114 protein-coding genes, 9 tRNA genes and 1 other RNA gene (2 of these 124 running past the window's edge) are annotated in these 115343 nt (G+C 31.5%); 70 read left to right on the top strand and 54 right to left on the bottom strand.

Features of this window, described 5'->3' with window-relative positions:
* On the top strand, positions 1–413 hold the end of the coding sequence (locus tag MOV42_RS12700) for a cation:proton antiporter (RefSeq protein WP_324171547.1). The gene continues 745 nt to the left of window position 1, outside the view; 413 of the gene's 1158 nt are visible here — the last part of the coding sequence; its start codon lies beyond the left edge, outside the window; it ends in the stop codon at positions 411–413.
* Positions 410–781, top strand: a complete 372-nt coding sequence (locus MOV42_RS12705) for an AMMECR1 domain-containing protein (protein WP_324171548.1) — start codon at positions 410–412, stop codon at positions 779–781. Before MOV42_RS12700 ends, MOV42_RS12705 begins: the two co-directional genes overlap by 4 nt.
* Here MOV42_RS12705 and MOV42_RS12710 read toward each other — a convergent pair.
* Positions 771–1652 (bottom strand): ketopantoate reductase family protein, encoded by an 882-nt coding sequence (locus MOV42_RS12710; RefSeq protein ID WP_324171549.1) that lies wholly within the window; start codon positions 1650–1652, stop codon positions 771–773. The two genes, MOV42_RS12705 and MOV42_RS12710, sit on opposite strands and share 11 nt — an antisense overlap.
* Positions 1653–1731: 79 nt before the next feature.
* On the opposite strand from MOV42_RS12710, the gene MOV42_RS12715 reads away from it, so the two are divergent.
* Both MOV42_RS12715 and asnB read left to right on the top strand, forming a co-directional pair.
* Positions 1732–2310, top strand: a complete 579-nt coding sequence (locus tag MOV42_RS12715) for a class I SAM-dependent methyltransferase (protein ID WP_324171550.1) — start codon at positions 1732–1734, stop codon at positions 2308–2310.
* A complete protein-coding gene (gene asnB / locus MOV42_RS12720; RefSeq protein WP_324171551.1) occupies positions 2310–4115 on the top strand; it encodes an asparagine synthase (glutamine-hydrolyzing) in 1806 nt (601 codons plus the stop codon). Before MOV42_RS12715 ends, asnB begins: the two co-directional genes overlap by 1 nt.
* 4 nt (positions 4116–4119) lie before the next feature.
* Here asnB and MOV42_RS12725 read toward each other — a convergent pair whose 3' ends face one another.
* Positions 4120–4977 (bottom strand): methyltransferase domain-containing protein, encoded by an 858-nt coding sequence (locus MOV42_RS12725; protein WP_324171552.1) that lies wholly within the window; start codon positions 4975–4977, stop codon positions 4120–4122.
* A 33-nt stretch (positions 4978–5010) separates the two neighbouring features.
* Positions 5011–5514 carry a GAF domain-containing protein gene (locus tag MOV42_RS12730; protein ID WP_324171553.1) on the bottom strand — a complete coding sequence of 168 codons (504 nt, stop codon included), beginning with the start codon at positions 5512–5514 and terminating at the stop codon, positions 5011–5013.
* 63 nt (positions 5515–5577) lie between these two features.
* Here MOV42_RS12730 and arsC point away from each other — a divergent pair, with 63 nt between their 5' ends.
* The gene (gene arsC, locus MOV42_RS12735) at positions 5578–5931 is read left to right on the top strand and encodes an arsenate reductase (glutaredoxin) (RefSeq protein WP_324171554.1); all 354 of its coding nucleotides are present in this window, start codon (positions 5578–5580) and stop codon (positions 5929–5931) included.
* On the opposite strand, the gene MOV42_RS12740 is transcribed toward arsC, so the two are convergent.
* Genes MOV42_RS12740 through MOV42_RS12750 form a run of 3 tightly spaced genes read right to left on the bottom strand, consistent with a single transcriptional unit; the run spans position 5918 to position 8717 of the window.
* Positions 5918–6466: an iron-sulfur cluster assembly scaffold protein gene (locus MOV42_RS12740; RefSeq protein WP_324171555.1), complete on the bottom strand. Its 549-nt coding sequence runs from the start codon at positions 6464–6466 to the stop codon at positions 5918–5920. The two genes, arsC and MOV42_RS12740, sit on opposite strands and share 14 nt — an antisense overlap.
* A gap of 1 nt (position 6467) precedes the next feature.
* Positions 6468–6914, bottom strand: coding sequence for a deoxycytidylate deaminase (locus MOV42_RS12745; protein ID WP_324171556.1), 447 nt, complete (start codon positions 6912–6914; stop codon positions 6468–6470).
* A gap of 57 nt (positions 6915–6971) precedes the next feature.
* Entirely contained in the window at positions 6972–8717 is a 1746-nt protein-coding gene (locus tag MOV42_RS12750) for a 7TM diverse intracellular signaling domain-containing protein (RefSeq protein WP_324171557.1), read from the bottom strand.
* A gap of 47 nt (positions 8718–8764) precedes the next feature.
* Here MOV42_RS12750 and MOV42_RS12755 point away from each other — a divergent pair, with 47 nt between their 5' ends.
* The 5 genes from MOV42_RS12755 (at position 8765) to MOV42_RS12775 (ending at position 14714) form a co-directional block, all read left to right on the top strand.
* Positions 8765–9433 carry a response regulator gene (locus tag MOV42_RS12755; protein ID WP_324171558.1) on the top strand — a complete coding sequence of 223 codons (669 nt, stop codon included), beginning with the start codon at positions 8765–8767 and terminating at the stop codon, positions 9431–9433.
* Between the two features lie 84 nt (positions 9434–9517).
* Positions 9518–10729 (top strand): hypothetical protein, encoded by a 1212-nt coding sequence (locus MOV42_RS12760; RefSeq protein WP_324171559.1) that lies wholly within the window; start codon positions 9518–9520, stop codon positions 10727–10729.
* A gap of 115 nt (positions 10730–10844) precedes the next feature.
* Positions 10845–12086 carry an ATP-binding protein gene (locus MOV42_RS12765; protein WP_324171560.1) on the top strand — a complete coding sequence of 414 codons (1242 nt, stop codon included), beginning with the start codon at positions 10845–10847 and terminating at the stop codon, positions 12084–12086.
* Between the two features lie 88 nt (positions 12087–12174).
* Positions 12175–13374, top strand: coding sequence for a hypothetical protein (locus MOV42_RS12770; RefSeq protein WP_324171561.1), 1200 nt, complete (start codon positions 12175–12177; stop codon positions 13372–13374).
* A gap of 152 nt (positions 13375–13526) precedes the next feature.
* Positions 13527–14714, top strand: a complete 1188-nt coding sequence (locus tag MOV42_RS12775; protein WP_321777331.1) for an ATP-binding protein — start codon at positions 13527–13529, stop codon at positions 14712–14714.
* A gap of 6 nt (positions 14715–14720) precedes the next feature.
* On the opposite strand, the gene MOV42_RS12780 is transcribed toward MOV42_RS12775, so the two are convergent.
* Positions 14721–15557 (bottom strand): peptidyl-prolyl cis-trans isomerase, encoded by an 837-nt coding sequence (locus MOV42_RS12780; RefSeq protein WP_324171562.1) that lies wholly within the window; start codon positions 15555–15557, stop codon positions 14721–14723.
* Between the two features lie 114 nt (positions 15558–15671).
* A complete protein-coding gene (locus MOV42_RS12785) occupies positions 15672–16568 on the bottom strand; it encodes an AraC family transcriptional regulator (protein ID WP_324171563.1) in 897 nt (298 codons plus the stop codon).
* 109 nt (positions 16569–16677) lie between these two features.
* On the opposite strand from MOV42_RS12785, the gene MOV42_RS12790 reads away from it, so the two are divergent.
* From MOV42_RS12790 to MOV42_RS12800, 3 genes are read left to right on the top strand one after another with little or no spacing between them, the layout of a single operon-like run.
* On the top strand, positions 16678–18675 hold the full coding sequence (locus MOV42_RS12790; RefSeq protein ID WP_324171564.1) for a TonB-dependent receptor: 1998 nt from the start codon (positions 16678–16680) through the stop codon (positions 18673–18675).
* Between the two features lie 16 nt (positions 18676–18691).
* Positions 18692–19687: a class I SAM-dependent methyltransferase gene (locus MOV42_RS12795; protein WP_324171565.1), complete on the top strand. Its 996-nt coding sequence runs from the start codon at positions 18692–18694 to the stop codon at positions 19685–19687.
* Between the two features lie 4 nt (positions 19688–19691).
* Positions 19692–20420 carry an MFS transporter gene (locus MOV42_RS12800; RefSeq protein WP_324171566.1) on the top strand — a complete coding sequence of 243 codons (729 nt, stop codon included), beginning with the start codon at positions 19692–19694 and terminating at the stop codon, positions 20418–20420.
* Between the two features lie 12 nt (positions 20421–20432).
* Here the strand turns inward: MOV42_RS12800 and MOV42_RS12805 are convergent, their stop codons facing one another.
* On the bottom strand, positions 20433–21617 hold the full coding sequence (locus MOV42_RS12805; protein ID WP_324171567.1) for an IS3 family transposase: 1185 nt from the start codon (positions 21615–21617) through the stop codon (positions 20433–20435).
* Positions 21618–21708: 91 nt separating this feature from the next.
* Here MOV42_RS12805 and MOV42_RS12810 point away from each other — a divergent pair, with 91 nt between their 5' ends.
* The 3 genes from MOV42_RS12810 to MOV42_RS12820 all read left to right on the top strand — a co-directional run bounded on the left by MOV42_RS12810 (position 21709) and on the right by MOV42_RS12820 (position 23747).
* Entirely contained in the window at positions 21709–22221 is a 513-nt protein-coding gene (locus tag MOV42_RS12810; protein WP_324173031.1) for an MFS transporter, read from the top strand.
* A 253-nt stretch (positions 22222–22474) separates the two neighbouring features.
* Complete coding sequence (locus MOV42_RS12815; protein WP_324171568.1) at positions 22475–22879, top strand: hypothetical protein; 405 nt, start codon at positions 22475–22477, stop codon at positions 22877–22879.
* 115 nt (positions 22880–22994) lie between these two features.
* Positions 22995–23747: a TSUP family transporter gene (locus MOV42_RS12820; RefSeq protein WP_324171569.1), complete on the top strand. Its 753-nt coding sequence runs from the start codon at positions 22995–22997 to the stop codon at positions 23745–23747.
* 46 nt (positions 23748–23793) lie between these two features.
* On the opposite strand, the gene MOV42_RS12825 is transcribed toward MOV42_RS12820, so the two are convergent.
* Genes MOV42_RS12825 through MOV42_RS12835 form a run of 3 tightly spaced genes read right to left on the bottom strand, consistent with a single transcriptional unit; the run spans position 23794 to position 30354 of the window.
* Positions 23794–26880, bottom strand: coding sequence for an efflux RND transporter permease subunit (locus MOV42_RS12825; protein ID WP_324171570.1), 3087 nt, complete (start codon positions 26878–26880; stop codon positions 23794–23796).
* A gap of 6 nt (positions 26881–26886) precedes the next feature.
* Entirely contained in the window at positions 26887–28005 is a 1119-nt protein-coding gene (locus tag MOV42_RS12830) for an efflux RND transporter periplasmic adaptor subunit (RefSeq protein ID WP_324171571.1), read from the bottom strand.
* A 3-nt stretch (positions 28006–28008) separates the two neighbouring features.
* Positions 28009–30354, bottom strand: a complete 2346-nt coding sequence (locus MOV42_RS12835) for a TolC family protein (RefSeq protein ID WP_324171572.1) — start codon at positions 30352–30354, stop codon at positions 28009–28011.
* A gap of 177 nt (positions 30355–30531) precedes the next feature.
* Here MOV42_RS12835 and MOV42_RS12840 point away from each other — a divergent pair, with 177 nt between their 5' ends.
* Together MOV42_RS12840 and gltX are read left to right on the top strand one after the other, a co-directional pair.
* Positions 30532–30960, top strand: coding sequence for a MarR family winged helix-turn-helix transcriptional regulator (locus MOV42_RS12840; protein WP_324171573.1), 429 nt, complete (start codon positions 30532–30534; stop codon positions 30958–30960).
* Positions 30961–31032: 72 nt separating this feature from the next.
* Positions 31033–32421, top strand: coding sequence for a glutamate--tRNA ligase (gltX, locus tag MOV42_RS12845; protein ID WP_324171574.1), 1389 nt, complete (start codon positions 31033–31035; stop codon positions 32419–32421).
* 125 nt (positions 32422–32546) lie between these two features.
* On the opposite strand, the gene MOV42_RS12850 is transcribed toward gltX, so the two are convergent.
* Positions 32547–34361, bottom strand: a complete 1815-nt coding sequence (locus MOV42_RS12850; protein ID WP_324171575.1) for a diguanylate cyclase — start codon at positions 34359–34361, stop codon at positions 32547–32549.
* 111 nt (positions 34362–34472) lie between these two features.
* Between MOV42_RS12850 and MOV42_RS12855 the strand changes: the two genes are divergently transcribed.
* Together MOV42_RS12855 and MOV42_RS12860 are read left to right on the top strand one after the other, a co-directional pair.
* Positions 34473–35510 (top strand): SO_0444 family Cu/Zn efflux transporter, encoded by a 1038-nt coding sequence (locus tag MOV42_RS12855; RefSeq protein ID WP_324171576.1) that lies wholly within the window; start codon positions 34473–34475, stop codon positions 35508–35510.
* Positions 35511–37280, top strand: a complete 1770-nt coding sequence (locus tag MOV42_RS12860) for an ABC transporter ATP-binding protein (RefSeq protein ID WP_324171577.1) — start codon at positions 35511–35513, stop codon at positions 37278–37280. It begins immediately after the preceding gene.
* On the opposite strand, the gene MOV42_RS12865 is transcribed toward MOV42_RS12860, so the two are convergent.
* Positions 37272–38393, bottom strand: a complete 1122-nt coding sequence (locus MOV42_RS12865) for a HAMP domain-containing sensor histidine kinase (RefSeq protein ID WP_324171578.1) — start codon at positions 38391–38393, stop codon at positions 37272–37274. The genes MOV42_RS12860 and MOV42_RS12865 overlap by 9 nt on opposite strands.
* Positions 38386–39033, bottom strand: coding sequence for a response regulator transcription factor (locus tag MOV42_RS12870; RefSeq protein WP_324171579.1), 648 nt, complete (start codon positions 39031–39033; stop codon positions 38386–38388). Before MOV42_RS12870 ends, MOV42_RS12865 begins: the two co-directional genes overlap by 8 nt.
* Positions 39034–39207: 174 nt before the next feature.
* Between MOV42_RS12870 and thiI the strand changes: the two genes are divergently transcribed.
* The 4 genes from thiI (at position 39208) to MOV42_RS12890 (ending at position 43575) form a co-directional block, all read left to right on the top strand.
* Positions 39208–40674, top strand: coding sequence for a tRNA uracil 4-sulfurtransferase ThiI (gene thiI / locus MOV42_RS12875; protein WP_324171580.1), 1467 nt, complete (start codon positions 39208–39210; stop codon positions 40672–40674).
* A gap of 66 nt (positions 40675–40740) precedes the next feature.
* A complete protein-coding gene (locus MOV42_RS12880; protein WP_324171581.1) occupies positions 40741–41817 on the top strand; it encodes a DUF2157 domain-containing protein in 1077 nt (358 codons plus the stop codon).
* Positions 41814–42632 (top strand): DUF4824 family protein, encoded by an 819-nt coding sequence (locus MOV42_RS12885; protein WP_324171582.1) that lies wholly within the window; start codon positions 41814–41816, stop codon positions 42630–42632. The genes MOV42_RS12880 and MOV42_RS12885 overlap by 4 nt, the downstream gene beginning before the upstream one ends.
* A 169-nt stretch (positions 42633–42801) precedes the next feature.
* A complete protein-coding gene (locus MOV42_RS12890) occupies positions 42802–43575 on the top strand; it encodes an undecaprenyl-diphosphate phosphatase (protein WP_324171583.1) in 774 nt (257 codons plus the stop codon).
* Between the two features lie 140 nt (positions 43576–43715).
* Here MOV42_RS12890 and rdgB read toward each other — a convergent pair whose 3' ends face one another.
* Positions 43716–44303 (bottom strand): RdgB/HAM1 family non-canonical purine NTP pyrophosphatase, encoded by a 588-nt coding sequence (rdgB, locus tag MOV42_RS12895; RefSeq protein WP_324171584.1) that lies wholly within the window; start codon positions 44301–44303, stop codon positions 43716–43718.
* A gap of 78 nt (positions 44304–44381) precedes the next feature.
* Here rdgB and MOV42_RS12900 point away from each other — a divergent pair, with 78 nt between their 5' ends.
* Entirely contained in the window at positions 44382–45698 is a 1317-nt protein-coding gene (locus tag MOV42_RS12900) for an MFS transporter (RefSeq protein ID WP_324171585.1), read from the top strand.
* 61 nt (positions 45699–45759) lie between these two features.
* Positions 45760–45936, top strand: a complete 177-nt coding sequence (locus MOV42_RS12905) for a hypothetical protein (protein WP_324171586.1) — start codon at positions 45760–45762, stop codon at positions 45934–45936.
* Positions 45937–45952: 16 nt separating this feature from the next.
* Here MOV42_RS12905 and infC read toward each other — a convergent pair whose 3' ends face one another.
* From infC to ilvD, 7 genes are read right to left on the bottom strand one after another with little or no spacing between them, the layout of a single operon-like run.
* Positions 45953–46444: a translation initiation factor IF-3 gene (gene infC / locus MOV42_RS12910; protein WP_324173032.1), complete on the bottom strand. Its 492-nt coding sequence runs from the start codon at positions 46442–46444 to the stop codon at positions 45953–45955.
* A 20-nt stretch (positions 46445–46464) separates the two neighbouring features.
* The gene (thrS, locus tag MOV42_RS12915; RefSeq protein ID WP_416385440.1) at positions 46465–48273 is read right to left on the bottom strand and encodes a threonine--tRNA ligase; all 1809 of its coding nucleotides are present in this window, start codon (positions 48271–48273) and stop codon (positions 46465–46467) included.
* Between the two features lie 50 nt (positions 48274–48323).
* Positions 48324–49478: a Wadjet anti-phage system protein JetD domain-containing protein gene (locus MOV42_RS12920; RefSeq protein ID WP_324171587.1), complete on the bottom strand. Its 1155-nt coding sequence runs from the start codon at positions 49476–49478 to the stop codon at positions 48324–48326.
* 2 nt (positions 49479–49480) lie between these two features.
* A complete protein-coding gene (locus MOV42_RS12925; RefSeq protein WP_324171588.1) occupies positions 49481–52813 on the bottom strand; it encodes an ATP-binding protein in 3333 nt (1110 codons plus the stop codon).
* 1 nt (position 52814) lies between these two features.
* Positions 52815–53381, bottom strand: coding sequence for a DUF4194 domain-containing protein (locus MOV42_RS12930; RefSeq protein ID WP_324171589.1), 567 nt, complete (start codon positions 53379–53381; stop codon positions 52815–52817).
* Entirely contained in the window at positions 53378–54817 is a 1440-nt protein-coding gene (locus MOV42_RS12935; protein ID WP_324171590.1) for a DUF3375 domain-containing protein, read from the bottom strand. The genes MOV42_RS12930 and MOV42_RS12935 overlap by 4 nt, the downstream gene beginning before the upstream one ends.
* 39 nt (positions 54818–54856) lie before the next feature.
* Complete coding sequence (gene ilvD / locus MOV42_RS12940; RefSeq protein WP_324171591.1) at positions 54857–56545, bottom strand: dihydroxy-acid dehydratase; 1689 nt, start codon at positions 56543–56545, stop codon at positions 54857–54859.
* A 196-nt stretch (positions 56546–56741) separates the two neighbouring features.
* On the opposite strand from ilvD, the gene MOV42_RS12945 reads away from it, so the two are divergent.
* The 4 genes from MOV42_RS12945 (at position 56742) to MOV42_RS12960 (ending at position 57151) form a co-directional block, all read left to right on the top strand.
* Positions 56742–56816, top strand: a tRNA-Gly gene (locus MOV42_RS12945).
* 33 nt (positions 56817–56849) lie between these two features.
* Positions 56850–56936: transfer RNA gene (locus MOV42_RS12950), tRNA-Leu, on the top strand.
* A gap of 18 nt (positions 56937–56954) precedes the next feature.
* Positions 56955–57028 (top strand) — tRNA-Cys (locus MOV42_RS12955).
* A gap of 34 nt (positions 57029–57062) precedes the next feature.
* Positions 57063–57151, top strand: a tRNA-Ser gene (locus MOV42_RS12960).
* A 116-nt stretch (positions 57152–57267) separates the two neighbouring features.
* Here the strand turns inward: MOV42_RS12960 and MOV42_RS12965 are convergent.
* The 3 genes from MOV42_RS12965 to MOV42_RS14060 all read right to left on the bottom strand — a co-directional run bounded on the left by MOV42_RS12965 (position 57268) and on the right by MOV42_RS14060 (position 58187).
* Positions 57268–57450, bottom strand: a complete 183-nt coding sequence (locus tag MOV42_RS12965) for a hypothetical protein (RefSeq protein ID WP_324171592.1) — start codon at positions 57448–57450, stop codon at positions 57268–57270.
* Between the two features lie 31 nt (positions 57451–57481).
* On the bottom strand, positions 57482–57712 hold the full coding sequence (locus MOV42_RS12970; protein ID WP_324171593.1) for a hypothetical protein: 231 nt from the start codon (positions 57710–57712) through the stop codon (positions 57482–57484).
* Positions 57713–57998: 286 nt separating this feature from the next.
* Complete coding sequence (locus MOV42_RS14060; RefSeq protein ID WP_416385459.1) at positions 57999–58187, bottom strand: transposase-like zinc-binding domain-containing protein; 189 nt, start codon at positions 58185–58187, stop codon at positions 57999–58001.
* Positions 58188–58570: 383 nt separating this feature from the next.
* Between MOV42_RS14060 and MOV42_RS12975 the strand changes: the two genes are divergently transcribed.
* Positions 58571–59551 carry an IS5 family transposase gene (locus MOV42_RS12975; protein WP_324171594.1) on the top strand — a complete coding sequence of 327 codons (981 nt, stop codon included), beginning with the start codon at positions 58571–58573 and terminating at the stop codon, positions 59549–59551.
* Between the two features lie 223 nt (positions 59552–59774).
* Here MOV42_RS12975 and MOV42_RS12980 read toward each other — a convergent pair.
* From MOV42_RS12980 to MOV42_RS13000, 5 genes are all read right to left on the bottom strand, one after another.
* Positions 59775–59859: transfer RNA gene (locus MOV42_RS12980), tRNA-Leu, on the bottom strand.
* A gap of 56 nt (positions 59860–59915) precedes the next feature.
* Positions 59916–59992, bottom strand: a tRNA-Arg gene (locus tag MOV42_RS12985).
* A gap of 132 nt (positions 59993–60124) precedes the next feature.
* A tRNA-Arg gene (locus MOV42_RS12990) sits at positions 60125–60201 on the bottom strand.
* A 44-nt stretch (positions 60202–60245) separates the two neighbouring features.
* Positions 60246–60322, bottom strand: a tRNA-His gene (locus MOV42_RS12995).
* Positions 60323–60348: 26 nt separating this feature from the next.
* Positions 60349–60426, bottom strand: a tRNA-Pro gene (locus MOV42_RS13000).
* Between the two features lie 145 nt (positions 60427–60571).
* On the opposite strand from MOV42_RS13000, the gene MOV42_RS13005 reads away from it, so the two are divergent.
* Positions 60572–61909, top strand: a complete 1338-nt coding sequence (locus MOV42_RS13005) for a sodium-dependent transporter (RefSeq protein ID WP_324171595.1) — start codon at positions 60572–60574, stop codon at positions 61907–61909.
* Complete coding sequence (locus tag MOV42_RS13010) at positions 61910–62185, top strand: hypothetical protein (RefSeq protein WP_324171596.1); 276 nt, start codon at positions 61910–61912, stop codon at positions 62183–62185.
* Here MOV42_RS13010 and MOV42_RS13015 read toward each other — a convergent pair.
* The 3 genes from MOV42_RS13015 to purN all read right to left on the bottom strand — a co-directional run bounded on the left by MOV42_RS13015 (position 62182) and on the right by purN (position 64957).
* The gene (locus tag MOV42_RS13015) at positions 62182–62961 is read right to left on the bottom strand and encodes a thiazole synthase (protein WP_324171597.1); all 780 of its coding nucleotides are present in this window, start codon (positions 62959–62961) and stop codon (positions 62182–62184) included. The genes MOV42_RS13010 and MOV42_RS13015 overlap by 4 nt on opposite strands.
* A 78-nt stretch (positions 62962–63039) precedes the next feature.
* The gene (locus tag MOV42_RS13020) at positions 63040–64401 is read right to left on the bottom strand and encodes an NAD(P)H-hydrate dehydratase (RefSeq protein WP_324171598.1); all 1362 of its coding nucleotides are present in this window, start codon (positions 64399–64401) and stop codon (positions 63040–63042) included.
* A 1-nt stretch (position 64402) separates the two neighbouring features.
* The gene (purN, locus tag MOV42_RS13025) at positions 64403–64957 is read right to left on the bottom strand and encodes a phosphoribosylglycinamide formyltransferase (RefSeq protein ID WP_324171599.1); all 555 of its coding nucleotides are present in this window, start codon (positions 64955–64957) and stop codon (positions 64403–64405) included.
* 44 nt (positions 64958–65001) lie between these two features.
* Between purN and MOV42_RS13030 the strand changes: the two genes are divergently transcribed.
* From MOV42_RS13030 to MOV42_RS13040, 3 genes are read left to right on the top strand one after another with little or no spacing between them, the layout of a single operon-like run.
* A complete protein-coding gene (locus MOV42_RS13030) occupies positions 65002–65964 on the top strand; it encodes a KpsF/GutQ family sugar-phosphate isomerase (protein ID WP_324171600.1) in 963 nt (320 codons plus the stop codon).
* Positions 65965–65971: 7 nt separating this feature from the next.
* Positions 65972–66757 (top strand): pseudouridine synthase, encoded by a 786-nt coding sequence (locus MOV42_RS13035; RefSeq protein ID WP_324173034.1) that lies wholly within the window; start codon positions 65972–65974, stop codon positions 66755–66757.
* Between the two features lie 2 nt (positions 66758–66759).
* The gene (locus tag MOV42_RS13040) at positions 66760–67938 is read left to right on the top strand and encodes a replication-associated recombination protein A (RefSeq protein WP_324171601.1); all 1179 of its coding nucleotides are present in this window, start codon (positions 66760–66762) and stop codon (positions 67936–67938) included.
* Between the two features lie 31 nt (positions 67939–67969).
* Here the strand turns inward: MOV42_RS13040 and rplT are convergent, their stop codons facing one another.
* Positions 67970–68329, bottom strand: coding sequence for a 50S ribosomal protein L20 (rplT, locus tag MOV42_RS13045; RefSeq protein WP_324171602.1), 360 nt, complete (start codon positions 68327–68329; stop codon positions 67970–67972).
* Positions 68330–68426: 97 nt separating this feature from the next.
* On the bottom strand, positions 68427–68618 hold the full coding sequence (rpmI, locus tag MOV42_RS13050) for a 50S ribosomal protein L35 (protein WP_324171603.1): 192 nt from the start codon (positions 68616–68618) through the stop codon (positions 68427–68429).
* A gap of 82 nt (positions 68619–68700) precedes the next feature.
* Here rpmI and MOV42_RS13055 point away from each other — a divergent pair, with 82 nt between their 5' ends.
* The gene (locus MOV42_RS13055) at positions 68701–68931 is read left to right on the top strand and encodes a hypothetical protein (protein ID WP_324171604.1); all 231 of its coding nucleotides are present in this window, start codon (positions 68701–68703) and stop codon (positions 68929–68931) included.
* A gap of 17 nt (positions 68932–68948) precedes the next feature.
* Here the strand turns inward: MOV42_RS13055 and MOV42_RS13060 are convergent, their stop codons facing one another.
* From MOV42_RS13060 to MOV42_RS13080, 5 genes are all read right to left on the bottom strand, one after another.
* The gene (locus MOV42_RS13060; protein ID WP_324171605.1) at positions 68949–69221 is read right to left on the bottom strand and encodes a hypothetical protein; all 273 of its coding nucleotides are present in this window, start codon (positions 69219–69221) and stop codon (positions 68949–68951) included.
* Positions 69221–69697: a hypothetical protein gene (locus tag MOV42_RS13065; RefSeq protein ID WP_324171606.1), complete on the bottom strand. Its 477-nt coding sequence runs from the start codon at positions 69695–69697 to the stop codon at positions 69221–69223. The genes MOV42_RS13060 and MOV42_RS13065 overlap by 1 nt, the downstream gene beginning before the upstream one ends.
* Entirely contained in the window at positions 69690–70184 is a 495-nt protein-coding gene (locus MOV42_RS13070; protein WP_324171607.1) for an Hcp family type VI secretion system effector, read from the bottom strand. The genes MOV42_RS13065 and MOV42_RS13070 overlap by 8 nt, the downstream gene beginning before the upstream one ends.
* 187 nt (positions 70185–70371) lie before the next feature.
* An RNA gene (gene ffs, locus MOV42_RS13075) (signal recognition particle sRNA small type) lies at positions 70372–70469 on the bottom strand.
* A gap of 46 nt (positions 70470–70515) precedes the next feature.
* Positions 70516–70854, bottom strand: coding sequence for an Hpt domain-containing protein (locus MOV42_RS13080; protein ID WP_324171608.1), 339 nt, complete (start codon positions 70852–70854; stop codon positions 70516–70518).
* A 37-nt stretch (positions 70855–70891) separates the two neighbouring features.
* Between MOV42_RS13080 and MOV42_RS13085 the strand changes: the two genes are divergently transcribed.
* The 10 genes from MOV42_RS13085 to MOV42_RS13130 all read left to right on the top strand — a co-directional run bounded on the left by MOV42_RS13085 (position 70892) and on the right by MOV42_RS13130 (position 80874).
* Positions 70892–71368, top strand: coding sequence for a hypothetical protein (locus MOV42_RS13085; RefSeq protein WP_324171609.1), 477 nt, complete (start codon positions 70892–70894; stop codon positions 71366–71368).
* Entirely contained in the window at positions 71365–73041 is a 1677-nt protein-coding gene (locus MOV42_RS13090; RefSeq protein ID WP_324171610.1) for a glycoside hydrolase family 3 N-terminal domain-containing protein, read from the top strand. Before MOV42_RS13085 ends, MOV42_RS13090 begins: the two co-directional genes overlap by 4 nt.
* Positions 73041–74510: a sodium:solute symporter gene (locus tag MOV42_RS13095; RefSeq protein ID WP_324171611.1), complete on the top strand. Its 1470-nt coding sequence runs from the start codon at positions 73041–73043 to the stop codon at positions 74508–74510. The genes MOV42_RS13090 and MOV42_RS13095 overlap by 1 nt, the downstream gene beginning before the upstream one ends.
* Positions 74503–75579, top strand: a complete 1077-nt coding sequence (locus MOV42_RS13100) for an anhydro-N-acetylmuramic acid kinase (RefSeq protein WP_324171612.1) — start codon at positions 74503–74505, stop codon at positions 75577–75579. The genes MOV42_RS13095 and MOV42_RS13100 overlap by 8 nt, the downstream gene beginning before the upstream one ends.
* An 83-nt stretch (positions 75580–75662) precedes the next feature.
* A complete protein-coding gene (locus tag MOV42_RS13105; RefSeq protein WP_324171613.1) occupies positions 75663–76481 on the top strand; it encodes an NgoPII family restriction endonuclease in 819 nt (272 codons plus the stop codon).
* On the top strand, positions 76481–77545 hold the full coding sequence (locus MOV42_RS13110) for a DNA cytosine methyltransferase (RefSeq protein ID WP_324171614.1): 1065 nt from the start codon (positions 76481–76483) through the stop codon (positions 77543–77545). The genes MOV42_RS13105 and MOV42_RS13110 overlap by 1 nt, the downstream gene beginning before the upstream one ends.
* Before the next feature lies 1 nt (position 77546).
* Entirely contained in the window at positions 77547–78485 is a 939-nt protein-coding gene (locus tag MOV42_RS13115) for an aminoglycoside phosphotransferase family protein (protein ID WP_324171615.1), read from the top strand.
* On the top strand, positions 78482–79135 hold the full coding sequence (gene murU / locus MOV42_RS13120; RefSeq protein WP_324171616.1) for an N-acetylmuramate alpha-1-phosphate uridylyltransferase MurU: 654 nt from the start codon (positions 78482–78484) through the stop codon (positions 79133–79135). The genes MOV42_RS13115 and murU overlap by 4 nt, the downstream gene beginning before the upstream one ends.
* Entirely contained in the window at positions 79132–80106 is a 975-nt protein-coding gene (locus tag MOV42_RS13125) for a lytic murein transglycosylase (protein ID WP_324171617.1), read from the top strand. Before murU ends, MOV42_RS13125 begins: the two co-directional genes overlap by 4 nt.
* A gap of 42 nt (positions 80107–80148) precedes the next feature.
* Positions 80149–80874: a GGDEF domain-containing protein gene (locus tag MOV42_RS13130; protein ID WP_324171618.1), complete on the top strand. Its 726-nt coding sequence runs from the start codon at positions 80149–80151 to the stop codon at positions 80872–80874.
* A gap of 15 nt (positions 80875–80889) precedes the next feature.
* Here the strand turns inward: MOV42_RS13130 and MOV42_RS13135 are convergent, their stop codons facing one another.
* From MOV42_RS13135 to MOV42_RS13145, 3 genes are all read right to left on the bottom strand, one after another.
* A complete protein-coding gene (locus tag MOV42_RS13135) occupies positions 80890–81672 on the bottom strand; it encodes an NYN domain-containing protein (RefSeq protein WP_324171619.1) in 783 nt (260 codons plus the stop codon).
* Between the two features lie 78 nt (positions 81673–81750).
* The gene (locus MOV42_RS13140; RefSeq protein ID WP_324171620.1) at positions 81751–82029 is read right to left on the bottom strand and encodes a hypothetical protein; all 279 of its coding nucleotides are present in this window, start codon (positions 82027–82029) and stop codon (positions 81751–81753) included.
* Complete coding sequence (locus MOV42_RS13145) at positions 82019–82327, bottom strand: DUF1294 domain-containing protein (RefSeq protein ID WP_324171621.1); 309 nt, start codon at positions 82325–82327, stop codon at positions 82019–82021. The genes MOV42_RS13140 and MOV42_RS13145 overlap by 11 nt, the downstream gene beginning before the upstream one ends.
* Before the next feature lie 124 nt (positions 82328–82451).
* Here MOV42_RS13145 and MOV42_RS13150 point away from each other — a divergent pair, with 124 nt between their 5' ends.
* From MOV42_RS13150 to MOV42_RS13165, 4 genes are all read left to right on the top strand, one after another.
* Entirely contained in the window at positions 82452–83069 is a 618-nt protein-coding gene (locus tag MOV42_RS13150) for a GDSL-type esterase/lipase family protein (protein WP_324171622.1), read from the top strand.
* 188 nt (positions 83070–83257) lie between these two features.
* Positions 83258–83392 carry a hypothetical protein gene (locus MOV42_RS13155; protein WP_324171623.1) on the top strand — a complete coding sequence of 45 codons (135 nt, stop codon included), beginning with the start codon at positions 83258–83260 and terminating at the stop codon, positions 83390–83392.
* Positions 83393–83404: 12 nt separating this feature from the next.
* Positions 83405–84013, top strand: a complete 609-nt coding sequence (locus tag MOV42_RS13160) for a DEAD/DEAH box helicase (protein WP_324171624.1) — start codon at positions 83405–83407, stop codon at positions 84011–84013.
* Positions 84010–84534: a 3'-5' exonuclease gene (locus tag MOV42_RS13165; RefSeq protein ID WP_324171625.1), complete on the top strand. Its 525-nt coding sequence runs from the start codon at positions 84010–84012 to the stop codon at positions 84532–84534. Before MOV42_RS13160 ends, MOV42_RS13165 begins: the two co-directional genes overlap by 4 nt.
* Before the next feature lie 2 nt (positions 84535–84536).
* On the opposite strand, the gene hrpB is transcribed toward MOV42_RS13165, so the two are convergent.
* Entirely contained in the window at positions 84537–87047 is a 2511-nt protein-coding gene (gene hrpB / locus MOV42_RS13170; RefSeq protein WP_324171626.1) for an ATP-dependent helicase HrpB, read from the bottom strand.
* A 42-nt stretch (positions 87048–87089) separates the two neighbouring features.
* Here hrpB and MOV42_RS13175 point away from each other — a divergent pair, with 42 nt between their 5' ends.
* Together MOV42_RS13175 and MOV42_RS13180 are read left to right on the top strand one after the other, a co-directional pair.
* Entirely contained in the window at positions 87090–87470 is a 381-nt protein-coding gene (locus MOV42_RS13175; protein WP_324171627.1) for a hypothetical protein, read from the top strand.
* 138 nt (positions 87471–87608) lie between these two features.
* Positions 87609–87869 (top strand): hypothetical protein, encoded by a 261-nt coding sequence (locus tag MOV42_RS13180; RefSeq protein ID WP_324171628.1) that lies wholly within the window; start codon positions 87609–87611, stop codon positions 87867–87869.
* A gap of 169 nt (positions 87870–88038) precedes the next feature.
* Here the strand turns inward: MOV42_RS13180 and MOV42_RS13185 are convergent, their stop codons facing one another.
* Both MOV42_RS13185 and MOV42_RS13190 read right to left on the bottom strand, forming a co-directional pair.
* Complete coding sequence (locus MOV42_RS13185) at positions 88039–88173, bottom strand: alpha-amylase (protein ID WP_324171629.1); 135 nt, start codon at positions 88171–88173, stop codon at positions 88039–88041.
* A 9-nt stretch (positions 88174–88182) separates the two neighbouring features.
* A complete protein-coding gene (locus MOV42_RS13190; RefSeq protein WP_324171630.1) occupies positions 88183–88467 on the bottom strand; it encodes a hypothetical protein in 285 nt (94 codons plus the stop codon).
* 213 nt (positions 88468–88680) lie between these two features.
* Here MOV42_RS13190 and MOV42_RS13195 point away from each other — a divergent pair, with 213 nt between their 5' ends.
* The 3 genes from MOV42_RS13195 to MOV42_RS13205 all read left to right on the top strand — a co-directional run bounded on the left by MOV42_RS13195 (position 88681) and on the right by MOV42_RS13205 (position 90236).
* Entirely contained in the window at positions 88681–88836 is a 156-nt protein-coding gene (locus tag MOV42_RS13195) for a hypothetical protein (protein WP_324171631.1), read from the top strand.
* Positions 88837–88930: 94 nt separating this feature from the next.
* Positions 88931–89911: an IS5 family transposase gene (locus tag MOV42_RS13200; RefSeq protein WP_324170753.1), complete on the top strand. Its 981-nt coding sequence runs from the start codon at positions 88931–88933 to the stop codon at positions 89909–89911.
* A gap of 184 nt (positions 89912–90095) precedes the next feature.
* A complete protein-coding gene (locus MOV42_RS13205; RefSeq protein ID WP_324171632.1) occupies positions 90096–90236 on the top strand; it encodes a hypothetical protein in 141 nt (46 codons plus the stop codon).
* Here MOV42_RS13205 and MOV42_RS13210 read toward each other — a convergent pair.
* On the bottom strand, positions 90233–90640 hold the full coding sequence (locus MOV42_RS13210) for a hypothetical protein (protein ID WP_324171633.1): 408 nt from the start codon (positions 90638–90640) through the stop codon (positions 90233–90235). The genes MOV42_RS13205 and MOV42_RS13210 overlap by 4 nt on opposite strands.
* 306 nt (positions 90641–90946) lie before the next feature.
* Between MOV42_RS13210 and MOV42_RS13215 the strand changes: the two genes are divergently transcribed.
* From MOV42_RS13215 to MOV42_RS13225, 3 genes are read left to right on the top strand one after another with little or no spacing between them, the layout of a single operon-like run.
* The gene (locus MOV42_RS13215; protein WP_324171634.1) at positions 90947–91327 is read left to right on the top strand and encodes a FixH family protein; all 381 of its coding nucleotides are present in this window, start codon (positions 90947–90949) and stop codon (positions 91325–91327) included.
* A 10-nt stretch (positions 91328–91337) separates the two neighbouring features.
* A complete protein-coding gene (locus tag MOV42_RS13220; RefSeq protein WP_324171635.1) occupies positions 91338–92531 on the top strand; it encodes a TolC family protein in 1194 nt (397 codons plus the stop codon).
* Positions 92528–93523, top strand: a complete 996-nt coding sequence (locus tag MOV42_RS13225) for an efflux RND transporter periplasmic adaptor subunit (protein ID WP_324171636.1) — start codon at positions 92528–92530, stop codon at positions 93521–93523. Before MOV42_RS13220 ends, MOV42_RS13225 begins: the two co-directional genes overlap by 4 nt.
* 147 nt (positions 93524–93670) lie before the next feature.
* Here the strand turns inward: MOV42_RS13225 and MOV42_RS13230 are convergent, their stop codons facing one another.
* Complete coding sequence (locus tag MOV42_RS13230) at positions 93671–95248, bottom strand: autotransporter domain-containing protein (RefSeq protein ID WP_324171637.1); 1578 nt, start codon at positions 95246–95248, stop codon at positions 93671–93673.
* Between the two features lie 364 nt (positions 95249–95612).
* On the opposite strand from MOV42_RS13230, the gene MOV42_RS13235 reads away from it, so the two are divergent.
* The 11 genes from MOV42_RS13235 (at position 95613) to MOV42_RS13285 (ending at position 109976) form a co-directional block, all read left to right on the top strand.
* The gene (locus MOV42_RS13235; protein ID WP_324171638.1) at positions 95613–96044 is read left to right on the top strand and encodes a GNAT family N-acetyltransferase; all 432 of its coding nucleotides are present in this window, start codon (positions 95613–95615) and stop codon (positions 96042–96044) included.
* 80 nt (positions 96045–96124) lie between these two features.
* The gene (locus tag MOV42_RS13240) at positions 96125–99235 is read left to right on the top strand and encodes a CusA/CzcA family heavy metal efflux RND transporter (protein ID WP_324171639.1); all 3111 of its coding nucleotides are present in this window, start codon (positions 96125–96127) and stop codon (positions 99233–99235) included.
* A 299-nt stretch (positions 99236–99534) separates the two neighbouring features.
* Positions 99535–100773 (top strand): hypothetical protein, encoded by a 1239-nt coding sequence (locus MOV42_RS13245; RefSeq protein WP_324171640.1) that lies wholly within the window; start codon positions 99535–99537, stop codon positions 100771–100773.
* Positions 100774–100832: 59 nt separating this feature from the next.
* Positions 100833–101252, top strand: a complete 420-nt coding sequence (locus MOV42_RS13250) for a hypothetical protein (RefSeq protein WP_324171641.1) — start codon at positions 100833–100835, stop codon at positions 101250–101252.
* Between the two features lies 1 nt (position 101253).
* Positions 101254–101427 carry a hypothetical protein gene (locus tag MOV42_RS13255; protein ID WP_324171642.1) on the top strand — a complete coding sequence of 58 codons (174 nt, stop codon included), beginning with the start codon at positions 101254–101256 and terminating at the stop codon, positions 101425–101427.
* 42 nt (positions 101428–101469) lie between these two features.
* Positions 101470–102387 (top strand): type VI secretion system tube protein TssD, encoded by a 918-nt coding sequence (gene tssD, locus MOV42_RS13260; protein ID WP_324171643.1) that lies wholly within the window; start codon positions 101470–101472, stop codon positions 102385–102387.
* Positions 102387–102530: a hypothetical protein gene (locus MOV42_RS13265; protein WP_324171644.1), complete on the top strand. Its 144-nt coding sequence runs from the start codon at positions 102387–102389 to the stop codon at positions 102528–102530. Before tssD ends, MOV42_RS13265 begins: the two co-directional genes overlap by 1 nt.
* A gap of 489 nt (positions 102531–103019) precedes the next feature.
* A complete protein-coding gene (locus MOV42_RS13270; RefSeq protein ID WP_324171645.1) occupies positions 103020–104213 on the top strand; it encodes a DNA cytosine methyltransferase in 1194 nt (397 codons plus the stop codon).
* Position 104214: 1 nt separating this feature from the next.
* Positions 104215–105708, top strand: coding sequence for a DNA cytosine methyltransferase (locus tag MOV42_RS13275; protein WP_324171646.1), 1494 nt, complete (start codon positions 104215–104217; stop codon positions 105706–105708).
* Between the two features lie 43 nt (positions 105709–105751).
* Positions 105752–108628 (top strand): sensor histidine kinase, encoded by a 2877-nt coding sequence (locus MOV42_RS13280; protein ID WP_324171647.1) that lies wholly within the window; start codon positions 105752–105754, stop codon positions 108626–108628.
* Positions 108612–109976: a hypothetical protein gene (locus MOV42_RS13285; protein WP_324171648.1), complete on the top strand. Its 1365-nt coding sequence runs from the start codon at positions 108612–108614 to the stop codon at positions 109974–109976. Before MOV42_RS13280 ends, MOV42_RS13285 begins: the two co-directional genes overlap by 17 nt.
* On the opposite strand, the gene MOV42_RS13290 is transcribed toward MOV42_RS13285, so the two are convergent.
* The 5 genes from MOV42_RS13290 to MOV42_RS13310 form a co-directional block, all read right to left on the bottom strand.
* A complete protein-coding gene (locus MOV42_RS13290; RefSeq protein WP_324171649.1) occupies positions 109977–111134 on the bottom strand; it encodes a TniQ family protein in 1158 nt (385 codons plus the stop codon). It abuts the gene before it with no gap.
* 26 nt (positions 111135–111160) lie between these two features.
* Complete coding sequence (locus tag MOV42_RS13295) at positions 111161–112030, bottom strand: TniB family NTP-binding protein (RefSeq protein WP_324171650.1); 870 nt, start codon at positions 112028–112030, stop codon at positions 111161–111163.
* Positions 112031–112038: 8 nt separating this feature from the next.
* Positions 112039–113925, bottom strand: a complete 1887-nt coding sequence (locus MOV42_RS13300) for a Mu transposase C-terminal domain-containing protein (protein WP_324171651.1) — start codon at positions 113923–113925, stop codon at positions 112039–112041.
* Positions 113922–114584, bottom strand: a complete 663-nt coding sequence (locus MOV42_RS13305) for a TnsA endonuclease N-terminal domain-containing protein (RefSeq protein WP_324171652.1) — start codon at positions 114582–114584, stop codon at positions 113922–113924. Before MOV42_RS13305 ends, MOV42_RS13300 begins: the two co-directional genes overlap by 4 nt.
* 431 nt (positions 114585–115015) lie before the next feature.
* Positions 115016–115343, bottom strand: the 3' portion of a protein-coding gene (locus MOV42_RS13310) for a hypothetical protein (protein ID WP_324171653.1). The gene runs 14 nt beyond the window's last position; only the last 328 of its 342 coding nucleotides appear in the window; its start codon lies beyond the right edge, outside the window; its stop codon occupies positions 115016–115018.

The raw sequence follows: 115343 nt of genomic DNA on the forward strand, positions 1-115343 counted from the left end.
CATTTTTTGAACATAAACATGAACTACCTGAAAAACTAGCATCTTATGGTTTTGGTTTTTTAATCCCTATCTTTTTTATCCATATTGGGAGTACATTTAATTTAGAAGCTTTAATGATGGAGGGTTTAATCTCAAAAGCTATCATTATTGCTATGTCTATGGTCGCAATGCGTGTTATAGCATCTTTGGTTTTCATAAAAGATATTGGGTTAACAGACTCTATACTTATGGGACTATCTCACTCTATGCCTCTAACACTACTTATCGCGATGGCAACTCTAGCATATCATGCATCTAGCATCGACACTCTTCACTACTATGCTTTTATCTTAGCGGCTCTATTTCAGGTTATAAGTGTTATGATTGTTATCAAACTCATCAATAATTATAAACTCCAAAAGGAGGAGACATGAGTCGTTCAGTTTTACTTCAACTTGCTCGCGACTCTATACAAGAAGTTTTAGAAGCTAAAAGAACTATTGATAAAACAAAACTATTAATTACTCATCCTCTTTTAAATGAAAAAATAGCAACTACTGTAAACCTCTATATAAATAAAGAACTAAGAGGTTCTTCTGACTCAAAAAATGCTACAAGAACTCTCCTTGATGATATAGTTCACAATGCAAAAATGTCAGCTTTCCAAGACAAAAACTTCTCTCCAATTACAACAAGTGAATATTTGAATTGTGAGATAGAACTACTTTTAAACACGCCAGAAGGGATTTTGAGTGAAAAAGATGCTCCTATATTAAGCACTTTTAAAAAAATTATAACCTAGAATTCAACTCTTCATACATCTTATTCATAAGTGGAGTCTTCACTCCAAAAATTTTAGCTTCATCTACAATGTACTTACTTAAAGTTTCTAACTCTACCTTCTTTTTATTTTTAAAGTCTAGATGCATGGAAGTAGATGAATCAGAGGGAAGTTTACTTGCTATTTCCAAAGCTTTTTGAACCTCTTCTTGAATGTTAATTTTTTTTGCAAAAGCAACACTCGCTATCTCTTGTAAAAGTGCTTTTGCCTCATCAAAATGATTTTCATAAATATAAAACATACTCTTATCATAGTAGCTAGTCAATGTCGCAAAAGCAGAAATAAAAATATACTTTTTCCAGATAGCTTCTTTGATATCTTCAGCTACCTTGGCTCTTAAACCTGCTGTGTCAAATATAGATTTTATTACTTCACCTCCCTTAGCATCTCCCCCGCAAACAAAAGCAAAAATATTTCCTTTTTTTCGTATAACTCCTGCTGTTTGAATATGAGAAATAATATAAACGCATGAGTCTAAAACAATTGACTTACTCCATTTTCTTAACTCATCCCCAGACCCAACTCCGTTTGATAGACTAAAAATTATACTCTTAGCATCTATATGATTTTTCATAGCCTCATAGGATTCTTTCAAGTCATAGCTCTTCACGCAAAAAATGACTACATCAAAATAAGCATCTGTATCTTCTAAACTTTTTGCATCTATAGATGCTATCCACTTTTTTTCATCTTCAATAATCTGTATACCATCTTTTTTAATTTTCTCTAGATGCGCACCTCTTGCAAAACCAACAACATCTAAAGAGCTTTTTGACAACATTGCACATATATAACCGCCTACTCCACCTAAACCTACAATTGCTACTCTCATATTTTTGCCTTATGAAAAAATTATCTTTAAAATTATATAATGTCTTAGCTAAGTTACAGACCATAAAAAAGGAGTCTAGATGCCACGCGTAGATAATAAAAAATTTTACAAATCTGCAATAAATATACATGGCACATCTCCAAAGGGTGTAAACTGGAACTCTAAAAAATCTCAAAATATAAGATTTAAGATGATACTCCAGATGCTACCTCAAAATCTAAAGGACTCAACTGTTGTAGATGCTGGTTGTGGTTTTGGAGATTTTTATACATACGCACTCAAACATCACAAAGAGTTTACTTATATAGGTATAGATTCTCTGAGTGATATGTACTCAATTGCAAGTGAAAAAACAGGCTGTGAAATCTTAATAGCAGATATTTGTATAGATGCCGTTCCAGATGCAACTTATTATATTTGCAGTGGAGCAATGAATGTTTTAAAGAGGTTTGAAACACATCTCTTTATTCGAAAATGTTTTGAAGCTTCTAAGAAAGGTTTTGTTTTTAATATCTTACATGGAAATAAAAAAAGTAAAACTTACAACTACTTCACAAAACAAGATATACAAAGCATAGCAAATGATTTAGGAGTTAAAAAAGTTATCTTTGTCGATGGCTACCTAGATGCAGATATAACAGTAGGTTTTTTTAAATAATGTGTGCAATTTTTGGAATTATAGGAGAGTATGATGAGAAAAAGGCAAAAAATGCTCTTACTCTTTTAACACATAGAGGACCTGACAGTTGTACGATTACTCAAAAACAAAATCTTTTTTTTGCTCACTTAAGACTTGCCATAACAGACTCTAATACTTCTTCAAACAAAGCCTTAGAACATGACAATATTTTTCTATCTTTTAATGGAGAAATATATAACTACAAAGAATTAAGAGAACAACTTTCACAAGATTTTGAGTTTAAAACACAAGGAGAAAGTGAAGTTATAATCGCTTCATATCTTAAATGGGGAACTAGCTTTGTTCAGCATCTAAGAGGTATGTTTGCTATTGCTTTAAAAGATGAAAACACTCTGTATCTCTTTCGTGATAGACTAGGTAAAAAACCACTTTTTTATCTAGATGCTAAAAGCTTTGTTTTTGCATCTGAGATAAAAGCAATTAAACCTTTTTTACAAAAAACTCAAATGAATGAAGATGCACTTTTAAGCTACTTATCTTTTTTAGCACCCTCACCTCCTCATACATTTTTTAAAGGTATCAAAAAGTTAGCTGCTGGAGAGTATTTAACTTATAAAAATGGAGTTTGCAAAGTACAGAGATATTTTGACCTACTAGATGCTAAACCAAATATCATAACAAACACAGATGAAGCAGTGCATACTTTAGAAAAAGTTTTAAAAGAATCTATCTCTATGCGACTTGATACAAAAGAGCCTATAGCATCTCTACTCTCAGGTGGCATCGATAGTGCAACTATAAACTACTATGCTTTACAAGAAGGCTTAAACCTTCAAACATATACCATAGGATATAAAGATTTTGCAAAATATGATGAGAGAGAAAATGCAAAAAAAAGTGCTGAATTTTTAGGTCTTAAAAACAAAGCTATTGAAATATCTGGGGAGGATTTTTTTCAAACAAGTGAGCTTGTTTTAGACACTTTGGATGAACCCCTAAATGACCCAGCATCTATACCTTTATATCTACTTTTTTCACAAATTAAAAAAGATGGATACAAGGTAGTTTTCAGCGGAGAAGGAAGTGATGAGCTTTTTTTAGGATATCGACAATACTTTGAATACTTAGATATTCAGAGTGCGTCTACACTTAAAAATAAAAACTGGTTAAAAAAATATTTTCGTTCAAACTACTCTAAAAATAGAGAATGGGAACATTACAAAAGAATCTTTGATGACACTCTACTTTTTCGCACATCAGGAGAAAGTTTTAGTGACCTTCAAAAAAATGCTCTCATGAAAAAAAATATAAAAGATAATCAAGCACTAAAATATCTAACTAATTATAGAGACAGATTTGAAGCATCTAAGCATTTTGATGAAAGTAGTTGGTACAGTTATATAGATCTAAATCTTTTTCAAGCAGAGCATTTTTTAACAAAACTAGACCGTGTAAGTATGGCTCACTCTATTGAATCACGAACACCTTTTTTAGACCATAAACTAGCATCTACGGTGTTTAGTATAGACCCTAAGCTTCGTTATAAAGATGGCGTCACAAAATCACTTTTAAAAGAAATAATGAAACCTCATCTAAATCAAGAGATACTACAAAGAAAGAAAAAAGGCTTCTCAAACCCCTATATGGAGTATCTTATTAACTCGCAAAAAATATCACTTATAAAAGAAGTCAACCAAGAAACAGGGCTTTTTAAAACAAAAGAGTTAGATGAGTATATAAACAGCGCCTCAACTGGAGGTTTCAAGCAACATATTTGGGGACTATATGTATTAAGCGTTTGGATAAAAAAGAATCTACTTTAGTTTTCTAAGTAATCTTTCTAGCCGTTAAGAAAATATAATCTTTTCCTGTAATTACAACTCTGTGCTTTTTTTGTTGAAGATATTTTTTACAAAAGTGTATATCTTTTAAAACTAAACTCATCTCATTAAATGCATAATTTGGTGCTTTAGCCCCATATATCATCTCTCCATCTATCCATCTACAATTTGGGAAACCGAGAATTATTGCTCCATCTTTTTTTAAATGATTTTGATAGATGCTCATAAAAGTGGAGTTAAAATTTATACCTGAACTTTGTAATGTTCCAATAGAAATAATCAAATCAAATCTGCCTAAATCTAGCTCATCTAAAGTATTAATATCATGGTTAAAAAACTCTACATTTTTATCATCAAAATCATTTTTTGCATACTCTATTGCAGATGCACAGTTGTCAATGCCAGCAAACTGTTTTTCTTTAAACTCATCAACTTCTAGCATCTCTTTTATAACTTTAAACTCATCGCCTCTATTTACTCCGAGATTTAAAACTCTTTTTTTATCTTTAATATTTATAAATTTTAAGGCTTCTTGATAGTGGTACAAAAAACTGAATTGTTGTGTTTTATCAATAGAGAAAAACTCACTATCTGTTCCATATTTTTCTGTACTATTTTGAATTTTGTGAAAAGAGGAATCTCTATCTAATTTGTAGAACCTTAAAATAGTTTTTTTATCTTCATAGATGGGAGAGAGCATTTTCATAAAAAAAAGTTGTGCTAAATCAACAAAAGCTTTGTAGCCAATAGACTCTATTTCTTCATTTAAAAGTTTTACTTCTAAAACCTCTTTTGCTTTTAACTTCGAGTTTTTGAATAACTCTAATAACTCTCTAGCTTTCAATTTTACCTAAAACCATAAGTTTTTTTGCATCAATTACACGCTCTCTTTTATTAGACATAAATTTATCAACTCTAAATAACCACTGACATAATGTGCAAAAAATATCATAAACTTAATATCTTCATTATCAAAACCTCCATCTTTGTTAAGCAACTCTAAAACTCCTATAATTTCTCTTTTAGAGTTAAATATAGGAGCTGTAATTATATTTGTAGTTATATATCCTGTTGCTTTATCTATTTCTGGTAAAAAATGTAAGTGAGTATATGGGTCGTTTGCGATGATTGGTTTTCTCTCTTTAATAGTAAAACCTACTAAACCTTTATCTAATGGAATCACAATCCTACTAACATCATCCGCTAAAGTTGTCCAAAGCTCTTTTTTTTCTATATCATTAATAAAAATAGAACATCTTTGTACGCCAATAACCTCTTTTGCATACTTTGAAATATGAGGTAAAGCACTAGAGTATGAAGGATTCTTTAACAACTCTCGACCAAATTTTGCTAGTTTTTTATAAGTACCTTTATATTTCAAAGTAAACCCCAATAATTTTGTTTAAAATAATTATAGTGTAAAATACACATAAAAGGAAACTATATGCATTTAGTTACAATCTGGCACAATCCAAGATGTTCAAAATCTCGAGAGGCAATGGGTATTTTAGAAGAAATAGGCTGTGAAAAAGAAGTTGTAAAATACTTAGAAATAACTCCAACTAAAGATGAAATCACGACTGCACTAAGTATGCTAGGCATGAACCCTAGAGAGCTTATGAGAACCAAAGAAGATATATACAAAGAACTGCGTCTTCAAAATGAAGATGATTATGATAAATTAGTAGATGCTATGGTTTTAAATCCAAAACTTATAGAGAGACCTGTTATATTTAAAGATAACAAAGCCATCATAGGAAGACCAACTTCCATAATAGCGGAGTTTATAAGGAATTAGTTTCATCTACTTTTGTCACAAAATGACAATCAGTTCCAGAGTAAGGGCATGATTTACTGATATTCATCTCAAACTGCTCTTCAACAACTCCACCTTTTTTTCTCTCTAAGTGACGCAAGGCTGCACGAAAAGAAGTTAAAACCATATTTGCACTATCTTGATATTGCGTTGATATATGTTCTACTTGTTCACCTTCTGGTTTACTTGTATCTACTTTTGGATCAGGTAAGTCGGCGTAAGATTTTTGAAGGTCTTGTTCTAGTTGTAGTGTAGTTTTTAAAACATTTACAATCTCATCTCCCTTAATCATCTCTGTAAAAAGTGAGCCTAAAGTGTTTGTGTCCTGACTTGCATTTGAGCCAAACTTAACATCAAGTATATGAGTATCATCTAAATTTATAAACATAATCACATACGATTGCGTTGCGTTGTCTATACCCATGCCAACACAATGGGCATCTTCTAGTTCCCCATAGTTTTCAGGTTGCATTAGATGTTTGCCTATCTCAGAGCTTAGTTCTTCTTGCGGTGTCATTTTATTTTGTTCCTCTTTTTAACTTTTCTATACTTACGCCATTGTCTTTAATGAACTTTGAAATAGTTTTGGAGTTTGTATGTTCATACTCTTTTGCATAAACTATGCGTTTAATACCACTTGCTATAACATTTTTGCTACACTCACTACAAGGCTCTAAAGTTACATAGATAGTAGCACCTTCAACGCAGATGCCTTTTCTTGCTGCCCAGATTATTGCATTCATTTCTGCATGAATCTCATAAGTTTTACTCCACTCATGATGCTCATCAGTATATTTACCACCCCAATGATCACAGCAGTTTGTAAAACCAGCAGGAGTTCCGTTGTAACCTGTACTAAGAATACGACCATCTTTGACTATAACTGCACCAACTTGCTTAGAAACACACTTTGAAGCAGTAGCTAATTCTATGGCAATATTTATAAAATTTTCATCACTTAGCATCTACACTAAACCCTTATTTAAAAAATTATCATATTATATCGCAAAACTACAAGGCATTTAAAAATTCATCTTTACTTTTGTACCATCTGAAGTATCAAACAAGATAGTTCCCCCAAGCTCATCAACAACAATTGTTTCCACAAAAGAGAGACCAAAGGAATCGTGTTGTTTTTGCTCATAATCAAATCCTTCCCCATTATCTTCTACTGTAAATATATGCTTCTTATCTTTTTTAATAAGCTTAATACTGATAACCCCTTCACCATCTTTAAAGGCATATTTGAAGGAGTTGGTTATAAGCTCATTGAGTATGATGCCACAGTGTATGGAGTTTTGGACATCCAAAGTATCCTTTACCTCTAGATAAATTTTTATCTTTGTTGTGTTAAAGCTTTTTTCTAATTCATCTATTAGATTTGTAAAGTAGCCTTGGGTATCTATATTTTCTAAATCATTTTGATTGTACAAAATCTCATGAGTTTTACTTATGGCTTGAACAGCTCCTTCACTCTCTCTTAGCTTTTGTTCTACATCTTTATTGTTTAGGCTATCAAGCTTTAGCCTATACATAAGAATAATAAATTGCATATTGTTTTTAACTCGATGATGAAGTTCTCTTGTTAGTATTTTATTTGTTTTAACTGCTTTTTGTAGTGCTTTTGTCGTGTTTAGTTTTGAAGATAGTGCAACTGAGAAAAGGATAGCTTCCATGAAAATTGTCAATGCACAAAAATGAGGAAAATAGTCTATTATATTTGGAAGTCCGTACTGCTGAAGGGATATCATCAATACACCCGAAAAATTGAAGCTCCAACCAATTAAAATATACTTTGCTTGAGGATTTTTTTTGTAAAAAGAGAAAGCAGAGATATATAGTATAAATACAAATGTAACCAAAATAATGTAAAGGGAATATTCAATCAGATAACTTCCATTTATATAAATTAGTATATGCATTATATTTAGCACAAGTATCATATTAATAATTATGTTGTGCCTCTTATACTGCTTTATATTCAAAAATACTTTTATAAAAAGAAGTGCAGCAATGTTTGCTAAAGCTAAAGAGTAAAAATCCATAAAAATATCTATCATATTAGAATTTTCTGGAAGTATATAATCTAGCATGATAGAGTAAGAGGCGTAATACAAAGTGGTAAACAATATATACAAAATATAGTATAAATAAGAAAGCTCTCGTGTAAAAAAATATATGAAAACATTATAAAGTACAAGAGCTAACATCGCTCCAAAAAACATAGATAAGATGAGTTGATAGGAGAACTCATCTTCATACAAAGTATTTATATCTTTGATATGTAGTTTGAAGTAGTGCGCGCTATCGATAGAATGAGTTTTGTAGTAAAATTCCTTCATTTCATGTGCCTTAAACTCCACTTTAAAACTTGGGTGTAATATATTATTTCTTTTGTATTGGTTTAGATGCCATAGTCCTTGTGACTCTTTTTTATACTTTTTTTGTATTTTTGTATAAAGTTCTACCGTGTCAAATGTCGGATTTGAAATACTAATGTACCTTGTCATGTCTTGCGGTGAGTCATTTTTTATACTAAATTTTGTCCATAAAGTAGCATCTATATAGCCAAGACGAACATAATCAACAAGAAAAGGTTTAAAGTCTTTTTTTTGTATATCTTTAAAATTAAGAGTTGAACTCTCATCAATATACATGTAAGAGTTTTCTAGTACGCTGATATTTATAGATTTTTCATTTACATGTATAACTGACGAATATAGTGCTGAGAGCATGAGCGAGGTCAATAATATTATTTTTATTAACATATTAACGATTATATCAAAACTTATGTCTACTTATGTTATAAATAAGTATGAATAATTTAAATGTATTGATATTAGAAGATGAACTGATTATATATGTTCATCTAAAAAAGACTCTTCAAAAACTAGGATTTAAACATGTACATATAGCAAGAGATGCACAAAAAGCTTTTGAAATAGCTAGTAAAACAAAAATAGACATACTCTTTTCTGACATAAAAATAAATGGAGATATAGACGGCATAGATGCTGCAAGAACTATGCAAAACTTATATAAGCTTCCCGTTGTCTTTATTACTGCCTATAAAGACCAAGAAATACTACTTCGTGCTAGTGAAGTTGACTTTGTCGGTTATCTGTTAAAACCATACAGAGTAGATGAGCTTGAAGCTATTATAAACTTAACCGTAGCCAAATATAAACTGACAATGAACAAAGATAATATTATCAAAATTAATGGTTATGATTTTGATAAAACAAACAACAAACTTTTTAAAGATAAGCAAGAGATAAAGCTCACAAAAAAAGAGCAACTTTTCATAGCCCTTATATTTAACTCAAAAGGAAGTGTCGTTCCATATACTGTGATTGATGAAGTTATATGGCAAGGGAAACTAGTAACTGACAATACAAGAAGAACATTTTTATATAGGATTAAACACAAGTTAGTTAATCTAGAGTTTTGTGTGCAAAAAAGTCTAGGGATATTATTGTTATAAAAATAAATTTTTATCAAATGTGATTTGAAATGTGATGTTAGCTTTGTAAGATATGAATAAGAGTATTTTACAAAGGTAAATAACATGTATAAAAATTTAATAATTTTAATGTTTAGTTTAAGTATATTAGTTGGAAGTCTTAGTTCTTCTGAAATAAATGATGATGATAATAGTGTTGCAGAGTATAACAATATAAGAGTATATGGTCTTGGATTAAAAGTTGGTACTCCTAACTCAGATGAAAATAACAAAAACTATAATGGTGCTGGTTTAGAGTTTGAAAACAACTTTTCTAAGCTTGTCTTAGAGTATGGTTCAGACTATACTCTAGGTTCGGCAGTTCTAAAAGGCGATATTACTAAAGATTTTTATATTAAAGGTGGTCTTGGGTATTTACAAAGAGGCATGTTAATAGAAGACGCAGATGCTGATGTCACTCAAACTACTGGTGGTGGTTCACTAGGTTATGGTGATGATAAAAGTTATAACATTGAAGCAGGTCACATAATAAGTCAACTTGAAAATGCTGCATCTGCAGATGGTGACTCTAAAATCTCATATCTTGAACTTATAGCAAAACACACCTTTGCTAAGTATGCTACATTTGATATAGTTGGCATCTATAAAAACTCTAATGTATTTGATAAAAACTATGCTGATTATAAAGCTGAACTTGGTTGGTTTGCAACTGATGATGTAAGAGCTTATCTAGCTCATGATAGTGTTAATCACTCTAAAAATGATTATGCAGTTCGTGCAGGAGTACAATACACCTTTGCTACAAGTAAGTTTAGTCCTTATTTAAAAGCATCTTTTAATCCAGATACAAATGTTAAAGCAGGGGTTGAATACTCTGAGGGTATTGCAAACAAATCTCTTAAGATGCGTGATCTATTTGAAAATGCTATAGGCTCTAGTAGTATAGTTGCACAAGCTGTAGCTCCTAAAGTGTTTGCTACTAAGGTTGCGAAACCTAAACCAACTCCAGTTGTAGTCCCTCCTGCTCCAGCTGTTAATCATGCTCCTACTGGGAGGAATTCTTTTACTAATTTTGTGGGGACTACTGGAACTATTGATTTGACCCCACTAATAAACGATCCTGATGGGGACAACATGACAATTAATATAGTAAGAATTCAAAATATTTCTAGGATACCGATTTACTCTTTAATTATAAGTGGTAACACAATTAGTATAGAAGTAGGTGCTTCTACTCCAAGCGAAATTAGCGTTTACTATACTGTTTCCGATGGCACAGCTACTAGTCCAGCATATTGGATTCTTTTTAGTGGTTGATTAGTGCTTTTCTCTCTCGTTGCACCTTTTCAAGGTGGAATGCATAATAATATGTATTGTATTACATATATAATTATGGTATTATAGTACTTTAAAACATTATTAAGGCTATGATATGCTAGAAGAACTTTTTATCAAAAGTAGAGATTTTATAAATATTAACAATCAAGAGTATAAAAGATATTTTGTAAAAACTAAAAAATTAGAACATAGATTATCTGTTATTATTGGTTCACGAGGTATTGGAAAAACAACAACAGTTGCTCAATACATAAATAATAATTATAAAGAAAATGAAGCCTTATATATAAATCTTGATGATATTGAGAATACTTCAAAATATACTATGACTCAAGTTGCAGAGGAGTTTGTTTTAAATGGTGGTAAGCTTCTTTGTTTTGATGAGATTCATAAGTATGAAAACTGGTCGGCTGAACTCAAAAATATCTATGATAGATTTGATAAGTTAAAGATAATAGCCACAGGAAGTTCTGCCTTACAGATAAATAAAGGGAGTCATGATTTAAGTAGGCGTGCTATAGTTTATAACATGGTAGGAATGAGTTTTAGAGAGTTTTTAGAGCTTCATCATGGATATAAATTTGATGAGATTAGTTTAGAAGATGTAGTAATAAATCATATAGAGATAGCTACAAATATTAAAAATATCATAGAAAAAAATGACCAAAAAATCATACCATTATTTAAAAACTATTTAAAGCATGGATATTATCCTTATTTTTTGTCTATGCCAAATGAAGTTTTATTTTTTCAAACATTACAACAAAATATAAATGTATCTATAGAAAGTGATCTTTTAAATATCTATCCAACGCTAAATGGTAACAGCATAAAAAAAATCAAGATGCTTTTATCTGTTATTATTAAAAGTGTGCCATTTGAACCTAAGATGAGTGAGCTTAAAAAAGCAGCAGATATTAAAGACGATAGAACATTAAAGGATTATTTATCTAAGCTTGATGATGCAGGACTTATTAAACTTTTGATGCAAAATTCATTAAGTATGAAAGCCTTTGATAAACCAGAAAAAATATTTTTGGCAAATCCAAACTTGATGTACACAAAAGAGCCAAATATAGGAAACCTAAGAGAGACATTTTTTGTAAATCAATTAGATAATTATTATAAAAACAAACAATCGCTAAATGATGAAGGAATCTTTGCGAGTAAACAAGGTGATTTTTATTGTGAAGAAAAATATACTTTTGAAGTAGGCGGAAAAAATAAAGGTTTTCATCAGATTAAAGATATACCAAACTCCTATGTTGCTAGTGATGATTTAGAAGTTGGTATTGGTAACAAAGTTGCACTTTGGTTATTTGGATTTTTGTATTGATAAGAATAAATTTCTTTAAAAATGTGATTTGAAATGTGATGTTAGCTTTGTAAGATATGAATAAGAGTATTTTACAAAGGTAAATAACATGTATAAAAATTTAATAATTTTAATGTTTAGTTTAAGTATATTAGTTGGAAGTCTTAGTTCTTCTGAAATAAATGATGATGATAATAGTGTTGCAGAGTATAACAATATAAGAGTATATGGTCTTGGATTAAAAGTTGGTACTCCTAACTCAGATGAAAATAACAAAAACTATAATGGTGCTGGTTTAGAGTTTGAAAACAACTTTTCTAAGCTTGTCTTAGAGTATGGTTCAGACTATACTCTAGGTTCGGCAGTTCTAAAAGGCGATATTACTAAAGATTTTTATATTAAAGGTGGTCTTGGGTATTTACAAAGAGGCATGTTAATAGAAGACGCAGATGCTGATGTCACTCAAACTACTGGTGGTGGTTCACTAGGTTATGGTGATGATAAAAGTTATAACATTGAAGCAGGTCACATAATAAGTCAACTTGAAAATGCTGCATCTGCAGATGGTGACTCTAAAATCTCATATCTTGAACTTATAGCAAAACACACCTTTGCTAAGTATGCTACATTTGATATAGTTGGCATCTATAAAAACTCTAATGTATTTGATAAAAACTATGCTGATTATAAAGCTGAACTTGGTTGGTTTGCAACTGATGATGTAAGAGCTTATCTAGCTCATGATAGTGTTAATCACTCTAAAAATGATTATGCAGTTCGTGCAGGAGTACAATACACCTTTGCTACAAGTAAGTTTAGTCCTTATTTAAAAGCATCTTTTAATCCAGATACAAATGTTAAAGCAGGGGTTGAATACTCTGAGGGTATTGCAAACAAATCTCTTAAGATGCGTGATCTATTTGAAAATGCTATAGGCTCTAGTAGTATAGTTGCACAAGCTGTAGCTCCTAAAGTGTTTGCTACTAAGGTTGCGAAACCTAAACCAACTCCAGTTGTAGTCCCTCCTGCTCCAGCTGTTAATCATGCTCCTACTGGTCAAAATATTTTTGTTATTGGGAACAATAGCATTGATTTGACTCCACTAATAAACGATTCTGATGGGGATAACATGACAATTACTATAGTAGAGCAGGTGGCTAGCAACTCAACTAGTTTTATTATTGTTGTGCATGGCTATATAGTTGCTCTAAGTAGTGCTGATGCTAATAATGAGACTTTTTTTGTTAAATATACTATTTCTGATGGAATTAATACTAGTCCAGAATATGTTATTACATTTGCTCCATAACACTTTTCTCAGCCATAAGTTGACATAAAACTACAAGTAAGAGTCTGATTGTTTGAGATTATATATTAAATGAAGTTATCAACAAAAAGGTTCTTGCTATTAAATATGTTTTATAGTAAAATAGAGATTATTATCCTAGATAAAGGTAGATTATGAAACCTATACTACAAAAACTTTCAAAACAATGGTTATCTAAACGAACACCAAATTTTTATAGAACTCTTTATGATGATATAGATTTTAACAGTAAAATAATTGGTATAAAAGGTAGCCGTGGTTCTGGTAAAACTACCCTACTTCATCAATATGCAAAAAATTCTAAATTAAAAGCTAGTCAAACACTATATATAAGTTGTGATAGTCCAGTAATGGCCGGAGAAAATCTATTTGATATTGCCACTGAGTTTGAGCAATATGGTGGAAAATTATTGCTTATTGATGAGATACACAAATCAGTTGATTTTAGTTCACACATTAAATCTATTTATGATTTTTTAACTATTAAAGTCATATTTACTGGTTCCTCAGCAATGATTATTAGTCATGAAACAGCTGACTTATCTCGAAGAGCTTCCATGCATTACCTTCCACCAATGTCACTACGAGAGTTTATATCTTTAAAAGAAAATATAAAACTACCATCATATTCTCTTGAAGATTTAATAGATAATCATGAAGATATAAGCTTTGAGATACTACAAGTTATCAAACCACTTGAACAATATTCAAATTATATAAAATATGGAGCTTACCCATTTTTTAATGAGTCCATCGTTGATTATCCTATGCGATTACAAGAAGTAATCAATACTACAATTGAATCAGACTTAGCAAAAATATTTAATATAGACAACGATAAACAAAGTGTATTAAAACGAGTTTTAGGAATGTTATGCTCAACTTCTCCATATGAAATAAGCAAATCTAAACTTTCTAAAGATACGCAAATATCTTGGTCAACACTTTCAAAATATTTAACATACATGAAAGAAGGTGATTTAATTCATCTCATAGATGCTCCTCAAAATCATAAACGACTAAATAAGGCACAAAAAATGTTGTTAAACAACCCAAACCTATTTCATGTTCTATGTGCAGATCCAAATATCGGATCAATTAGAGAAAGTTATTTCATATCCCAATTAAATCATATACATCAATTACACTATCATGATAAAGGTGATTTTATTGTTGATGAAAAATATATTTTTGAGATAGGTGGAGCAACAAAGGGAGATAAACAATTAGATAATGCTACAAATAGCTTTGTAGTACGAGATGAAATTGAAACTGGTTATTCAAATGTAATCCCGCTTTGGTTATTTGGATTTTTGTATTAAATGATACTACTCTACTTCTCTAATCATCTTTACATCCGCATTATGACGAAGTCTTGCGAAGTAATCACCTAAGACCTGCTCTCTTTGCTCAGCCATAATCATATTTACAATCTGAGTTTGAACATTCTCAAATCCCATCTCTTTTGGAGATTCTGTGCCTTTAATATAAAAAGTCATGTATCCACCTTTTCCATCTGGAACAACAGCCGTATAGTTATTAATAGGTGTTCGCTCTAGTAGAGATGCTAATTCTGGAGATATGTTATCGTATGGAAGAGTTTGATTGCTTGCAGAAATGTCTGGAGAATAGAACATCGGGTCCTTAGTTTTTTGTGTCAATTTATTTTTATCTTTAGCTTGATAAATTACAACTACAAAAGCACTTGGATGATCAAAGGCGTCTTTATGTGACTCGAAGTATGCTTTTATCTCATCTTCTTTTGGCTGGGAAACTCCAGCGTAAGCTATTGCAGAGTAAAGCTTTTGAGATAAAAGTCTCTCTTTTATCTTCTCTTTTAATTGTGCTGAACTTAAACTATTTGCATTTCTAACTGCTTCATAAAAATCATCGACACTCATTTGATTTCTCTTTGCAGTTTGTTTTATATCATCATAAACTTCACCACTACTCACACTAAGTTTTCTCTCTTTTATTTCTTGCTTTTCCAAAACTTTTCTTATTAAAGTATTTGTTGCTTTTTTTTCACTTGTTTTAGATGTTTTCATCTCTTTTTTTATGTCATATGTAGTTATAGCATCGCCTTTTACTACCACTGCAACACCTCCTATAACTTGAGCATTTAGTGTTACTACAAAGAGAAGAGTTAAAAATATTTTTTGCATTAATTATCCTGTGAATTTAAAGACCGTATTTTAACATATTTTAAATGAACTTTATTAATCTTTTCTTTTACCCCAATGTAATTCAAGTTTAAACACTATTCAAAGAAATAGTATTTAGGGTATATAACTTTTAGGTGAAAGCCCAAACTCTTTCATAAAAGCATTAGTAAAATTACTTGCATATTTATAACCAATTAATTTAGCCACTTCATTAATGTTGTACTCCCCTGAATGAAGCATTATTTTTGCTTCATTCATTTTGTACTTTAAGAGTAATTTATATGGACTAGTATGAAATATCTTCTTAAATCCTACCTTTAATTTAAACTCATTCATATGCACTTGTTTGGCTAAGTCTACTATAGAAGGTGGATTTTCCATATTATTTATCAAAATTTCTTTTGCTTTATAGATTGCTGTTTTATCATAGTTATCAAGTAAAATTTTATTTTCTTTAGTTCCAAGTTTTGAAAGTTCTACATGCAGTAGCTCTAAAGATTTACTTTGTAAGTATATTTTCTTTAATTCTCCTTGAAGTTGACAGTCTAATATCTCAGTAATAATAATTTGAGATTGTATTAAAGTAGGAGAAAAACTTATAAGATTTAGATACTTATCGCTATTGATAAAATACTTTTGAAGTAAACTTTTTTGTAAATTTCTTTGTAAAAAATCCTCGTCCAAAATAAGCCTTATTTGTTCTACCTCTTTATCATGAAACTCTCTAAACCCTTGTGTCTTTTCAAAGAGAGATATTGTGGTAAAGCCCTCTTTAAAGGGTACTGTTTTTTTATCTATTGCATTTGTATATGTTGAACTACCTTTTAAGGACATAGTGATTACGAACTTTTTACTATTTTGTTTAGCTTCTATTTGTATAGGTCGCTGGAGTTTATAATTTATTTTTAGTAATAAAAATCCATCTTGTATATTTATTTTATTTGTAATATTGGTTCCTATGTCAATTGGGAAAATATCACCTTTTAGATCATTTAAAGTTAATTTACACATCTTTTTCCTTTGATAATAGGAATTAAACCTTTTAGAATAATTTTGATATTGACTATCAATATATTGAAGTATATACTACAAATAATAAATATATACTAAAAGGAACATCGTGATAAACAAAAAGAAAATGACACTATCGTTAATAACAAGTCTCTTGTTAAATACTCAAATCATTGCAAATGATGTAACAGAAATGGAAAAGTTAACCGTTACAGCTCAAAAAAGTGAAGAAAATGCACAAAAAGTACCTATTAGTATCTCAGTATTTAATGATACTGCAATAGAAGATAAATCAATATCAACACTCGATGATATCGCTAAATATACTCCAGGATTATTACTTTTTAATACAGGACAAGAGGGATTAACCTCTCCATCTATAAGAGGTATTGGAGCGAATATTTTATCTTATTCAAGTCCTGTTAGTCTTTATGTTGATGGTGTACCAACAATGAATAGTTTTGGTTTTACTGATTTATTAGGAGATGTTCAAAGGATTGAAGTTCTAAAAGGTCCACAAGGAACACTTTATGGAAAAAACTCTGAAGTTGGAGTCATTAATGTTATAACAAAAAAACCAGATAATGAAACAAGAGCAAAGGTTTATACAACACTCGGAAATAATGGAAGAGTTAATATTGGTGCTAATTTATCTGGAGCTATCATAAAAGACACATTGTACCTTGGTGTCTCTTTAGCACATAATGAAAAAGATGGTTTCATTAAAAATATAGCCACTGGCAAATATGTAAATCACAAAAAAAATAATTATGGAAAAATATATTTACGATATACACCAACAGACAACTTAGAAATATCAGTAATAGCTTCTAAAAGTAAAAATGATAATGGAGCGCATGACTGGGCTAGTGCTAGAGATGGTGTGCCTGAAGTTTCTTCAAACCTTGAAGGTTCTTCATCTCCTGAGACTGAAAACATGGCCTTAAAAATAGACTACAGTATTAGCAGTTCAAGCAGTATCAAGTCTATTACAACTAAAAGAAAACATACAGATGTGGCGACAGTTGATACAGATTTTACACAACAAACTATTAGGCACTTATATAAAGATTATGAGTTTAACACTATTTCTCAAGAGTTCAGATATGAAGCTAAACTATCAGATATAAAAATGGTTTCAGGGGTCTATTTTGATAAAGAAGATAATGATATTTATATAAAATCAATTACTATGTTTGACCCTACAGGTTCTAGAGGCAAACCTCAGAACTTATCTTCACATAGTATTGGTGTTTTTGGAAATATTATCTATCCTTTTGCTGATAGCTGGTCTCTTAACACTGGAATTAGATATGACAAAGAAGATAAATCTATAGAGGTAAAGAGTACAAATATACAATTAAATAAGAGTTGGAGTCATATTTCACCTAAAATATCACTTCAATACACATTTGATAAAAGCAGTATGACTTATATAACTATTGCCAATGGCTATAGAGCTGGTGGATTTAACCCCCATGCAACACAAAATAAAAAATCCTATGATGAAGAGTCTCTACTCTCTTATGAGTTAGGCTATAAAGGAATGTTTTTTAGTAATACAATCAAGTTTAATGCTAGTGCTTACTACATGAGTATCAATGATATGCAGGTTGAAGAGACTTTAATTCCAGGTATTGTATATATGGTAAACGCAGCAAGTGCGACTTCAAAAGGAGTTGAATTAGAATTTGAAGCATTACTAAATAGTGAATTTACATTTTTTGCTAATGGTGGCTTTAATGATACTACCTTCGATAAATTTACGGACCATACAGGTGATTATAGTGGAAATACAAATCCGTATGCTCCAAAATATAACTTTAACTTAGGTACACAGTATAGAAATAGTTCAGGATACTACGGAAGAGTTGATTTGAATGGCTATGGCAAAACTTACTTTGATAAAGCAAATAAATACTATCAAGATGCCTATGAATTAGTCAATATTAAAATAGGATATGAAGCAGAACATTACGATATATATCTGTATGCAGACAACTTATTTGACAAGGAGCATAATGCACCTGGTGCTTACTTCAGAGGAACAACAACTATCTTTAAACAAGAGAGAGAAGTTGGTATAAAACTGGCATATAGATATTAAGATACGAGGAAATAAAATGGAAAATGGAATAAACAGATATATAAAAATGTTACTTGAACAAAATAAGACAGAGGTTTTAGCTATCGCTTTACAGTTGAAGCTTTTTAACTACTTAGAAAAGCAAGATATGAGTCTGGAGTGTTTAGTAAAAGAGTTAAATACTAATGCTAAAAATACAAATACCCTCTTAAAAGCACTGGCCATGATAGACCTAATATACAAAAAGGATGATTTTTATAAAAACACAGAAGTAACTAAAAAATACTTTATATACGCTGCTTCTACATATTGTGGAGATGTCTTTTTGCACAGAAATGAGATGTTAAATCATGGAAGAAAAGCTATGTCTAGCCTTGTAAGTGAAGGTGCTAAAGATGTGGCAATGGCTAAAAATCCTAAAAAATGGGCAACTGCTTCAAGAAAATTTTTAAAACAAGAACAGACTAATCTTATCTCAAAAAGTGTAGTTGAAATCGTAAAAAACTTAAAAGAGTATCCAAAGATGACTAAGATGTTAGATCTAGGTTGTGCTTCAGGGGTTTTAGGCTTGGAAATAGTAAAGTCACATCCAACTATGAAAGGTGTTCTTTTTGATTTCCCTGATGTTACAGATGTCGTTTCAACTCATATAAAGGAGTATAACTTAGAAGATAAAGTATCCATTTTGTGTGGCGATATTCAAAACGATAATATAGGAAGTAGATATGACTTAATTTGGTGTAGTAATATATTTTATTTTTTAGATAACAAAACAGATGTTTTAGAAAAAATATATAAAGCACTCAATCCAAATGGGATTTTAGTAAGTGCGCATGTAGAGGTTGGAGAAGAACCTCAAGAATATGAAGATAGCTTTTTTTATTTTCTAGGACTCAATCTCCAAGGAAGAACTATTTTTAAACCGATGGAGCTATCTAATATTTTAGAACATACAGGGTTTAGAACTATAAACTCATATACAACATCAGAATTCCCTATGACTCCAACTCAAATACATATAGCAAAAAAATAAGACAATGGATAAAGCATTATTTAAAAAGAATATTTTGTTTGGAACACTTTACACTGCATTTTTAGCTCCTTTCATATTTTTTATGTTAGGGCTACCTATGATACTTCAGATAGAAGGCTTTGAAGCTTCTCTTATTGGGATGTTTCAGATGGTTGGACTCCCTAGTGTAATAAAATTTTCACTCTCCCCTCCCATTGATAAGTTTGTGTTTGAGAAAAATCATTACAAAAAATGGATAATTGGTACTGGTGTTATTTATGCTGTACTTTTATTTTCTATAAGTTTTTTATCTTTAAAAGATGATTTGTACATAGTTCTGATTGTAATTATGCTAACAACCTTAGTATCAACCTTTATAGATATTCCTCTAAACGCTCTGTCCATAAAGATATTTACAAAAGAAGAGAGATTTGTAGCAGGTTCATATAAGGCTAGTTCTTATTTTGTTGCAGGTATCTTAGGTGCTGGAGTATTTTTACTCTTTTATAATCATATAGGTTGGAGAAATACTTTTATGATTATGTCTGCAATGGTTTTAGTCGCTCTACTTATTTTAATGTTAATAAGTGAGAGTGATGAGATAATAAAAGAAAAAAAAGTATCTTTTGAGACGATTCTATCATTTTTTACACAAAAAAATATAGGAATTTGGATATTTCTGTTATCTTTTTATTTTGCATTTTATACTACCCCAATATGTCAAGACAACTTTTTCAAAAATCTAATTCCCTAAATACCTGTTACCCTATGCTACATTTTCACTAGATTTAGTGTAATTCTCATCATTGATTTTTAAACTATCATAATAAACATTCATAGGTTTTTTATATTTCAATGTCTCATGAAATCTTCTATGATTATAAAATTCTATATAATCCTTAACATCACTTTTGAGAATTGATACTCTCTCATATTCATTGAGGTATATTTTTTCAACTTTAGCACTTCTCCAGAACCTCTCAATACAAATATTATCTGTTGCTCTACCTTTACCATCCATAGAGATAATTATGTCATTATCTTTTAATGTTTGAGTGTGGATACAGCTTGTATATTGTGACCCTTGATCAGTATTAAATATCTCAGGCTTACCATAGAGTGCGAGTGCTTCATCTAGTACACCCATGACTAAATCTGTATCCATTGTGTTGGATATTCGCCAAGATAATATTGCTTTAGAATACCAATCAATTATGGCAGCCATATAGACCATACCACCTTTAATTTTAATATAGGTTATATCTGTTGACCATACTTGGTTTGCTCTTACGATATCTAATCCTCTTATTTTGTAAGAGTATTTATGATGTTGCTTGTCCGCCCAGCTTGTATTTGGTGGTCTTACAGCTAAAACAGCCTGTAAACCTAACTCTCTACGGTATGCCAGCACTGTGTTGGGACTGACACGAAAACCATCCTCTAGTAGTTGATGATACACTTTCATATAGCCATAGCTTGGTATCTCTTCAAATACTTTTTCTATATGTTTTTTAATTACATTTTTAGCAAGATTTACCATTGGTGCATAGAACAAATTACTTCTGTTATAGTTAATAAGATTACATTGTTTTACAACTGATAATGCCTTATTTTCATCTCTATCAATCAACTCCTTTTTATAGCTAGAGTCCAAGCTGCTTAACTTTCCCACCGCCCAGTCCTTCTCTACTGTTAGTTGACCTACAACCTTTGCATATTCATCAAGTTTAGCTTGTAATCTTACATTCTCTTCTTTGTACTCTTTAATTACTTTTGCAGGTTCCATCGCAACTTCTGCATTTTCCAAAAATATCTTCTTCCAATTTTGTAAGTTTTTTGGTGTGATATTATTTACACTTGCTATTTCATTTAGTGTCTTATCTTCTTTTAAAACTTCTAAAACTAACTTTGTCTTGAATTCTGCTGTATATGTTGTTCTTTTTCGACTCATAAGATTACCTTCTATTTTTATTGTTTAATTTTACTCTTTTAAGAATTAAACTTTAGAAATAGTTGTTTGATTTTCTTGGGGTAGTATATTTATAAGTGCTGTATGGATTTTTATGAAACCTTACCTCATAAGCAAAGGAATAAATGCTGATGAAGTAGCTATGTATGTAGGTATTTACGGAAGTGGGGTAGGCTTTATAGGTGGTGTCCTGGCTAGTTTTATATCTAAAAAATTCAGTAAAAAGACGGTACTTATAAGCTTTGCAATATTTAATGTTGTTGCCATTGTAATCCTTATTTTTATAGAAAATTATCAATTAACGATACCATTACTACTTCTAGCCGTCACATTTACAGCACTAGCCATCGCACTGTCTTCTGCGATCATTTTTTCTATGATTATGGACTATAGTCGCGATACTTCAAGAGGGGTTGACTATGCAGTTGCGTCAAGCTTGTTTTCATTTACGAGGATTATATCTGCTGTAATCGCTGGTATAATCATTTCAAATATGGGATTTGGTATGATGTTCTTATTTGAAATGATAGGAATGATTTTAGTTGTTTTCATCATTTTTAGGTTTTATAAAGAGCAAGAAGTATAGTTAAAAATAATACTTCTTGCTCTTCATTAAATCCTTATGTAATATCCCCCACTCTTTAAAAAAAGCATTTGTAAAACTGCTAGTATGTTTATATCCAAGAATAATTATTTAGATCATATTTCTCCAAATGAATTTGAAAAAAGATATAATAAAAAGGTTAAAAATAATATGTTGCTAACTGACTAAATAAGTGTCTCTTAAATAGGGAACATTCCAAACTTCAAATAGTCAAGCCGTTAAATGAGAAAGGAACATGGAAAAAATAAAATTAAAATATGCACCAATGATTATTGTCATCTATTTTTCAGTGATGGGGTTAGCTATAGCATTATTGATTAGTGTACTTAAATACTTTATGGAAGGTAGTTCAATTATAAAAATTCTTGAAGCACCTTTATCTATATCTATTATAGTAACTCTTATTGGTTTAGTTTATTGTGAAGTTAGTTCTTGGATAAAAAACTTATGGATTGGTTCAATTATATTTGGTATTTTATCATCAAATCTATTTATATTTTCACTGCCTATATCATCATTAGTGTTTAATGGAGAAATTGGTGCTTTAGCACCATTAAATTTATATTTAGCATTAACTTTATTGGGAAGTCCTCTTTTAGGTTCAATATATTTTACGATAAAAAGAAGTAAACTCTTTTGACATCCCACAACTTTTTAAAAAAAAGTTGCAAAAAAATGCTAAGCCCTTCGAAGTGATAAGAAAACAGAAAAAAAATCGGAATCACAACCGTTATCTATAAAGTACATGGAGTAATATGGAATTTTCAACAGAAATATTATTAATTTTATTTTTTGTGGGGATACTTGCAGGAATAATAGATACTATAGCAGGTGGAGGTGGATTAATAACTATCCCCGCACTATTATTTGCAGGTATGCCTCCAGCAACAGCACTTGGAACAAATAAATTACAGTCAGTTTTTGGTACTTTTACTGCTTCTCTGTATTTCATTAGAAAAAAAATGATTAAATTAAAAGATATGAAATTAATGATTATTATTGCTTTTTGTAGTTCCATATTTGGAGGATGGGCTTTATTAAAAATTGATTCATCTTTGCTAATTAAAATTGTTCCTATTCTTTTAATTTTAATTGGAATATTTTTTTTATTATCTAAAGATATCGGTAAAGTAGAAAAACATAAAATAGTATCAACTGTTTTTTTCACATTTACATTTATAGTAATAATAAGTTTTTATGATGGTTTCTTTGGACCTGGTACAGGTTCATTTTTTACGATTGCTTTTATATATTTATTAGGTAACAATATATTACAAGCTACAGCACAAACAAAAATATTAAATTTTGCCACAAATTTAGGTTCATTATTGATTTTTTCTTTTTTAGGAGAAATATATTTATGGATTGGATTAGTTATGGGATTTGGTCAAATAATTGGTGCAACTATAGGTGCTAAACTAGTTATATCAAAAGGACAAAAATTAATACGACCACTTGTAGTAATTATTAGTTTTGCGATGTCTTTTAAATTATTATTCTATTCATAATAAAATATATAACAAGTATTTTGAAATAACTCCCTATTAAGGAGAGCTATTTATATCGCCAATCTTTAAACGAAACTCGAAATAGTAGGGAATACATAATTGGCACAAATACTAGTGTCAAAACAGTAGCAAACAGAAGACCAAATATAATCGCTACTGCCATTGTTTCAAACATAGGATCATGAGAAATCCAAAGAGGAAGCATTCCACCCACAGTTGTGGCAGTAGTCAGCAAAATAGGTCGCAATCTTTGCTGAGCAGCTTCAAAAATAGCATTTTGCGGTGTTAGCTCATTCTCTTCTATCTCAATCTTAATACGATCAAGTAAAACAATAGCATTATTGATAATAATACCCGCCAAGGCTACTATACCAAGAATTGTAAAAAATCCAAAAGTTGTTTTAGCAATTATTAATCCAGATGTAACACCTATCATTCCTAAAGGAATAGTTAGCAGGACAATAACCATTTTACGAATAGAGTTAAATTGTCCTATCAGCAGTAGAACTATAATCATTCCAGCCATAGGTAATCCACCGATAATAGATGCTGCTGCATCATTGGAAGCTTCTGCTTCACCCCCTTGTTCATACTTGTAACCTTGTGGCCATTTTTTTGCATCATTAACTAACCATGGAACTAAGATATTATTAACAGTAGTTACCGATGCCCCTGGGATAAGTTGCACATCAACAGTGATAGTTTTAAGTCTACCACGACGCTTAATAAGCCCTGCTTGCCAAACCATCTCAACATCTGCTACCTGCTTAAGTGGTACCTGTGACCCAGAAGCTGAGGCATAAATAGTAATACCGTCAAGTTTACTTATGTCTTGTCTGTCAGATTGAACAGAACGCAGCGTAACAGGTATCAAAGTTTCACCTTTACGATATTGAGTTAAATCAATACCTGAAAGACTTGATTCTAGAGATAGAGCAACATCCTGACTTGTTACACCCGCTCTGAACGCTCTTTCTTGATTAACTTTTACTAATAGTTTTTTAGTAGGTGGACCCCAGTCATCAATTACAGATGCGACATCTGGAATACTATAGAGCTGTTCTTTTAAATCAGAAACAATTTTATACAAAACATCTTGATCTTTTCCTTGTATTCTAATAGAAACTGGGTAGCCAACAGGAGGACCATTTTCAAGTTTTTTTAATTGTAGCTGAAGGTCTGGATATTTCACTTGAATATGCTTTTCTAATGCCTGAGAAAGTTTGGTAATTAATCTATAATCAGTAATATTTAGAACCATTGCAATATGCCTAGAACTAGGTGATCCTGGAGTATAACCAAGTACAAATTTTGGTGCCCCTGTACCAATAAAAGTCATCCAAGTAGTAACCCCAACTTTATTTTCTTCTGTAACAAGCCATTCTTCTTGGAGATACTTCTCTATATCATAAGCAATTTGTTCAGTTGTTTCAATTGATGTGCCAATAGGCATATCAAATTTTGCATTAATAATCGGATCAGTTGAAGGTGGAATAAATACTTTTGCAACGATGCCAAGCCCATTAATACTTAACACAAATAACATAATAATAAGTGCAAGAACAAGAAGTTTAAACTTCAATGAAATAGCTAAGATTTTTCTGTAAATACTATAGCCCTTACCTGAAAACATACCTTTATCATCATTGTTTTTTATTTTAATTTTTATAATTTGCTGTGCTAATAATGGAATAAATGTCAATGCTATTACCCAAGAGAGTATTAATGCGATGGTAACAACTTTTGCAATATCACCAGTAAACTCGCTTAGTGCAGATTGTGCTATTAAAATTGGTAAAAATGCTGCTGATGTTGTCAAAGAAGAGACAAGAAGAGGAATTAGCATCTCTCCCCCAGTAGCAATAACAGCTTCTTTCTTATCTTCACCCTTTTGCAAACGAACAAGAATACCTTCCGCCATTACAATACCGTTGTCTACCAATAATCCCAAGGCAATAATTAAAGCGGCTAGAGACATTTTGTTTATGCCTATTGCAAAATAGTCCATTGCAACAAATGTAATTGCCATAACAACAGGGACAAGAAGTGCAACGGTAATACCAGTTCTAAAACCTAGAAATACAAAAATTACAATAAATACCGTTATAACTGACTGCGCAAGGTTACTCATAAAACCATTGACGCTTGTCTCAACTAAGTCTGGCTGAAAAGCAACAGCTTCAACTCTAAGTCCATGAGGATAGCGTTCTTCAAGAATAGGCATAACACTCTTTAGCTTTTTACCAAGTTCTAAAATATTACCACCATCTTTCATGGATACAGCTATAACTAGCGCTGGTTTTCCATTGGCATGAACAGCGCTCTCTTTAGGATCTTTATATCCAGCATAGACATTTGCGATATCTTCAAGATAGAGCATTTCAGAACTATTTGGAATATTAATAACAGCGCGTTTTATATCTTCAAGCGATTCAAAATTTCCACTTGGTTCTAATGCGATGCGCTCAGAACCAATTAAAACATTACCTCCGGAGCTTAAGATATTTATATTTTTTAAGGTATTGCGTAATGAATCTGGCGAGAGACCCAATTTTTGCAGTTTGGCATTGTTATACTCTACAAAAATTACCTCTTTTTGATTACCATGAATATCAACTTTCGCGACTTGCTTAAGAAGTAAAAGGTTATTGCGTATTTCATCTGCTATATCTTTCAATTCTATATAACTGAAACCGTCTCCGCTTAAAGTATATACCATGCCAAATACATCGCCATACTCATCATCAACTTGAGGAATGCTAGCCTCACTTGGCAAGTCACCTTGAACTGTTTCAACTTTTCTTCGTACTTTATCAAAGATAGGTTGCATTTCCTTGTATTCATCTTTAAAGGTAGCGTTGATAATAGAAACGCCCATTTGGGAATCACTTGTTACATTATCAAGTTCAGGCATCTGTTGAATTACTTGTTCAATCTTATCTGTAACTAACTGTTCAACTCTATCAGGACTAGCGCCTGGAAGATAAGTCGTTATAGCCACAGTCCGAATTGTAAATCCAGGGTCTTGAGCTTTTGGAAGCTTAAAGTAAGTACTTATTCCAAATGCCATTAAGGCAAATACTAAAAAATAAGTCAGACGATTATTGCGAATGGCTAAGCGAGTAATATTCATAATCTCTTAATCCATTTTGACAATCAAGTCATCGCGAATGACGCTCATTCCTGCTGTTACAACCTTGTCTCCTGCTTGAACTCCTTCGAGTATTTCAATCCCAGATGAAGTTAATTCACCAATGCGAACTGGTTTTCTCTTAATGATGCCTTCTCCAGCAGTTTTAGATGCTATAAGAACAAAGATATAACGCCCTTGAACATCCTCTCCTACTGCAATAGGAGGAAGATATATATTAGAACTTTTTTTATCTTTTTTATTGTCAATAAATGTTACTTCAGCTGCCATTCCTGAGCGTATATTTGAGTCATAGCTCTCATTGAGAGTTAATATAACTGGAAATGTTGTACTTGTTGAAGATCTAACACTTACTTCTGTAACTTTGGCACTAAACTCAGTATTAGTTATTGAATTAAATTTAACTTTAGCAAACATGCCTTTTTTAATACTATTGATGTAGTTTTCAGGAACTGCTATCTTTACTTCATTGACTTTACCACAAGCAACACTAACAATATGCTCCCCTGCTGTAACATTTTCATGAAGCTCTTTAAATACTTCGGATACTGAACACTTTTCCCTACTTCGTAATTGTGTATATTTCAGGTCAAGTTCTTTTTGTTTTAAAGTCTTTTTTGAAGAAGCCTCTTGAGCACGCGCAGATTCTGCGGATGTTCTAGCAGACTCAAGCTCTTCTATAGAAATATTATTATTTTCGTATAACTCTTTAGTCCGTTGATAGTTTGATCTTGCCTTTCTACTATCAGCTTTCATCTGTGCTAATGATGAGCGTTGTTTGTCTACCTCTAGTTCAAATGAGACCTTTTCAAGACCTGCAATAGCATCCCCGCGTTTAAGCTTATCACCTACTTTAACGGAGATCTTTTGAATGATACCACTCACTCTAAAACTAAGGTCTGCCTCATGTTCAGCTTGTGATGTACCAAAGTAGGTATGAGAACGCCCATTTGCTGATATATCTACTGTTATAAACTTAACAGGACGAAGAGTTTTTACAATTTCTTCTGAGCTTTTTTTATCTTCACAAGCTGTAAAAGACAATACTATTAAAGGTAGTATTATTAAACAATATTTTTTTTTCTTATTCTGAAGTGTTTTTAACATAAGTTATTTTCCTAAAATCATTTTTTTCTTAATCTCTTGAACAATTGATTGACGCTCATCATCACTCAAGAAAAAGTCAAAGTTACCAATAGATCGTTGTAGATACATTAAATCTATCAAAAATTGATAGGTGGCATTCACAGCATTAAACTTAGCTGTTAATCCAGAGTTCTGGGCATCTACAAGATCAATAATCCCAGCTGTTCCTTTGCTATAAGCATCATAAACTAACTCATAATTCTTTTTTGACGAGTCTGCTGAAGCTTGCTGTAAATCAATGGACAATTTTGATACTTGAGTAGCATGCAAATTTGCACGAATTTTTTGTTCAATAGAATTTTTTGAGTCTAGCAATTGCAACTGAAGTTGTTTTAACGTCAGATATGATTGTCTTACCTTACTTGAGCGTGCTCCACCTTCATATAATGCTAATGAAAGATTTATTCCTATGCTCCAATCATTTTCCCCCTCTTTAGAGAAAGTTTCATTACGACTATCATAATAAGTACTAGAATAATCTCCATTCAAAGTAGCTTTTGGCATATAATAACTACGATTTTCACTTTTAAGTATACGTTGCTCGGTTGCAATATTTGCTATATATGTGGCAATTTCAGGTGATGCATTTAATCCAAGTTCAATAAGCACCTTACTTAAGATGTGAAAACTTGCTCTATTAGCTATTAAGCCTGAGAGTTCAGGATCGTTCATTATTAAGACAGGATTATCAATTAAAGCTGGAGCAACATTAAAAGGTTCATCTAGGGGACGATTTAATATCTGATTTAGTGCTTCTTTAGCTTGTTTAAGAGTAGATGAAGCACCTAAGAGATCTGCCTTTGCGGTAAACAGTCCACTTTCCCATCTATAGATATCAGCCTTGCTGGCTGTACCAATCCTTGCTTTACTCTGTGCTAATTCCAAGTTTATACGAGAAAGTTTTACATTCTCTTTTTGAACATCTAATAATGTCTGTGATTTTAAAACATTTAAAAATTTGACCGTTGCATCTTCTATGACATCAAGCTCTGTCTGTTTATGTTCTGAAATTCGTGCTTCTTGTCGTAATTTCTCAATATCCAAATTTGACCAAGCTGTTTCGCTATAAAGTATTTGACTTAGACTAAGCGAGGCTGAACCATTTTGTTTTCCCATAGCATCGGAGTCATAACCCCCGCGAAACTGATGGTTCGCACCAATAGATAGTTGTGGTAAAAGAGTTGCTTGACTCTCATTGATTATTTCTTCTCCTAGTGCTATATTTAGTTTTGAAGCTTTAATGCTTAGGTTTTCTCTAAGCGCTGTATCTGCAACTTTGTTGAGGCTCCAATGTATAGAAGCATTTTCCTTTTCATTTATTTTTTTTGCTTCAAGCATCACTGCAAATGATGGTGATATATGTAAAAGATGAGCAGTTTGCATATTTATAATCAATTGTCGTCGGTCATTTATAAATATTTTCATATCTTTAAGGTCATTACCTAGTAACAAAGTCTGCAAGTTTAGGGCAATACGACGAGCACGCTGTTGAGTATTAACGGATGGTATTGTAGTCATTAAAGCACCCTGTTCTACAAGTTCTGAATCAACGATACTATAACTAGGTAGTCCTCGTTCAATTAGTTTCGTTAAAAGTTCTGTTTTTTGTTCTATGCTCATTCGTGGTAAAGTACCGATCATAACTGCGTCTATTTCTTTGGGAAATTTAGAAAAAAGATCCTCTATGCTACCGCCATTGTGTTTTACAGGGGTGATTTTAATATCTAGTTTAGATGCTACTTTCATACCCTTATTGTGCAGGTTAGGCATTACTTCAGACATTAAAGCATCGCTAATCATTGCTATATGTTTAAAATCAACCACTTCACGAAAAGCCTTTAACTCTCTTTGAAGATTACCCTGAATTGAGATATAGCTAAGGTTATGTTTGCCCGAGGTATTACCTTTGACGGGTGCATTAGACAAACGCTCATCAATAATGGTCGATACAAGGGTAGGTTTAGAAAAACTTTTTTTATTAACGGCGACTACTGCAGAGCCGTAACCTAAAACTAATACAATGTCGACTTTAGGGTTCTGGTACAGATTTTCTAGGGCAGATTCAATACCTTTTTGTTTCCATTCGCCACTAAGCTGATATTCTTTAGGTAAACGAATGTTAAACTCATCTCTTGTTAAAAGCTGAATTTCACTATTGACAAGAGCAATGTTTTTTTCTATAGCTGATGAGTACCCGTCAATAACAACACCAACAATAATCTGCTCTTTTGCTTGAATGACGGTAGAAAAAGAAATTACTATAAAGATGTAAGAAAAAGCTTTTAGTAAAGTAAATATTTTTCTAAACATAAATTAATCTTTGCAATCTACAAGTGTAGTGTATATATTGTCTGAAAGTAACATTCCGATACTAATATTAATGATTTCCATAATTATCCTTCGTATAATAATTTTACTAATTTTATACAACCAATACTTAAACACTTGTTAATAACAATAATTAAAATTTATGCTATACTTTCTGGTATGAAAAAAATACATTTTGAGCAATCACTTGGGCATCTATTCCATATAATCATCCTAGAAATGCGTAGTCAATTGGAAAAAGAGTTGAAAGCATTTGGGGTTACCAATCATCAATTTGGTACACTGTTACTAATCTCTAAACTTGGTTCTTTAACACAAAGACAGATATCAGAAGCGACGGTTGGAGATGAAGGACTTACAAGCAGACTCATTGGAAGACTAATAAATAAAAAAGTGGTTAAAAAACAAAAAAACCCTGATGATAGGCGTCAGCAATTAGTTTCTTTGACTATTAAAGGAGAAGAATTACTACAACAAATAATTCCATTAGCAATCAAAGGAAATCAAAAGGTTGAGGAACTAATTGATGATAATGAATATAGAACACTTTTGAAAATATTAAATAAAATCAAGGCTGGAATTAGATAATTTTATTGAGCTTTTAACCCCTTTTAACAAACATTTGTCTAAACTTCTATTACTAAAATAAAAGGCTTTTTCATGGTTGTTACTCGTTTTGCTCCTTCTCCTACTGGTTATCTTCATATTGGTGGTTTACGAACTGCTCTATTCTCTTACCTTTGGGCTAAGAAAAATGGCGGAGAGTTCGTACTTCGCATCGAAGATACAGACAAAGCAAGAAACTCACAAGAAGCTACAGATGCAATACTCAAAGCTTTTGAGTGGTTAGGTCTAAAACATGATGGCGAGATAACTTACCAGTCACAAAGAGATGAGATATATACAAAATACATCAAACAACTTTTAGATGAGGGAAAAGCATACAAATGTTACATGTCAAAGGAGGAACTCACAGAACTTCGTGAAACTCAAATGGCTGCAAAAGAGCGTACAAAATACAATGGAAAGTATCGTGATTTTGATGGTACCCCACCAGAGGGTGTAGAGCCTGTTATCCGCATAAAAGCTCCTTTGACTGGTGAAATTTTAGTCAAAGATGGTGTAAAAGGAAATGTATCTTTTCAAGCCGAAGATATACTAGATGATTTTGTTATCGCTCGTTCAGATGGCGCACCTACTTATAACTTTGTAGTAGCTATTGATGACTATTTGATGGGCATAAATGAAGTTATCCGTGGAGATGACCATCTTTCAAATACTCCTAAACAAATAGTAGTTTATGAAGCACTCGGGTTTCCTCTTCCTAAGTTTTATCATGTGCCTATGATTCACAATTCAAAAGGAAAAAAACTCAGCAAACGCGATGGGGCTACTGATGTTATGGCTTATAAAGAAATGGGCTACACTCCAGAAGCTCTTTTAAACTTTTTAGTCCGTCTTGGTTGGAGTCATGGTGACCAAGAGATATTTAGTATGGAGGAGATGCAAGACCTTTTTAATCCAAAAGATATAAATAAATCAGCATCTATCTACAATACCGAAAAACTTGACTGGTTAAACTCTCACTATATAAAAAATACTCCAAACACGCAACTAGCAGAACTTCTTCTTAATTATGATTTAGTTCTAACTTCTCATGATAAAAAGGAGATACTACTAGATGCATTAAAAGAAAGAGCAAAAACACTTAAAGAGCTAGCAATTTTAACAAATGAAATATTGATAACACCAACTTCTTATGATGAAAAAGCTATTAAAAAAGCATTTAAAGGGGAAGCTACCTCTATTCTAAATGCCTTTGGAACTAAGCTAACAACTTGTGAGAATTGTCATCTTCCGAGTGATTATCATCATATAATGGAGAGTGTTGTTAGTGAACTAGAGATAGGCTTTGGAAAGATTGGACAACCTCTTCGCGTGGCACTACTTGGTAAAATGGGTGGTCCAGGGCTTGATGATGTTATGGCTATTCTTGGTAAAGATGAAACTATGTTAAGAATTGCAAATATAATTACAAAACTAAACTAAAAGCGCTCAGTTCTTTCCTTTCTTTTTAGCTTTATAAAGGATTGTATCCTCTTCTTTAACTTGAGCTAATGAGAAGTATAGAAGTTGGTTTTTGAACAATCCAAGACTGACTAGTTCAAATATCCTTATAGATACTGAACTTGATTCCTACCACTGTTCTTTGCTTTATAAAGTGCTTTGTCAACTCTCTGTATAAGCTCATTTTTATTTTCATTTTTATGATAAATTGTTACACCTACACTCACTGTTTTTCGTTTTACAACAGGAAAGTCATGCCTCTCAATAGTCTCTTTTATCTTATTTGCAAGATTTATAATATCTTCTTTATCTGCATCTTCTATGATAATAAGAAACTCTTCTCCACCCCATCTACCTACTATATCCGTTTCTCTAAATACATCTGTAAGAACTTTAGCAAACTCAAATAAAATCTTATCTCCAACTTGGTGTCCATGTTCGTCATTTACTAATTTAAAATAATCAATGTCCAGCATAATCACACCGAAAATACTTTCATTGCGTTTTGAGCGTTTAATTTGATAATCTATAGAGTCATCTATTTTTAAACGATTGTATAAACCAGTTAAATAGTCCTTAGTTGCTACATCTTCAAGTTGTTTATTTTTTTCTTGAATCTCCTGTGTTCTTTCTTTTACCTTTTGTTCAAGTTCTTTATTCTTAGTTATATCTTTAACTGTCCAAAGAACACCTTTTGCTAAGTCGGCAGAAGTTTGTTCATCTAAAGCTGTACCAGACAGTTCACACCATACAGTTGAACCATCTTTCTTCTTTTGTTGGTACTCTATATTCAAGTTCGTTCGATGCACCAAAGTTTTAAAATAAGTTTTACCAAACTCTAAAAATTTACTTTGGGATAAGTGAAGTTCTCTTGTGCTAATACCAATCATTTCTTCAGGATTTTCATAACCAAATATATTTGCTAGATGCTGATTGGCTTTTAGTATGATTCTATCCTGGCTTATATACATTAACCCAACTAAGGCGTTGTCAAAAAGCTGAGCTGATTCAAATTCACTTAGTCTTAGTTTTTTATTTGACTCTCTTATCGCCTTATTCTGATTTTCTTTCTCAATAGCAAGTGAGACTAAATGAGCATAAGAGCTAATAAGTTTTAATTCAAAATCACTTGGGGCTTTTACTTTACTGCTGTACATAGCGAAGCTTCCAAGGATTTCATCTCGTGAAGAAAATATAGGTTCAGACCAGCAAGCGTGTAGATTTGCTTTTTTAGTTAACTCTAAATATCCTTGCCAATTTTCATGCGTATTAATATTCTCAACTATAACTCTTTCTTTTTTATAGACTGCACTACCACATGAACCTATCTTCTCACCAATTTCTACACCATTTATGGCTTCATTATAAAAATCAGGTAAACTTGGAGAAGCTCCGCTAAAGAGATTTCTTTTACTTTCATTTAACAAAAGGATAGAACACTTGGTATCTTTGTTTCTATCTTCTGCTAGGTTTACTATTTTATCGAGGATTTGAGATATGTCGTTATGCTTAGCAATATACTCTAGGAGTAGCTTATTATCTTCATAGATTAACTGATATTCTTTTTCTGCAGTAATATTTCTTTCAATACAAAAAAGTCCAATCTTATCTCCTAAATCATTATATAAAACTTGTTTTGTAGTGTAAAAATATGTAATTGTTCCATCTTTATTAATGAAAGTCTCTTCATAAGCTTTAGTTTTTCTTGTTGCTAATATCTCATAATCATCTTTTTGAATCTTATTGGCATTTTCAGTTGAATATATCTCAAAGGCTGTCTTGCCAATAATTTCTTCTCTTGTTTTACCGACAAAACTTAAATGGGCTTCATTGCAATGAGTATATACCCCATCCATATTCTTAAAAAACGCTAAATCTGTTATCAATTCAATGAAAGCATCTATATTATTAAAAATGTTCATAGGTAAATGATAGCATATATTATTTAATCTTATATTTTGAAAGAGCTTTAATTTATGAGAATGATTTTCATTTTATATATAGATATAAGTTTTAAAGAAGTAAAATAAATTATGGAATATATAATAGAATTTTTTACAGCACTTTATGATTTAAGTAACGCAATGGCAATCTATATTCTTTTAGGTCTAGTCTTTGCAGGTATCTTGCATGAGATAGTGCCTGATTCTATAGTCACTAAGCATCTAGGTAAAGAGAGCATACTCTCGGTCATTAAAGCTACTGTATTTGGGATACCTCTGCCTGTTTGTTCTTGCGGTGTTATCCCTATAGCAAGTAGCATTAAAAAAAGTGGTGCTAGCAAGGGTGCAACTTTATCTTTTTTAATCTCTACTCCCATAACAGGTGTAGATTCTATCCTTGCTACTTATGGTATATTTGGTTGGATATTTACTATATATCGTATTTTTACTTCTATGGTTATTGCCATGGTTGCAGGAATATTAACAAATTATTTAGATAAAGAAGTTGTAGCAGAAGAAAAACATCAGAGTTATCGTAGCTGTTGTTGTTCTACACCCTCTAGTGCATCTAAAGAAAAGCAAAAAAAATTCTCACTCATGGGTGCCATAAAATATGCCTTTGTAACACTTCTTTGCGGCATCTCAAAAGCACTACTTTTTGGTCTTCTTGTTGGAGCATTAATTACCATAGCAATTCCAGAAAATTTAAGTGATATATTGGTTGAATATTATTGGCTTTCATATCTCATAGCTATCTCTATCGCTGTACCGATGTATGTTTGTGCCACAGCATCTCTGCCAATAGCTGCCGCTTTAATGTTAAATGGTGTTAGCCCTGGAGCCGCTTTTGTATTTTTAAGTGCTGGTCCAGCGACAAACACCGTAACTATTGGTGTTGTTAAAAAAATGCTTGGTACAACTTCTTTATATATTTATCTTGGATCTATTATTCTAGGAAGTGTTCTTTTTGGCTTAGGGCTTGATTTTATCTTCGATTCAAACTCTATTGACACTAAATCTCTGATTCACATGAGTGAAGAAGTAGCTTTCTTTGAAATACTTAGCAGTATTGTTTTATGGAGTTTTATGATATATTTTACTCTTAAATCATATTTTAAAAAGTCTTAGATGCAAAAACAAGAAATTACACTTAGAACTATATACAATCTCATCTTAGAAAAAAAACCTGCTCTTATTTATGGGCAAATTATCACTCTTTTAGCTATCTTAGTGAGTGTCCCTATCCCTTTGATGTTACCAGTGATGGTAGATGAAATCCTCTTAGACAAACCAGCTCACTTTGTAGATAGTATAAACTTTGTTTTAAGTGAAACAACAGCATTTTACTACATAGCCATTGTAACTGTTGTGGTTATATTACTAAGGTTTATCTACTACTTTCTTGGTGTGATTATCACAAAAGTTTTTACTAAAATTTCTAAACATGTAACCTTTATGATAAGAGAGCGTCTTTTAAATCATCTAAAAGTAGCATCTATGAATGAGTATGAAACTCTTGGTTCAGGTGCCATAACTGCCAATCTTGTAACAGATGTAAATACACTTGACAACTTCATCATAACAAGTGTTAGCAAGTTTGTATCCTCTGTTTTAACACTTGTTGCTGTTGGGATAGTTATGATAATAATCGACCCAATACTTGGCATTTTGATTCTTATCATTCAACCACTCATTATGCTTCTTAGTAAAAACATGGCATCTGTGGTGGGGAACCTAAAAAAAGATGAAAATGAGGCTATTGAAAAATTTCAAGACAACATAGGAGAGACTCTAGACCTTTATGGACAGATAAAAGCATCTAACAAAGAAGACTCTTTCTTTAAAGATGCCATCTCTCATGCTAAAAAAGTTCAAATAACCTCGAATGAGTACGGATACAAAAGTGTCGCTTATGAAAAACTATCATATACAATCTTTTTAACTATGTTTGAAGTCATTCGTGCTTCTGGACTTATTTTAGTGGTGTATAGTGACCTTAGCATCGGTATGATGTTTGCGATGTTTGGATACATTTGGTTTATTATGACTCCTGTTCAAGATATTTTAACCATGCAGTACAGTTACGCATCTGCAATGAGTGCCCTAAAGAGGATAAATAAAATTCTCACTCTAAAAACAGAATCAAGTGGAACAAAAAACATAGATGCCAAGAGTTTAAATATCTATTTGAACAATCTAAATTTTTCATATTCAAACGATAAACCAATATTAAAAGATATATCTATAAATATAAATGCTGGTTGTAAAATAGCTCTAATAGGTGCAAGTGGAAGTGGAAAGACTACTTTGGCACAAGTTATTTCAGGTTTTTATGAAAAAAATAGTGGTACCTTAAAATATAATGATATCAATACAGAAGATTTAGACAAACGCTCATTAAGAAAAGAGATATTTTTAGTTCTTCAGATGCCCATACTTTTTAACTCCTCTCTTAGATTTAACATCACTATGGGAGATGAAAGTATTGATGATAAGAAAATATATAAAGCTCTTCAAACTGCTCAACTAACCGACATGATAGAAGATATGCCAAAAAAACTTGACACCATTGTAGGTCGTCATGGTATCAGACTATCAGGAGGACAAAGACAAAGACTTAGCATCGCAAGAATGATTATTGCAAATCCAAGTGTAGTTATTTTTGATGAATCTACTTCTGCTCTTGATGTTCACACAGAAGCAAAACTTCACTCCAGTATTGCTCCACTTTTAAAAGATAAAACAGTTATAACAATCGCTCACAGACTAAGCACCGTTAAAAATGCTGATATTATTTATGTACTAGAAGGCGGAAAAATTGTCCAAAGAGGAACTCACGAAGAGTTAGAAGATGAAGAAGGACATTATATGGAGTTTGTGAAAAAACAGTTAGTTTAACCAAGACAACTCAAAACGACTTCCCTTTTCCAACTCTGAAGTAACATTTATATTGATTTGGAACTCATCACATATCTCTTTAACTATACTAAGTCCGACACCAAAACCACCAGCTAAGTTTGAACTTCTGTTATAAAGCTCAAAAATCTCATCAAGTTTTTCTTGTTCTATTCCGACACCTTCATCTTCGATTCTAAAAAACCCTTCTTTTAAAACTATATTGATGTTTGTATCTGGCATAGAATATTTTATGGCATTTGAGATTAGGTTTGAGAAAAGCAGTTCTACTTTTGTGTTTACGATAGTTAAACTAGATTTATTTAAGTCGGTTTGTATATTTATATTTTTAGCGTGAGTTAACTCTGAATAATATTCTATACTTCGCTCCAAAACGGGAAGAAGGTTGAGCAATTCTGATTCTTGTTTTGCCTCACTAAAGTTAAGATATGCAAGAGATTGGTAGATGCTATAAAGCTGTTTTGTAGAGATAGATATATTTCTAAGTATCTTTTCATCATAAACCCCTTTTTGTATCGCTCTTTTTGAACTCATTCCTAGGGCTGTTATGGGTGTGTTTAACTCGTGTGAAATATCTTGCACAAAATCTTCTATCTCTTTTACCTTTTGATGAATTGGACGCATAAAAAGCCTAGATAATATCAAAGATATAAAACCAATAGTTATGAAAATAACAAACATTGCAAGTAATACATTTATAAGCAAAGCATCTAGACTTTTATGAAATTCATCTGTTTTACTCACTACATACTCTATGCCTAGATGCTCTTGTGGTGCAGAAGACACAAAAACTTTATAACCATCTTTTTCAAAATAACTTTTCTCATAAACTTTATTTTGACTAGATTTAATTAAAGTATATTCATAGTTATCTTGCATTTTTGGAAGACTTAGAGCAGTAGATGTCATGTGAGCATTTATCACAAGACTTGAAATATTATCGGCTAAATGTTGAAGCTTATAATAAGTCATATTTTCTAATGCATTTTTTTGTGCTGAGTAGTACCAAAAACCAGAAAGTAAAACAAAAAGTAAAGACGAGCCAAGATAAAGAGCTAAAAAAGAGTAAAATGATTTTTTTTCTAAGCTATTCAAACCTATAACCCTCCCCTCTTATATTTAAAATATGTTCTTTTCCTACATACTTTCTAAGCTCTTTTATAAGTGTGCGAACAGCATCTCCTGATGGCATTTCATCATATTCCCAAAGGTTTTGCAACATCTCTTCAACACTTACAACGCGATGACGATTTTTATATAAGTAGTGCAAACAAGCACTTTCTTTAGAACTTAGATGATGTACAGCCTCTTTAGTATTTAATATGTGAGTTTGGGTATCAAACTCCAAGTCTAATGCGATTTTCACTAAAAAACTAAGTCCAAAATGTCTTTTTATATTTTCTATGCGTTGAGCTAACTCTTCTAAATCAAAAGGTTTTTTTATAAAGTCATTTGCACCTGATTCAAAGGCTGATTTTAAATACTTTGTATCATGAAAGGCTGTTATGAAAATTGTTGGTGTTTCATCATTAAAACTTCTTAAATTCTTTAACAATGAAATGCCATCGCCATCTGGAACATTTATATCAAAAATATACAAGTCAAATGTGTGTTTTTCACTTAAACTCAAAGCCTTTTTCATGCTGTAAGTATGAACAACTTCATACTCTTCTTGCAAAAAATCAACCAATATATCTGCTAAAACTGTGTCATCTTCTAGTAGTAAAATTTTCATACTGCATTATATCAAATCATAAAAAACCTGACCACTTAGAAATGTATTATACATAGTATAGATTTAAGCTACCACTCCACTTTGTGAATATATCTGATACGAGAATATTATAACTGTTATAATAACAACTCTCTCATATGCTATACTTTCATCTATATAAAACAAGGCTATATCGTGCAAAATACATCAGGTAAAACACAAAAATTTATCTTAAAACTTTTTCCAGAGATTATGATTAAAGGTTCCTCTGCTAAACGCCAGATGGTCGGTCAACTCTATAATAATTTACTAAATATTTTAGAGAGAATTACACCAAACATAAAAGTAAGAAAGTTCTCTGACAAGATAGAAGTAGTTTCTCCTGTTGAAGTTTTACCAGAAGTAAGACGAAGACTTTTAGACACATCAGGAATAGAGCAAATACTTGAAGCCATACAGTTTGATGATATGGATACACTTGATAAGATAAAAGTAAAAGTTGGAGAACTTGTTATAGACTCTCTTGAAGGAAAAACCTTTGTAGTGAGAGCAAAACGCAGTGGAAAACATGAGTTTAGTTCAGTTGAGATGGAGCAAACTGTTGGTGGTTATCTGCTCGCTCATTCAAGTGCCAAAGCCGTAGATCTTAAAAATGCAGAGATTACGGTTCGTATGGAACTCATACAAAACCAACTCAACCTCATCACTACAAAATACAAAGGTCTTAGTGGTTTTCCAATCGGTACACAAGGAGATATTTTATCTTTAATGTCGGGTGGATTTGACTCTACTGTGGCATCTTACCTTACTATGAAACGCGGTATAAAAACTCACTTTGTATTTTTTAACCTTGGCGGAAATGCTCATGAAATAGGCGTAAAACAAGTCGCACTTTATCTATGGTCTAAGTTTGGCTCATCTCATAAAGTGAAATTTATTTCTGTACCTTTTGATGATGTTTTAGAAGAGATATTTCGCTCAACACCACCTTCATATATGGGAGTTACTCTTAAGCGCTTAATGCTCAAAGCATCTGGGAACATTGCAGAGTCTATGGAGATAGATGCTCTTTTAACGGGAGAGAGTGTTGCTCAAGTTTCTAGTCAAACTCTGCGTAACCTTGCCATAATAGACAAAGCAAGTGATATGCTAATCCTTCGCCCTCTTTCAACTATGAACAAACCAGAGATTATGTCTATAGCAAACGACATAGGAACTAGACACTTCGCTGAAGCAATGCCTGAGTATTGTGGTGTTATTTCTCAAAACCCTATCACTCATGGCTCTTTTAAACGAATGGAAAAAGTTGCCAAACAGTTTAACTACGATGTTTTAGATAAGGCAGTCCAAGATGCTAAAAGCATCTATGTTCATGATGTTGTAGATGATGTAGCTAACTTAAAAGCAGTAGAAGTTATTCAAGACTTAAAAGAAAAAAAATATACAGTTATAGATATTCGCGCAGAAGATGAAACGATAGAGACAAGTTGTGAAACTATCAACATACCTTTTCATAGACTAAAATCAGAATTTTCAAAATTACCACAAGATAAAGAGTATCTACTGTATTGTGAAAAAGGTATTATGAGTCAGCTTCATGCTCAGTACTTAAGAGATGAGTACAAGTGTGAAAATGTAAGAGTTTACAGACCAAAGAATTAAAAAATAGTTCAGTAAGAATTAGCTATCATATAGTAATTAATTTCGTTAAATAGGATTTATTTATATATGAAAACTAAATCAACTCAAACAGCTCAACAAAGAACAGATCAAGTAAAGTCATTTCAAGCCGAATTAGAAATACTGCAAGATACAGATGTTGTTGCACTTACTAATGAACAAAATGAAAAGATAAAAAGACACCACCAAAACCTTTTATCTAGCTACTCTTTAGAGTTTGACATAGATACAAGTAAAAATGAAAAACAGCTTAGTCTTGGCATGAAAATAGTTTCATTTTTAGCGGCTCTTGGATTGGCTTTTAGTATATTTTTTCTATTTTTACAGTTTTGGGGAAGTTTTAGCGAAAGTACACAAGTTTTCATTCTTATTTTTACTCCAACTATTTTACTTTTTGCTACCTACTACCTATCAAAGCAACATAACAAAGACTACTATACAAAGATTTCAGCCCTACTTACTTTTACTACATTTGTTTTAAATCTATCTATGCTTGGTCAAATATTTAACATCACACCATCACCAAATGCTTTTTTTGTATGGTCACTATTTGCTTTTTTACTAGCTTATGCTTTAAATGCTAGACTACTTTTAGGAGTAGGAATCATATTCTTTTCATTTTTCTTATCAGCAAAAGTTGGAGTTTGGGGCGGAGCTTATTGGATTAACTTCTCAAATCATCCTGAAAACTTTTTTCCAGTTGCTTTGATTTTATTTTTACTCTCTTTTATAAATCATTCCAAACACACAAATTTTGATGTAGTATATAGATATTTTTCTATGTTTTTATTTTTCCTACCTGTTTTAATCCTCTCAAACTACTCCTCCATAAGTTATATAAATATGGACAAAGATTTCTTAGAAGGATTTTACCAACTTGTAGGATTTGGCTTTAGTGCTTTTGCCATCTTCATTGGTATAAAAAAAGGTTTATCAGAAGTTACAAATATGGGAAATATCTTTTTTGTTATTTTTCTTTATACAAAATTTTACAACTGGTGGTGGGATTGGATGCCAAAATATGTCTTCTTTTTAATCATAGGCGTAAGTGCTGTTTTCATACTTATGATACTTAAAAAATTTAGAAATGAGTTGCTAAAAAATACACAGGAAAAAATATCATGAAAATATTAAAACCTTCTTTTAAGCTTTTTGCAGCAGCTTTTGCATTATTGATTTTGACTAACATTGTTGTACTTCTTGGCATCTACCTTAACAGATCTGGCGACACAACATCTGAGGCGATACTAACGCAAAGAGAGCTTGAAGTACCATATTATATGGACAAAGAGAACAATAGCATATCTCTTAAAATTGTATATAGAAATATAAATAAAGTAAACAATTCATATTATAATAATTATAATGATTGGCTAGACCTTATTAAACTAAAAGAGTTAGGCTTCGATACAGATAAATATTTGACTTCTAAAAAGAATGCAAACAAACCAACTAAAGAAGTCTTTGTAGTTCTAGAATATAATGGCGAATCATATAAAAATTCTTTAAAATTAGCAGAAGAAACATTCGCAAAAAAAGAAGCTTTATACAATGCTGATAAGAGCAAGCAAAGAGCTTATAAAAGTGCCAAAAATGGCCTTACTCGTGAACAAACATCAGCATCTAGACTTTTTGCGATAGATGCAGGTTTAGACTATGATGTATTAAGACAAAAGTACACCAACAAAGCCAATTTCATTATAGTTAAAGGACTTGTAAAAATCTATATCGAGTATAAAAAGAAAATAATATATGGCTATATTCAACAACTTCACATACAAAATATTCATCTGCCTTATGAATTTAAGCATCTTTTAAAAAATGTAGAACCAATAGACAAATATAATGAGGAACAAAATACCTATCCAAGCTACAAAGTAGGAGTAAAATATGGAAGTAGCTTTGAACCGTGGATTACTTCTTTGAAATATATTAATTAGGATTTATCTGTATCTTGAATATCTAAAAAATGTTGGTATGAAAAAAGCTTACTTTGATAGATACTCTCAAATCAGTATTGCTAAAAAAACTTGGAGTAACTTCTGCTTTAGTTGCTTTCAACATTAAAAATTTGAAATTTGTCACCTGACCCTAAGGATAAAAAGAAATATGAATATTTATGACTCAGTAATTTTAGGTATTATCGAAGGGTTTACGGAGTTTTTACCCATTTCTTCTACAGGGCACTTAATTGTTGCTAGTGAATTTTTAGGGATAGAACAAACTTCAGTAACAAAAGCCTTTTCGGTAATCATACAATTTGCTGCAATTTTAGCTGTTTTTTTTAATTATAAAGATAAATTTACTATTGGTAAAATCTCATTATGGACAAAAGTTTTTATTGCTTTTATTCCTATTGGGGCAGTTGGTTTTGTATTTTCTTCACAAATAAAAGCACTATTTAGTATTAATATTGTTGCTGTAATGTTTATAGTAGGAGGCATTGTTTTTTTAATAGTTGAGAAATTCTTCATAAAAGAGCATAGCTCTAAAACTATAACTGATGTAGAAAAGATAAGTACAAAACAAGCTATGATAATTGGTGTAGCACAAGTATTTGCTCTTATACCTGGAACAAGTAGAGCTGGTTCTACTATCATCGGAGCTTTACTTCTTAACATAAGTAGAAAAGCAAGTGCAGAGTTTAGTTTTTTACTTGCTTTTCCTGTCATGAGTGCTGTAACAGCCTATGACATATTAAAACATTATCATGAGTTTAATGATGCAAATATTATTACTTTAGTGGTTGGTTTTGTGGTTTCATTTTTAGTTGCTCTCATAACTATAAAACTATTTTTAAAATTTTTAGAAAAATTCACCTTTGTTGCTTTTGGAATATATCGCATATTTTTTGGAATTTTATTACTAATTGTTTTTAATTAAAATGGAATAGTATTTGCTATTTCTCCTTTAATATTATTGTTAAAGGAGATATTATGCAAACTATTAGCAGATATAATGCCCATTTACATACTTTTTTACAAAAATTGGAGTTTTCTTTTTATGCTCTAAGTCGCAAATTTTTATAAAGTTTGTAAGATTTTTTTAGCAAGGCTTAAAGCTTTAGCTCTATGAGATAAACTTTTTTTAATCTCTTCATCTAATTCACCCAAAGTTTTATCGTATCCTAGTGGAATAAACATAGGGTCATATCCAAAACCACCATCACCCTTCGCCTCAGCGTGTGCCGTACCATACATCCAACCATGAACACAATATTCATAACCTTTTGTAACAATCGCTATGGCTGCTGTATAGTGAGCAGGTGAAGATTTAGCACCTTTAATTTTTATATCATTTATCAACTTATACAAATTATCTTTATCATTTGCATCTACTCCTGCATGTCTTGCACTATAGATGCCAGGCTTTCCGTCAAGGATATCTACACTTATCCCACTATCATCCGCTACAACAATTGCTTCTTCATCTCCAAGCACTTTAAAAACTGCTCTTGCTTTTATAAGTGCGTTTTCTTTGAAAGTATCTCCATCTTCAACTATTTCAAATTCTTTTATCAGTTCATTATATGCAACTACTTCATAATCTTCACATAATGCTTTTATTTCTCTTACTTTACCTTTATTAGATGTAGCTAAAACTAATTTCAATATTTTTTCCTTATACTAAATGTAATGATTTTTTATATATACTCTTGAAATTATATACTAAATTTACTAAGGCAACACATGTTTAAAAAAGTTTTTCCACTGTCTGCAATACTCTCACTTAGATTTCTAGGTCTTTTTTTAGTTTTACCTGTTATCTCCATATATGCTCTTGAACTTGAAGGCTCAACTCCTATGCTTGTTGGAGTTGTAGTTGGTGGGTACGCTTTAACTCAGGCAATCTTTCAAGTTCCTTTTGGAACAATGAGTGACAAAATAGGGCGTAAACCAACTCTTTTAGTTGGTCTTCTTATCTTTTTTGTTGGCTCACTTATCTGTGCATATTCAACTGATATATACACTCTAATGTTTGGTAGATTTCTTCAAGGTGCTGGAGCAATTGGTTCTGTTATAACTGCAATGATTTCTGATTTAGTTGAAGAAGAGATTCGTGGTAAAGCAATGGCTATCATGGGAGGCTCTATCGCTATGAGTTTTGCACTTGCTATGGGACTTGGTCCAGTTATAGGTGCTGCCTATGGTGTTGATACCCTTTTTATCATAACTGCTGTTTTATCTATCTTAGCTATCGCTATTCTTTTTACAAAAGTTCCAACACCTCCGCGTATTAAACATATTTATCACGGTGTTGTAAAAACTTCAGATATTTTAAAAGACTCAAATCTTCTAAATATGATTATAATAAACGCTATGCAAAAAGGTCTTATGACAGCTGCTTTTGTTCTTATTCCTATTATTCTTACTAGCGATGCTTTTGCTTGGGAAAAGTCTGACTTATACATGGCATATCTTCCTGCTATGGTTCTTGGTCTTATCGCTATGGGACCAGCGGCAGTATTTGGTGAAAAGTACAACAAACCAAAACAAATATTTTTAATCTCTATTGTTCTCTTCATTGGAGCTTTTTTAACTATGGGTCTTACAACAAACAGTACTATGTTCATAGTTGGTGTTTCAATGTTCTTTATAGCTTTTAATATGATGGAACCTTTAGTTCAATCAATGATAACAAAGTTTGCAAAAGTTCATCAAAAAGGTGCAGCCTTAGGTATTTCTAACTCTATCGCTTATTTTGCTACTTTTGTAGGTGGTACTTTTACAGGTTTAATGCTCGATATTAGCGATAGGCAAACCATTGGCATCTCTATTGCCGTAACTGCTACTATTTGGTTGCTATGGACTCTAAGATTACAAAATCCAATAAAACACTCGCATCTATACTTATCTCAAGATAGCGTAGATGCAACTAAACTTGAAGAATTAGAACATGAGCATATCGCAGAATGGTATATAAATGAAAATGAAAAGCTTATAGTTATTAAATATGTGACTTCCGCTATAAGTAAAGATGAGTTAAAAGCAAAAATATCTTTATAAGCTTTTAACCCTACACTCTTTTCACACTTTTTTTTTGTATCTTCTTACAAAGGGATACATTATGAATGACCTAACTATTGAATATCTTTTAAATTATGGCGAAATAACTGCTCAAAAAGATAAAAAAATTGAAATGCAATTTTTAGATGAATTTGGTGAAGGAAAAACAAATGAAGATGAAATTATTCAAAATCTCATCTTTACTTGCGAAGAGGGTGTTGATTATACAAAAATATAACAGTACTTCTTAAGGACTACTTTTGAGGAGTCACATACATATTGAAGTAACGACCTTCGAATTTTGGTGGTTTTTCCATAACACCAATATCTTCAACCATTGGCCAAACTCTTAAAAGAACTTCTTTTCCAGCTTCTGGATGTGCCATTTCACGACCTCTTAAAAATACACGGAACTTAACATGAAAACCTTTTTCTAAAAATTCTCTTGCATGTTTAACTTTATAAGCTACATCATTTTCAGCGATTTTAACAGATAATTTTATCTCTTTAACAACTATTTTTACTTGATTTTTTCTCTGCTCTTTGAGTTTTTTCTCTTCTTGGTATCTGTATTTACCATAGTCCATAATTTTTGCAACTGGTGGTTTTGCACCTGGAGCTATTAAAACTAAATCTAGTCCTAACTCATTTGCCTTACTCATAGCTTCATCAGTAGAAATAATTCCTAAAGACTCTCCTCCATCTATATTGCAACGCAGTTCATCAACACGGATATCGTCATTCATTATTACACGATCTTTTTTAGTCAAAAATTTACCTCATTTATTTTAGTTTGTATAAGCTTTAAAAATTCATCTTCGCTTAGATTGTATTGCTCTCTAGTTCTTCTATCACGAATCGCAACAGTTTTACCTTCAACCTCTTCATCACCTATGATAACAAGCATAGGAACTCTTGTTTTTTCTGCTATTCTAATTCTCTTATTTAAAGAATCGTTCTTGTTGTATATCTCACTATCGGCATTTATGTCAATAAGTTTATCTGATAGTTCCTTAGCATAAGCATTGTGCGTATCAGCTATTGGCACAATAGCAACTTGTGTTGGAGCTATAAACATTGGGAACTCCCCAGCATAATGTTCCGTTAATATACCAATAAAACGCTCAAAAGAACCTAAAATTGCTCTGTGAATCATTACTGGCTGTATTTTATCATTATTTTCGCCATTATACTCAAGTTTAAATCTTTCAGGTAGATTAAAATCTAACTGAATGGTTCCACATTGCCATTCACGACCTATGGCATCTGTGATTTTAATGTCGATTTTTGGACCATAAAATGCACCTCCACCTTCATCAATCTCATAAGCTAAAGAGTTTTTATCCATTGCATTTTTAAGTGCCTGAGTAGACACTTCCCAAGCTTCATCACTTCCAACTGCTTTTTCTGGCTTAGTTGAAATCATCATTTTATAATCAAATTCAAAAGTAGTCATAATTTTATCTACAAAATCAACAACTTCTATGATTTGTTCTTCAATCTGCTCTGTTGTACAAAAAATATGTGCATCATCTTGTGTAAACTCACGAACTCTAAATAAACCATGTAAAGCACCAGTAAATTCGTGACGATGAACTACCCCATATTCAAAATATTTTATTGGCAAATCTCTGTAAGAATGAAGCTCATTTTCATATACTTTAATATGCCCAACACAGTTCATAGGTTTAATCCCAAACTCTAATTCATCTATATTTGTGAAATACATATTTTCACCGTAGTTTTGATAATGACCTGAAGTTTTCCATAAATCACTTCTTAGCATCTCTGGTCCACGAACTGGCTCATAACCGCGTTTACGGTGTGCTTTATAAAGAAGGTTCTCTAATCTTGCACGAAGTCTCCCACCAGCAGGAAGCCAGATAGGAAAACCTGCTCCAACTTCTTCACGGAAAGTGAAAAGTTTCATCTCTGCACCAATCTTTCTATGATCACGCTTTGCAGCTTGGGCTAACATCGTCATATGAGCTTTAAGTGATTCTTTATCTGCAAATGCTATGCCATATATACGAGTTAGCATTTCGTTTTTAGAATCTCCGCCAAGATAAGCACCAGATATTTTAGTTAGTTTAAAATATCTGATAAGCCCAATAGATGGCAAATGAGGGCCGCGACAAAGGTCTTCAAACTCACCTTGTTTATAGATGCTAACTGTATCATCAGGAATTCTATCCATTACAGCCAATTTTAAATGGTCATCTTTAAACTTTTCTTTTGCTTCATCCATAGATATAGAATACTTTTCTATTTTATATTTTTTCTTAGCAAAAAAAAGCATCTGTTTTTCTATCTTTTTAAGGTCACCCTCACCTATCTCTGAGTCTGTTTTAAAGTCGTAGTAAAAACCCTCTTTTACCGTTGGTCCAACATAAAAAAGAGCATCTGGGTAGAGTGACTTAATAGCTTGAGCCATTAAGTGTGCTGTTGAGTGACGAAGAACTTTTAAAGCATCCTCTGAGTTGTCAAGATGAATCTGCTCACCTTCAAACCCAAATTCTTGGGCAGTTTGTAAATCAATAATTTCATCATTGTGTTTTATAGCGATTGCATTCACTTGTGTATAATCCTCATAATACTTTTTTGATATAATGCCTAAAAATTGCTTTAAAGCCGATTAGCTAGGGAGTTTATAATATACTCAAATCCTATCCTTTCTTGCTCTAACCTAAAATTTCCAATGTTATCAAACATATTTTTTTCTTCAACAGTAAGATTTATTAACTTCTTGCATGTCGTAGCTTTTACCTCAACACCAAAATACTCGAAGTTATCTTTTGTCTGCTTATCCATCAAAATAGAAACTGTACCTTTAAAGTAGCCTCTTACTTGTGAGAGAATAGCAAAACCATCACTATCTATATCTCCCCAATAAAAAATTTCTTTTTCGTGAAGCCATTTTACATCTCTTAAAACCTCTACACCATAGCCATTTCCAAAGATTACCATAGAGTTTTTTAATGGAGGAAAGGATAAAGTAGTTATCTTATTTTCAACTATATATATGTATTTACATGTAGGGTATAGATGCTTAAATTCATCTATATTTAGAGATATATCACTCAAGCCACCTATGGTTTGAGAACTATCTAAGATTCTAAATCTTATTGTTGGTAGTGGGTATTTTAGATAGTATTTCTTCTCAAAACCATAGTTTGAGAGTGTAGTTATATCCGTATTTACATTATCTTGATTTAGTAAAATAGTTAAAAGTTTGTCCAATATCTTTTTATACTTTTCTATAAATTTTGTATCAATATTTTTTATTGATAGTTCTCTTATATAGATATTTGGACGAGGGTTTATTATGAAAAAGTTACATACACTAAAGAGTTTATTCCAAACATCATTATAGTCTAGCACTAAAAATGGTTTTGCAAGTAGCAGTTTTTTTAAGCTAGGATATTTAGTAATAATCATCTCATAATTTTTTACAAACCGACTAAACTCATCACTTTTTTTGATAAAATCTAAAAATATATCTTTATCTTTAAACACAACAGATACAGGAAGTCTTTGTAAACCAATAGTTTTAAAATTAAACTCTTTATAAATAAGTTCTAAACTCTCTTTTTGTAAAAGGTTCAGTTCGTCTATGATGATAGAAAAACTGTATTGAAGGTCACTTTGTTTTAATCTTTTAAGCTTTATCTCTAGTGGAAAAAGTTCACTATCGTGCATAAAATCTAAAAATAACTTTCCGCTTTCATATATCTTTAAAGCTTTTGAAAAAACCTCTTTTTTATCGTAAAACTTTGCCACTTCTAGCTACTGTTTTTTCTATTTTTCACAAACTCTTCAATACTCATAGACAAAAGTGAAGAATTTCTCCCATCTTGATTATGTACAAAATGCACACTATTGACAAATGGCTCTATAATATTTATCTTTTGTTTAGGAGTTATAACTAAAAGCTGTAGATTTAATTTCTCAAAAAGTCTTAGAGCATAGCGACTACTCTCATCACTTCCTCTTCCAAAGGCTTCATCTATCATCACAAACCTAAATGAACGACTTCTTACCTCATCATGTTCTAGTCCAAACTGAAAAGCCAATGATGAAGCTAAAACTGTATATGCAAGTTTTTCTTTCTGACCACCAGATTTACCGCCACTATGTGGATAGAACTCTTTTTCACTTTCATCACTACTAAATCTCTCCATCGCAGAAAAATCAAACCAATTTCTTACATCTGTAACAAGCAAACGCCACTTTTTATCTATATCGCTATGATTTTCTCTTCCATTTAGCCTCTCTATGATAGTTTTTATCTCTAAAAATTTAGACTCATCTATAAGGTTTTCTTCATTAATAGAACCAGATATAGAATGTCTTAGACTCTCTTTAAACTCCCTTATCTCAACATTTTTTGACCTCTCTGCCATCAATTCAATATATGTTCCATCACTATACTCTATATCTCTAAGTGAGTTATTTATCTTATCTATTTTTGATTTTATCTCATCTGCTTGATGTTCTAGCTCTGTCTGAACTATTACTATATTTTGTATAGTTTTTTCACGAAACAACTCTTTAAATCTCTTTTCCCACTTAGGTAGGTCATCTTTTTTAAGATCTACTAACCTTTGCCTAAACTCATCAAGAGATTCTATAGCACTATCAAATTCCTTTGACTCCACTGCAAACTCATTTTTGTATAATCCCATCTGCTTGATGATATTTTGAGCTGAACGGGTCATTATGCCAGAGAGAGAATCTATCTGTTTTTGTATATATTCTCTTAATTTTAACTCACTGTTCTTTATATTGTTTAGGTTTAATTTTTTGACAACTATTTCCAGCCTTAATTTTTCTAAATCTTCTTTTACTAAGTTAATATTATCAGTATTTTGAACTCTTAGAATTGCCTCACCTAACTCTAACTCTTTTTGCTCCATAGAACTTTGAAGTTTACCAATATCTTCTATAAGCGTATCAAGTTTTTCTCCATCAGTTTTAAGTTTTATTGCTGTTTTTTCTATTTTATCTTGCAAAACTTTTATAATATCACTGCTCTTTTGCAACTCCTCTTTTTCGCTTAGCAAGCCCTCTATCTTCTTGGAGTATCTATACCAATCTATCTGCTCAAACTCTTTATATTTTAATATATCTCTTAGCTTATCTCTTGAGTCTTGCATCTCTAGCATCTGCTTTTGTAAAGAACTGATTTTTTGATTCATAAACTCTATCTTCTCTAGTTCTTTTTCATAATCCTCTTGAAGTTTTTGAAGTTTCGTAGCATTATTCCAACCTAAAACCCAATTTCTACTATCGTTTATGCTAAATCTATCATCTTTTTCATGTCTAGCTAGACTTGTTTTAAACTGTCCTTTTATAGTAAGTGCTTTTTTAAATCTTCTAAAATCTATAATATTATCGACACATGGTATATTAAATCGACTATCTAGCATAGCTTTTAGTGGTTCATAAAGTCCTGCTTTGGCTTTGATATTTATCTTATTAAGTAGCGAGCTTGTGCCTATCTCTACAAAACCACTCTGAGCGTTTTTTTGAACTTTCAAATATACGAGTTTACCTTTTAAGTTTGTTCTATCGACATACTCACTAACTTCATCATAGTAATCACTATCTACCAAAAGAGCTAGAGAAAAACTATGCAAAATTCTCTCTATTGCCCCTTCCCATTCTCTATCTTTTACCTCTATAAGTTCTCCAACAAATGGAAGTTTCTCTATATTTAGACCTAGTTCATTTGCTATATTTTGTCTTATTTGAGATATTTTTCTTGGAATATTTGATGGATTATTTTTCAAGTAAACTAACTCTACCTCAAGTTCACTAGCAATATCCTCATATCTTTTTGAAGCTCCTTTTGTATTTATAACCTTATCTTGAAGTGATTCATACCTGCTCTCTATTGTAGTAAACTTTTTTTGTGCTTCGGCTAGATTATTTAAAAATATATGCTCATTCGAAACAGTTCTAAGCTGTAGAGAGTTAGCTATTTCATTGTATATTTTGTTAGATTTTTTTCTTTCCTGCATAGATTGTTCATGATATTTTATATCTTTTTGTATGGATCTAAGTCTATCTCCACCATTTTGCTTTAGCTCCAAATTTAACTCTAACAAACTGTCATTAAGTTCATTTTGCATATCTTTTGCTTGTTCTTTTTGTGAAATTTTTTTACTTTTTTCTATATCTAACTCTTGAAGTTTTACCTTTAAAAGTGTTATCTTAAATAAAGCAAAATAAGCACTAAGGTTTTCTCTATATAACTCAAAACTGTTCTTAGTCTTTGCCGAGCTCTCATACTTTTTACCCTCTTTATCTATGGGGTAAAGCAACTCTATTTGCCTCTTTGCACGAAGCACTAAAGTATGCATATGATTTAACTCACTAAAATTTTTACAAAGTTCATCTATCATCGCAACCATAGTGCTAGGTTCTAGCATGTGGGAGCGAATAAACTGAGTAAGATTGCCAATAGATTTAAGTGAAACTGTTTGGTAAAAAAGATTTAGAGCCTGTTCATTTTTAATACCCATCAGCCTCCTAAAATCTTTTGAATAGTCCTTAAAGCTATCATAAACACTTAGGTGTGGGATTTTACGAATAGTTTTTTTTAGTTCTCTTATATCTTTAAAATCAAAAAAATCTTTCTTAATACTAAGAGAACTTTTAGAAACCACAAAAAATTTATGGACTTGAGAAGAGGATATATAAAAAAATTGTGCGATAGTAACTTCTTCCTCATAACCATCATTTTTAAAGTTCGCGAGTAAAACACTAAAGGTATTGGAAGCATCTCTAATTGATATAGCCTTAGCAGAGGTAAAATTATCATCTTTAGAGCTTTTGTATTCTCCTAAGATGTAAGAGTTCAAACTTCTCTCCTTACTTTCTGCTCCTGCTGCTTTGTTATATACTATTTTCTGGTGAGGAACTAAAAGAGTGGTTAAGGCATCTACTATAGTTGATTTACCTGAACCTATGTCACCCGTCAAGAGTCCATTTGACTTAGCAAGATCTAACTTAAAATACCCATCATAAGTCCCCCAGTTATAAACTTCAAATATATTAAGCCTAAAACCAGTCTTTGTATCGTCTGTAGCAAAATCAAATCTTTGTTCCATCTTAACTCTCAACCTCTCTATACTCTTGTAACTTTATATCAAGTTCATTTAACCACTGTGCATCTACAAAGGCTTTTATAGAGCGTTTTATCTCATACACTCCATCTTGATTTTTAAGGAGCCGTAAAAATCCAAGCTCTTGAACTTTTTTTATACTTGTGTCAATCTCTTTGAGTGTTTTTACCTCATTGGTTTTAGAAGGTAAAAAAAGTAAAACCATATCTTTTATCTCTTGATTAGTTACTATCGCCTTTGTATCTTCATTTTGAATATCAAAATCTGCTATCTTTTTTCTAAGTAAAACACACACAAGAGAAACTTTATAACTTAGCTCACGAGAACGAATAAGCTTAGGTAAACTCTCCTCTCCCTCTTCAAAAATCATATTTTGAAGATAGCTAAATCCCTCATTTTCATCCGTCATAACTTCAAGCCCCATAATCTCAAAGTAATCACTTATTGCCCCATAACTCCCTTCTATTAGCTCATCCCAAGCATTTTCATTATCACTTTTGTAAAACAAACCTTTTAAGAGTAGCGTTATGGCAGTTCTAGCATTTATATTCATATTTTTCCTTTTGTAAAAACTATCTTAGGCATCTTCACAACTTTTGTAACTCCATCCAAATCAATTACTTCTAATTTTACTAAAATACTCTCCTCTACAGTTGTATCTTCACTGTTTTTTGCGATGTTTACATAGCTGACTAACTCACTAATACCTTTTGAGATAGTGAACTTTTTTATGATTTGTTCTAGTGTGCATTGTGGTTGAGATTGTAGCATCTGGGCTATATTTTTTTTCAGTATTTCTTCATCTACAAAAAATAGATTATAAAAGCTATCCATCTCTATATTTATCTCTTGTGGTTTATCATTTTTTTCAAATTCTTGATGGATCTTTGGAGTGTAGAGAGATTTCTCAAAGATAGAGTCTATCTTTATATTATCACCTTTTATACTAAAAAATTCTCTTTGAGTTGGTTGCTTATCTTTGAGTAATATTGCTGATTTTTCTATGTTTTTACATAAATCTAGCACTCTTTTGTTCTCTATCCAAACTCTATCATCTATAAATCTTCTAAGTTGTTCTATAAGTTTTGCTGAAACTTTATAAATCTTATCAGCACTCTTTAGTAAAGTGTATTTTATATTTGTGAGTTTTTCATCTTTGTCCATACTTTTTATGCTCTCTATCTCATAAAGATTTTTTAATAATTTTGTAAGTTTTTCACTTCTTTTTGCATCCGTTAATAGTTGCCAAAAAGCAAAAAAACTTTTTCCTTGAGCAGAGTTTCTTATACTATCTTCTACTTCAAAGACACAATCTAAAACTCCACTCTTTGTGTCATCTCTCAAAGTAATATTTTCCATAGCAAGCTTATTCAAATCTCTAAAGTTATACTCCATCTCCGAAAAATCATACTTTAATTTTCGCACAAGTTCATCTATCTGAATATAATGCTCCTTTATCCTAGCACTATCAAATCTCAAATCTTTTTTAAGCTTTATAGCTTCTATCTGTCGGTCAATCTCATCTTTTTGTTTTTGAAGTTTTTTTATTCGTCCAATATTATCTAGCTTTGTTTCAAACTCTAAATCTTCAAGAAGCTCAAAGATGATGTTAAACTTAGACCGACTTGCTACAAACTCACTCTTTGCAAGAGATTCTATAAATTCTAAGGCTTTGTTTGTATGCGGTGTAAGTTCATAAAGAGGCTCATCTTCCTCTCCATGATATTTTCTAAGATAGGCATTTTTATCATTAGAAAAATCATCAAGATACTCTTTTGCTGTTTTTACGAATATATTGTTATATGAGTTATTTATATCATAAAGATAATCATCAAGATACTGAATAATTTGGCTATGAGGAATGACTATATAAGCCTTTTTTACAAAAACAAAGTGAAAAAAACTAAGCATAAAGGCGAAGTTATCGCTGTTTAAAAGCTTTATAGTTTGATTGGTATTTTTTAGATGTTTTAGATAATCATATTTCATCTTTATCTCTTATATGGCTCTATATGTAGAGCTATTTATTTATAATTGGGTTTTTAAAACCGCGCCGTTTGAAGCGTTTGAAACTAATAGTTGATATCTCTTAAGCCATTTAGATTTTACCTCATTTTTATAAGGTTTCCATGCAGCTTTTCTCTTTTCTAAAATATCTTCACTAACATTAAGTTGTAGTAAGTGCTTGTCCGTATCTAGTTCTATTTCATCACCATCTTCAATGAAAGCAATAAGTCCACCTTCAGCAGCTTCAGGAGAAACATGACCGATAGATGCACCTTTAGTTGCACCTGAAAAACGACCATCGGTAATAAGTGCAACACTTGAACCAAGCCCCATGCCTTGGATAAGAGCAGTAGGAGCTAGCATCTCTTGCATACCAGGACCACCTTTTGGACCCTCATAGCGAATAACTACAACATCACCAGATTTAACTTTTTTACTCATAATACCAGCTATTGCTTTTGGTTGAGAGTCAAAACATACAGCAGTTCCTTTGAACTGACGCATAGATGCATCTATACCTGCTGTTTTTACAACTGCACCCTCTAAGGCAAGGTTTCCAAATAAAATAGAAAGACCTCCAACTTGAGAATAGGCATTTTCATTTGTATGAATTACTGCCTCATCTAAAATAGTAGCATCTACTATTCTCTCTTCAAGTGTTTCACCTGAAATCATAAGAGAATCAAGATGCAAAAGTCCACTACGACGACTTACTTCTTTCATAACTGCATTTACACCGCCAGCCCTGTCAACATCATCCATATGAACAGTTGTTAATGATGGAGATATTTTAGCAATATGTGCAACTTTATCTGCTATTTTATTAATGTTTTCTATTTTATATTCTATATCTGATTCTCTGGCAATTGCTAAAAGATGAAGAACAGTATTTGAGCTTCCACCCATAGCCATGTCTACAACAAATGCATTATGAATAGCTTTTTTATCCAAAATATTTTTCATATTGTACTTAGAATTATCTTCCATTTTTGCTAACTCAACGATGCGTCTTGCAGCTTTTTTCACAAGTTCAATACGCTCAGGAGTCATTGCTAAAATAGTTCCATTACCAGGAAGTGCAATGCCCATAGCTTCACAAAGAGTATTCATAGAGTTAGCGGTGAACATGCCAGAACAGCTTCCCCCACTTGGACAAGCTTCACACTCTATTTCATAAAGTTCTTCGTCTGTCATCTTTCCTTCAGCATGTTGACCAACTGCTTCAAATGCAGTAGCAAGGTCGATTGGTGTACCATCTTTTTTATGCCCAGCAGCCATTGGACCACCCGAAACAAAAATAGTCGGAACATTAACACGCAATGCACCCATAATCATACCCGGAACAATTTTGTCACAGTTAGGGATACATATCATTGCATCTAATTGATGCGCATTCATAACTGTTTCTATGGAATCAGCAATAATCTCACGAGATGGAAGAGAGTAAAGCATACCTTCGTGTCCCATAGCAATACCATCATCAACGCCAATAGTGTTAAAGACAAATGGAACACCACCAGCTTCACGAATAGCTTCTTTTACAATTTCGCCATATTCGTGTAAGAAAAAATGCCCTGGAATGATGTCAATATAACTATTTGCTATCCCAATAAATGGTTTATCAAAATCTTCATCTTTTAATCCTGTTGCTCTAAGTAATGAACGATGTGGTGCTTTGTCAAAACCTTTTTTGATAATATCACTTCTCATAAGAATCCTTAATTTATTTCATGAAGGAAGGAAACCTTCATCTTCTTTATTACTGTGTCAGGAGTAATCCCGCCACATGCGGTTAAATTATAAATGCGATTATACCATTTTTTTTTATATTTGGTTAAAAAACTCTTTACAAACATAAATTAAACGGCTATAATTCCACTCACTTAAAAATAAGTGGCAAAAAAATGCGGGAATAGCTCAGTGGTAGAGCACGACCTTGCCAAGGTCGGGGTCGCGAGTTCGAACCTCGTTTCCCGCTCCATTTAAATTATAAACTGTGAATTCATTCATACATGCCCGGGTGGCGAAATTGGTAGACGCAGGGGACTTAAAATCCCCCGGTAGCAATACTGTGCCGGTTCAAGTCCGGCCCCGGGCACCATTGATATGAAAGATAACTGGTGCCATCGCCAAGTGGTAAGGCCGCAGCCTGCAAAGCTGCTATCCCCAGTTCAAATCTGGGTGGCACCTCCAGTTTTATACTTTAAAACTTACAAATACAAAAAGTGGATCTTTGGCAGAGTTGGTCGAATGCACTGGTCTTGAAAACCAGCGAGGGTTATACCTCCCAGAGTTCGAATCTCTGAGGGTCCACCACTTCTTAATCTAATACAATCCAATAACATCTAAATAAACGATTTAAAGTAAAATTCGGGGTCTAAATCATTTTCTTTTCTTATAGTTAAGCAGGTAGTCATCAACCAACTTCAGCTTCAGATTTTTAGTGGAGAAAAAGTTCCACCATCGAGAGTATTTGTTGTGTTTGGAATCTGAATATTATTATATTTTTTTCGTGTAAATAAGAAAAGTAAATTGGCTCTTAAACTTCGATAAGCAGCTCTAACTTTATAGTGAGTATAATATGACTTTCCAGTTTCAGGATTTGTACTTTTCACTTCAATTCTTTGTATTTTTCATGCCACTCGTCTAACTATTTGGTAAAGTTTTTTCATTTGTTTCTTTGAGTCTATACATGATTTTCTTAAAATCTTTCCCAGCTTGAAGCATAGGTCTTTTTGTGATATATCTTCTTACTGTCTTTGCTTGGTGGAAATGATGCTTATGCCCTTGTGGTACACATCTGCATTGGAAAATCTTTGAAAACCTTTTGTAAGCCTCTTTTACCATCTGTAGTAACTGATAAAATACTGTACCCAAGTTTTAAAAGTTGATTTAGAAGTAGTTTATAATCGGCAGATAGTTCAGACTCAATATGTTTAGATAAAAGTATCTCCTTAGTAATGTTATCCTTAAATACTAAAGTGCCTAGCTTGTACCCTCAAGGGCACTTGGTCTTTCCATAAAAAGTAGCATCACACACTAGAACTATTGCCCTAGGTTTATGAGTTTTTATCTCTGGCTCATACTTGCTTATGACCTTGTGATACAAATATTTGCTTCTGAATCCAACGAGAACTTTTCTTATACTCTTCTGCTAAATCACTTAAAGTTTGTCGTTTATAAATATACTTTTGCGCGTAGCCTGCCCTTGGGGTATGAAGATAATTTCTTGTAGTTTTTCTGGTCTTCTTTTGGATTGAAATTTAGTGCTACAATCATTGCATTTATATCTTTGAAGTCCTCGTCTTTTGCCTATCTTTTTTGTATTGTTTTTCTCACAATTTGGACAAATTTTTGTATTTTTTTACAGCCATTTGTAAATAAACCTTTGTTTCTTACTACTATAGCATACTTTCAAGCACTTTTTAGACCCCCGAATTTTACTTTAAATCGATAATCAAATTATTCAAGTTCAGAACAAATTGAACAGTAGACCAAAAAAGATATTAAACTACAAAACACCAGCAGAAGTATTTTCGATACAATTACAAAATCTTATGCAGCAGTTTAACTAGGTGTTGCGCTTACTATTTGAATTGGCGTTTTTCTAAAAGTTTATGCTAATACTTAAAAGTAATAGAACCCTCTGAACAATCAAGCAATTTAACTTAACCTCCCTCAAACCAAGAATTAGCTAAAATAAATATACTAAGAAGCCAAGTTTGAGGGATAAATATGCAACTAAGTTTTTTTGACCATGCCATGAAATACCAAGGTGGTAAGAAGAGTATGAAGTTTTTAAATGAGATGAAAGAGATTATTCCATTTGAAGCTATTGAGAAGATACTTATAGAGAAAAATGTATACAAACCCAACAAAGGTAAGACAGGAAGACCATCTATTCCATCAAAGATATTAGTAGGCTCACTTTTTTTACAAAACTGGTATGGATTGTCAGACCCAATGACCGAAGAGCTTATACATGACCGTATAAGCTTCAGAAAGTTTCTTGATATAAGAGATGAAGATACTATTCCAGATGAAACAACTATTTGTAAATTTAGAAACAAGCTTATCAAAGAAGAGATACTTGGTGATATATTTGAAGAAGTAAAAAAGATGATGGAATCTAAAAGACTTATACTCAATGAGGGAACTCTTATAGACGCTACTCTCATCCACTCAAGCGAACCAAAGAGAAAAAAAGATGACAAGGGTAAAGTTATTTCAAATAAAGCCCATGATTCTGATGCAACCTACACTTCAAAAAGAGGTCGTAAACATCATGGATTAAAGATGCATATAGCAACTGATACAAACGGTATCATCAAAAAAGTAATAGCTACAACAGCTTCAACACACGATAGTACACAGTTTGATAAGCTGACAGAAGATGAAAATAAAGCAATATTCGCAGATAGTGGCTATATGCAAAAGGCAAGAAAAGTGGCACTAAGAGCAAAAGGTATTTTTGCTGGTATAGTTGAAAGACGAGTAAGAGGTCAATCGAAACTAAGACCTAAACAATCAAGAAATAATACAAGATTCTCAAAGATAAGATGTCTCGTGGAATTACCATTCGCATTTATAAAACAACATATGAACTTCAGAAAAACCAGATATCGGGGAATAGATAAAAATCAACAACACTTTTTTATGTTGGCTGCTTGTTATAATCTGAGACGGACACCTGCACTGGTAAGGGCTAGGAACTGATACAAAAGGAACAAAATAAGGTTCTAACATGCTAATAAATAGTAGAAATATAGAAAAACAAGACAGAAACTCACTTCAAAATTGAAAGAGAATTTTTAAAATGATAGAATATTAGTATAAAGAAGAATCATCTGGCTTGTTCAGAGGGTTCAATTATTCTGAAACTTAAAGTAGTGAGTCTAAGCCATATTTTACGATGTTTTGAGGGATTATTAATATTATATGGTGCGGATGAGAGGACTTGAACCTCCACGCCTTGCGGCACCAGATCCTAAGTCTGGCGTGTATACCAATTTCACCACATCCGCATGTGATTGTCGAATAAGAGTAGAATTATAGTTGAAAATTCTTTATCTTATATTAATGGTACCCCCTACACGATTCGAACGTGTGGCCTACGCCTTAGAAGGGCGTTGCTCTATCCAGCTGAGCTAAGGAGGCAAGTAAGTCATACATGACTAAAATTAAAAAACTTGATTCTGTTGCTATTCTTGATTTTCTAAAATCAAAGCTTCAGTGTCCAAGCGACTAGCGTAGATAATATGGGCTTCGCTCATATTGTCGTTAAAATGATGGTACGCCCGATAGGATTCGAACCTATAACCCTCGGAGCCGAAATCCGAAACTCTATCCAGTTGAGCCACGGACGCTACTATTTTATAATTGTTAAATTTTTATATTTAAATCTATTAAATGGGGTGAGATACGGGATTCGAACCCGCGACCCCCGGCACCACAAACCAGTGCTCTAACCAACTGAGCTAATCTCACCATATGAAAGTTATAAATATAAAAGGTGGTCGGGGTGAAAGGACTCGAACCTTCGGCCCCCTGGTCCCAAACCAGGTACTCTAACCATACTGAGCTACACCCCGACCTTCTACAAAAACCAAGCAAACTGCTGATTAATGAGGCGAGATTATAGTCAATTAGTTACAAAATGTCAATGCTTTTTTAGTAATTCTTTTATATATTTAAAATTTCATGTATAATAAGCCCAATTAAAAAGGGTTTTGATTTATGAAAATAGCTAGATTTAGTAGAATGGGGTTTATTTTAGCAGCTGCTGGAAGTGCTGTTGGACTTGGAAATATATGGAAATTTCCTTATATCGCTGGCGAATATGGTGGCGGAGCTTTTGTTTTAATTTACCTTTTTACAGTCCTTATTATTGGCTTTTCTATCATGATAGCGGAGATGCTCATTGGTTACTTAGGAAGAAAAGATGGCGTTACTTGTTTTGAAGATTTAGCACCAACACACAAACATCTATGGAAACTTGGTGGTTTTCAAGGTTTAGCTGGTCTTTTTATTATGATTTTTTACTCTGTTGTTATTGGCTGGATATTCAACTATATTGTTACTTCTATTTTTTACCTTCCATCAAGCGTAAAAGAAGCAGAAATTACCTTTAACACCATGCTACATAGTGGCGTTTGGACTCAACTTTTTTACCACACTCTAGCCTTTATTTGGATTACTTATGTTCTAACAAAAGGAATCAAAGGTGGTATAGAGAAGATGAACATGATTTTAATGCCAACACTTATGATAATCCTTCTTGGTATGTTCGCCTACGCAACAACTCTAGATTCGTTCTCTCGAGCAGTAGAGTTTATGTTCTCCCCTGATTGGTCTAAAATAGACTCAAATGCTTTTGTAACTGCTGTTGGTCATGCTTTTTTCACCCTCTCTCTTGGTATGGGCGCTATTATGACTTACTCTGCTTCAATGGCAAAAAACTCTAATCTTGTTAAAAATGCTTTTTGGATTGTATTTTTAGATACTTCCATCGCTATTGTTGCGGGACTTATGCTTTTTACCTTTTTGTATCAGTATGGCTCAGGTCCAGCAAAAGGTCCAGGATTAGTTTTTATCTCTCTTCCTGCTGCTTTTTTTGAGATGGGGATTATCGGGAATATTTTTGCCATTTTATTTTTTATAGCCTTAGCTTTTGCAGGACTTACCTCTTCTGTATCTTTGGTTGAGCCAATGGTTCAGTATTTTATAGATAGATACTCATGGAGCAGACTTAAAGCATCTATGTCTATGGGGCTGTTCTTTTACCTCATCGGGATTATCGCCCTACTCTCAAATATAGATGGATTTAAAGAAACGCTAACATGGGGAGATAAAAACTTTTTTGATTGGGTTGATCATTTTACTGCTACTTTTATGCTTCCTCTTGGTGGTCTTGTTATGGCAGTATTTGTCGGTTTTGTCATTGAAAAACAAAGAGTTGAGGCTATCTTAAAACCTCAACTAGGATTTGCATTTGAAGCATGGTATTTTTCACTTCGCTATATCACTCCTGTTGCTATGTTTATAGTTATACTTTCACTAATGGGAATTTTATAGATGCTAAATATCTCACAAAAATGCAAAAAACTACTTTTAGAAGAAAGCATAGATACAAACTCAAACATAGACTTTGATGTAAATGGAGAAGTTCATTCTATGACTTTTGAGTATATTATAGATACCTATATGCAAGCATCTGAAGATTCTCAAAAAGTTTTTTTACTAGCTTTAAAAAAATCAATAGATGCAAAAGAGTTTGGTGTTGATAAATTTTTTGAAGGTATGGGTCAACTTTTATTGATGACCCATTTATCAAGTAATATAAAAGTTTAAAACTGTATCATTCCATTAATTGGACTAGATGCAGTTGCATATGGTCGTTTAGCAATTCTTCCCGCTAAGTAAGACATTCTACCAGCCTTTACTGCATATTTCATAGCTTCAGCCATAATCATAGGATCTTGTGCTTGAGCGATTGCAGTGTTAGTTAAAACTCCATCTGCACCTAACTCCATCGCATAAGCAGAGTCGCTTGCACAACCAATTCCAGCATCTACGATTACAGGAACATTAACAGCTTCACGGATAAACACAATGTTATAAGGATTTTGAATACCTAAACCACTTCCAATAGGAGCAGCAAGAGGCATAATAGCGTGAGCTCCTGCGTCCTCAAGTCTTTTTGCCATGATTGGGTCATCGGAAGTATATGCCATGATTGTAAAACCATCTTTTGCTAAAACTTCACATGCTTTTATAGTTTCTAAAACATCAGGATAAAGAGTTTTTTTAGTATCGCCAATTACTTCTAGTTTTATCAAATCAATACCTGTTGCCTCTCGTGTAAGTCTAAAAGTAGTTATAGCCTCTTCTGCCGTTACACAACCTGCAGAATTTGGTAAAAACTTTACATTTGTTCCTGCAAAAGTATCACGAAGGTTTTCTTTATCTGGGTCTGTAATGTTTAAACGGCGAACAGCAACTGTTATAAGTTCACTTCCAGATGCAAGAGTTGCATTTTTTGTAGTTTCAAAAGAATCATATTTTCCACTACCAACTATTAGGCGAGAGCCTAGTTCATATTTTCCAATTTTTAAAATGTTATCCATATTATTATTTCCTTAATTTTACTTCATAAAATATTTGTGCTCTTTAGTATTAATGATTGATTTATAGCATAAGAAATCTTATAAATCGCATATTCCGTTTATTAAATCTTCTGGTGTAAGAGAAAAATCAGCACCTTTATAATTTTGTGCCAATAATGTGTGTGCCAAAGAAGCATTTATCGCTGAGTCTAAAGCACTATATCCTTGAGCCAACAAAGCACCAACTAAGCCACTTAAAACATCTCCACTTCCACCTTTTGCTAAAGCTGATGTTCCATGTGGATTTATATAAAAAATATTATTTTGAGCAATTATAGAGTTTGCACCTTTTAATATTAAAGTAATTCTTGGATAGTTTTTTGTAAAAAGCTCTACAAATTTAAAACGATTTTTTTGCAACTCTTCTATACTTATATTTGCTAGTTTTGTATGTTTTAAAAGTGCTACAAACTCTTTAGCATGAGGAGTTAAAATAACATTTTCTCGTTTTAGTATTTTGTCAATTATCGGCATATAAAAAATATCTGCATCTGCTATCAGAGAAAAAGAATTATCTAAAAATATATCCAACTCTTTATCGCTAAATTCATTTCCTAAACCCATACCCAAGGCAAGAGCAGTTGTATTTGATGGGAGTTCAGATGCATGCATTATGGAGTAAGGAATTTGCTCATTTTCATAACCTACTAAAGTGACTAAACCCACTCCAAATCTTAGAGCTGATGAAGCACTTAAAATACTTGCACCACTCTTACTTCCACAAGCTATTGCCAAATGTCCAAAACTACCTTTATGTGAATCTTTTTTATCTCTAGTTGGCAGTTCTAAGTCTTTTTCATCAAGCAAATTCCAATTCGTTTGAGCTTCATAGATGCTTCGTGAAATTCCTAAATCTATAACTCTTATCTCACCAACCGCATCTTTGCTTGCATCTAGGTATAAACTCTTTTTTAAAGCACCCATAGTTAAAGTAACATCAGCTTTAAAACCATAAGAAGGAATATCACAAGAGATTTTAAAAGCAAGAGAATCATTTAGCTTAGTGATTAGTTCTTTTAATTCATCACTAAACTCTCCACTAAAACCTGTACCTACGATAGCATCTACTAAAACTGCACAATGTTGGATTTCAAAACACTCTTTTACACCAATAGCTTTTGCTCTTTTTTCTTGAAGTCGTGCCATCATTGATTTTGCTTCTTTCGCATAGTAGATGCTAACATCAAAATCACCATGAAGTTGCCTAGCTAATGCTATACCATCTGCACCATTATTTCCGCTCCCACAAACAACAATCACACTAGAGAATTTTGAAAAATTATCACGGATATATGAAGCCATTCCATTAGTGGCATGTTCCATCAAAATATCTTCACTAAGAGCAAACTCTTCGTAACATCTTTTATCTAAACTTCCAACTTCATCAAACAATTTCTGCATCTTAACTCCTTAAAACCTTTACAATAGCTTGTGGCATTATTTCGTACTCTATTTCTTTAATCTTAGCAGAAAAACTCTCCAATGTTTCATTTGGTGATTTTTCAAAAGAAGTTTGCAAAATAATTTCTCCAGCATCTAACTCGCTACTAACATAATGAACACTTACCCCAGCATCTTTGTCTAAACTCTCAAAACTTCGCTCTATTGCTTTTGCACCTTTAAACTTTGGAAGTAAAGATGGATGAAGATTTATAGCATGAATGTTGGAAGTAAAAACTTCACTTAAAATCCTCATAAAACCACTCAAAATCACTAAGTCTGGCTCATAAGTTTTTACAAGTTTTACAAGTTCTTCATCAAACTCTTCCCTAGAAGCAAAATTTACATGCTCTAAAACTTCAGTTTTTACACCTATATTTTGCAACTTTTGCAAACCTTTTGCATCTCTTTTATTTGTAATTCCACATGCAACAAAACACTCTTTATTGTGCAGTTTATTTACAATATTTTGGGCGTTAAAACCCTCTCCACTAAATAGTATTACAATTTTTTTCATAAGCGGATTATATCTTATGAAGTTAAAAAGGATATAATCGCATTATGAATTACAAAGAAATTGCACAAGAAACTTTAAACATTGAAGCACAAACATTACTTGATTCAGCCAAAAATATCAATGATGTTTTTGAGAGGGCTGTTGATATTATTCTTGCATGTAAAGGTAAGTTAGTCATTACTGGTGTTGGTAAAAGTGGTTTAATTGGTGCAAAAATGGCAGCAACTTTCGCATCTACTGGTACTCCTAGTTTTTTTCTTCATCCAACAGAAGCCCTTCATGGTGACTTAGGAATGATAAGCAAAGAAGATGTTGTTATTGCGATTAGTTACAGTGGAGAAAGTGAAGAACTTAGCTCAATTTTACCTCATATAAAAAGGTTTAAAACACCTCTTATTGGTATGACTAGAGATAGGAACTCTACACTTGGGCAACATAGTGACATAGTGATTGATGTTGTAGTTAAAAAAGAGGCTTGTCCATTAGACATAGCACCTACAAGTTCAACAACTCTTACATTAGCACTAGGTGATGCTTTAGCAGTTTGTCTTATGAGGGCAAGAGATTTTCAAAAAAGTGATTTTGCTTCTTTTCACCCTGGGGGAGCTTTAGGAAAACAACTTTTTGTAAAAGTTTCTAACCTTATGCAGAGCAAAAATATACCTATTGTAAAAGAAGACACTAAAGTTAAAGATGCCATTTTAAAGATTAGTGAAGGGCGTTTGGGAACTGTTTTAGTTGTAGATGCTGATGATAAGCTCATAGCACTTGTTAGTGATGGAGATATTCGTAGAGCTTTACTTCAAGATGATTTTTCTTTAGAAGAAAATGTTTTAAAGTACGCAACTAAAAACCCTATGACTTGTGAAGATGAAAATATGCTTGCAAGCCAAGCACTCGTGCTTGTTGAAGAGAAAAAAATACAACTTCTAGTAATTACAGATAAAAATAAAAAAATAAAAGGCGTACTACATATTCATACGCTTATAGAAAAAGGAATTTCATAAAATTATGATGAGATTAAACAAATATGTTGCTCACCACTCAAGCTACTCCAGACGAGAAGCAGATAAAGCTATTCAAGATGGCTATGTTAGAGTAGATGGTGAAATACAAGACAACCCAGCAACACAAGTGGATGAAAAAGAAACTATCGTTTATGTGAGTGGAAAACAGATAACTCCACGCGATAAATATACAGTTATAGTTTATAACAAGCCAAAAGGTGAGCTTGTAACAAAAAAAGACCCAAGAGAAAGAAAAACTATCTATGATTCTTTAGATGCGAAGTATAAACACTTTATTCCTGTTGGTAGATTAGACTTTCTAACAGAAGGTGTTTTGCTTCTTACAGACGCTTCAAAAGTAGCAACTGCTTTGATGAACTCAAACTTAGAGAGGGTCTATAAAGTAAAAATTAAAGGTCAAGTGACTCCAGAGATGGAAGCAGCTATGATGAATGGACTTGAACTCCTAGATGCTACTGCTGGTGGACATTCTCACTCAAAAATCACAAGTATGACTTTTGCACCTTTTTTAGGTTACAAAATTCAAAAGAATGAGCATAATTATTCCATCTTAAAAATAGCAATATCAGAAGGTAAAAACAGAGAAATAAGAAGATTTTTTGCTCATTTTGGTACAGAGGTTGCTGACTTAAAACGCATAAGTTTTGCGGAAGTTGAGTTAAATAATTTACCAACTGGAAAAACTAGATTTTTAAACAGGAGCGAATATTCTGCTTTATTTACCTTTTTAAAAGCTGAAGAAAAAAGCAAAAGAGAGCGAGGCGAAAAATAGTCTTGAGTGATTTCACACAATTACTAAGACCTAAATCTTTTGATGATTTCGTTGGTCAAGAGCATCTATGTTCATCAGATGCCCCTCTTAGAGTTTTATGTGAAAAATTATCTCTTGGACATAGTTTTCTTTATGGTCCAGCAGGTTGTGGCAAGACATCTCTTGCACGTGTTATTGCATCTATAATGGAGTTGCCTTTTTATGAATTCAACGCAACTTCACTAAAGATAGAACAACTTAGAAAAATATTTGATTTACATAAAAATTCTCTACAAAAACCACTTATTTTCATAGACGAAGTACATCGTTTAGCAAAGAATCAACAAGAAGTTCTGCTTCCTGTGATGGAAAATAATTCAGTTTTAATCATAGGTGCTTCAACCGAAAATCCTTTCTTTTCATTAACTTCTGCTATTCGTTCTCGTTCGATGCTATTTGAGTTAAAGTGCATAAATAATGACAAGTTATCTTTACTTTTAGACAAAGCACTAAAGACAACAAAACTAAAATGTGATAATGATGCAAAAAAATATTTGATTGTTAGTAGCGGTGGAGATGCTAGGTCTTTGCTAAAACTATTAGAATTTTCTTCAAATATAAATACTCACATAACACTAAAACTTTTAAAGTCTTTAAGACCAAATGCTCTTAGTGTAGGGAGTAGCGAAGCAGGAGTTCATTATGATTTAACAAGTGCTATGATTAAGTCTATTAGAGGTTCTGATATGGATGCTGGCATCTACTATCTTGCAAGACTTATAGATGGCGGGGAGAGTGCAGATTTTATTGCAAGACGACTTGTTATTTTAGCTAGTGAAGACATAGGAAATGCGAATCCACAAGCATTAACGCTAACAACATCATGTTTAACAAGTGTATCAAAAATCGGTTTTCCTGAGGCTAGAATCATTTTAGCTCAAGCTGTTGTTTATCTTTGTGCTTCTCCAAAATCAAACTCTTCTTACTTAGCAATAAACTCTGCATTAAAAGCTATAAATGAAGGTGTCATGCTAGAAATTCCAAAAAATATAACTCAAAGAAATGAAAACTATTTATACCCTCATGACTTTGGAGGTTATGTAAAACAAGCTTATATGTCAAACCCTATGAAATTTGTTGAATTGAAAAATATCGGTTATGAGAAAAAAATGAAAGAATGGATAAGTAATTTAAACTCTTAACACAATGTCAAGAGTTTAAACTTAGCAAATACTATTTGCTAAGTGCTGCTTTAGATGCATCTGCAACTGCAGTAAATGCTGCTGCGTCATTCATCGCCATATCAGCAAGAATTTTACGGTCAAGCTCGATGCCAGCTTTATGAACGCCATTCATAAAAGTAGAATAGTTCATTCCATTTAAACGACTCGCTGCATTGATACGGATAATCCATAGTTTACGGAAATCACGCTTCTTTTGCTTACGATCACGATGAGCATATACCCATGAGCGTTCAATTTGTTCCTTAGCTTTTCTAAAGTGTTTACGACGACCACTATAGAAACCTTTTGCTAATTTTAATATTTTTTTGTGTCTTCTTCTACGAACAACACCTGTTTTTACTCTTGGCATTTTTTTCCTTTTTCTTTACCCAGACACTTTTAGTGTTCAAGGTGCCACACATTAAGTGGTCTTGCCCAATTATTTAAAATTGGAGATTTACGATAAATTAATTTATCATAGCCTTTACATTTGCTTCATCAGCCTTAGAAACAACTTTTGGGCTGTTTTGCTTACGACGAGTAGCTGCATCTTGTTTAGTTAAGATGTGACTTCTGTTCGCTGTACCGCGTTTAACAGAACCATTTTTCTTAACTTTAAAACGCTTTACAGCGCCTTTTACCGATTTCATTTTTGGCATCGATAATCCTTTACATAAAATTCTCACTATTTGAGAATGGGATTATACCCAAAAGTTTCTGAGATTTAGCTACAATGCTCAAATGAATTCAATAAAACATATCCAAAATGCCCTTAAAGAGCTTGATGACGAGGTTCAAAAAATATTGCTTGATTGGAGTATTGCTCTTAATGAAAAAGATAATTTAATGTTGCCAATACTTCAGCAAAAAAAAGTTTTAACACAGACTTTAGAAGACTTAACATATTTAAAAGACAATCCACCATCACAAAATCAGCCATGCGGAATTTCAAAATATAGAGATGACAATTAATTTTTATCTCAAAAAACTTACTTTTGTTGCTTTATAGAATTGGGGCTTTTTGTATACAGTTCTTGAAAAATACGAACTAAAATGGCTAATGAAGCCCAAGTAATAAATAAAATAGACATTTGTTCAGCAAGTTCTAAATATGGAAAACTATTTAATGTATATTCTGTTTCATAAATTTTTGGAGATACTTCCATATTTAAAAAAGAAATAATTGTACTAATAGATATAAATAATGGAAATACCCAACCATAGTTGAGAACAATAAATAAAAGTGTTTTTAGTTTGTTCATTAATGTAAACCTCGTACTTTGCGGTTAGGCTTAATAGTAATGGGAGTTAGTATGGTTGAAGGACTAATTAACTCTAGTTCAATGATATTATGACCAAATTCTCTAGGTGTTTCAATACCAAAATAATCATCTGCATCTATATCAACTCTTAATAGTTTATAAACCATTTGAGAAGACCATGATGAGCAGTTATTAGTATAAAACCAATATTCAGTTGTCATAATTAAACGTTGTAGTTTTATATATTGTTCTTGTGAAAGTGCATAATATCTATTTGCTAAGCCTTTAGGTGGTTCCATACCTATACGAACATCACTGCCATCTTTATTGTCTAAAGTTCTAGGATGACCATCTGGCCATAGACCATAAGATACTGTGGCCAGATTTGTTTTGTTTGTTATTGTAATCCAAGCATGTCCTCCAGTAAAGTCTCCTGAAGTTAAATTACTGTGAACACCTAAAACAAAATTAGACATTTACACCAGTTCGAATATCGTCAGAACTAGAAGTACTAGCAATTTCATGTCTTAACACTCTTTTTCTATAAGAAAAAGTGACATGTTCAGTAGGCCCATTTTTAGTATTGGTAGCATTGATATTCGTAATGATTGCATCTTCTAATATAATTGTATAAAAATGTTCTTCTCTTCCCATATATGAAGTTCTGTAAGCTTTGATTTCAACTTTTTTTAAAGTTTCACCATTATTAAGGGCTTCTGATAATAAAGGAGAGCTTTTATCTAATAATTTAACAATACTGAGTGGGGAGAGTATTCTTTGACCATTTGGTTGCCCTGTAGCAATATTTATAGGGATACTAGAACCATAATTAAAGGTTTCAATTGAAATTTCATCTTCATGTCCATTTTGATAAATATTTCCTACTGAATCAGGAGTAAATGCACCTTCTGAAATAAGTCCTTGTGTACTTCCAATAATAGTCATAAACATTGAGTTTTGCATAAATTGCCTTTTAAAAATTAAAATATCCATATAACATACCTAAAATAAACTTAATTAAATCCTCAATTCTAAAAATAAGTGCGTGATATATAATTTTATTCAAGTTCAAGGCAAAGTTGAGGAATTTACTTATAGTAAATGACGAAATTTTAACGAAGTAATTGGATAAAAGTATATGTCAGAAGACTCCTCTCCAGATACCTGCGGCACATAACACTCTAGGGTGTGCTGCTGTATTCCTACCCTGACACATTGTCCTAAAACATCATTGCACAGGTCTAAAGAGAAGCGGTGGAAGTATATCTTATTTTTTAAAATTTACCAAATTTTTCTAAAAAGATATAGTTGCTACTGCTTTTTTTATAGCGTCTAGGTGAGCTTGATAATCAAAATCTTTCTTAGCTTGAGAAGCAGATAACTCTATCTCTTTTGACATCTCATAAACCTCATTAAAATGAAGATTACCTGCACTTCCTTTAATAGAGTGTGCTTGCGATTTTATATCTTGATAATTTGTAGATTCTATCGAAGTTTGTAGTTTTTCTAAAATTGCAGCAGATTCTTCTAAAAAACTAGTTACTAAAATTGGAATATGTTTAGCTTTTAAACCTATTTTTTGTGCCATTTCATCATGATTTATATCTGAATAATTTGCTGTTAATATTGACATAATCTTACTTTCCTATATAATTTTGTATAATTGTAACATGTTATATATCATCTGTGCTTTAAAACCAGAGGCTCAAGCTTTTGTAGATAAATACAAACTTTCTAAATCAAAATACAATAGTAAAATTACTATTATAATAAGTGGTATTGGAAAAGAGAATATGTTTAATACCACAAAAATAATTGCAAAAAAAATGACTAAAGAAGACATCATCATTAATGTCGGTATTTGTGCTGCAAATAAAAACTATGAGATTGGACAGCTAATAGATGGTTTCAAAGAAAATTTGACCTGTGTTGATAAACCTATTAGCGATAGTGGCATCTACACTCTTGTAGATATGGAATCTTCTGGTTTTATAGATGCTACTAAAAAAATTAATAATAAATATATTTTTAAAGTTGTTTCTGATTATTTTGAACCACACATGGTAACAAAAGAGATAACAAAAAAACTTATATTTAATACAATAGATGATATAAATAGAATAATCTTTTACAAGGATAATAATTGAAATTTTTTTTAATACTTTTACTTAGTTTGTCGGCTCTTAACGCTGCTCCAGTGTCAAATAAAAAACTAAAAAAAATGATAGGTCGTATGCTTGTCATAGGGTTTGAAAATCAAACAGTAACAAACGAGACTCAAATAGTAAAAGATATAAGAAAGTATGAATTAGGCGGAGTTATTTTGTTTGACAAACATTATAAAAAAAGAAGTATTACAAAAAATATAGATTCGCCACAGCAACTCCAAGAGTTAACAACTCAGTTAAAAAAATACTCTCTTAAACCTCTTTTGATCTCCGTTGATCAAGAAGGCGGCAATGTAGCAAGACTTAAACACTACTATGGGTTTGATAGATTCCCATCTGCAAAAGAGATAACATATATGGATTTTAGCGATGCAAAAGAATTTTATAATGATCAAGCTAAAATGTTAAAAGAAGCTGGAATAAATACGAACTTTGCTCCTGTTGTTGATTTGGAAGTAAACCCAGATAACAAAGTTATAGTTGGACTTGAACGCTCTTATGGAAAGTCAAGCAAAAAAGTAACTAAATATGCAAGAGTTCTCATAGATGCTCAAAGAAGACAAAATATTATAAGTGTTTTAAAACATTTTCCTGGTCATGGTTCTTCCCTTGATGACTCGCATAAAGGCTTTGTAGATATTTCAAAAACTTGGAGTAAAAAAGAGTTACAACCATATAAAAATCTCATAAAATCAAATGATGTAGATATGATAATGACTGCCCATGTTTTTAACTCACATTTAGATAAAAAATATCCAGCGACACTTTCATATAAGGTTAATACAAATCTACTTCGCAAAGAGATGGGATACAAAGGCGTCATTATTAGTGATGACTTACAAATGAAAGCCATAACAAAACACTACTCACTAAGACAAAGCGTGACACTCGCTATAAACTCTGGTGTGGATATTTTACTTTTTGGAAACCAACTTTCAAATAACACTGCAGATGAATTGGTAAAAGTGATTTACTCTCAAGTAAAAAGAGGCAAAATTTCATATAAGAGAATAATAGAGTCAAACAAAAGGATAGAATATTTACTTACTAAAAACTCGATAAAACACCGTCCTATAAGTTTTACTCCTAAGCGAATTAAATTGACTAAAGATTATATAAAACAGCACTATGGATTAAAAGTCAAAAACATAAAAATAAAACCCAAAGCTATAGTTCTTCACTGGACTGCGGTTATGAAATATGAGGACTGTTTCAAACGACTTAAAGGAGAAACACTTTATAGCGACAGAGGCGACATTGCAAAAGCAGGAGCATTAAATGTTTCAGCTCACTTTTTAGTTGAAAGAAATGGAGCCATAACACAACTAATGCCTGATAACTGGATGGCAAGACATGTTATAGGTTTAAATTACTCTTCTATTGGCATAGAAAATGTAGGTGGAAAAGACAATAAAAAAGATGACTTAACAAAGGCTCAAAGAATAGCTAATGTAAGACTTATTGAATATCTAAAGATAAAATATCCAAGTATAAAATATCTTCTAGGTCACTACGAGTACGAAAAAATGCAAAAAACTCCTCTTTGGTTAGAAAAAGATGAGAACTACAGAACTAAAAAAGTAGATCCTGGTAAAAGATTTATGAAAATTATTAGAAGAGAAGTAAAATATTTAGGACTTAAAAAGCCATAATGCACAGTAGTTTTTCATCTGTTGATTGGTTTGTATTTATAGCTTACTTTCTCCTTTTAGCCATAAGCTCATTTATGTTTTCTCGCATTAAAATAAAGAGTTCAAGAGAGTATTTTGTAAGTGCTTCTTCAATGCCAATGTTTGGCGTTGCTATCTCAGTTCTTGCTACCTCACAATCCGCAGCTACCTTTTTAGGTGGCCCTGAATTTTCTTTCAAATATGATTTTACCTTCATTGGTTTTTACTTTTCTGCTTTACTTGGAGTTATATTTGTGGCTTTTGTTTTGATACCAAAATTTTACGCCATAAGAGCCATTACCGTTTATGAACTTCTTGAATCAAGATACGGAGAAAAAGCTAAAAAACAAGCGGGAATAATGTTTTTGATTGGTAGAGTCATGGCAAGTGGAGCCAGACTTTACATCGGTGCATTAGCTATTTCTATGATTTTATTTGGCGATATTTCATTTTGGCATCTATTAGCATCTATTGGCATCTTAATACTTGGTGCTTTATCTTACGCATATTTTGGCGGTATAAAGTCTATTATTCTTAGTGATATCATTCAGGCAGTTACTTATGTTGGAGCTGGTGTTGTAGTGCTTGTATTTTTATACTACTCTCTTGAAGGCATAGATATTTTAAGCACTCTCAATGAGTCAAATAAACTTCGTTTTATAGACACTTCTTTAGATGGAAAGTTTAGTGTTATCGGACTTTTAACTGGTTGGTTACTTTTAAATATTGCCGCTTTTGGACTTGACCAAGATATGACACAAAGAGTTCTCTCTTGTAAAAACAAACAAGAAGCAGCAAAATCTCTAATACTTTCTATACTACTAACTATTCCCGTAGTTTTACTTTTTTTAAGCATTGGTGCCCTACTCTTTGTTTTTTACCAAAACACTACAATAGAGCAAAATTTCAACGGAGAAAATATAACCATTTTTATGTACTACATCTTAAATGAGATGCCAGATGGACTTCGTGGTTTAGTAACTGTTGGAGCAATTGCAGCAGCTCTTTCATCTACAAACTCTGTTTTAGGAGCTATGGCTTCTGTTGCAGTTGAGGATTTATATAGACCTTGGAAAACCAAAAGAGATAAGGTTGATGAGATGCACTTTGTAATGGTATCAAGATTAGCTGTTGTATTTTTTGCGATTGTTCTATCAGGCATGGCAATAGTGAGTTACTTTTGGCAAAAATATAGCGACCTATCTTTAATAAGTTTTGCTCTTGGTGTTATGGCATTTGCATATACTGGGCTTTTAGGAGTTTTCTTCTCGGCTATATTTACAAAGAGAGGAAATGCTACACTAGTTCCGTTTGCACTTGTCGGTGGTTTTTTAAGCGTTCTAGCTCTTCAACCATATACATTCGGGATATCTATTGGATTTTCATGGCAGATAGTTATTGGGACGATTGTTGCTTTTAGTATTATGCAGTTAGGAGATAGTAATGAGTGAGTTATATATCGGTGTTATGAGTGGAACCAGTTTGGACGGAGTTGATCTTAGTCTTTGTGAGATAGATGACTCCACTTGTAAGTTGATTTCATCTCTTGAATTTCCTTTTGACGTAGAACTTAAAGAGGAAATTTTAAGCATTATAAATGGCTCAACTACTTTAGATCAAGTCGGTGTACTTGATAATAAACTTGGTCATTTATTTGCAGATGCCATAAACACTTTTGTACAAAAACAAAGCATAGATGCTAAGAGTATAGATGCCATCGGTCTACATGGTCAAACACTTTGGCATAAGCCAAATGGAGATAACCCTTTTTCTATGCAACTTGGTTGTCCAAATGTTGTGAGTTCTCAAACAAATATAAAAGTTGTTGCAGATTTTAGAAGAATGGATATGGCAAATGGAGGGCAAGGCGCTCCTTTTACTCCTGCTTTTCATCAGTTTATATTCAAAGAAAAAAACAGTGCTGTTTTAAACATTGGCGGTATGGCAAATATAACTATCTTAGGTGAGAACTTAAGAGGTTGGGATACAGGTTGCGGAAATGTTTTGATGGATATGTGGATACAAAAATGCAAAAATGTTCCCTTTGATAAAGATGGAGAGTTTGCAAAAAGTGGAAGCGTAGATGCTGACCTTTTAGATGCTATGATTAACGATGATTACTTCAAACAAATTCCTCCAAAAAGTACAGGTCGAGAGTATTTTAATGATACCTGGCTTGCAAATCATTTACCTATGTTTCAAACTACAAAAGATGAAGATATACAAAGAACACTTCTAGAACTAACTGCTAAGTCCATTGCGAATGATGTCAAAGAGAACAAGATTAAATCTCTTATAATTTGCGGTGGTGGAGTTAAAAACAGTTTTTTAATGCAACGACTTCAAGAGTTATGCAAAATAGAAGTAGCATCTAGCGATGCGGCAGGTGTTAGTAGTGAGTTCATGGAGTCCATGGCTTTTGCATGGTTTGCTTATAAGAGAGTTCATGGAGAAGTTGTAAAGTTATCAAGTGTAACTGGAGCTACAAAAGACTCAATTTTAGGTGGAATTTATGAATAAAATTATCTATAATTTTGTCATATTTATCAAAGCAAAACTAATAATTAGATAAAATATAATAATAATTTAACTTTAGGAATTTTATGTCTAATATATTAAAAGCCTTTATAAATATTGTAAATAACTATCAAGTTAATGTAGCGAATATAACACATGGGAACAATAGAGCAAACAATATGGGTGAAGGACTTGAGGCTTACATTAAAAAAGCTTTTGCCAATAATTTTCAAGAAACAAATATAAGAAGACAAAAATCAAATTTAAGACAAACTTTTTCATATATTGGAGCTACAAATAGTCCTCCTGATATTATATTAACTAATAGTGACGCTATAGAGATAAAAAAAACAGAAACTGTAGGCACTTTGCAATTTAATAGTTCTCAACCTAAACCTAAATTATATTCAACTAACCCTAGAATTAGTGATAGATGTAAAAATAGTGATAATGGAAATTGGACTGAAAAAGATATCATATACACAATGGGGCATATTCCTAAAGATACTAAACAATTAAAATCTTTATGGTTTGTTTATGGAACTTGTTATGCTGCAAATGAAAATATCTATCAAGCAATAGAAACAAGAATTAAACAATCATTAGATCAAATAGATGACTTGAGTATTAATATTGATTCTTTAGATATTACATATTTAAGAATTAGGGGAATGTGGGTTATTAAACATCCAAGTAAGGTTTTTGATGACTTGTATGAACAGACGAATGAAGTATTTAATTTAATTGCAATTATTCCTATTGATAAATATAATAGTTTTCCCATAGAAGATAGGACTGCAATTGAAAGTATTGAAACAATAGTTACTACAGATGAAATTATTTCAGACCCAAATAATGCAGCAGATACCATGAATATAAAACTTTTAGTTTTTAGGGTGACATAATGAATATTATTTCTTTATTTTCTGGAGCAGGAGGATTAGATTTAGGATTTGAAAAAGCAGGTTTTAAAACTACTTGGGCAAATGAATATGATAAAGAAATTTGGGAAACATTTGAAAAAAACTTTCCAAAGACAACTTTAGATAGAAGAAGTATTTCAAAAATACCATCAGATGAAATACCTGAAACATTAGGACTTATTGGTGGACCGCCTTGTCAAAGCTGGAGTGAAGCAGGAAAATCAAGAGGAATAGATGATGATAGAGGTCAACTCTTCTTTGAATTTATTCGCGTTTTAAAAGATAAAAAACCTCTATTTTTTTTAGCAGAAAATGTATCAGGTATGTTAGCTCCCAAACATAAAGATGCATTAGAAAATATCAAAAATCATTTTATAAATAGTGGATATAGTTTATCATTTAAACTTTTAAATGCTCATGATTATAATGTACCACAGACAAGAAAAAGAATTTTTTTTATTGGTTTTAGAAAAGACTTAAATATAACATTTCAATTTCCAAAAGAATTCGAAAAAAAAAGATTTTTAAAAGATGTAATTGATGACTTAAAAAATAATGTTTTATCAGCTAAAGATAAAAACTACACAAATAGCGATGAATGCAAAATAGACAATCATGAATATATGATTGGTGGGTTTTCTTCAATGTTTATGTCAAGAAATAGAGTGAGAAGTTGGGATGAACCTTCTTTTACAATTCAAGCAGGTGGAAGACATGCACCACTTCATCCACAAGCTCCAAAGATGCAGTTTGTTGAGCAGAATAAAAGAATTTTTGTGCCAAAACATGAACAGCTATATAGAAGATTAAGTGTAAGAGAATGTGCGAGAATACAAACTTTCCCAGATACTCACAAGTTTTACTATAATAATTTAACAGCTGGTTATAAGATGGTAGGAAATGCTGTTCCCCCAAATTTAGCATATTTTTTAGCTAAAAAAATAATTGAAGATTTGAATGAACTCCAATTGAATAAATTAATAATAAAAAATTCTATAACCTATGAAAAAAAAGAATCTTTTGAAACTCAAATTGCATCACTTTAAATTGGATAAAATAAAAGAGTGGTTAAAAACTACTTCATATAAAAACTATGAAATCAGTGTGGCATCTGCAGATGCTAGTTTTAGAAAATATTACAGGTTATCCTTAGATGATAAAACAGTTTTATTTATGGATTCTTCTTTAGAAAAAGATTCACTTACTCCTTTTATAGACATTACTTCAAGACTTTTAGAAGTTGGACTTCATGCACCTAAGATACTAAAAAAAAATTTAGAAAATGGCTTTTTAATTATAGAAGATTTTGGAAATACTCACTACTTAAATGTTCTAGATGCTAAGAACTTTAAAGAGTTGTATTTACAAGCGATAGACACAATCATAACAATGCAAAAAGCAGGTACAAAAGACTTGCCTCTTTATGACAAAGCTTTTTTACACTTTGAAATGGACTTAATGAAAGAGTGGTATTTAGAAAAAAATCTTGCTCTTGTTTTAAATGAATCTCAAATAGAACTTATACAAATGTGTCTAGATGCCATTAGTGATGTTGTTCTTTCTCAACCTCAAGATGTTTTTGTTCATAGAGATTTTCACTCACGAAACATTATGATAACTTCACAAAATGAAATCGGTGTTATTGATTATCAAGATGCTATGAGTGGAGCTATTACTTATGATTTGGTTTCACTTTTAAAAGATTGTTATATCTCTTACGAAAGAGAAGATATTTTAAAACTTGTTTTAGAGTTTCGAGATAAAAAAGGCTTAGATATTGATGATGAAACTTTTATAAAATGGTTTGATTTTATGGGTTTACAAAGACACATAAAAGTTCTTGGCATCTTTAGCAGACTCTATCTTCGTGATAAAAAAGATGGCTATTTAAAAGATATTCCGCTTACTTTAAAATACACTATCGACACAGCAAATCTTTACAGCGAAACAAAAGAATTAGCAAAATTGCTAAAAGAAGTTCAATGAAAGCGATGATATTATGTGCTGGTCGTGGAGAGAGAATGCGACCACTTACAGACACTCTACCAAAACCTCTACTTGAGGTAAAAGGCAAACCTTTAGTTGTCTGGCATCTAGAGAAATTATCGCGTTTAGGCTTTAAAGATGTTGTAATAAATATAGCTCATTTAGGTTTTAAAATACCTGAGCTTCTTGGAGATGGCTCGAAATGGGGTTTAAATATTATTTACTCTGATGAGCAAAGAGAAGGAGCGCTAGAGAGCGCTGGTGGAATAAAAAAAGCACTGCCTTTTTTTGATGATGATACTTTTTTGGTTGTCAATGGAGATGTTTTTTGTGATTATGATTTTGATGGAGATTTTGACTTGAAAGACAAGTTGGCTCATCTTATTTTAGTACCAAATCCAGAACATAATAAAGATGGAGATTTTGGTTTAAGAGATGATTTTGTCACAAATATCGATGAGGTTAACTATACATTTTCAGGTATTGGGTATTATTCGCCTAAACTTTTTAAAAATATTGCTAATGAAAAAACTGCTTTAGCACCAATCTTAAAAAAAGCAATACAAAAACAAAAAATCAGCGGAGAAATTTACAATAATATGTGGCACGATATAGGAACACCCCAGCGACTGGAAAATATAAACAGATGAAGAAAACAGTACTACTTTTACTCTTAGCATCTATGTTAAATGCAAAATATACAAACTGTGACTTTCAAAACAAAGATTATGAAGATATTTGTAACAAAGCGGTAAAGAGAGGCGTTTCATATAAATACGCAAACGAATTTTTACTATCGTATTTTAAAACACAAAAGTATGATGAGATTAGCTGGAAGTACCTGCAACCTCGCCATATAACTAAATTTAAGAACAATGAGCGAAAAGCAAATAAAGTTTTAGTGAATCATATTTCAAAGATAGTAAAACATCTAAAAAAGTACAAAGAAGTTTATGATTATAGTGAAAAAACATATGGAGTAAACCGTGAAATCATTGCATCTATACTTATGAAAGAAACTAAACTTGGACAAATCAAACCAACTCATGATGCTTTTATAGTTTTTAATACCATAGTTGTAAGAACAAAAGCTAAAACAAAACGCGAAAAATGGCTTCTTAAAATGGGCAAAACAAATATGATTTCAATCATTAAACATTGTTATAAAAAAGGTGTAACACCTGAACAATGTAACTTGCCAAGTTCTTACGCGGGAGCAGTTGGTATCCCTCAGTTTATGCCAAATAGTTTTATATATACCAAAGGGTATAAAAACAAAGTGGCTGATTTAACAAAGATGGAAGATGCCATCATTTCAGCTAGTAGATTTCTTCATAAAAAGGCTGCTTATTCTAAACTTATAGAGTGGAATAAAATGCCAGATATAAAAAAACTAGAATTATCTTGGTATAAATTTGAAGCTAATAATGATAATGCATCGCTCGTATACTCTGAAAATAAACATGGAAAAAAGTATGAATGTTTTACTTGTGATAAAGAAAATTTAATCTATTTTAAAGAATACACAAAAAAAATTATGCGTTACAACAATTCTTCAAATTACGCTATTGGTGTAATGAGATTAGCTTATGATTCCAACAAGAAACTCGACAGAAAATAATAAACATTTTTTTATAAGATTTAATGTTATATAATACTATCTATGAAATATAGAACTAAATTACCCTTAGATATTATTATTTTAGCTTTGCTAATTATTTTAACAGCTATTACTTTATTGTTGTTCGATGTTAGTGAAATGATATATGCCTTTACAAGAAAACATGAAGATTTAGAACTAGATGAATTAATTCTTACCTTAGCATTTACTTCTTTTTATATGCTGTTATTTATCGTTCGACGATTTTTTACAATAAAGCAACTTTTAAAACATGCTAATACTGATTCTCTAATTGGAATAACTAATAGACGAAAAGGCACGGAGTATATTTTAAATGAAATAGAATATATAAAATCATCAACCTATAACTCTTCATTAATTATGTATGACCTTGACCATTTTAAAGAAATCAATGATACATATGGACATGATGTCGGAGACTCTGTATTACAAGAGGTAACACAATTGGTAATTGATGATATAAGAAATAAAGACTCTCTTATTAGATGGGGTGGAGAAGAATTTATTTTAATATGTCCTGATTGTGATTTAAAAGACGCAGCTAATTTAGCAGAAAGATTTAGAGCTAAAATAGAAAAACATATGTATATAAATAACATTAAATTAACTGCAAGTTTTGGTGTTTCTCAATTAAAATACAAAGAAAATTTCAAAGAACTGCTTATCAGAGTAGATAAGAACTTATACAAAAGTAAAGAATCTGGTAGAAATAAGGTTACTCATCTTTTTGCACAGTCCCTATTTTAAATTGTCTACGAGAGGTTACTTATGCCACTTCTCTCGCGTTTTTATCATTAGTTGAGTTTTTCTATCTCCTAGATATTCCATATCAAATAAATCTAGTGCTTTTATAAGGTCGCCCATTTTTTTAAAACCATAATTAACTTGGGAAAAGGAAGAGTTTTTTCTTATATACATAGACATATCTTTAACATCTGCCCATCCTTGTTCATCTGATGTTCTTTCAACACCTTGTTTAAGTATATTTATCAGTTTATAGTCTTTTCGTATATTATAGTTGTTTCCAGCATATTTTGTGACGGCTTCAGTAACAGCGGGGTGTTTCTTGTCTTTAAAAATATCTTCAATAGTTTCATCATCTTCTAAAACACTTAGTTTTTCAACATATATGAATTGAGAACATGCATTTACAAATGCCATCGGCGTTTTAGATTCTCCATAGCCATAGACAGTTAATCCATCAGATAATATTCTTGTGACAATAGGAGTAAAATCACTATCGCTAGTTATCAAAACAACTGCTTCAAGTTCTTTAGTGTATAGAATATCCATAATATCAATTATCATAGCGATATCTGTTGCATTTTTACCTTTTGTATAAGCAAACTGTTGAATGGGTTTAATATTATAATCTTGTAAAATATTTTCCCAGCCGTGAAGTTTTTTGTCTTTCCAATCTCCGTAAGCTCTTCTGATATTTACAGTTCCATACTGAGATAAATCATCAAATATACTTTCTATGTATTTTGAACTTACATTATCGCAATCTATAAACATTGCTATATTATTTTGTTGTTTTTTCATTTTGTTTCCTAGTTTATTTCCAAATAATTTCAGTTGTTGATACAGTTTTAAAGAGTATAGCAGATAATATATTTTTTGTTATTTAAACTTCTTATCATGAAATTTATACCATTTGCATCGTTTTTTATTTTTTATTGAGTAGATGTTGTATGTGAATTTTCTTCCACACTCTTGACACTCAAATGTAGCTCTATTTTTAAATTTGTTATATCTTACAAATAAGAAGTTACCAACTTGGTCACCTGTTTTATAAACAATTTTTTCATTTTTCGCATAAGATTTTTCAGTTAGTAGTGCATCTTCTCTTTGTTTTACAAGCCAAGTTGGTTCCTCATCTTCTTCAAATTCATAATCCACTAAAAATCCCTTTGATATATAAAAAAATTACACCTAACTGTATTATAACTACAAGACTAAACTTTATCATAAAAGATGGTTTTCTTATTTTATGTCTAAATATAAACATAGAGAGTATGGCACCAACTGTTCCCCCGATTAGAGTAGTAAACAATAGTTTGTTTTCAGAGATTCTTGATATTATTTTAGAATGATTTAGTGCGAGTAATTTATCATATCCATAAAGTAAAGATGCTAGTAAATTACTACACAGTAGATAGACTTCAAAGTAAGTAAGAGTAAAATCAATATGTACCAATAGTTTTGCCCTTTAGTAGCATCATTTTTATTCCTTTTGCCAAGAATATAGGTAAAGTTAGCAAATGATGTGCCAATAACTGTTTTTAAGTATAATGCTTCTAAAAAAAGAGGATTTTTATCAGATGAGTAGGATGTCATTTATATTATTAGCTTTATTTTTTAGTCTTGTATTAGTAATTGTATATCAAAAAAATAGCAACGATATCAATGGTGTAGTATTGAAGGAGGATAGTGTGATACTGGCATTTGGAGATAGTCTTACTAATGGTTTTGGAGCAGGGTACGAGTTTAGTTATCCAAAATATATGGAGAGAAAAACAGGTTTAAAAGTTATAAATGCTGGGGTAGATGGAGAGTTCTCCTATGAAGGATTGGCTCGTTTACCAAAATTGCTAAAACATAAACCAGACTTAGTGATACTTTGTCATGGAGGTAATGATATACTCAATAAACTATCATCAGAAGAGTTAAAAAGCAATCTACTTGCAATGGTAAGGCTTATTCAAAACTCTGGTGCAAAAGTACTGCTAGTTGGTGTTCCTGACTTTTCTCTTTTTAGTTTTTCTACACATGACATTTACGGTGAAGTGGCGGATGAAACTGATATATTGCTCGAGGATGAAGTTCTAACACATATAGAATTAAACCGTTCTCTTAAAAGTGACTATGTGCATCCAAATGAAAAAGGTTATGAAAAGATGGCTGATGCTTTTATTGAAGTGTTGAAGTTAAAAATATAAAAACGCTGTCTTTAAGTGTAAGTTCTATATAATGTATCCAAGACTACATGACAATAAGTTTAAATAAAAGGAAATATTATGGCAAAAGGTCAAAATGCACAAAAATCAGTTAAGACAAAATCGGTTAAAAGTTTAAAAGAAAAACGCCTTGAAAAAAAAGCAAAAAAAGCACAAGGTTAAAATAAGAAATGGCTAAAACAAATTACAGTTATGAAAAACGGGCTCGTGAGATAGAAAAAGAGAAAAAAAAAGAAGAAAAGCGTAAGAAAAAATTAGCTCAAAAGAGTGATGAAAAACAAGAAGAAGAAATCCAATCAGACTAAGGAATCAACTTCATGTTAGAAGAAACAACTAAAAAGCATAGTATAAAAAAGTATTATGATAATGTAAATGTTGGTAAACGCACAAAACAAGTAGTATATTTGTCTGAACAGCAAGATAAAGATGCTATGTTTGAGTTGTATCTTAAAAGTAATGAGAAAAAGCAAAGTGTAGTTGTTGTAAAAAGTAAGCGTAGAGCAGATGAACTTTGTGTTTATCTAAACTCAAAAGATATAGATGCCACTGTAATACATGGCAATCATAGAAAAGAGCAACTTGAAAAAGGGGCGCAAGAATTTAATGCAGGTAGTATAAATATTTTTATAACTACTGACAAAATCTTACAGTCTTTAGAACTAAATCATATAGAAACTATTATAAATTACGATCTTCCATCTGAGCATGAAGATTATTTTAGCCGTCTTTTGTTGGTGGATGAGGTAGGAGAGTCTATCTCTTTTGTTTCTCCTGAAGAAGAGGGCTATCTCGCTACAATCGAGATAAGATTAAAAAATGAAATTTCACAAGAGATTCTTGAGGGTTTTGTACCAACAACTGAAGATAAAATAATTCACAAAATTAAAGAGAAAAAGAAGAAACCTCGTCACCGTAAAAATAAATGATAATTTTAGACTTTGAGACAAACTCGGCAAATATTCATGATGTAATAGAAGTAGCCGCTTTTCGTGTAGAACTTATAGAAAATGAGTATAAAATCTTAGACACTTTTCATCGCTATTATTTTTCAGAGTATGAAGTAAATCCTCATGCTCTTGCTGTACATAAACTCTCTCCAGATAGACTGGTGAGATTAAGAAAAGATGTAGATTATGAAGAGTATTTTGAAGACGATGCAGACTTTATAGACTTTTGTAAAAACACTAAAACTCTAGTTGCTCACAATATATCGTTTGAGGTAAGACATATCGGAGATTTACTCTCGTTTGAGCATCATTTTTGTACCATGAAAGAGAATAAAAAAATTGTTAAAGCTACTAATATTAAAGGCAATCTAAAAAATCCAAAACTCATTGAGACTTGTGCATATTATAACATTGAGTTTGATGATGAACAATACCATAGTGCTATATATGATGTGACTAAAACTTTGGAAATTTTAAATATGATGGATTTTAAACTTTAAATTTATTCTTGTAAATTCTTCATCATATGTTTTTTAGTCCGACTTGTAGCAACAGCTTCAAAAGGATTCTCTGGCCAATAGTGTCTTTTATATTTACCCCTTACCTCTTTTCTGACCTCGGCGTAAGAGTTCTCCCAGAAACTTTTTAAGTCATAAGTTATTTGCATCGGAGTCATCGCTGGGGTTAGTAGATGCACTTGTAATGATAGAGTATTGTTAAGTACTTTTGGAGTTTCATGCAGTCCAAAAACTTCTTGTATTTTTACACTCATAGATGGTTTTTCATAATCAGAATAATCTATGTGAATATTTGAGCCACTTGGAACTTTTACACTTGGCGGGGCTTTTGCATCTAGGAGTTGTTGTTTGTCCCATGGAAGAAGGGATAAGAGCATATTGTAGACATCTAATGCTTCTAACGCTTTTATAGTTGTTACCCCTGATAGATAAGGTTTTAACCACACATTAAGTGTGTTAAGTAGAGTGTCATCGCTAAAGTCTATAAACTCTTGATGATGATTTAAGAAGTTCACTCTATTTTTTAGTTTTGTAGCTTTTTTACTCCAAGTTAAAATTTCTAAACCTTCTTTTTTAACAAGCGCTAAAAGTAGTTTTTTAAAGTTATGCTTGGCAAAAGATGGACTTGGTTTGGAATGAAGTAGTAGTTGTAAAAAGTAAGTATTCTCTCTTATGTCAAACTTTTTAAGTTCTTTGTTGTAGCTTATGGACTCTTGCTTTAGAATTAAAGAAGAAAAATACTCTTGTATCTTAGCCATCTCTATACTAAGAGCTAGGTTTATCACTGAGTCTTTATCATGTGCATGAAGATTTGCTACCACTAAAAACTCTTGGTTAAACAAAGAGTCTTCAACATGAAGCAAAGCTCCCTTTGCATTACTTAGTATATATTTGTTATCATTCTTTACTCTTTGACGAGCTAGTCTATCAGGGTATGCAAAAAGAAGTAGTACGCTAAGTAACTCTAGATTAAATGAAGAGTTTTTCTTCGGAACTTTTTTAATGCTTTTCAATTTTTTATAAAAAAACTCAGCCCCAGATATAACCTCTTTAGCTTTAAACCTATTTATATAGATGCTATCAAAATCTTTCTCTATTAGATGCGTAAACCTTGATGATATATCGCTATCTTTAGATGAGTTTTTAAATATATCTTTTTCACTTAAGAGAGATGCTAAAAGACAAGCTTCGTATGCAAAGCCTAAGTTAGTAGCTTTTAAAATCATATATGCAAACCTTGGATGCAAGCCTAAACTAAGTGCGTCTACTCCAAAAGGTGTTATCTTAAAAGAGTCATCAAGCATCTCTAGCTCTTTTAAAACCTTTTTAGATTCTTCTATGATGTTTTGGTTTGGAATATCAAGAAATTTTAACTCATCAAACTCATCAACTCCCCATAAAGCTAAATCTAAAATGAGTGAAGATAAATCTGCTCGTAGTATTTCAGGCTTTGTAGATTGTTGTAGTATTTTTGACTCATGCCAAAGTCTGTAGCATGTTCCATTAGAGAGTCTTCCAGCTCGACCAGCTCTTTGAATAGCCGCATCTTTTGAGATAAAAGTTAAATCTAAATGATTCATAGCATTTGAGTAGTTATATCGTGATTGTTTTTCTAGTCCAGAATCTATGACTACTTTTACACCCTCTATGGTAAGAGATGTTTGAGCGATATTTGTACTTAAAATAATCTTTCTTTTTGAAGATTTGTTTATTGCTCTGTCTTGTTCTTTTTTTGGTAGTGAAGAGTAGAGCGGTAATACTAAAATATCCTTAGATGCGCAGGAGTTACAAAGAGAATTTTGTAAGTTTTTTATCTCTTTAACTCCTGCTAAAAAAACTAAAATATCTCCATCATTTTCTTTTAAAGCTTTAAGTGTTGTGTTTAGTAGTAAGCTGTTTAAGAACCTCGCATCTGGTTGCGAAGTTTTGATGTCAAGATATATATTTTGGACTTCGTACATCTTACCTTTTGAAGTAATAACGGGAATACTACCTAGTAAAGAGGAGATTTCTTTTGAGTTTAGAGTAGCAGACATTATGAGTATTTTTAAATCATCACGCAGAAGTTCTTGAACTTGTAAAGATAGTGCTAGAGATAAATCTGTGTGAATACTTCTCTCATGAAACTCATCGAAAATAATCATAGCAACATTGTCTAAAGTTTGATTAGCTTGAAGTTTACGAACTAAAATGGCTTCTGTAACAACTAAAATCTTTGTGTCTTTTGTATATACGCTATCCATTTTAACCTGATAACCAACACTTTGTCCAAGCTCTTCTCCAAGAAGTTTTGCCATCTGTGTAGCAACCATACGAGCAGCAACACGACGAGGCTCTAACATGATGATTGTTTTACCATCTAGCAAAGAGATAGGTACAACCGTACTTTTCCCCGCACCTGGAGGAGCTTCTAAAATAAGTGTGGAGTTAGTTTGCAGTGAGCTTTTTAAATCTTGTAAGACTTCATGTATAGGTAGGTTTATCATATCTGACATTATACTTTATATATGATACAATTCGCTTCATTAAGGACTATCATGAAAGAAAACCAAAAAATAAAAAAATATCAAAGTGGAAATATAGAAACCGAAACTTATCAAGATGGTGAAACATTTGTAACAAAACTTTTTTATAATGCTAAAGATGCCTATGTAAAAGAGTTAAGTTATTTAAATGATGGAGTTAAAAAAGTTAAATATTATACTGAGAAAGGTGTTTTATCAAAGCTAGATTACTTCGTAGATGACAAGCGACATGGGTTAGAAACAAAGTACTTTATCTCTAAAAATGATGGTACAGTTAAAAGTACTAAATCTTATGAAAATGGAAAATTACACGGTGAAAAGATAACTTATAATGAACATGGTGAAGTTATTAAGCGTGAAATATTTGATGATGGAAAACCTCTACCTCTTTAGATAAACCTAATGACACAAATTAAACCCTGAATTTGAAGATATTTTTAAATATTAATATTATCAATTACTTCCAAAACAATACTATTAAATAAATAATGTAGTGATAGGATTATTAAAAGAGACCAAAAAGGATACGATATGCACTCTCATTATATAAAATTATCAACCATATTGCTTGGAACAATTGTATTTTTAAATATTGGTTCTACGGCTCTTAATGCACAAGATATGAAAAATGCTATTGCAGCAAAAGTTCCAAAAGCTAAAGTAGAATCTGTGAAGAGTGGTTCTAAAAAATTCATGGATGCTCGAGAGAAGCCAAAAGCCACAATAAACGCAGATTGGACAAGAAAAAATTATAATCAGGACTATAAAAGAGGTAAAATTAGAACTCATTAAAACTATAAACATACCTCGTAGATGCTAACATTACATCTACACGAAGTGTGTCAATAGTGCTTTTCCTTTTATCTTAAAGAGTTTATAAACTCTGTTTTTGGAATACCAATATCTCTCAGTATCCCACCTAATAATCCAATCTTTCCCGTTATATTTGGCATGGAAGCCATTATTTACTCTTTGAACCTTTTGTATTTTTTTTGTCCATTTGAGTACCTCTGTTGCCTTGATTTTTATCATAAGTTTTATTTGTACCCTTTGTGCCTTTATTTGAATTCTTGATATCTCCATTGTGATTTGACATGATTTTTCCTTATTTTTTAACTATTTTTTTAATTCTTTGAAACTCTTTGTAATTACTTTTTGTAAAATACAAAGTCATGAAGTTCCAAACACCTTCTTCTACTAAAACATATAGTTTAATTAGATGCTCTAATCTAATACTGTTCTTTACAACTCTCTTATCTATAAGACAATCTTTAAATTCAATCTTAATTAATTGATTGAGATTTAGATAGTAAGAGCTTTCTAAAAACTGCATACTTTTTCCAGCATCTTCACTATAAGCTACATCCTTAGCATCTATCTTAATAAACATATTTTTTAGTTAGTTCTATTTCTAACATGTTTACTTCAACTATGGTTTCCATAAAACTAACCCCATCTCTCATCAACCCAATCTTCATCTCCTAAACCTCTGTCATCTACCCAATCTGGGTGATTACTGCAATAAATATTTTTATACATGGTATACTCCTTTTGACTTATTAAATTATTTTAATAAATCGATAAAAAGAGTATATAAACTATAATGGGGACAGTTAAAACAAATTCAGAAAAATATTTAGAACTCTGGGAAATATTTGAAAGAGAGATAGAAACTAGCAATAAACTAGAGTCAAACACACTTTCAGGTTTTGCAAAGTATTATGAAAAACATAGTGATTCTAGTGAAAATAATGATTGAACCCTCTGAACAATCAAGCAATTTAACTTAACCTCCCTCAAACCAATAATTAGCTAAAATAAATATACTAAGAAGCCAAGTTTGAGGGATAAATATGCAACTAAGTTTTTTTGACCATGCCATGAAATACCAAGGTGGTAAGAAGAGTATGAAGTTTTTAAATGAGATGAAAGAGATTATTCCATTTGAAGCTATTGAGAAGATACTTATAGAGAAAAATGTATACAAACCCAACAAAGGTAAGACAGGAAGACCATCTATTCCATCAAAGATATTAGTAGGCTCACTTTTTTTACAAAACTGGTATGGATTGTCAGACCCAATGACCGAAGAGCTTATACATGACCGTATAAGCTTCAGAAAGTTTCTTGATATAAGAGATGAAGATACTATTCCAGATGAAACAACTATTTGTAAATTTAGAAACAAGCTTATCAAAGAAGAGATACTTGGTGATATATTTGAAGAAGTAAAAAAGATGATGGAATCTAAAAGACTTATACTCAATGAGGGAACTCTTATAGACGCTACTCTCATCCACTCAAGCGAACCAAAGAGAAAAAAAGATGACAAGGGTAAAGTTATTTCAAATAAAGCCCATGATTCTGATGCAACCTATACTTCAAAAAGAGGTCGTAAACATCATGGATTAAAGATGCATATAGCAACTGATACAAACGGTATCATCAAAAAAGTAATAGCTACAACTGCATCAACACACGATAGTACACAGTTTGATAAGCTGACAGAAGATGAAAATAAAGCAATATTCGCAGATAGTGGCTATATGCAAAAGGCAAGAAAAGTGGCACTAAGAGCAAAAGGTATTTTTGCTGGTATAGTTGAAAGACGAGTAAGAGGTCAATCGAAACTAAGACCTAAACAATCAAGAAATAATACAAGATTCTCAAAGATAAGATGTCTCGTGGAATTACCATTCGCATTTATAAAACAACATATGAACTTCAGAAAAACCAGATATCGGGGAATAGAGAAAAATCAACAACACTTTTTTATGTTGGCTGCTTGTTATAATCTGAGACGGACACCTGCACTGGTAAGGGCTAGGAACTGATACAAAAGGAACAAAATAAGGTTCTAACATGCTAATAAATAGTAGAAATATAGAAAAACAAGACAGAAACTCACTTCAAAATTGAAAGAGAATTTTTAAAATGATAGAATATTAGTATAAAGAAGAATCATCTGGCTTGTTCAGAGGGTTCGATTATATTAAAATTTATGATAAATTGAAAAAAATGAAAAAAAGAAAAGACATTACAAAAACTAGAAGAGAATCTACATTACTTGAACTAGAAGAGTTTTATAAGTTCTTGAATGAAGATTATTTTGTTCAAGAACTATTAGATGACGAACGCCCAGAACATTGGTACGATTAGTCTGTGCACTCTTCATATTTTTCATCTAATAAACTGTAAAGTCTATTCTCACCGTAAAGTCTTGCTTTTTGTGCATCTATAACACCCAGCATTGATTCAACTGTACAAGCACAATTGTCTCTAACTCTTTTAAAATTTCCTTTATATGCTATACAAGTCTTCATCATTTTATATTCTATTTTGACAGAAGCTCTATTTATATTTAAATATGCATCTGCAGTTATTCCCATACCACTTCCTAGTAGTATAGCTGTAAAAGCAGTGATAAGTTGTTTCTTATATTTTTCACCAATTAAAGGCTTTTCACAATGTTTACATTTGATTTCTTTTGATAAATTGATCTTATTGTCTTCAAAACAATGTGGACATTCAATGTCCAATGTATATTTATTTTCTTCACTCATCTATATCCCTTTTAATTTTTTTAAAACTTCAACCATAGCCAAAGTATCAAGTTTACAATACGCCAAAAGTGATTTCCTAATCTTCTCTTTATCCTCTGCATCTAACTTTGATATATTGGCAAATTGGAATGTCCCCGATAAACCTTTGCTTACTCCTACTATACCGTACTTTTAAGCCTGAAATATTTTTAATTAATTCAAATTTATATTTATGTCAGAAAATAACTGTCATTAAAAAATTAAATCCCCTCACAAACCTCTCACAAACTATCTATATAATTCTTTTATCTAAACAAAGGATTTACAATGAAAACAATAGCAAAAATATTTATAATTGCAATTTTAGGAGCTAGCTTACTTCAAGCAGCGGCATTTGAAAAACAGGTAAAAACAAGAGCAACAAAAGTTGTAATAAGTTCACAGAAACCTTTAACTACTGGAAACAATACTATAAATATTAGTGTTGCAGGAGAAAAGTTTGCGGGTTCAAGTGTTAGTATTAAAGTCTTTATGCCAGCGATGCCAAGTATGCCATATATGGAAAGTATAGCAGATGCTAAAAATATGGGCAATGGTAAATATACAGCAGATGTAAACCTTGCTATGAGCGGAACTTGGCAAGTACATATTTTTATAACTCCAAAAACTGGCAAAAAAATAAGAGCAAAAACTTCTATAAACATCTAAGGATTTAAAAATGAGAGCCTACATCTTACTACTTTTTCCACTACTTTTAAGTGCAGCTTCTCTATCTTCACTTATCGCAAATGCTACGAATACTCACACTTCGCTAGAAGCTATGCAAAGCAGACTAAGTGCAGTTGATAATGAGCTAGAAATAACAAGAAATTTCGCAGATCCTGAACTCTCTCTTAGTATAAGCGATATTCAGTTTAACGACCCAACAAATCGTTCACTAGAACGAATGCAATACTCTGCTATAAACTTTAAACAAAAGATTCCATACTTTGGTAAAAGAGATGCATCTTCAAAAAAAGCACAAGCTAAAAAAGAGAGATTAACATTTAGCTTAGAAGAGGCAAAAGTCACTCTTATAAAATCTATAAAACTTGCAGCATATGATATTTGGCAAGTAAAAGAACAACTAAAAATTACAAATGACTACATTAAACTAACTCGTCAAAATATTGAGCTGTATACCTCTTATAGTACAAGTGATACGAAAGCTCATATGGGAATAATGTCAGCTGAACTTTCACTCTCCCAACTTAAAATAAAAAAAAGTAAACTTCAAAGTTTAGAAGTTGGTTTGTATAAAAACATCAGTTATCTAAGCGCTATGAATGTACAAAGCGTAGAGATGCCAATGAAAGTAAACGCTCCAAAAAAATTAACTCACTACTTAGATGCAAGTAATGAAAATAATGCTTACAAAGTTAAAGAAGCAAAGGTTAAAGAGGCAGATGCTGATATAAAAATCAAAGAGTTATCCGGTAATGTTGACCCTTTTGTTCAAGTGGGATACTATCATCGTGAAGCTTTTGAGGATTATATAAATATCAATGTTGGTTTTTCTTTGCCAATCTATGGAACTCAAAACTCAAAAGAAGAAGAATCTCGAAAAATATCTCTTGCATCTTCAAGTGAAGCTGTGGATTTTAAAAACTCTCTTAACTCACAAATAGGTAAATATTATGCCAAGCTTCAAGACTCATTTAGAGTTTACAACATCATAGAAAAAGAGAGTTTACCTCAAATCCAACACATGTTTGACTTAACAAACACTGCTATAAAAAGTGGTTCGGACCTTTTTATATATATAGACCTTTTAGCAAAAAAATTACAACTTGATGAACAAAGCATCCAAGCCGTTACAGCTTTTCATAAGGCTACAGCCTCACTAGATGCTCTTGTGGGAGAAATGAAATGAAATATTTACTAATTATCTGCATGTTTTTAATACAAGCAAATGCAAGAGAAAAAACGGTGGAACAGCTTTTTAATGTTCAAACAACAAAGGTAAAACTAATCTCAGATGCTAAAAGCATAAAAAGTTTTGGTTTTGTAAAAATTGATGAAACTAGAGTTTACGATGTCACTCCTAGATTTGGTGGTTTCGTGGAAAAACTATACGCAAACACTACATATAAAAAAGTGAAAAAAGGCGAAAAGCTAGCACTTGTTTACTCATCTGAAGTCCTAAAAGCTAAGGATGATTACTTAAATACTATAAACTACACAAAGACTAGACCAAACAAAACTATGCTAAAGAGTGCAAGGGTAAAACTGACTTTATTAAACATTTCAAATAACGAGATTAATCAAATTGCTACAAAAACTAAAAACTCATCTTTTACTACTATTGTCTCTCCTTCTAATGGCTATATATTTAAAAAATATATAAACAATAATTCTGCTTTTAATGCTAAAGAAATTCTCTTTAAAATTGTAAATCTTGATAAAATTTGGGTTGAATTAAAAATACATCAAAACCAATTAGCTTTAGTAAAAAACATAGATGATTTCACCTTATCAACTCCTGCTCTAAAACAAACATTTAAAGCCACAAAAGCAGGTGTTTATCCTGAGCTTGACCCAAAAGAAGAAAGTTTTACTCTCAGACTTTTACTTGATAATAAACAAAATTTGCTTAAACCAGGTATGTACATAACAGCGATTATGAGAGAAAGTTCAAAAAACTACTTAACTCTTCCATCAACTGCCGTTATAAGAAAAAATGGCAAGTTTTATGTCTTTATTGTTGGTGAATATGAAGGAGAATACGAGCCTTTAGAGATAAAGGTAGAAGTTCTAAATCCAAATACTTACATAGTTAAAAGTGAGTTAATTGCGGGTGATGAAGTTGTAAACAATGCTCTATTTATGATGGATAGTGATGCTCAAGTAAATGGATTATACTAAGTGATGTGTATAGTAATTCGTTAGAAAAAATGCATTATATTATTAGACTTCTTGCATAACCAAAAAAGGATTTGGCTTAAAATTTAAGATACCAAACACAGCAAACACTCTTGATGGTAGAACATTTTCACCACTAAAAATAATTATCTAAAAAAACAAAGAGTAATTAGCTCCTACCCAGTATTGAGGGTCTGCACTCTTTGAAGTGGAATTCAATGTTAAGGTAAATTTTCCAACATTAAAGGTACTCTCTATTCCTACAGTTGCTTTTATCCAATTTTGTTTGTATGTTTCTTTTGCTAAATGAAATGAGCTAAAGCCTATCACCGTTCCACTTATTCCATTTGATTCTTTTTCCATACGGTGTATACCTTCAAGGCTTGTTATTACTCTATTTTTTTCATTTAGTTTAAAGTTAGAATCAAATCCTACTCTTATATCATTTGTATTCTCTTTGTTTTTATTAAAACTGGCAGGAAATCCTCCATTTATTTCTGTATATGCATCTGTTGTTACACTTGCATAGTTATATTCAACATAAGGATAAATATAATCTTTTTCTGACTGCCCTTGTACTCTTAGTCTGAAGGCTTGCATATTTTGATCGGTTTTAGCTTCTGAGTAGTCTAGGCTACCTGCATTTTCATATCCTCTTTTTATGTCTAAATCATTTTTACCGTACATATAAGAGAGTGTAGTATATATTGGTAATTCTATTGGTAATCTTATATCTGCCTCAATTACAAAAAAATACCCATCTATTTTATTTTTCCCTTCATAAAGTAGTTTACTAGCTCCCGTTGTTTGCCCATAAGACATACTATATCTTACATAATCATTTTGTCTATATCCGAAGCCTACTTCTGCTAAGTAAAAGTTATCTTTAGTTTCATATCTATCATTATATGCAAAGTCACCTGCTGTCCACATGGTATATTTATCATCTGAGGCTCTATTTGAACCTGGATGTCCATGGGCTCCATGCATTGTAGTGTTAAGTATACTCATTCCTTGTACATTTACATTTGCTATACTACTAAGCGACATAGTTAATGTACTTAATCCAATAAGACCACCTCCATCAGGAAGACCACTTCCACCTCTTGCTATAAAGGCCTCTCGACCATTTGAAGAAGTACCATATCCTACAATTACTCTACCATCAGCACTTACTCCAGTTGCACTAGTCTTACTCCAACCGCTTAGGGTATATCCACTCTTTTGAAGCCATTTAGTTAAGCTTTGCATTCCTGTTTCTTGTGTCCAACGAAAAGCTTCATGACCACTGGTATATTTACTAACCCCGACAACAACACTTCCATCTGAATTAACTGCATTTGCCTTACTAAAAAAAACTCCCCCTGCTAAATATCCTAAACCTACCATTCCTCCCGCTTGTGTCCAACGAAAAGCTTCAGTAGCATCGTTGGTAGATTTACTATTTCCGACAACAACACTTCCATCTGAATTAACTGCTTTAACCTTACTATGACCTCCTCCTAAATCTCCTAAATCTACCATTCCCCCTGCTTGTGTCCAACGAAAAGCTTCAGTATTATTGCTGGCAGATTTACTATTTCCGACAACAACACTTCCATCTGAATTAACTCCACTTGCCTGACTAAAACTTCCTCCTAAATCTCCTAAACCTTTCATTTCTATCCCACTTAATATAAGTGGAGAAAATAAAAATACTATTAATATAAAAAATGATTTTTTGGACAAAACCAACCTCCTTTTAAATTTCATTTATTCTTTACCTTTGACAATAGTCTCTTTTTATCTTATTCTTAATTATAACATATTTTCACAGATAAACCTAAAATAACAATGGATATTTCACTGGTAAACACAGTGCTAAATGAAGCACTTGGACTCTATCTTAAACCTGAGATATTTAACACAAATCAAAACTTGCTTTACTAGTCTTGACAAATGGAACAATGATAATTTTTTCACAGTCTCAGAGAAGACAAATAAGTTACCAATCGACTTTTAAAGTGCTTTAAGCTATCATTTTAGAAATTTAAAGAAGTAGTTTTAACAGCCAGCAGGGTAAGCTATTTAAAAATAAAAAGGGGATAGACAATTGAATTTAAAATGGATATATCAAAATGACAATGTCAATTGGAGTGAATTATCAAACTTATATAAGATAGCACCACTTGGAAATAAAAAACCAAGTGATTTAAAAATTGCATTTTCAAACAGTATGTTTAAATGTTTTGTTTATGCAGACAAAACTCTTATTGGTGTAGGTAGAACTTTAGCGGATGGAGTTGATTGTTCATATATTTGCGATGTTTCTATACACCCTGATTATCAAGGCAAAGGTATTGGAAAAGATATTGTTAACAAACTTATTGAATTTTCCAAAGGACATAATAAAATAATCTTATATTCAAATCCAGGGAAAGAAGAATTTTATTCTAAACTAGGATTTGATAGAATGAATACAGCAATGGCTATATTTAAGAATAAAGAACAAGCAATAGCTGGGAAGTTCACAAGAAAAGCATAAGCTTGCTCAGATAGATGTAAAATACACAAACCTCTCACAAACTATCGATATTATTTTACTACTCAATAAAAGGTTATGTGATGATTGAAAATATAATAAGCTTTAGCATAAAAAACAAATTTCTTATCTTAATGGCAACGCTGTTTATTACTTTTGGCTCTTTTTGGGCGGTAAAAAACACTCCCTTAGATGCCATTCCAGATTTATCTCCTCCTCAAGTTATAGTTCAACTAAACTGGGCAGGACAATCTCCTGAGATTATAGAAGACCAAGGAACATATCCGCTTGTGTCTCAGTTTCTTGCAATTGCAAATATTGAAACTGTACGAGGTTTTTCTACTTATGAAAATGCTCTTATATACATTATATTTAAAGAAGGAACTGACCTTTACTGGGCAAGAACAAGAGTCCTAGAACAGTTAGCATCTATACAGTCACAGCTTCCTGCATCTATGGAAGTAAACTTAGGTCCAGATGCAAGTGGTGTTGGTTGGGTTTATGAGTATGCTCTTGTTTCAAAAACTAAAAATTTAAGTGAACTTAGAACTCTTCAAGACTACTACTACAAGTACGCTCTTTTAGGTGTAGATGGAGTTAGTGAAGTAGCATCTATCGGTGGTTTTGTTCCAACTTATGAGGTTAGTGTTAAAAATGATACTCTTGTTAGATACAACCTAAGCATTAAAGATATCGCAAAAACTCTAAAAAAAAACAACAACGATACAGGCGGACGAATCGTAATACAAAACGGTTATGAGTGGATGGTTCAAGCCAAAGGCTACTTAAAAGACTTAGATGACATTCGTTCTTTAGTTGTAACAACAAAAGCAGGAACTCCTGTAACGATTGGTGATATTGGTAGAGTTGAGTTAGTTCCAGCAGCGAGACGCGGTATGGCTGATTTAAACGGTCAAGGTGAAGTAGTCGGCGGTATAGTCATGGTTCGTTATGGCGAAGATGTTTACTCTACTATAAAACGCATAGAAAAAAAGATGTCAGAGCTAAAGATAAACGGAGTTGAAGTTGTTGAGACTTACAACCGTTCTGACTTAATAGAAAAAGCTGTAGACACATTAAAGTTCACGCTTATCGAAGAGAGTGTTATTGTTATCATTATCATTGCTTTGTTTTTAATGCATCTACGCTCTTCAATTATTGTTCTTATAGTTTTACCTCTTACTATCGGAGCAACTTTCTTACTTATGAAACTTTTTGGGATTGATTCAAATATTATGAGTCTTGGGGGAATTGCTATTGCCATTGGAGCAATGGTAGATGCCACTATTGTTATGATAGAAAATGCACATAAAACCATAGTAAAACTCGAAGAAAGAAAAGGCTCAGAGTTAACAAAAGAAGAGAGATTTGAAGCAATTGCGAGTTCATCAAAAGTTGTAGGTCGTCCTATCTTTTTTGCACTGAGTCTTGTTGTAGTTTCATTTTTGCCGATTTTTGCATTATCTGGTCAAGAGGGACTTTTATTTACTCCTCTTGCTTTTACAAAAACCTTTGCTATGACTGCAGGAGCAATTTTGTCTATAACTTTAGTTCCTGTTTTAATGCTTTTCTTTGTAAAAGGAAAGATTTTACATGAAAATAAAAATCCGCTAAATCGTTTTTTTATATGGCTTTATCATCCTATAATCGTTTATGGACTTAAAATAAAATATATAATCATCGTAGCCGTACTTGTTTCACTTGGTTATATGTACCCAGTTTACAAAGGTTTAAAGTGGGAGTTTATGCCTCCTTTAAATGAGCAAAGTGTAATGTATATGCCTGTTACTCCTTATGGGATTAGTGTTGATCAAAGTAAAATACTTACGCAAAAGACAGATGCCATCATCAAAGCATTTCCCGAAGTAGATATAGTTTTTGGTAAAGGTGGACGGGCTAACTCTGCTACTGACCCTGCTCCACTTGGGATGATAGAAACTATCATTACTTTTAAACCTCAAAGTGAGTGGCGTGAAGGTATGACTCATAAAAAACTTATGAATGAGTTAGAAGACGCGCTTCAAGTTCCAGGTCTTATAAACTCTTGGACTTACCCTATTCGTGGTCGTATTGACATGCTACTAAGTGGTATAAGAACTCCTCTTGGCATAAAGCTTTATGGTAAAGATGCAGATGGCTTACAAAAGTATGCTTTAGAAATAGAGACTCTTTTAAGAACCTATGACAAAACTCTTAGTGTTTTTGCAGACCAAGCAAGTGCTGGATATTATCTGGATATTGAGATAGATGAAGAAGAATTAGCAAGATACTCTATAACAAAAAACTACTTACTTGATTATGTTGCATCTGGTGTTGGTGGCATGAAAATATCTACTATGTATAAAGGCATCGAACGCTATCCAATCGCTCTTAGATTTGAAGAAGATGAGAGAAGAAGCATAGAGTCTATAAAAGATTTACAGATAAAAACTCCTTTAGGATTTACTCCTCTTGGCAACTTTGCAAAAGTATCTTACAGAGAAAGTGCATCTGTCATAAAAAGTGAGATGGCATCTCCTGTAACTTTTATATATATAACTCCAAATGTTGGCATAAGTGCAACCGAGTATAAAGAAGGAGCTGTAGAGCTTCTAAAATCCATAAAACTACCAGCTGGTTACTACATAGACTGGGCAGGACAAAGTGAATATTTAGACTCTGCAATGCAAAAGATAGTCTGGATAGTTCCAACTGTTTTAATAGTAATCTTGATACTTATCTACTTTGCATTAAAAGAGTTAGTACCAACTTTTATAGTCTTTTTTACTCTGCCATTTGCTCTTTTAGGTGGACTTTTATACATTGATATACTCAACTTCAACATGAGTATAGCCGTGGTAGTTGGTTTTCTAGCTCTTCTTGGAGTTGCGGCCGAAACCGCCATAGTTATGATAGTTTACTTACAAGAAGCGGTAGATGAAGCGAAAGAAAAGTACAAAGAAAAGTTTGGACTTACAGAGTTAAATGCAGCGATATACGAAGGTGCAGTTCAAAGAGTAAGACCAAAACTAATGACAGTTTTCGCCATCTTAGCAGGTCTACTACCTATCATGTACACTCACGGAGTAGGAAGCGAAGTAATGCAAAGAATCGCCGCACCAATGCTCGGTGGAGTTGTAAGTTCAGCAGTTTTAAGTCTAGTTATTATCCCTATACTTTTTGAGATTTATGCTAAGTGGGGGATGAAGGAGTAATTATTTATATAATTCAGGCAAAATTTAAGATAATATGTTTTATTTCTAAGTTATTACCTGATGGTGTGAGATGAGTAGAACTATAAATATCTTTGAAAGTAGAATGCCACAACACAGCTAAAAATTTGGGCTTTATCTTATTTATAGTATTAGTATCTTTATCTAATCTAATATTTAATTTATTTATAATTTTATTATTACTACCTTCTAACACGTAATGTAAGAGACAGTAAAGTTCGATAATGGCTAGTAAAGTATGATATTGACTACAATAAAGTTTGATAACGGAATGATTTAAAATGGCTAAACCTAAAAGAATCATTCCGGAGTTTATGTTAGATAATCCAGATGATACTTTTATGTTTTTAATGCCAATCAGTTTAAAGCCTGATTATGAAGATATTGGGAATAGTTATTTTGAGGTTGCGGTTAAAAATTTAACAACAAAAGAACACTTCACTACATTGATGTCCCCAGAGATATTTTTTACTCATTTTAAACTACATAAAGCTTACAAAAATGCTAAGTTAGATAAACAGGCTAACAAGTATATTAAAACAAATAAACGAACATATAACATAGATACAAGGCTCAGTGTAGCACAGTACAATACCAACTTAGGTGATTGTTTAGATAAAGACTTCATAGGGCAATTACTAGGATACAAGCACACTTATATGCACGAAGCTCAAAAAGTAAGTTGTTGTGTAATAAAGACTAAGACTACAGATATAATTATTCCACATTATGCTATAGCTATATATTATTACTATCGTTCAACTGTATTGAGAGAGGCTATACTAAAATCTAATTTAGAAGAATTGTATCTTGGAGTTATTTGCAACCCTCATGATGCTTCAATTGTGATTCCAAGATATGTACCGGAAGAAGATGCTGCTTTTATACATAGATTTTTGTGTCAAGAGGATGCAATAGACAGTTTTAATAAAATTGGCACATACATAAATGCATATATTCGAAATGAAAAAGATAAAAATATAAAACGGCGAAAAAATAATGAGCTAGTGGAACCAATAGACTCTGTTCCAATAAAAGCAAAATTTCCAGTAGAAGGTATGTTCTCGATTACTTCCACTGTTAGCGATTTTGACCATAAAGGCAGATATTATAAATATGTACATGAAATATTAGATGATGATTCAGATATAGGGTTTACTAAGTTCACTACCTTCATACAAAGCAATAAAATAATAGCAGAGATAGATGATAAAGACAAGTTACCAACTATACCAAGAGAAGTGCCATCTGAAACATCTGAGCGTTTAAAATCTAATCATGCTAATAAAAAATATAAGCATAACACTGTTACTACAAATCGTAAAAAGAAATGTAGTAGCTTATCTGGTATAGAAATGTCTAATGAAAAAATAACTGATGAAGAAACATTACAAAAATTGAAAATAATTGAAGAAACTACAACTAACGAAGCAGTTGATCAAAGTTTAACAGATGCCACAGGCAATGGAGAAAAAAAATTCGTAAAACTAGAGTTTCCAGTAAAGGAAGTGAAACTATAAAAGTTAGTACTACAGAGTACACACATAACTTTGATGAATTTAATCAGTATATAGAGTATATGCGCACACAAAAAGCCATAGAGGAACTCTTTGTATATGATGCTCAAAAGATGAAAGTAGTTAAGAATGGTGAAAATGGAAATCCTAACAAGAAGTGTATTATGTATGGCAGAGAAAGACAGTTTATAACTGCTACATTTAAATATAAAGAGCTTTATGTAGGATTGTTGGAACTTGAGAATACTGCAGCTACAAGCACATGGGTAATAGTAGCTAAAGATACAGTTGATAATAATATATTTAGCAAATTTCTGAGTCATTATATTGATGATGATATGGCTATAAATGATATTAAAAATATGTATGTAAATGATTTAAATATAAAGTTTAAAACTAAAAATCATGAGAGGGATTTAGAATTAGCTGATGAAGATAAGGTTAGGTGGTTAGCTGGGTTGTTGGGAAAAATTGTTATTTAATTTGATACTATTGTATTTAGATAGCTCTCATGATGTTGCAAGTACCGTAATGACTTTAGCCTTGGAGAAGCTTTATAATGATTATGGTTTAGAGCAAGGTGATGAAGTTGTAATCACTAAGAAAAAGAGTTTAGAAAAAGTTAGTAAAATGAAACTTTCCTTTATTCTAATATAAGTTATTTTTAGATATATTATGTTTAAATATAATGGAGTCTCTGTGAATAATATATTTATATCTATTAAAGGTAGTTCTCAAGGTCTTATTTCCCATGGAGCAACCACCCCTGAATCAATTGGCAATTGCCATGTGCATAATCATGAAAATGAAATACTTGTAAAATCATTTAGATTTGGAGCTTCAAATGTAGTACATGCCGGAAGTGGAAAAGTTTTAGGACAAGGTAGAAGTAAACCTCTTGTTATTACTAAAATGACTGATAAAAGTAGCCCTTTGCTTTTTAATGCTACTACAAAAAGTGAAACATTACCTGAAGTAGTATTGAAAGCTTACAGAACAGCTTACAATGGTAAACATGAACACTATCTTACTATTACACTTAGAGATGCTCTGATAGCGAATATTGATACAAATAGCACAATAGAGAATAATTTAATTGAGACCATCTATTTTGTTTATAAAGAAATAACATTTGAACATGTCGTTGCGAGTACTGTATCTATAAGCAAGGTGAATCATACCCATGTTGCAATCGATAAACCTCTTTTAGATAGAATCTTTAGTAATGCAGTTGATAATTTTATAGCTACAAATGCAGGTTTGTACGAGCTTGGTGGAGGTGTTGTGAATGTAGGCTTGGCTGGTTCTAGTGCACTTTCAAATTATATGTATAATAAAAACCAACGACATATTTTCTTTAAAGAGTCTAGAAGTTCACTACTTAAAATTGCTTCTTTATCTTTGTTCCAATTTTTAGGTCTAAGGCGAAAAGGTTTTAACTTCAGGTCACTTGGACCGATGCAAGGTACACTAACACGGGCAGTTTTTCCAATGTTACAAAATGCTTTCTATTTTGAAGCAGGTGTTGCTCTTGGTTCTATGGGTAATGCAGTAGTAGAAGAGGTTTATAAGGATTTATATAAAATGTATTTGAGAGAATATGGAGAAAGTGAATAATGATTGATAATATAATTAACTTTGGTATATATGTACTAGACCATGTCTTTTCACTTGCTGCGTTATATACCTTAATTGCTAGTATTTTTTTAGGTTGGTTATTTACTTTTATAGACAATGTATATCAACAGTTTAAAAAATAAGGCTTTAGACGTATAGGAGAGAAGTTTCCCAATGCAATATTTAAGAAGTAATTATAAGAGATAATGATTACTTAGACACCAGTACTTTACTTTAAATCAACTTTTCAAAAATTCTTATATCATTATGTAGATGAAAACTTATCAATAGATGGTATTAGAAAAAAGTATGATGGTAGTAATGGTGTAAAGTTTAAAATCATGAGAAAAATGTAAAATTAACTAATGAAGATATGATTAGATGGTTGGCTGGATTACTAGGTAAAATCAAGCTTTAAATTTTTTTTATTATAAATAAATAATTGAGATAAATATTAGACCAAGTATTAATCTTTGTATCCCACTCTAATAAACTAGTTTAGCAACTCTTTAACAATAATACATTAGGACTTTTGATACAGGTAGCATTAAGTTTCAACCTGTTATAATTCATTTGTTTTAATATTTCAATTAAGGTTAAATTAAAATTATTACAGTAGGTGGTTTATTATATTGAATACAATAAAAAAATTTACTTTTGTTGACCTTTTTGCAGGGGCAGGAGGTTTTGCAGAAGGATTTTATCAAGAAGATTTTCATGCTCTTTCTCATATAGAATTTGATAAATATGCCTGTGACACTTTACGTTCTAGAATGAAATTCTATAATTATAAAAATAAAGAAATAGACAATATCCAACCTACTGATATGACAGATAAAAATATTATAAATATTTTAGATAATCATATAGAAGGGAATCATGTTGATGTAATTATAGGTGGACCACCTTGTCAATCATTCTCTTCGCATGGTAAGGCAAAAGATAAGTATAGTATGCAAAATGATCCTAGAAATTATCTTTATGAAAGCTATATGAAGATTTTAAATCATTATAAACCTAAATTATTTGTATTTGAAAATGTAGAAGGTATTTTATCAACAAAAATAAAAGGAAATATTTTAATAGATAAAATTTTCACAGATATGAAACAAAATTATAATATAGTTGAAAATAAAAATAAATTAGTATTAAATGCTATTAATTTTGGTATACCTCAAGATAGAAAACGTGTAATTATTATAGGTGTTAGAAAGGATATTAATATTAATGTAGAAGATATTTATCAAGATTTAAATCAATTAAAAACTACTTTAAAAAAAACAACAGTAAATGATGCAATTTCTGACTTACCAAAACTTTTACCAGGGGATGGTAAAGAAACTATAAAATTTAGTTCCAAAAGTAATAATTATTATATTAATCAATTAAGAAATAAAGATGATAAAGATGATAAATTATTACATAATCATGTAGCTAGAACACATAATGAATTAGATCAGGCAAGGTATAAATATATGAGTGAAAATAAATGTACACTTAAAGACCTATATATTCAAAAACCGGAATTAACTCATATACCTAAAAGAAAATTTCATAATAGTTACGTTGTGCAAAATTTTGAGCAACCATCAAAAACAATTATTGCACATTTACATAAAGATGGAAATCAATTTATACATCCAGATTATAAACAACAAAGAACTTTTACCGCAAGAGAAGCTGCAAGAATTCAATCATTCCCCGACAACTTTGTATTTCCGTGTTCTAGAACACAACAATTTAAGCAAATAGGAAATGCAGTACCTCCTTTAATGGCAAAATATATTGCTAAAGTATTAAAAAAATATTTAAACCAATTAAGATAAAATGTTATTTTTAGATATAAAAAATATTTCTATTAAGAGATCTGAAAATAAGTTCTTTTTAGAAAAAATAAATATTATAAATGAATTAATTAAAAAATATTGCACTAATGCAAATATCGATTTTAACAATATTATTCCTATTGAGGAATATTACTTTAAAGAATTAAATAGTATAGGCATATTATCAAACAGACAAGACTTAGTTTTACTTCAAAAGATTATCCCCTTAGAATATAATGATTTACTAAAAACTTTATCTTTTTATCATAAAAATAAAAAAGAAACATTATTTATTTTAAACAATTTTTATAATCGATATAGGAAACAACAACAAAAAAAACAGCAAAAGGTAATGAAGCCAAAAGTTATAGATTTGTTTTGTGGGGCTGGAGGATTTAGTTTAGGATTTGTTCAAGAAAATTATCAAATAGAACTGGCCAATGATATAGATTATACTGCACTAGAAACATATAAATTAAATCATCCAGGAATACATTCATCTAAGGTAGTTCAAGGGGATATAAGTTATATTATAAAAAACATTGATAAAGATATTGATAAAGATATTGATATCATTATAGGTGGTCCACCATGTCAATCTTTCAGTAGTGCTAATCAACAAAGAGCTATTGATGATCCTAGAAATATTCTATATAAATACTATATAAAAGCTGTTGAGAAAATTAAACCTAAATTCATTTTAATGGAAAATGTTCGAGGAATGAAAAAAATTGGAGGTCAAGTAGTAGAAGATTTTAATCATATTGGATATGATGTAAAGTATAAATTATTTGATTCGAGTGATTTTTCTGTTGCTCAAAAACGAATAAGATTATTATATATTGGGATAAATAAAGAATATGCTCTATTAAATAATTTAACACCTGATTTGATCATAAGTGAAATAGAGAAAGAATTAATAAATAAACCAAGGTATATATTAAAAGATACTCTTGAATACATTAAACCATTGCAGTGTGCCAATATTAAAAATATTACGGAAATAGATTGCGAATATTCTGGTGAAAAAATTGCTTATAACCTTTACCAGAAAGAATCTAATGAGTATATAAATCTTATTAATCATAATATTATTCATAAGTTTGTTTTTAATCATAAGGCAAGATTTAATAATCACAATGATCAAGAAATTTATAAAAGATTAGAAGAGGGTAAAAATTCTACATGTAAAACAATAAGTGATATTATGCCATATGCTAATAGAAACCATATTTTTAAAGATAAATATTTTAAACTTATAGAAAAGAATCCATCAAAGACCATAACTGCACATATGAAAATGGATTGTCATTCACATATACATCCAAAACAAATTAGGGGGTTAACTCCAAGAGAGGCTGCTAGAATACAATCATTTCCTGATAACTATATATTCTTAGGATCATATTTAAATACTTACAGACAAATAGGAAATGCCGTTCCACCTTTAATGTCTCAAGTATTTGCAAAAATATTTAAAAAATTCATTATTTAGCTATATTAAGATAAAATCTATATAATTTATTAGTAGGTGAATTATGAGATTAGTAAAATTACAAAAAATATTAAAAAAGACTGATTTAGGTCTTAGTGGTAAGAATGGTACTGAAATATTACTTGACAAGGATATGAGAAAGTATTTCACTTATATCTCTAAAGGAAGTACAGTAATTTTTACAAAATTAAATAATTTACAACAAATTGATTTAATTAAAAGAGAAGAAGCAAATGATAAATTTACGGGAAGATCTCTTAAAAAATATTTTGATGAAAATAATACACAAGAAGGTGACATACTTGAATTATATATAATTGTTAAGGATGCAAAACCCATTGAATTATACATAAATATATTACACACAAATTTACTTATTTTTAAAAAGCATAAAATTAATAATGAATATATTTCACTATCTGATACAAAATTAGATAGCTATTTAAATCAAAGTAATATACCTAATATAAAAATAGAAAAAGCTTCTACTTTAAAAACTAGAACAGATTCAAAATTTTTAACACAGCATTATACTTTTAATACTAGTTATGATTTTTGTATTATTGATACTCATAATGGTACAGTGAGTGAATTGGTATATACGAGTATGATTACAGAAAAGAATATTACAGATAAAGAAGAAAGTGAGATATCAATCTCGATGTTAAATGATATTTTTACAGAGTCTATTTTTCTTACAAATGCACACAATAAAAGTAGTAAACAAAGATATAAACTAATTGAAGCAAACTTTAAACCTAAAGCTAGACTTTTATTACAATTAGGAGATCAATTAATTCGTAATGAAAAAATTGCTTTATCTGAAATTATTAAAAATTCATATGATGCTTGTGCTAAAAAAGTAAAAGTCATAATGAATGATATAGACGATATAACAAAAGGTGAAATTATTATTTATGATGATGGTTTTGGAATGGATATTGATACAATTAATAATGTATGGATGGAACCAGGAACTAATAATAAAGATTCTAAAAATGATAAAACTTTTAATAGTACATGTAATCGCAGACCAATTGGAGAAAAAGGAATAGGTAGATTTGGAGTACATAAGTTAGGAAACCATATAGAACTTATTAGTAAAAAGGAAGATAAAAATGAAGTATGTTTTAAAATTAATTGGAATGATTTTAATGATAATGATTATTTGTCTGATAAGCTAATTACGTTAAAAGAACAAAAAACATCATTTTTTATAAATCAAGATATTGGAACATATATACGAATTACGGATTTACGAAAAGCATGGACAAAAAAAGATTTTAGAGAGTTATATCGTTCTGCTTTTTCTCTAACTTCTCCTTTTGAAACAAAAGATGATTTTTATATTGATGTAGACACTAACCTTTCTGATTGGAAGGAAGGACTATTATCTTTGGATAAAGTCAAGCAGTATGGTTTATGGTATTTTGAATGTACTGCAAATGGATTTAGAAATGAAAATGGTGAGCAACTAAGTAAAATTACAAAGTTTAAGTATAAATTTCAACCATATAAATATATGGATAAGGCAGTGATAAGAGAAGTCTCTGAAGAAGATGACTACATTAAAATAAATCCATTTTTAAAAAGAGAGATTGATAAGGATAAACAAAAGAAAGATATTGATAAATTTGAATTTATACCATTTGAAGGGATAGGCGAAATTGTAATAAAAGGGTATATATTTGATTTTGATAAAGATACTTTAGACTTAAGTGATATTTCTGACAGAAAAGGTTTAAAAGATTTTGTCAGACAAAATGGAGGGGTAAGAGTTTATCGTGATGGAATGAGAATTTATGATTATGGAGAAGAAGGAAATGATTGGCTTGGAATGGATGCAAGTAGAATAAATGCACCTACATCTAAAATAGCAAATAGAAATATTATTGCATCTATTAATTTAAAAGGTAAAAGTAGTAAAGGCTTGAAGGAAAAGACGAACAGAGAAGGTTTCATAGAAGATGAAACTTATTATAATTTCAAAGATATTACTGCCAATATTATTAATAAAGTAAATTTCTTGAAAAATGAGGATAAAGATAAATTTAGAAGACTCTATGCTAAAGAAAAAGATAGCACAAAAGATACCTTAGCAATTATTGAAAAAACTAAAACTAAAATAAATAAGTATATAGTAGAGGAAGATAGAAAAATTGAGGTAATTAATCTTATAGAAAAAATTGAAGTTAACTACAATAGTGTTAAAGATATTGTCTTAAAAAGTTCTGGTGCGGGGCTGGCATATAGTTTAGTAATGCATGAAGTTGAAAAAATGGTAGATAGCCTAAAAAATACAGTAACAGCCAAAAAAGAGTTTGAATCAATTCATGAACTTGTATTGCATCTTAGTAAATCAATAGAAAGTATCTCCTCCTTATTGAATAATGATAAAATAGATAATATTTCCTTAACTAAATTATTTATTAAAGCTATTGTATTTTTTAGAAGAAGATTAAAAAAACACAATATAGAATTAGTCATAAGATTTGATGATAAAAAAGATATATTTACAAAATGTTTAAATAATTTAACTGTCAATGCTATTATGAATTTAATTGATAATTCTGCATACTGGTTAAAGTATAATTATAAAATATTAGAAAGCACAAAGATTCTTGTTGATATTATAGAAAAAGAACATTCAATAGAGTTAATAGTATCTGATACAGGTCTTGGTTTTGCTATATCCGATGATACTGCAAAATTGCCATTTAAGACAACAAAACAAGAAGGTATGGGTAAAGGATTAGGATTATATTTTGTAGATCAAATAATGGAGCAAAATGGTGGTGTTTTTAAAATAATTACAAATAAAGAGTATAAATCTGATATATTAAAACTTCCAAATGAATTTATAAATGGAGCCACTGTTGCTCTAGAATTTCCAAAGGTAAAAAATGAACTTAGTAAGTAATACAAAGACAATTATATTTGATGATGATCCGAAAGAAATTAAAAATTTAAGAGATGCTCTTGATAAGTTATTAATTCAAAGTATTTATGTAAATTTTGGAGATCCTGAATTAGATGAACGAACGGATGCTGATAAGCTAACAAATGTACGCTTTATATTTGCAGATATATTATTAGGAACAAAAAAAGAATCAAATTCCGCAATCGCAGTAGAACCTGTAATTAGTTCCATAATTAACAATGTATCAAAAGATAATGGAATATTTATTTTAATCTTATGGTCAAAAGATATTGTAGAACATAAAACTGAATTAACTAGAGCATTAAGAGAAGATGAAAATTATAAATTTATAGAAATTACTCATATTGAAAAAAATGATTATATAGAAAAAGAGGGTAACCCTCCAGTAAAGACTATTGATGATTTAATAGAAATTATAAAAGAAAAACTAAAAGATGAAAAATATTTTACTTTATTAAGGGAATGGGAAAGTGATACTCAAAAATCAACATCGCAGGTATTTAACTTGTTCTTTGATACGGAAGATAGAACTAGAGATTATATTAATGGAGCAATTAAATCAGTAATCTCTGGGAAAGAAGAACCTACAATATTAGATAAGAAAAAAGCTTTATGGACATCAATGAATAGCATAATGTCAGATACAATCGAAAAGAGCATAGGCAGCGATGAAGGAACTAATCAATTAAATAATGATGTATTAGAAGGTCTAGATTTAAAAATATTAGATAAAGATAATATAAGTAGTTTAAATAGTAAACTTCTTTTTGAGATACCAACATCTGACGATGTAAAGCTTTATCCAGGTAATATTTTTTGTTTTACTAGTTATCTTTCCTTATGTGATAAATTAAAAGAAAAAGTATGTGGGTATGAAGATTATAATACTTACTTTAGTGATGATATTTTTGAATATAGTAAAAAAAATACATGTATGACTAAAAATAGTGGTGAAGAATCTGATATATTCCAAGTAAGAGTAAAAGATAAATTATTAGAAAATATGAAACCAATTTTATTAGAATTTACACCTTATTGTGACTATTCTAATGATAAAATTAGAAAATCAAGATTAATTTTTGGTTATTTAGTACCATCTGACAATAAGTGTATTAAAAATGCCGACTATTTATATAAAAGTCCATTTTCATTTGTGTATAATGAAATCAGCTATATTTTAGTACTTAGCTTACGACATATATTTGGAGTTAATCCTGAAATATTAAATGACTTTACCTTACTTTTTAGAGCAAGAAAAGAGTTGGTAAATGATATTCAGCATACTATTGCACATCATATCTCAAGGGTTGGAGTTAGTAGTTTATAATTATTTACATATACTTTTATAAATCCTCACAAATCCTTTGTGGATACTAAAATGACACCCAATTATTCCAGCAACACTTTTTTGAGTAATATTAGTACCAATGTTTTTTAAATATCTAATAGCTTGAATAACCTCAAATTCACTTATTTCTCTTCCAACAGTATTATGCATTGGTATTTGTTTATCTATCATTTGAATATACCAAAATGGAGCCTCTTTAAGCCCATGTAAAAAATCTCTATGAGTAAGGTGATTATCTTTCGTAAATTTCACTAAATTATGAGGATAGTTCTTAAATAGATGATAAACCATTGAGCTCAAAAAGAAGTCTTTATAGATAGGTCCACACTTTTTCGAATTGTAATGGTTGAGTTTTTTGCATAGTTGTTTATAATCTTCTTGCATAGGATAGCCATCTAAAACAAGTTTATTTCTCCTATCTAACAAGTATTGTAGTCTTGTATAGGATTGAAATACCCATAAAGAGAGGACCTTTTTGCTATTAATTGTAAAGTAGCCATTCACTAACCCATCTTCAAACCAATTTATAGCTTCTAAGCCATAGAAATATTTTATAGGTATTTTATGTGGCTTTGTAAGTCTTAAGTCTCGTCCACACCTACTGCAGTATACGATGCTTTGTTCTGATGTTATTTTTGTTAATCTTATTCTCTCATAGCACTTTCCGCATCTATCAACTAAAAATATTTTGTGTTTTGGACAAGCGTTGTAGAATCTGTATCGCCATTGCTTTCTAAAATATGGAACTTTATCTTCAGCTAAGCATTTAGGACAAAACATTAACCCATGATGTGTGCGTTTATCTACTAGCTTTCTTATTTGTTGTGGAGGATAAAGACAATCATTACAAGAAAATAAGTATCCCTCTTCGCTTCTAAGTGACATATGTCGTATAGTTTTTATGTCTAGTCCACTTTTAAAAGTGAGTTGTTTAAATAGTTTTTCATCGTATCTAAAGTCAATGTCTGTTCGAGCAAGTGCAGTGCCATCATGCTTTATATATGATGATATAAATAAAGAGAGTGTCTGTCCATGTTCTAGTGCAGTTCTAGTAAGCCATGAGCTTAATAGCTCATCCTTTTGAGGTTTTAAAATTATGTGAACCGGATAATCTTTTACCCAATCTTTATTTCTCACATAGTTAGATTTTTTATTCATCTCATTTAAAGTGTTGGCAAGTACTCTATGTCTTCAACAATAATTTTTTCACGACCTGATTTAATAGCTTTAACAGAAGCTTTCTTTAGTAGATTGACAGTTCTTCCTATCAAACCTTCAGATTGATAATATAACGCATTGATTATTTCAGGAGTTTGAGCCATGTTTGAGGCTTCTTTTAAAGGCAAGCAAGTCTCATAGGTAGCCACAAATGATCTAAACTTTTTGCCATTACTCCATCGTGGGAGCTCAATAGATGGAAATCTTGAATCTGTCTCGCTTCCAATTGATAGAGCAGAGTGAGCTTCTCTTGTTCCAGCTAAAACGATAGTAAGAGATAATTTATTACTAAGCTGCTTTAAATCATTTATAAAAGTTCTCTGCTTTGTTAGGTTCCCGGTTAAGGCACTATGTATCTCGTCAATTAAAATCATCCTAGTATTTAGTTTACCTAGATAGTGTTCAGCAAGTCTGGCTTTTTCTAAAACTTTTTCAGTTGGTTTATGAGGTACACATAGTTCATCTAAAATATAACTGTATAAATCACTCTCATTTGGTTTGCTAGGTGCTTGAAAATATATTATGGGTATCTCATAAACTATGTTACCATCTTCATTTACTTTATCAAGTGTAGTTTTATGGATATCGTAAAATTTTCTTAAAATAGCAGTCTTTCCATTATTTGAATCACCATATATAAGCAGACCCTCGTGTCTCATTTGAGGCGGGTCATTAAATTTATCTTCTAGTAGCTCTATGAGTGTCATAGCCGCACCATATCCAATCCATAAGTCTCGCTTACAGTACTCTATTCTCTCTTCTGTACTTTTTTCTAAGTATTCCTTTGTCTCAGTTGTTAATCTTCTATTGGACATATTTTTCCTTAATCCATTGGGTAGTATTCAAACCCATCTTCATCATCTTCAAATTTATCAATACTATTGTTGGACAAATTGATTACATCACTTTTTATACTCGGTAAGATTTGTTGTTCCTCTTCAAGTGTTTTCTGCATATGTTTTTTTGAGCTCATTGCTCTTCGTACAGACTTCTTTTCTCGTTTGGATTTTTCTGCATATTCATACAATCTGTTATAGGCACTGAAAATATCATGAGATTCTATTTCTCTGCCAGTTATTGTTTTTTTAGCTTCAGATATTGATTTTCTAAGCTCTTTTAGATTTATAGCAGGTCTTTTTATATCACTGTATGGAACGACAATGTAATCATTGATATCCTCATCATAAATATATATCTTACTAATGTCTCTGGGGTCTCTTCGGCAGATAACTTTTTTTGTATCAACATCTTTGTAGAATCTCTTATAGCTTGCGGGTACTATCCATTTTCTAAGTGTTTCGGAGAAGTAAGTAATGTAGTCAATTGTTATACCACTTTTTTGAACTGTACGCTCCATAGCGGGAAGTAGTGACATTCTTAGTTTTAAGGTGTTTGCCGGAACAGTTGGTAAAAATGGTATACTGCCGCCTACACCAAACATACCTTGATAAAGTTTTTCTTCTGGTGTCATTCCTATGGAGCTATGCTCTACTTTATGATAAATATTCACAACAAAGTCTGTGTACCATTGTTCAAGTTCATCTATAGTCATGGCAGCTTCTTTTTGAGAATCATAAGTGCCTTTGTCAAAAATATTAGAAAATGTAGCTCCTGGAAGAAGGTGTACATTTTGCATTGCTGTCTTGATTACCCTTTCGATGTGACCACCAAATTCCGGGCGAGCAACTGGTCTATAAATATCAGTAATTCTATACTCTTGACAAAACTTTTGAAGACTTATACTCCTAAATTCTTTTGCATTATCAACATGCACTGCTCTTGGTAAACCATAAACTGGCCATTCTCCATCCACATTTTGATTTTTCAAAACATCATCTTTTGGCAATATGGCATTGAGTAAGCATTGACCTACGCTAAAATAGCTAGGTGCTTCCAAAGATATATAAAACCCATATATCATTCTGCTGTATACATCAATGGCTACAGTTATGAATGGTCTGCCAATTTCTTGTCTAGTCTTTTCATCAACTATAATTACATCCATTTTTGTATGATCTATTTGAATAACATCAAGTGGCATTTTTACATCTGGAAATTTACCAGGTGTACCCCTTGTATCTCTAATGCTTGCGCCTTTTCTATGTTTTGCTATAAGTTTTGGATTTATATCTTTAATTCTATTTCTAATAGTGTTGATATTTGGGGCTTTTAAATTTAGGTTATTACATTTTTCTATTATCGTCATGTAGATAAATGAAAGGGGATATTGCTGTTTGTTTAAATACAAATCCTCTAAAACAACTTCAATGATTACATTTACAGATTCATTTAAACGGCTCTTGCCTTTTGCACCACAGTTCTCATATGATGAACTGAGAGAACTAACTGTCCCAATTGTTTCAAATTTATCTAACCATCTATATATAGTAGCTACACCTTTTTTATGTTGCTTCGCAACTTTAGCTACATCTTTTGTCGTTCTTCTTGCAATTTTTAATAAAGGTTCAATTATCAAATATTTATTTAATGCTTCTTTGAACTCTTCATCATTTGTATCAACAAGTTGTTTAGTTAGTATTGATGCGTTTTTAGGTTCTTTAATAATTTCACTAACTTTTATAATTTTTTCTGAATAGGGAGCATCCATTTGTTTAGCAAGTATCTCATCAAGTGATGAATATCCCTTAATAATATAGCTCTTGTCTTCAAATACAATTTTAGAATCGATATCAATTTTAACTATGCTCAATTTACTACCTTCACTTTAGAATTCATATCTATTTGTGATAAATGTAAATCTGTACTTAATTGTTTGTCAGCAACCAATCCCCAAATAGCATTTGAAATAATAAGAAATTCAGATGGACTCTCACTTATTTGTTCAGCTATATCTCTTGCAGTAAGCTTTTTGTCTTTAAGTAGTATCTTTATATTTTCATCATAACTTTTTTCTCTATCTTGCGTTATATATCTATATAGAAAGTCAAGATTGGATATATAATCATCTGAATAGTCTTCCTCTGTAAAAATAATAAAATCTAAATCTAATTCATCTGTCGTTTGTCTAATGGCTTTAAACTTTTTTTCAAAATATTCTTTCTCTTTTTCAAGTTCACTTGTATATTTGACTTCTACTAGGGTGTCTCGCAATATTGAGCTATCTACTCTTTTTATAAAACAGTCAGCACTATATGTTTTTTTTCTACCATCTAATACTATTTTTATCTGTGGTTGCTCTTGGTAAGTTAAAACATCATCATCAAACTCAAGCATAAGAAAAAAAGTCTTCTCCAGTTTAGATTCGAAGCCAATAGAGATATCATTTTTAACACTTGGGAAGTAACCGGTTATTGAGCGATAGTTCTTTTTAAGTTTTCGTTGAGTGAATTTCATCGTATTAGAACTCATATTTTATTTTTACTAGTATTATAGCATATCAAAATGCAGTAATGTAATATCATACTTTAATAAAATATTATCATTCTTGATTAGAGATATAAATTTAATACTATATTGCTGTTTAATATCTTTAATAGTACAATCCTCGAAAAATAAAGCGATACAATGAAAAATAATGAATATCAAACTTTAATAGATATGACAATTGGAGTGGTAACTTAAATTCATACTATTTATAATAGACTTCTTGCAAAACTCATTTTATACTAACCTCAAAGCCAGACTCAATTTAAAAGATGGCTGTACCATAAGGGTAGGCATCGCGCTCTTTTTACTTACATAAATTATAAAAAAGTTTTTTCAAGGGATGTTGTTTTTTCTAAAGATAGAATGAAGTTAAAATTATAACAGAGAAGAAAACTCTGCTATAAAAATGAAAACTATTTTTTATCGCCACACTTACCAGCGCCACATTTCATTGCCTTTTTAGAAGCTTTTTTTTCGCCACCACACTTCCCAGAACCACATTTCATTGCTTTTTTACCTGAACATTTACAAGTATCACCCTTGCATTTGTCACCACATTTACAATCTTTTGCGCCACAATTCTTAGATACTTTTTTATCATCTTTACAACTTGTACAATTTTTGCCAGCTTTGTCCATCATTGCACTGCCACATTTACCTGCACCACATTTCATACCTGCACTAGCATTAGTTGCTCCAAAGCCTAATAATAACATTGCTCCTAAAAGTAATGCTGCTAAG

It is taken from the genome of Sulfurimonas sp., assembly GCF_029027405.1.
In the GTDB taxonomy this organism is placed as follows: domain Bacteria; phylum Campylobacterota; class Campylobacteria; order Campylobacterales; family Sulfurimonadaceae; genus Sulfurimonas.

Bases quoted from the DNA above. Each gene is read 5' to 3' on its own strand.
- MOV42_RS12705 (WP_324171548.1), top strand. From the start codon at position 410: ATGAGTCGTTCAGTTTTACTTCAACTTGCTCGCGACTCTATACAAGAA.
- MOV42_RS12710 (WP_324171549.1), bottom strand. From the start codon at position 1,652: ATGAGAGTAGCAATTGTAGGTTTAGGTGGAGTAGGCGGTTATATATGT.
- MOV42_RS12715 (WP_324171550.1), top strand. From the start codon at position 1,732: ATGCCACGCGTAGATAATAAAAAATTTTACAAATCTGCAATAAATATA.
- asnB (WP_324171551.1), top strand. From the start codon at position 2,310: ATGTGTGCAATTTTTGGAATTATAGGAGAGTATGATGAGAAAAAGGCA.
- arsC (WP_324171554.1), top strand. From the start codon at position 5,578: ATGCATTTAGTTACAATCTGGCACAATCCAAGATGTTCAAAATCTCGA.
- MOV42_RS12740 (WP_324171555.1), bottom strand. From the start codon at position 6,466: ATGACACCGCAAGAAGAACTAAGCTCTGAGATAGGCAAACATCTAATG.
- MOV42_RS12745 (WP_324171556.1), bottom strand. From the start codon at position 6,914: ATGCTAAGTGATGAAAATTTTATAAATATTGCCATAGAATTAGCTACT.
- MOV42_RS12750 (WP_324171557.1), bottom strand. From the start codon at position 8,717: ATGTTAATAAAAATAATATTATTGACCTCGCTCATGCTCTCAGCACTA.
- MOV42_RS12755 (WP_324171558.1), top strand. From the start codon at position 8,765: ATGAATAATTTAAATGTATTGATATTAGAAGATGAACTGATTATATAT.
- MOV42_RS12760 (WP_324171559.1), top strand. From the start codon at position 9,518: ATGTATAAAAATTTAATAATTTTAATGTTTAGTTTAAGTATATTAGTT.
- MOV42_RS12765 (WP_324171560.1), top strand. From the start codon at position 10,845: ATGCTAGAAGAACTTTTTATCAAAAGTAGAGATTTTATAAATATTAAC.
- MOV42_RS12770 (WP_324171561.1), top strand. From the start codon at position 12,175: ATGTATAAAAATTTAATAATTTTAATGTTTAGTTTAAGTATATTAGTT.
- MOV42_RS12775 (WP_321777331.1), top strand. From the start codon at position 13,527: ATGAAACCTATACTACAAAAACTTTCAAAACAATGGTTATCTAAACGA.
- MOV42_RS12780 (WP_324171562.1), bottom strand. From the start codon at position 15,557: ATGCAAAAAATATTTTTAACTCTTCTCTTTGTAGTAACACTAAATGCT.
- MOV42_RS12785 (WP_324171563.1), bottom strand. From the start codon at position 16,568: ATGTGTAAATTAACTTTAAATGATCTAAAAGGTGATATTTTCCCAATT.
- MOV42_RS12795 (WP_324171565.1), top strand. From the start codon at position 18,692: ATGGAAAATGGAATAAACAGATATATAAAAATGTTACTTGAACAAAAT.
- MOV42_RS12800 (WP_324171566.1), top strand. From the start codon at position 19,692: ATGGATAAAGCATTATTTAAAAAGAATATTTTGTTTGGAACACTTTAC.
- MOV42_RS12805 (WP_324171567.1), bottom strand. From the start codon at position 21,617: ATGAGTCGAAAAAGAACAACATATACAGCAGAATTCAAGACAAAGTTA.
- MOV42_RS12815 (WP_324171568.1), top strand. From the start codon at position 22,475: ATGGAAAAAATAAAATTAAAATATGCACCAATGATTATTGTCATCTAT.
- MOV42_RS12820 (WP_324171569.1), top strand. From the start codon at position 22,995: ATGGAATTTTCAACAGAAATATTATTAATTTTATTTTTTGTGGGGATA.
- MOV42_RS12825 (WP_324171570.1), bottom strand. From the start codon at position 26,880: ATGAATATTACTCGCTTAGCCATTCGCAATAATCGTCTGACTTATTTT.
- MOV42_RS12830 (WP_324171571.1), bottom strand. From the start codon at position 28,005: ATGTTAAAAACACTTCAGAATAAGAAAAAAAAATATTGTTTAATAATA.
- MOV42_RS12835 (WP_324171572.1), bottom strand. From the start codon at position 30,354: ATGTTTAGAAAAATATTTACTTTACTAAAAGCTTTTTCTTACATCTTT.
- MOV42_RS12840 (WP_324171573.1), top strand. From the start codon at position 30,532: ATGAAAAAAATACATTTTGAGCAATCACTTGGGCATCTATTCCATATA.
- gltX (WP_324171574.1), top strand. From the start codon at position 31,033: ATGGTTGTTACTCGTTTTGCTCCTTCTCCTACTGGTTATCTTCATATT.
- MOV42_RS12850 (WP_324171575.1), bottom strand. From the start codon at position 34,361: ATGAACATTTTTAATAATATAGATGCTTTCATTGAATTGATAACAGAT.
- MOV42_RS12855 (WP_324171576.1), top strand. From the start codon at position 34,473: ATGGAATATATAATAGAATTTTTTACAGCACTTTATGATTTAAGTAAC.
- MOV42_RS12860 (WP_324171577.1), top strand. From the start codon at position 35,511: ATGCAAAAACAAGAAATTACACTTAGAACTATATACAATCTCATCTTA.
- MOV42_RS12870 (WP_324171579.1), bottom strand. From the start codon at position 39,033: ATGAAAATTTTACTACTAGAAGATGACACAGTTTTAGCAGATATATTG.
- MOV42_RS12880 (WP_324171581.1), top strand. From the start codon at position 40,741: ATGAAAACTAAATCAACTCAAACAGCTCAACAAAGAACAGATCAAGTA.
- MOV42_RS12885 (WP_324171582.1), top strand. From the start codon at position 41,814: ATGAAAATATTAAAACCTTCTTTTAAGCTTTTTGCAGCAGCTTTTGCA.
- MOV42_RS12890 (WP_324171583.1), top strand. From the start codon at position 42,802: ATGAATATTTATGACTCAGTAATTTTAGGTATTATCGAAGGGTTTACG.
- MOV42_RS12900 (WP_324171585.1), top strand. From the start codon at position 44,382: ATGTTTAAAAAAGTTTTTCCACTGTCTGCAATACTCTCACTTAGATTT.
- MOV42_RS12905 (WP_324171586.1), top strand. From the start codon at position 45,760: ATGAATGACCTAACTATTGAATATCTTTTAAATTATGGCGAAATAACT.
- infC (WP_324173032.1), bottom strand. From the start codon at position 46,444: ATGAATGACGATATCCGTGTTGATGAACTGCGTTGCAATATAGATGGA.
- MOV42_RS12925 (WP_324171588.1), bottom strand. From the start codon at position 52,813: ATGGAACAAAGATTTGATTTTGCTACAGACGATACAAAGACTGGTTTT.
- MOV42_RS12930 (WP_324171589.1), bottom strand. From the start codon at position 53,381: ATGAATATAAATGCTAGAACTGCCATAACGCTACTCTTAAAAGGTTTG.
- MOV42_RS12935 (WP_324171590.1), bottom strand. From the start codon at position 54,817: ATGAAATATGATTATCTAAAACATCTAAAAAATACCAATCAAACTATA.
- ilvD (WP_324171591.1), bottom strand. From the start codon at position 56,545: ATGAGAAGTGATATTATCAAAAAAGGTTTTGACAAAGCACCACATCGT.
- MOV42_RS12975 (WP_324171594.1), top strand. From the start codon at position 58,571: ATGCAACTAAGTTTTTTTGACCATGCCATGAAATACCAAGGTGGTAAG.
- MOV42_RS13005 (WP_324171595.1), top strand. From the start codon at position 60,572: ATGAAAATAGCTAGATTTAGTAGAATGGGGTTTATTTTAGCAGCTGCT.
- MOV42_RS13010 (WP_324171596.1), top strand. From the start codon at position 61,910: ATGCTAAATATCTCACAAAAATGCAAAAAACTACTTTTAGAAGAAAGC.
- MOV42_RS13015 (WP_324171597.1), bottom strand. From the start codon at position 62,961: ATGGATAACATTTTAAAAATTGGAAAATATGAACTAGGCTCTCGCCTA.
- MOV42_RS13020 (WP_324171598.1), bottom strand. From the start codon at position 64,401: ATGCAGAAATTGTTTGATGAAGTTGGAAGTTTAGATAAAAGATGTTAC.
- purN (WP_324171599.1), bottom strand. From the start codon at position 64,957: ATGAAAAAAATTGTAATACTATTTAGTGGAGAGGGTTTTAACGCCCAA.
- MOV42_RS13030 (WP_324171600.1), top strand. From the start codon at position 65,002: ATGAATTACAAAGAAATTGCACAAGAAACTTTAAACATTGAAGCACAA.
- MOV42_RS13035 (WP_324173034.1), top strand. From the start codon at position 65,972: ATGAGATTAAACAAATATGTTGCTCACCACTCAAGCTACTCCAGACGA.
- rplT (WP_324171602.1), bottom strand. From the start codon at position 68,329: ATGCCAAGAGTAAAAACAGGTGTTGTTCGTAGAAGAAGACACAAAAAA.
- rpmI (WP_324171603.1), bottom strand. From the start codon at position 68,618: ATGCCAAAAATGAAATCGGTAAAAGGCGCTGTAAAGCGTTTTAAAGTT.
- MOV42_RS13055 (WP_324171604.1), top strand. From the start codon at position 68,701: ATGAATTCAATAAAACATATCCAAAATGCCCTTAAAGAGCTTGATGAC.
- MOV42_RS13060 (WP_324171605.1), bottom strand. From the start codon at position 69,221: ATGAACAAACTAAAAACACTTTTATTTATTGTTCTCAACTATGGTTGG.
- MOV42_RS13065 (WP_324171606.1), bottom strand. From the start codon at position 69,697: ATGTCTAATTTTGTTTTAGGTGTTCACAGTAATTTAACTTCAGGAGAC.
- MOV42_RS13070 (WP_324171607.1), bottom strand. From the start codon at position 70,184: ATGCAAAACTCAATGTTTATGACTATTATTGGAAGTACACAAGGACTT.
- MOV42_RS13080 (WP_324171608.1), bottom strand. From the start codon at position 70,854: ATGTCAATATTAACAGCAAATTATTCAGATATAAATCATGATGAAATG.
- MOV42_RS13085 (WP_324171609.1), top strand. From the start codon at position 70,892: ATGTTATATATCATCTGTGCTTTAAAACCAGAGGCTCAAGCTTTTGTA.
- MOV42_RS13095 (WP_324171611.1), top strand. From the start codon at position 73,041: ATGCACAGTAGTTTTTCATCTGTTGATTGGTTTGTATTTATAGCTTAC.
- MOV42_RS13100 (WP_324171612.1), top strand. From the start codon at position 74,503: ATGAGTGAGTTATATATCGGTGTTATGAGTGGAACCAGTTTGGACGGA.
- MOV42_RS13105 (WP_324171613.1), top strand. From the start codon at position 75,663: ATGTCTAATATATTAAAAGCCTTTATAAATATTGTAAATAACTATCAA.
- MOV42_RS13110 (WP_324171614.1), top strand. From the start codon at position 76,481: ATGAATATTATTTCTTTATTTTCTGGAGCAGGAGGATTAGATTTAGGA.
- murU (WP_324171616.1), top strand. From the start codon at position 78,482: ATGAAAGCGATGATATTATGTGCTGGTCGTGGAGAGAGAATGCGACCA.
- MOV42_RS13125 (WP_324171617.1), top strand. From the start codon at position 79,132: ATGAAGAAAACAGTACTACTTTTACTCTTAGCATCTATGTTAAATGCA.
- MOV42_RS13130 (WP_324171618.1), top strand. From the start codon at position 80,149: ATGAAATATAGAACTAAATTACCCTTAGATATTATTATTTTAGCTTTG.
- MOV42_RS13135 (WP_324171619.1), bottom strand. From the start codon at position 81,672: ATGAAAAAACAACAAAATAATATAGCAATGTTTATAGATTGCGATAAT.
- MOV42_RS13150 (WP_324171622.1), top strand. From the start codon at position 82,452: ATGAGTAGGATGTCATTTATATTATTAGCTTTATTTTTTAGTCTTGTA.
- MOV42_RS13155 (WP_324171623.1), top strand. From the start codon at position 83,258: ATGGCTAAAACAAATTACAGTTATGAAAAACGGGCTCGTGAGATAGAA.
- MOV42_RS13160 (WP_324171624.1), top strand. From the start codon at position 83,405: ATGTTAGAAGAAACAACTAAAAAGCATAGTATAAAAAAGTATTATGAT.
- MOV42_RS13165 (WP_324171625.1), top strand. From the start codon at position 84,010: ATGATAATTTTAGACTTTGAGACAAACTCGGCAAATATTCATGATGTA.
- hrpB (WP_324171626.1), bottom strand. From the start codon at position 87,047: ATGTCAGATATGATAAACCTACCTATACATGAAGTCTTACAAGATTTA.
- MOV42_RS13175 (WP_324171627.1), top strand. From the start codon at position 87,090: ATGAAAGAAAACCAAAAAATAAAAAAATATCAAAGTGGAAATATAGAA.
- MOV42_RS13180 (WP_324171628.1), top strand. From the start codon at position 87,609: ATGCACTCTCATTATATAAAATTATCAACCATATTGCTTGGAACAATT.
- MOV42_RS13185 (WP_324171629.1), bottom strand. From the start codon at position 88,173: ATGTCAAATCACAATGGAGATATCAAGAATTCAAATAAAGGCACAAAG.
- MOV42_RS13190 (WP_324171630.1), bottom strand. From the start codon at position 88,467: ATGTTTATTAAGATAGATGCTAAGGATGTAGCTTATAGTGAAGATGCT.
- MOV42_RS13195 (WP_324171631.1), top strand. From the start codon at position 88,681: ATGGGGACAGTTAAAACAAATTCAGAAAAATATTTAGAACTCTGGGAA.
- MOV42_RS13200 (WP_324170753.1), top strand. From the start codon at position 88,931: ATGCAACTAAGTTTTTTTGACCATGCCATGAAATACCAAGGTGGTAAG.
- MOV42_RS13205 (WP_324171632.1), top strand. From the start codon at position 90,096: ATGAAAAAAAGAAAAGACATTACAAAAACTAGAAGAGAATCTACATTA.
- MOV42_RS13210 (WP_324171633.1), bottom strand. From the start codon at position 90,640: ATGAGTGAAGAAAATAAATATACATTGGACATTGAATGTCCACATTGT.
- MOV42_RS13215 (WP_324171634.1), top strand. From the start codon at position 90,947: ATGAAAACAATAGCAAAAATATTTATAATTGCAATTTTAGGAGCTAGC.
- MOV42_RS13220 (WP_324171635.1), top strand. From the start codon at position 91,338: ATGAGAGCCTACATCTTACTACTTTTTCCACTACTTTTAAGTGCAGCT.
- MOV42_RS13225 (WP_324171636.1), top strand. From the start codon at position 92,528: ATGAAATATTTACTAATTATCTGCATGTTTTTAATACAAGCAAATGCA.
- MOV42_RS13240 (WP_324171639.1), top strand. From the start codon at position 96,125: ATGATTGAAAATATAATAAGCTTTAGCATAAAAAACAAATTTCTTATC.
- MOV42_RS13245 (WP_324171640.1), top strand. From the start codon at position 99,535: ATGGCTAAACCTAAAAGAATCATTCCGGAGTTTATGTTAGATAATCCA.
- MOV42_RS13250 (WP_324171641.1), top strand. From the start codon at position 100,833: ATGCGCACACAAAAAGCCATAGAGGAACTCTTTGTATATGATGCTCAA.
- MOV42_RS13265 (WP_324171644.1), top strand. From the start codon at position 102,387: ATGATTGATAATATAATTAACTTTGGTATATATGTACTAGACCATGTC.
- MOV42_RS13275 (WP_324171646.1), top strand. From the start codon at position 104,215: ATGTTATTTTTAGATATAAAAAATATTTCTATTAAGAGATCTGAAAAT.
- MOV42_RS13280 (WP_324171647.1), top strand. From the start codon at position 105,752: ATGAGATTAGTAAAATTACAAAAAATATTAAAAAAGACTGATTTAGGT.
- MOV42_RS13285 (WP_324171648.1), top strand. From the start codon at position 108,612: ATGAACTTAGTAAGTAATACAAAGACAATTATATTTGATGATGATCCG.
- MOV42_RS13295 (WP_324171650.1), bottom strand. From the start codon at position 112,030: ATGTCCAATAGAAGATTAACAACTGAGACAAAGGAATACTTAGAAAAA.
- MOV42_RS13305 (WP_324171652.1), bottom strand. From the start codon at position 114,584: ATGAGTTCTAATACGATGAAATTCACTCAACGAAAACTTAAAAAGAAC.